The sequence below is a fragment of the Halanaerobacter jeridensis genome, assembly GCF_016908315.1.
Taxonomy (GTDB): domain Bacteria; phylum Bacillota; class Halanaerobiia; order Halobacteroidales; family Halobacteroidaceae; genus Halanaerobacter; species Halanaerobacter jeridensis.
The window spans coordinates 57,672-173,014 of the sequence record NZ_JAFBDQ010000004.1 but is presented as its reverse complement, the minus strand read 5'-3'; the positions used below and the strand labels follow the sequence as shown (position 1 = coordinate 173,014).

110 protein-coding genes, 1 pseudogene and 2 other annotated features (1 of these 113 only partly in view) are annotated in these 115,343 nt (G+C 32.9%); of the genes and pseudogenes, 3 read left to right on the top strand and 108 right to left on the bottom strand.

Annotated features, from left to right (window positions below; translation table 11 throughout):
• Positions 1-82: 82 nt before the first annotated feature.
• From leuS to JOC47_RS05145, 14 genes are all read right to left on the bottom strand, one after another.
• The gene (gene leuS / locus JOC47_RS05210; RefSeq protein WP_204700925.1) at positions 83-2,554 is read right to left on the bottom strand and encodes a leucine--tRNA ligase; all 2,472 of its coding nucleotides are present in this window, start codon (positions 2,552-2,554) and stop codon (positions 83-85) included.
• A gap of 92 nt (positions 2,555-2,646) precedes the next feature.
• Positions 2,647-2,832: a binding site (T-box leader), on the bottom strand.
• 62 nt (positions 2,833-2,894) lie between these two features.
• Positions 2,895-3,242: a ribosome silencing factor gene (rsfS, locus tag JOC47_RS05205; RefSeq protein WP_204700924.1), complete on the bottom strand. Its 348-nt coding sequence runs from the start codon at positions 3,240-3,242 to the stop codon at positions 2,895-2,897.
• Between the two features lie 14 nt (positions 3,243-3,256).
• The gene (locus JOC47_RS05200) at positions 3,257-4,174 is read right to left on the bottom strand and encodes an LCP family protein (RefSeq protein ID WP_204700923.1); all 918 of its coding nucleotides are present in this window, start codon (positions 4,172-4,174) and stop codon (positions 3,257-3,259) included.
• A gap of 95 nt (positions 4,175-4,269) precedes the next feature.
• Positions 4,270-4,839: a bis(5'-nucleosyl)-tetraphosphatase (symmetrical) YqeK gene (gene yqeK, locus JOC47_RS05195; RefSeq protein WP_204700922.1), complete on the bottom strand. Its 570-nt coding sequence runs from the start codon at positions 4,837-4,839 to the stop codon at positions 4,270-4,272.
• A gap of 3 nt (positions 4,840-4,842) precedes the next feature.
• The gene (gene nadD, locus JOC47_RS05190; protein ID WP_204700921.1) at positions 4,843-5,463 is read right to left on the bottom strand and encodes a nicotinate-nucleotide adenylyltransferase; all 621 of its coding nucleotides are present in this window, start codon (positions 5,461-5,463) and stop codon (positions 4,843-4,845) included.
• A gap of 173 nt (positions 5,464-5,636) precedes the next feature.
• Complete coding sequence (locus JOC47_RS05185; protein WP_204700920.1) at positions 5,637-6,248, bottom strand: HAD hydrolase-like protein; 612 nt, start codon at positions 6,246-6,248, stop codon at positions 5,637-5,639.
• 327 nt (positions 6,249-6,575) lie between these two features.
• Complete coding sequence (locus JOC47_RS05180) at positions 6,576-8,288, bottom strand: NADH-dependent [FeFe] hydrogenase, group A6 (RefSeq protein ID WP_204700919.1); 1,713 nt, start codon at positions 8,286-8,288, stop codon at positions 6,576-6,578.
• Positions 8,288-9,511, bottom strand: coding sequence for a complex I 51 kDa subunit family protein (locus tag JOC47_RS05175; protein ID WP_204700918.1), 1,224 nt, complete (start codon positions 9,509-9,511; stop codon positions 8,288-8,290). Before JOC47_RS05175 ends, JOC47_RS05180 begins: the two co-directional genes overlap by 1 nt.
• A 13-nt stretch (positions 9,512-9,524) precedes the next feature.
• Positions 9,525-9,935 (bottom strand): NADH-quinone oxidoreductase subunit NuoE, encoded by a 411-nt coding sequence (gene nuoE, locus JOC47_RS05170; RefSeq protein ID WP_204700917.1) that lies wholly within the window; start codon positions 9,933-9,935, stop codon positions 9,525-9,527.
• 264 nt (positions 9,936-10,199) lie between these two features.
• Complete coding sequence (locus JOC47_RS05165) at positions 10,200-10,871, bottom strand: potassium channel family protein (protein WP_204700916.1); 672 nt, start codon at positions 10,869-10,871, stop codon at positions 10,200-10,202.
• Position 10,872: 1 nt separating this feature from the next.
• Entirely contained in the window at positions 10,873-12,372 is a 1,500-nt protein-coding gene (locus tag JOC47_RS05160; RefSeq protein ID WP_338035324.1) for a TrkH family potassium uptake protein, read from the bottom strand.
• Between the two features lie 25 nt (positions 12,373-12,397).
• Entirely contained in the window at positions 12,398-12,595 is a 198-nt protein-coding gene (locus JOC47_RS05155) for a DUF6485 family protein (RefSeq protein WP_204700915.1), read from the bottom strand.
• Between the two features lie 21 nt (positions 12,596-12,616).
• Positions 12,617-13,498: an Hsp33 family molecular chaperone HslO gene (hslO, locus tag JOC47_RS05150; RefSeq protein WP_204700914.1), complete on the bottom strand. Its 882-nt coding sequence runs from the start codon at positions 13,496-13,498 to the stop codon at positions 12,617-12,619.
• Positions 13,483-14,385, bottom strand: a complete 903-nt coding sequence (locus tag JOC47_RS05145; protein WP_239550924.1) for a PHP domain-containing protein — start codon at positions 14,383-14,385, stop codon at positions 13,483-13,485. The genes hslO and JOC47_RS05145 overlap by 16 nt, the downstream gene beginning before the upstream one ends.
• Positions 14,386-15,007: 622 nt before the next feature.
• Here JOC47_RS05145 and JOC47_RS05140 point away from each other — a divergent pair.
• Positions 15,008-16,069, top strand: a complete 1,062-nt coding sequence (locus JOC47_RS05140) for an HD-GYP domain-containing protein (protein ID WP_204700913.1) — start codon at positions 15,008-15,010, stop codon at positions 16,067-16,069.
• A gap of 104 nt (positions 16,070-16,173) precedes the next feature.
• Here JOC47_RS05140 and JOC47_RS05135 read toward each other — a convergent pair whose 3' ends face one another.
• The 23 genes from JOC47_RS05135 to JOC47_RS05025 all read right to left on the bottom strand — a co-directional run bounded on the left by JOC47_RS05135 (position 16,174) and on the right by JOC47_RS05025 (position 37,291).
• Complete coding sequence (locus JOC47_RS05135) at positions 16,174-17,430, bottom strand: glutamate-5-semialdehyde dehydrogenase (RefSeq protein ID WP_204700912.1); 1,257 nt, start codon at positions 17,428-17,430, stop codon at positions 16,174-16,176.
• A 203-nt stretch (positions 17,431-17,633) separates the two neighbouring features.
• Positions 17,634-18,749, bottom strand: coding sequence for a glutamate 5-kinase (proB, locus tag JOC47_RS05130; protein WP_204700911.1), 1,116 nt, complete (start codon positions 18,747-18,749; stop codon positions 17,634-17,636).
• 200 nt (positions 18,750-18,949) lie between these two features.
• Positions 18,950-19,240, bottom strand: coding sequence for a ribosome assembly RNA-binding protein YhbY (yhbY, locus tag JOC47_RS05125; protein ID WP_204700910.1), 291 nt, complete (start codon positions 19,238-19,240; stop codon positions 18,950-18,952).
• A 30-nt stretch (positions 19,241-19,270) separates the two neighbouring features.
• Positions 19,271-20,557: a GTPase ObgE gene (gene obgE, locus JOC47_RS05120; protein ID WP_204700909.1), complete on the bottom strand. Its 1,287-nt coding sequence runs from the start codon at positions 20,555-20,557 to the stop codon at positions 19,271-19,273.
• Positions 20,558-20,741: 184 nt separating this feature from the next.
• A complete protein-coding gene (rpmA, locus tag JOC47_RS05115) occupies positions 20,742-21,041 on the bottom strand; it encodes a 50S ribosomal protein L27 (protein ID WP_204700908.1) in 300 nt (99 codons plus the stop codon).
• Positions 21,034-21,366 (bottom strand): ribosomal-processing cysteine protease Prp, encoded by a 333-nt coding sequence (locus tag JOC47_RS05110; RefSeq protein WP_204700907.1) that lies wholly within the window; start codon positions 21,364-21,366, stop codon positions 21,034-21,036. Before JOC47_RS05110 ends, rpmA begins: the two co-directional genes overlap by 8 nt.
• Positions 21,367-21,678, bottom strand: a complete 312-nt coding sequence (rplU, locus tag JOC47_RS05105; protein WP_204700906.1) for a 50S ribosomal protein L21 — start codon at positions 21,676-21,678, stop codon at positions 21,367-21,369. It lies immediately after the preceding gene.
• A 159-nt stretch (positions 21,679-21,837) separates the two neighbouring features.
• Positions 21,838-23,487, bottom strand: a complete 1,650-nt coding sequence (locus JOC47_RS05100) for an Rne/Rng family ribonuclease (RefSeq protein ID WP_204700905.1) — start codon at positions 23,485-23,487, stop codon at positions 21,838-21,840.
• Positions 23,488-23,531: 44 nt separating this feature from the next.
• Positions 23,532-24,239 (bottom strand): TIGR03936 family radical SAM-associated protein, encoded by a 708-nt coding sequence (locus tag JOC47_RS05095; RefSeq protein ID WP_204700904.1) that lies wholly within the window; start codon positions 24,237-24,239, stop codon positions 23,532-23,534.
• Positions 24,232-26,100, bottom strand: coding sequence for a TIGR03960 family B12-binding radical SAM protein (locus JOC47_RS05090; protein WP_204700903.1), 1,869 nt, complete (start codon positions 26,098-26,100; stop codon positions 24,232-24,234). The genes JOC47_RS05095 and JOC47_RS05090 overlap by 8 nt, the downstream gene beginning before the upstream one ends.
• 21 nt (positions 26,101-26,121) lie before the next feature.
• The gene (locus JOC47_RS05085; protein WP_204700902.1) at positions 26,122-26,970 is read right to left on the bottom strand and encodes a site-2 protease family protein; all 849 of its coding nucleotides are present in this window, start codon (positions 26,968-26,970) and stop codon (positions 26,122-26,124) included.
• Between the two features lie 65 nt (positions 26,971-27,035).
• Positions 27,036-28,163, bottom strand: coding sequence for a rod shape-determining protein RodA (rodA, locus tag JOC47_RS05080; protein WP_204700901.1), 1,128 nt, complete (start codon positions 28,161-28,163; stop codon positions 27,036-27,038).
• Between the two features lie 89 nt (positions 28,164-28,252).
• Positions 28,253-28,534, bottom strand: a complete 282-nt coding sequence (gene minE / locus JOC47_RS05075) for a cell division topological specificity factor MinE (RefSeq protein ID WP_204700900.1) — start codon at positions 28,532-28,534, stop codon at positions 28,253-28,255.
• 50 nt (positions 28,535-28,584) lie between these two features.
• On the bottom strand, positions 28,585-29,376 hold the full coding sequence (minD, locus tag JOC47_RS05070; protein WP_204700899.1) for a septum site-determining protein MinD: 792 nt from the start codon (positions 29,374-29,376) through the stop codon (positions 28,585-28,587).
• A 12-nt stretch (positions 29,377-29,388) separates the two neighbouring features.
• On the bottom strand, positions 29,389-30,009 hold the full coding sequence (minC, locus tag JOC47_RS05065) for a septum site-determining protein MinC (RefSeq protein WP_204700898.1): 621 nt from the start codon (positions 30,007-30,009) through the stop codon (positions 29,389-29,391).
• 31 nt (positions 30,010-30,040) lie between these two features.
• Positions 30,041-31,915 carry a penicillin-binding protein 2 gene (gene mrdA / locus JOC47_RS05060; RefSeq protein WP_338035323.1) on the bottom strand — a complete coding sequence of 625 codons (1,875 nt, stop codon included), beginning with the start codon at positions 31,913-31,915 and terminating at the stop codon, positions 30,041-30,043.
• Positions 31,912-32,412, bottom strand: coding sequence for a rod shape-determining protein MreD (gene mreD / locus JOC47_RS05055; RefSeq protein ID WP_204700896.1), 501 nt, complete (start codon positions 32,410-32,412; stop codon positions 31,912-31,914). The genes mrdA and mreD overlap by 4 nt, the downstream gene beginning before the upstream one ends.
• Entirely contained in the window at positions 32,412-33,305 is an 894-nt protein-coding gene (mreC, locus tag JOC47_RS05050; protein WP_204700895.1) for a rod shape-determining protein MreC, read from the bottom strand. The genes mreD and mreC overlap by 1 nt, the downstream gene beginning before the upstream one ends.
• A 20-nt stretch (positions 33,306-33,325) precedes the next feature.
• Positions 33,326-34,390: a rod shape-determining protein gene (locus tag JOC47_RS05045; RefSeq protein WP_204700894.1), complete on the bottom strand. Its 1,065-nt coding sequence runs from the start codon at positions 34,388-34,390 to the stop codon at positions 33,326-33,328.
• A 28-nt stretch (positions 34,391-34,418) separates the two neighbouring features.
• Positions 34,419-35,102, bottom strand: a complete 684-nt coding sequence (gene radC / locus JOC47_RS05040) for a RadC family protein (protein ID WP_204700893.1) — start codon at positions 35,100-35,102, stop codon at positions 34,419-34,421.
• The gene (locus tag JOC47_RS05035; protein ID WP_204700892.1) at positions 35,095-35,667 is read right to left on the bottom strand and encodes a Maf family protein; all 573 of its coding nucleotides are present in this window, start codon (positions 35,665-35,667) and stop codon (positions 35,095-35,097) included. The genes radC and JOC47_RS05035 overlap by 8 nt, the downstream gene beginning before the upstream one ends.
• 88 nt (positions 35,668-35,755) lie before the next feature.
• The gene (locus JOC47_RS05030; RefSeq protein WP_204700891.1) at positions 35,756-36,253 is read right to left on the bottom strand and encodes a Gx transporter family protein; all 498 of its coding nucleotides are present in this window, start codon (positions 36,251-36,253) and stop codon (positions 35,756-35,758) included.
• An 81-nt stretch (positions 36,254-36,334) separates the two neighbouring features.
• Positions 36,335-37,291, bottom strand: coding sequence for a polyprenyl synthetase family protein (locus tag JOC47_RS05025; RefSeq protein WP_204700890.1), 957 nt, complete (start codon positions 37,289-37,291; stop codon positions 36,335-36,337).
• Between the two features lie 338 nt (positions 37,292-37,629).
• Between JOC47_RS05025 and JOC47_RS05020 the strand changes: the two genes are divergently transcribed.
• On the top strand, positions 37,630-38,550 hold the full coding sequence (locus JOC47_RS05020; protein WP_204700889.1) for a hypothetical protein: 921 nt from the start codon (positions 37,630-37,632) through the stop codon (positions 38,548-38,550).
• A gap of 145 nt (positions 38,551-38,695) precedes the next feature.
• On the opposite strand, the gene JOC47_RS05015 is transcribed toward JOC47_RS05020, so the two are convergent.
• The 13 genes from JOC47_RS05015 to JOC47_RS04960 form a co-directional block, all read right to left on the bottom strand.
• Positions 38,696-39,727: an RnfABCDGE type electron transport complex subunit B gene (locus JOC47_RS05015; RefSeq protein WP_204700888.1), complete on the bottom strand. Its 1,032-nt coding sequence runs from the start codon at positions 39,725-39,727 to the stop codon at positions 38,696-38,698.
• Positions 39,728-39,942: 215 nt separating this feature from the next.
• Positions 39,943-40,524: an electron transport complex subunit RsxA gene (rsxA, locus tag JOC47_RS05010; protein ID WP_204700887.1), complete on the bottom strand. Its 582-nt coding sequence runs from the start codon at positions 40,522-40,524 to the stop codon at positions 39,943-39,945.
• 115 nt (positions 40,525-40,639) lie between these two features.
• Entirely contained in the window at positions 40,640-41,233 is a 594-nt protein-coding gene (rsxE, locus tag JOC47_RS05005; protein ID WP_369127961.1) for an electron transport complex subunit RsxE, read from the bottom strand.
• 53 nt (positions 41,234-41,286) lie between these two features.
• The gene (locus JOC47_RS05000; RefSeq protein ID WP_204700885.1) at positions 41,287-41,826 is read right to left on the bottom strand and encodes an RnfABCDGE type electron transport complex subunit G; all 540 of its coding nucleotides are present in this window, start codon (positions 41,824-41,826) and stop codon (positions 41,287-41,289) included.
• The gene (locus JOC47_RS04995) at positions 41,819-42,784 is read right to left on the bottom strand and encodes an RnfABCDGE type electron transport complex subunit D (protein WP_204700884.1); all 966 of its coding nucleotides are present in this window, start codon (positions 42,782-42,784) and stop codon (positions 41,819-41,821) included. Before JOC47_RS04995 ends, JOC47_RS05000 begins: the two co-directional genes overlap by 8 nt.
• Before the next feature lie 21 nt (positions 42,785-42,805).
• Positions 42,806-44,113: an electron transport complex subunit RsxC gene (rsxC, locus tag JOC47_RS04990; protein WP_204700883.1), complete on the bottom strand. Its 1,308-nt coding sequence runs from the start codon at positions 44,111-44,113 to the stop codon at positions 42,806-42,808.
• Positions 44,114-44,546: 433 nt separating this feature from the next.
• Positions 44,547-45,284 carry a PHP domain-containing protein gene (locus tag JOC47_RS04985; protein ID WP_204700882.1) on the bottom strand — a complete coding sequence of 246 codons (738 nt, stop codon included), beginning with the start codon at positions 45,282-45,284 and terminating at the stop codon, positions 44,547-44,549.
• Between the two features lies 1 nt (position 45,285).
• Positions 45,286-45,618, bottom strand: a complete 333-nt coding sequence (locus tag JOC47_RS04980) for a DRTGG domain-containing protein (protein ID WP_204700881.1) — start codon at positions 45,616-45,618, stop codon at positions 45,286-45,288.
• 254 nt (positions 45,619-45,872) lie between these two features.
• Positions 45,873-45,998, bottom strand: a complete 126-nt coding sequence (locus tag JOC47_RS15675; RefSeq protein WP_275579367.1) for a hypothetical protein — start codon at positions 45,996-45,998, stop codon at positions 45,873-45,875.
• Positions 45,999-46,099: 101 nt separating this feature from the next.
• Positions 46,100-47,398, bottom strand: coding sequence for a [Fe-Fe] hydrogenase large subunit C-terminal domain-containing protein (locus tag JOC47_RS04975; protein ID WP_204700880.1), 1,299 nt, complete (start codon positions 47,396-47,398; stop codon positions 46,100-46,102).
• A gap of 13 nt (positions 47,399-47,411) precedes the next feature.
• The gene (locus JOC47_RS04970) at positions 47,412-47,849 is read right to left on the bottom strand and encodes an ATP-binding protein (RefSeq protein WP_204700879.1); all 438 of its coding nucleotides are present in this window, start codon (positions 47,847-47,849) and stop codon (positions 47,412-47,414) included.
• Between the two features lie 26 nt (positions 47,850-47,875).
• Entirely contained in the window at positions 47,876-48,232 is a 357-nt protein-coding gene (locus tag JOC47_RS04965; RefSeq protein WP_204700878.1) for a hypothetical protein, read from the bottom strand.
• Positions 48,233-48,341: 109 nt separating this feature from the next.
• Positions 48,342-48,866 (bottom strand): SPOR domain-containing protein, encoded by a 525-nt coding sequence (locus tag JOC47_RS04960; RefSeq protein WP_204700877.1) that lies wholly within the window; start codon positions 48,864-48,866, stop codon positions 48,342-48,344.
• A gap of 308 nt (positions 48,867-49,174) precedes the next feature.
• Between JOC47_RS04960 and JOC47_RS04955 the strand changes: the two genes are divergently transcribed.
• On the top strand, positions 49,175-49,543 hold the full coding sequence (locus tag JOC47_RS04955) for a hypothetical protein (RefSeq protein ID WP_204700876.1): 369 nt from the start codon (positions 49,175-49,177) through the stop codon (positions 49,541-49,543).
• Positions 49,544-49,640: 97 nt separating this feature from the next.
• Here JOC47_RS04955 and JOC47_RS04950 read toward each other — a convergent pair whose 3' ends face one another.
• The 58 genes and pseudogenes from JOC47_RS04950 to JOC47_RS04665 form a co-directional block, all read right to left on the bottom strand.
• On the bottom strand, positions 49,641-50,909 hold the full coding sequence (locus JOC47_RS04950; RefSeq protein WP_204700875.1) for a bifunctional folylpolyglutamate synthase/dihydrofolate synthase: 1,269 nt from the start codon (positions 50,907-50,909) through the stop codon (positions 49,641-49,643).
• A 393-nt stretch (positions 50,910-51,302) separates the two neighbouring features.
• Positions 51,303-51,863 (bottom strand): GDYXXLXY domain-containing protein, encoded by a 561-nt coding sequence (locus tag JOC47_RS04945; protein ID WP_204700874.1) that lies wholly within the window; start codon positions 51,861-51,863, stop codon positions 51,303-51,305.
• Positions 51,856-53,133 carry a DUF2157 domain-containing protein gene (locus JOC47_RS04940; RefSeq protein WP_204700873.1) on the bottom strand — a complete coding sequence of 426 codons (1,278 nt, stop codon included), beginning with the start codon at positions 53,131-53,133 and terminating at the stop codon, positions 51,856-51,858. The genes JOC47_RS04945 and JOC47_RS04940 overlap by 8 nt, the downstream gene beginning before the upstream one ends.
• 203 nt (positions 53,134-53,336) lie before the next feature.
• Positions 53,337-54,005 (bottom strand): hypothetical protein, encoded by a 669-nt coding sequence (locus JOC47_RS04935; RefSeq protein ID WP_204700872.1) that lies wholly within the window; start codon positions 54,003-54,005, stop codon positions 53,337-53,339.
• 94 nt (positions 54,006-54,099) lie between these two features.
• Positions 54,100-55,563 carry a hypothetical protein gene (locus tag JOC47_RS04930; protein ID WP_204700871.1) on the bottom strand — a complete coding sequence of 488 codons (1,464 nt, stop codon included), beginning with the start codon at positions 55,561-55,563 and terminating at the stop codon, positions 54,100-54,102.
• A complete protein-coding gene (locus JOC47_RS04925) occupies positions 55,556-57,991 on the bottom strand; it encodes a leucine-rich repeat domain-containing protein (RefSeq protein ID WP_204700870.1) in 2,436 nt (811 codons plus the stop codon). Before JOC47_RS04925 ends, JOC47_RS04930 begins: the two co-directional genes overlap by 8 nt.
• Before the next feature lie 62 nt (positions 57,992-58,053).
• Entirely contained in the window at positions 58,054-58,605 is a 552-nt protein-coding gene (locus JOC47_RS04920; RefSeq protein WP_204700869.1) for a hypothetical protein, read from the bottom strand.
• 172 nt (positions 58,606-58,777) lie between these two features.
• The gene (locus tag JOC47_RS04915) at positions 58,778-61,435 is read right to left on the bottom strand and encodes a valine--tRNA ligase (protein ID WP_204700868.1); all 2,658 of its coding nucleotides are present in this window, start codon (positions 61,433-61,435) and stop codon (positions 58,778-58,780) included.
• Positions 61,436-61,704: 269 nt separating this feature from the next.
• Positions 61,705-62,286 carry a GNAT family N-acetyltransferase gene (locus tag JOC47_RS04910; RefSeq protein WP_204700867.1) on the bottom strand — a complete coding sequence of 194 codons (582 nt, stop codon included), beginning with the start codon at positions 62,284-62,286 and terminating at the stop codon, positions 61,705-61,707.
• Between the two features lie 42 nt (positions 62,287-62,328).
• Positions 62,329-62,542: a binding site (T-box leader), on the bottom strand.
• A gap of 50 nt (positions 62,543-62,592) precedes the next feature.
• Entirely contained in the window at positions 62,593-63,198 is a 606-nt protein-coding gene (locus tag JOC47_RS04905; protein ID WP_204700866.1) for a CPBP family intramembrane glutamic endopeptidase, read from the bottom strand.
• An 8-nt stretch (positions 63,199-63,206) separates the two neighbouring features.
• The gene (locus JOC47_RS04900) at positions 63,207-64,109 is read right to left on the bottom strand and encodes a prenyltransferase (protein WP_204700865.1); all 903 of its coding nucleotides are present in this window, start codon (positions 64,107-64,109) and stop codon (positions 63,207-63,209) included.
• 69 nt (positions 64,110-64,178) lie between these two features.
• Positions 64,179-64,763 (bottom strand): ribosome biogenesis GTP-binding protein YihA/YsxC, encoded by a 585-nt coding sequence (gene yihA / locus JOC47_RS04895; protein WP_204700864.1) that lies wholly within the window; start codon positions 64,761-64,763, stop codon positions 64,179-64,181.
• On the bottom strand, positions 64,750-67,173 hold the full coding sequence (gene lon / locus JOC47_RS04890) for an endopeptidase La (RefSeq protein WP_204700863.1): 2,424 nt from the start codon (positions 67,171-67,173) through the stop codon (positions 64,750-64,752). The genes yihA and lon overlap by 14 nt, the downstream gene beginning before the upstream one ends.
• An 85-nt stretch (positions 67,174-67,258) precedes the next feature.
• Entirely contained in the window at positions 67,259-68,947 is a 1,689-nt protein-coding gene (gene lonB / locus JOC47_RS04885) for an ATP-dependent protease LonB (RefSeq protein ID WP_204700862.1), read from the bottom strand.
• A 115-nt stretch (positions 68,948-69,062) separates the two neighbouring features.
• Positions 69,063-70,316 (bottom strand): ATP-dependent Clp protease ATP-binding subunit ClpX, encoded by a 1,254-nt coding sequence (clpX, locus tag JOC47_RS04880; RefSeq protein WP_204700861.1) that lies wholly within the window; start codon positions 70,314-70,316, stop codon positions 69,063-69,065.
• Positions 70,317-70,336: 20 nt separating this feature from the next.
• Complete coding sequence (clpP, locus tag JOC47_RS04875) at positions 70,337-70,933, bottom strand: ATP-dependent Clp endopeptidase proteolytic subunit ClpP (protein WP_204700860.1); 597 nt, start codon at positions 70,931-70,933, stop codon at positions 70,337-70,339.
• A gap of 51 nt (positions 70,934-70,984) precedes the next feature.
• On the bottom strand, positions 70,985-72,268 hold the full coding sequence (gene tig, locus JOC47_RS04870) for a trigger factor (protein WP_204700859.1): 1,284 nt from the start codon (positions 72,266-72,268) through the stop codon (positions 70,985-70,987).
• A 217-nt stretch (positions 72,269-72,485) separates the two neighbouring features.
• Positions 72,486-72,980, bottom strand: coding sequence for a metallophosphoesterase family protein (locus JOC47_RS04865; protein ID WP_204700858.1), 495 nt, complete (start codon positions 72,978-72,980; stop codon positions 72,486-72,488).
• Positions 72,980-73,573 (bottom strand): XTP/dITP diphosphatase, encoded by a 594-nt coding sequence (locus JOC47_RS04860; protein WP_204700857.1) that lies wholly within the window; start codon positions 73,571-73,573, stop codon positions 72,980-72,982. The genes JOC47_RS04865 and JOC47_RS04860 overlap by 1 nt, the downstream gene beginning before the upstream one ends.
• Before the next feature lie 12 nt (positions 73,574-73,585).
• Positions 73,586-74,317 carry a ribonuclease PH gene (gene rph / locus JOC47_RS04855; protein WP_204701069.1) on the bottom strand — a complete coding sequence of 244 codons (732 nt, stop codon included), beginning with the start codon at positions 74,315-74,317 and terminating at the stop codon, positions 73,586-73,588.
• Between the two features lie 99 nt (positions 74,318-74,416).
• Positions 74,417-74,947: a Fe-S-containing hydro-lyase gene (locus JOC47_RS04850; protein WP_204700856.1), complete on the bottom strand. Its 531-nt coding sequence runs from the start codon at positions 74,945-74,947 to the stop codon at positions 74,417-74,419.
• A gap of 161 nt (positions 74,948-75,108) precedes the next feature.
• The gene (locus tag JOC47_RS04845) at positions 75,109-75,954 is read right to left on the bottom strand and encodes a fumarate hydratase (protein ID WP_204700855.1); all 846 of its coding nucleotides are present in this window, start codon (positions 75,952-75,954) and stop codon (positions 75,109-75,111) included.
• A gap of 219 nt (positions 75,955-76,173) precedes the next feature.
• Entirely contained in the window at positions 76,174-76,914 is a 741-nt protein-coding gene (locus tag JOC47_RS04840; protein WP_204700854.1) for an MBL fold metallo-hydrolase, read from the bottom strand.
• Between the two features lie 11 nt (positions 76,915-76,925).
• Entirely contained in the window at positions 76,926-78,275 is a 1,350-nt protein-coding gene (locus JOC47_RS04835) for an HD domain-containing protein (protein WP_204700853.1), read from the bottom strand.
• A 70-nt stretch (positions 78,276-78,345) separates the two neighbouring features.
• On the bottom strand, positions 78,346-78,774 hold the full coding sequence (locus JOC47_RS04830) for a Fur family transcriptional regulator (RefSeq protein ID WP_204700852.1): 429 nt from the start codon (positions 78,772-78,774) through the stop codon (positions 78,346-78,348).
• A 113-nt stretch (positions 78,775-78,887) separates the two neighbouring features.
• Entirely contained in the window at positions 78,888-79,286 is a 399-nt protein-coding gene (locus tag JOC47_RS04825; RefSeq protein ID WP_204700851.1) for a hypothetical protein, read from the bottom strand.
• Positions 79,287-79,377: 91 nt separating this feature from the next.
• Entirely contained in the window at positions 79,378-80,235 is an 858-nt protein-coding gene (locus JOC47_RS04820; protein WP_204700850.1) for an NAD(P)/FAD-dependent oxidoreductase, read from the bottom strand.
• Positions 80,236-80,356: 121 nt separating this feature from the next.
• On the bottom strand, positions 80,357-82,015 hold the full coding sequence (locus JOC47_RS04815) for a diguanylate cyclase (RefSeq protein WP_204700849.1): 1,659 nt from the start codon (positions 82,013-82,015) through the stop codon (positions 80,357-80,359).
• Positions 82,016-82,196: 181 nt separating this feature from the next.
• The gene (locus JOC47_RS04810; RefSeq protein ID WP_204700848.1) at positions 82,197-82,982 is read right to left on the bottom strand and encodes an ABC transporter permease; all 786 of its coding nucleotides are present in this window, start codon (positions 82,980-82,982) and stop codon (positions 82,197-82,199) included.
• A gap of 19 nt (positions 82,983-83,001) precedes the next feature.
• A complete protein-coding gene (locus JOC47_RS04805; protein ID WP_204700847.1) occupies positions 83,002-83,625 on the bottom strand; it encodes an ATP-binding cassette domain-containing protein in 624 nt (207 codons plus the stop codon).
• Positions 83,626-83,716: 91 nt separating this feature from the next.
• Entirely contained in the window at positions 83,717-84,112 is a 396-nt protein-coding gene (gene dhaM / locus JOC47_RS04800) for a dihydroxyacetone kinase phosphoryl donor subunit DhaM (protein ID WP_204700846.1), read from the bottom strand.
• Positions 84,113-84,356: 244 nt separating this feature from the next.
• Positions 84,357-86,213: a phosphate/phosphite/phosphonate ABC transporter substrate-binding protein gene (phnD, locus tag JOC47_RS04795; RefSeq protein WP_204700845.1), complete on the bottom strand. Its 1,857-nt coding sequence runs from the start codon at positions 86,211-86,213 to the stop codon at positions 84,357-84,359.
• Positions 86,214-86,226: 13 nt separating this feature from the next.
• A complete protein-coding gene (locus JOC47_RS04790; protein ID WP_204700844.1) occupies positions 86,227-86,598 on the bottom strand; it encodes a DUF1667 domain-containing protein in 372 nt (123 codons plus the stop codon).
• Complete coding sequence (locus JOC47_RS04785; RefSeq protein WP_204700843.1) at positions 86,598-87,869, bottom strand: NAD(P)/FAD-dependent oxidoreductase; 1,272 nt, start codon at positions 87,867-87,869, stop codon at positions 86,598-86,600. Before JOC47_RS04785 ends, JOC47_RS04790 begins: the two co-directional genes overlap by 1 nt.
• Positions 87,862-89,346: an NAD(P)/FAD-dependent oxidoreductase gene (locus tag JOC47_RS04780; protein ID WP_204700842.1), complete on the bottom strand. Its 1,485-nt coding sequence runs from the start codon at positions 89,344-89,346 to the stop codon at positions 87,862-87,864. Before JOC47_RS04780 ends, JOC47_RS04785 begins: the two co-directional genes overlap by 8 nt.
• A gap of 431 nt (positions 89,347-89,777) precedes the next feature.
• Complete coding sequence (glpK, locus tag JOC47_RS04775; RefSeq protein ID WP_338035321.1) at positions 89,778-91,274, bottom strand: glycerol kinase GlpK; 1,497 nt, start codon at positions 91,272-91,274, stop codon at positions 89,778-89,780.
• A gap of 250 nt (positions 91,275-91,524) precedes the next feature.
• Positions 91,525-91,860, bottom strand: a complete 336-nt coding sequence (locus JOC47_RS04770; protein WP_204700841.1) for a Lin0368 family putative glycerol transporter subunit — start codon at positions 91,858-91,860, stop codon at positions 91,525-91,527.
• A gap of 56 nt (positions 91,861-91,916) precedes the next feature.
• Entirely contained in the window at positions 91,917-92,270 is a 354-nt protein-coding gene (locus JOC47_RS04765; protein WP_204700840.1) for a Lin0368 family putative glycerol transporter subunit, read from the bottom strand.
• 581 nt (positions 92,271-92,851) lie between these two features.
• Positions 92,852-93,247: a dihydroxyacetone kinase phosphoryl donor subunit DhaM gene (gene dhaM / locus JOC47_RS04760; RefSeq protein ID WP_204700839.1), complete on the bottom strand. Its 396-nt coding sequence runs from the start codon at positions 93,245-93,247 to the stop codon at positions 92,852-92,854.
• 17 nt (positions 93,248-93,264) lie between these two features.
• Entirely contained in the window at positions 93,265-93,876 is a 612-nt protein-coding gene (gene dhaL / locus JOC47_RS04755) for a dihydroxyacetone kinase subunit DhaL (RefSeq protein ID WP_204700838.1), read from the bottom strand.
• Between the two features lie 117 nt (positions 93,877-93,993).
• Complete coding sequence (gene dhaK / locus JOC47_RS04750) at positions 93,994-94,986, bottom strand: dihydroxyacetone kinase subunit DhaK (protein ID WP_204700837.1); 993 nt, start codon at positions 94,984-94,986, stop codon at positions 93,994-93,996.
• A gap of 396 nt (positions 94,987-95,382) precedes the next feature.
• Positions 95,383-95,952 (bottom strand): glycerol-3-phosphate responsive antiterminator, encoded by a 570-nt coding sequence (locus tag JOC47_RS04745; RefSeq protein WP_204700836.1) that lies wholly within the window; start codon positions 95,950-95,952, stop codon positions 95,383-95,385.
• 175 nt (positions 95,953-96,127) lie between these two features.
• Positions 96,128-97,084, bottom strand: a complete 957-nt coding sequence (locus JOC47_RS04740) for an aminopeptidase (RefSeq protein ID WP_204700835.1) — start codon at positions 97,082-97,084, stop codon at positions 96,128-96,130.
• Between the two features lie 48 nt (positions 97,085-97,132).
• Positions 97,133-97,582, bottom strand: coding sequence for a threonine/serine exporter family protein (locus JOC47_RS04735; RefSeq protein WP_204700834.1), 450 nt, complete (start codon positions 97,580-97,582; stop codon positions 97,133-97,135).
• Positions 97,579-98,337, bottom strand: a complete 759-nt coding sequence (locus JOC47_RS04730; RefSeq protein ID WP_204700833.1) for a threonine/serine exporter family protein — start codon at positions 98,335-98,337, stop codon at positions 97,579-97,581. Before JOC47_RS04730 ends, JOC47_RS04735 begins: the two co-directional genes overlap by 4 nt.
• A 256-nt stretch (positions 98,338-98,593) precedes the next feature.
• Positions 98,594-100,093, bottom strand: coding sequence for an SSO2105 N-terminal domain-containing protein (locus tag JOC47_RS04725; protein ID WP_204700832.1), 1,500 nt, complete (start codon positions 100,091-100,093; stop codon positions 98,594-98,596).
• Positions 100,094-100,390: 297 nt separating this feature from the next.
• On the bottom strand, positions 100,391-101,563 hold the full coding sequence (locus tag JOC47_RS04720; RefSeq protein ID WP_204700831.1) for an iron-containing alcohol dehydrogenase: 1,173 nt from the start codon (positions 101,561-101,563) through the stop codon (positions 100,391-100,393).
• A 14-nt stretch (positions 101,564-101,577) separates the two neighbouring features.
• The gene (locus JOC47_RS04715; RefSeq protein ID WP_204700830.1) at positions 101,578-103,041 is read right to left on the bottom strand and encodes a M16 family metallopeptidase; all 1,464 of its coding nucleotides are present in this window, start codon (positions 103,039-103,041) and stop codon (positions 101,578-101,580) included.
• Between the two features lie 75 nt (positions 103,042-103,116).
• Positions 103,117-104,478: a M16 family metallopeptidase gene (locus tag JOC47_RS04710; RefSeq protein ID WP_204700829.1), complete on the bottom strand. Its 1,362-nt coding sequence runs from the start codon at positions 104,476-104,478 to the stop codon at positions 103,117-103,119.
• Between the two features lie 144 nt (positions 104,479-104,622).
• Entirely contained in the window at positions 104,623-105,564 is a 942-nt protein-coding gene (locus JOC47_RS04705; RefSeq protein ID WP_204700828.1) for a carbohydrate kinase family protein, read from the bottom strand.
• Between the two features lie 17 nt (positions 105,565-105,581).
• Complete coding sequence (locus JOC47_RS04700) at positions 105,582-107,060, bottom strand: glycoside hydrolase family 32 protein (protein ID WP_204700827.1); 1,479 nt, start codon at positions 107,058-107,060, stop codon at positions 105,582-105,584.
• Between the two features lie 9 nt (positions 107,061-107,069).
• Positions 107,070-107,513 (bottom strand): PTS sugar transporter subunit IIA, encoded by a 444-nt coding sequence (locus JOC47_RS15955; protein ID WP_369127960.1) that lies wholly within the window; start codon positions 107,511-107,513, stop codon positions 107,070-107,072.
• Between the two features lie 123 nt (positions 107,514-107,636).
• Positions 107,637-108,995: pseudogene (locus tag JOC47_RS04690) on the bottom strand (sucrose-specific PTS transporter subunit IIBC); the annotation flags it as partial.
• Positions 108,996-109,086: 91 nt separating this feature from the next.
• Positions 109,087-110,094 carry a substrate-binding domain-containing protein gene (locus tag JOC47_RS04685; protein WP_204700826.1) on the bottom strand — a complete coding sequence of 336 codons (1,008 nt, stop codon included), beginning with the start codon at positions 110,092-110,094 and terminating at the stop codon, positions 109,087-109,089.
• 527 nt (positions 110,095-110,621) lie between these two features.
• A complete protein-coding gene (locus JOC47_RS04680; RefSeq protein WP_204700825.1) occupies positions 110,622-111,443 on the bottom strand; it encodes a thermonuclease family protein in 822 nt (273 codons plus the stop codon).
• 42 nt (positions 111,444-111,485) lie between these two features.
• The gene (locus tag JOC47_RS04675; protein WP_204700824.1) at positions 111,486-113,714 is read right to left on the bottom strand and encodes a BglG family transcription antiterminator; all 2,229 of its coding nucleotides are present in this window, start codon (positions 113,712-113,714) and stop codon (positions 111,486-111,488) included.
• A gap of 160 nt (positions 113,715-113,874) precedes the next feature.
• Entirely contained in the window at positions 113,875-115,152 is a 1,278-nt protein-coding gene (gene ulaA, locus JOC47_RS04670; RefSeq protein WP_204700823.1) for a PTS ascorbate transporter subunit IIC, read from the bottom strand.
• Between the two features lie 14 nt (positions 115,153-115,166).
• Positions 115,167-115,343, bottom strand: the 3' portion of a protein-coding gene (locus JOC47_RS04665; RefSeq protein WP_204700822.1) for a PTS sugar transporter subunit IIB. 114 nt of this gene lie beyond the right edge of the window; 177 of the gene's 291 nt are visible here — the last part of the coding sequence; the start codon falls outside the window, past its right edge — the gene reads right to left on this strand; it ends in the stop codon at positions 115,167-115,169.

The following is a 115,343-nucleotide window of genomic DNA, read 5'->3' as shown; positions in this document are numbered from 1 at the left end:
GTATAACATAAAAAGATACTTTTTTGATAATAAAAAAGAAAAAAACCTGCACTTATAAGTGCAGGTTCAGAGAACAAATGATTTATTGCGCAACAATATTAATTAATTTCTGCGGCACAACAATTTCTTTCACTATATTCTTACCTTCAATATGACGCTGAACATTTTCTTGCTCTTTAGCTACTTCTTTCAATTCTTCTTCAGCAATATCTACAGGAACATTTACTTTATCTCTCACTTTACCATTGACCTGAACTACAATTTCAATTTCATCTTTAGCGATAGCATCTTCACTATAGTCAGGCCAACTTTGTTGATGGACACTTTCTTCATAACCAAGATTAGCCCATAACTCTTCTGTCATATGAGGAGCAAATGGAGCTAATAAGACAACAATTGTTTCTACTACTTCTTTTAATAATCCAGCATTAATATCTTCACTATCAGCTAAATATTTATAAGCAGCATTAACTAACTCCATAATTGAACTAATTGCAGTATTTAACTGCTGACGTTCACTAACATCTTCAGTTACATCTTTAATTGCTACATGCAACTCACGATATAATTTTTCTTCTGCATCTCCATCTACTTCAAAATCTCCAGCATCTTGGATAGTATCAATATTATTAGCAGTTAAACGCCACACTCGATTCAAGAATCTTTGTGCACCTTCAACCCCTTCAGTATTCCAATCTAAATCTTTAGCTGGGGGAGCAGCAAATAGAATAAATAATCTTGCTACATCAGCTCCATACTCATCTAAGATTTCCATTGGATCAACTACATTACCTTTAGACTTAGACATTTTTGCCCCATCTAATAGAACCATACCTTGGGTTAATAAACTAGAGAAAGGTTCTCTATCTTCAACATACCCCTGATCATAAAGGAATTTCATAAAGAATCTAGCATACAACAAATGCATTACAGCATGTTCAACTCCACCAATATACTGGTCAACATTCATCCAATAATTTGCTTGTTCTTCATCAAATACTTTATCTGCAACTTCTGGACTAGTATAGCGCAAATAATACCAAGAAGAATCAACAAATGTATCCATTGTATCCACTTCTCGGTGAGCATCTTTACCACACTTAGGACAAGTGGTATTTACAAAATCATCGGCCTGAGCCAAAGGAGATTCTCCTTCACCAGTAAACTCTATATCAGTTGGTAATTCTACCGGCAGATCCTCCTCTGGTACTGGAACACTACCACAGTCATCACAATAAATAATTGGAATCGGTGTCCCCCAATATCGCTGCCGAGAAATCAACCAATCTCGCAAGCGATAATTAACCTCTTTTTCTCCAATATCTTCTTTTTCAAAGTACTCAACAATCTTATCAAAAGCTTTATCAACACTTAAACCATTTAAGATCTCAGAATTAACTACTAATCCATCTTCTGTATAAGCTTCTTCCATATCAGCAGCAGAAAAATCTTCATCTTCTGGCTGAATTACAACTCTAATTGGCAAATCATATTTTTTAGCAAAATCAAAGTCTCGTTCATCATGAGCGGGAACAGCCATAATTGCTCCTGTACCATAATCCATTAGTACATAATTAGCAATCATCACCGGAATTTTTTCTCCAGTCATCGGGTTAACAGCTTTAATACCCGTATCTAGTCCTAATTTTTCAGCATTTTCGCCCGTTCTTTCTTCTTCATCTTGATTCTTCATTTTTTCTACAAAATCCATTACTTCTGCTTCTTTATCAGTTCCAGTCACCAATTTTTCTACCAATGGATGTTCAGGTGCTAAAACCATGTACGTAGCACCATAAATTGTATCAGGTCGAGTAGTAAAGACTTCCAAACTGTCTTCACTATCAGCAATTTCGAATTCTATATTCGCACCTTCACTACGACCAATCCAATTTTTCTGCATTAACTTTACTTTATCTGGCCATTCAGATAATAAATGATGATCATCTAATAGTTCCTGAGCATATTCAGTGATTTTAAATGACCACTGCTCAAGTTCTTTATCAATTACTTCACTATCACAACGTTCGCATTCACCATCTACTACCTGCTCATTAGCTAGCACTGTTTGACAGCTCGGGCACCAATTAACTTCTGATTCATCTTTATAAGCTAATCCTTCTTTATATAATTCTAAGAACAACCACTGTGTCCATTTATAATAATCTGGGTCACAAGTTGCTACTTCTCGTTCCCAATCAAAACTAAATCCTAACATCTTAAACTGTTTCCGCATATTATCTGTATTATCTTCCGTCCAATCAGCTGGATGTATATCTCGCTTAATTGCTGCATTCTCAGCAGGTAAACCGAAAGCATCCCACCCCATTGGATGTAAAACATTATACCCTTGCATATTCTTAAATCGAGCAAAAACGTCTCCAATAGAATAATTTCTAACATGCCCCATATGTAAATTACCAGATGGATAAGGGAACATCTCTAATACATAATATTTTTCTTGGTCTTGATCCATTTCTGTCTGGTACAATTCTTCTTCTTCCCAGTTTTGCTGCCACTTCGGCTCAATACTCTGAAAATCATATTTTTCTTTCACTTTTTTTCCTCCCTACATTTTAATTAGTTATATTTTTGGCCACTGTCAATTAATATAAAAAACTCTCGCCCCTAATAAAGATATAACTCCTTAATAGGGACGAGAGTTTTTTCTCTCGCGATACCACCCTACTTGATATAATTAGATATAAAACCTCTAATCATATCCCCTCTTGCAACAGAGTAACGACTGTTAACCGGATAGATTACTACTATTTCATCTATCTAGCTCCAAGGCGAGTTCAGCTAACGCTTACTACTCCTTTTCTCCGCTATTAGGGTACCTATTCAGTTTAATTTGACAAGCACAATTATAAACTAATTAAGCAAATTTGTCAAATTTATTTCGACCAGTCGATTCGTTCTGCATCGCCCCATAACTTCTCTAATTGATAGTATTCACGTTGCTCATCATGGAATACATGAATTATTACATCTCCATAATCTAAAACAGCCCAACGTGCCCCATCAGTTCCTTCTTTTCTAATCAATTCTATTTTTTCTTCTAATTCACCTTCAATTGAATTAACAATTGCATTCACCTGTGTAGTTGAAGTTCCACTACAAATAACAAAATAATCAGCTAAAATAGAAATCCCATCCATTCCTAATACAAGAATATCTTCTGCACTCTTTTCATCTGCTGCTTTAGCAGCTTTTTTTGCTACATCTAAAGAATTTAACGCCATTAATTGACCCCCTTTTATGATATAAAATTAAACGAAGTTAAAAGTGAATTTAATTTTTCTTCTGTTACTACCCAATAACTAATTCCGCTAATATAATCTGCTTCACCAGGCAGAGTAACAGTTTTTATTTGTTCTAATTTAATGTCTTTAATCAATTTAGCTAGAACTGCAAAATCACTTAAAGCAAGATTCGTATCAACAGTATTGCTAACTTTATTAAGCAATTTAGGTAACTTAAAAACCATAGATGGTGTTAACAATTTATCCGCTACTGCTCTTAAGAACTTCTGCTGTCGCTGTACACGACCAATATCACCTAAATAATCATGGCGAAAGCGTACATAATCAAGAGCTTGTTCACCATTTAAAATTTGCTTTCCCGCAGCCAAATCAATATTGAGACTGGCCGCTTGGTCTACATACTGCAAATCCTTTGCTACTTTTAATTCAACACCATCAATTAAGTCTACTAAATCCGTAAAATTATTATAGTTTATATTTAAATAATAATCAATCTCTATTCCTAAAAATTGGCTGATAGTATTTTGTACTAATTCTACTCCTCCATAAGAGTAAGCAGCATTTATCTTATGATACTTACCATCAGGAAATTTCACTCTTGTATCGCGAGGAATAGATATAATAGAAATTTCTTCTGTCGCCCCATCTATATTAGCTATCATTAAAGTATCAGAACGAGCCCTTTCATCTTGCTTTTGGTCTGTTCCTAACAATAAGAGATTAATTTCTTCCTTAGGATTTGCTAAAAACTGATTATTGTTATTCTTAACTTCAGCTTTCTTTTCAAGCTGAAAATTATTTTGTTTTTCTTGACCTAACAAACAATAAAACATTACCATCCCACTGACAGTGGTAATCAATAGTAGCAAAACTAAATAAAGTAGCACTTTCTGCAATTTTCCGTGCAACATCTGATTCTTCCTCTCTAATAGACTCCAAGTTTAAGTTTTAATTTAAATCTAAGCTTAAAAAACATCAAAAGTTTTTTCTTTACTTAGCCTTAAACTTAAAGTAATGAATTACGTGTCTTAATCGTTTGAGGATGAATAGTTTCACCTAAATCAAGGTGATATCTAATTGTATCTTCACAAGCAGTTCTCACTGCATCATTCAAAGTTCTACCTTTAGTATCCTTTTTAATATGCTTTCTTAACAGATCAATTGTTTCACACTCACGATTAGGCTCAATATGATCAGCTAAAAAAACCACTTTATCTAAAGTAGACATCTCACTACTTCCTAAAGTGTGAACTTTAATCGCTTTTAAAATTACCTCATCTTCAATTCCAAATTCTCTTTTTGCAATTTCTGCTCCAACAGGAGCATGTAATAAAGCTGGTTCATCTTGATAAACGTCGCATATCACTATACCAAATTCTTTTGCTTTTTGCAATAGGTTATTATTGGATAATCCTTTAGCACAATCATGTAATAAACCAGCCCAACGAGCTTTTTCTACATCTACCCCAAAACGTTTAGCTAATCTTACCGCCTCATTCTTAACTGCTAACACATGTTCCAATCTATCTTCACTAATTAACCCTTTTAACTTTTCTATCGCTTCTTCTTCAGTCACGCATTATTCCTCCTTCTTATAAACATATAAATTATGCTTCCTAATATACGCTTCCACTTCTTCAGGTAATTGATACTTAATAGGACGACCATGTTTGACTCTCGTTCTAATATTAGTTGAAGAAATAGCTAAGCCAGGTATTTCTAATAAATTAATACTATCTCGATATTCATCATAAATTTCTTTTCCTAACTGCGATAGACAATATCCTGGTCTACTAGCTGCAATAAACTCTACCTCTTCTAATAATACATCAGGCGCCTTCCAAGTAAAAATTTCTAAAATAGCATCAGCACCTGTAATAAAATATATTTTGGCACCCGGATACATCTCCTTAAATGCTCTCACCGTGTCTATAGTATAAGATAATCCTTGTCTATCGATTTCTATTCTAGAAACTCTAAAGTGAGGATTACTCATAGTAGCTAATAAGGCCATAGAATACCTATCTTCAGCACTAGTTATTTTTTTATCTGTTTTATGAGGAGGATTTCCTGAAGGAACAAATACTACTTTATCTAAATCATATTGATGTCGAGCACATTCTGCAGTCACTAAGTGACCATTATGAATAGGATCAAAAGTGCCTCCCATAATCCCAATCATTTGGTCTTCGTCTTCCATTATTGCCCACTCCTAACTACTATTTAAGAATTAAAGTTAAATGTAAGATTAAGTCTAAGTTCAAAGAAAATCAAACACTATATTTTTATCCTTAGTTTATACTTGATTTTATGATTAATTAGCTAATATTTATAATAAAACTTTAAATTACTTAAGTCAAATATTATTTCCAACTATCCTACCCGCCGGATAATCCCTAATTCACTCAAACGATTTTCTAATTGTTGTGCATTAACAAATTTAATAGCTTTAATCCCTAAACTTGCCGCATTATTTAAACAAACTGGATCATTATCTATGTAAATAACTTTTTCTCCTTTAACATCAAATTTTTCTAAAGCTGATTGATAGATTTCTACTTGTGGCTTACAATATCCTACTTGAGAAGAATTAATAATTTTATCAAAAACTCCAGTCAAGTTTAAATAAGCTAATTTCTCATCTAAGCGTCCAATATCATTAGTCACTAATCCGAGTTGATACTGAGAATCTATACGCTCAATTAAATTAACTACTTCTTCTTTAGGCTCTTCTGAATAATAATATTCTGTCACAAATTCTTTCAACTCTGGTATCGATAGTTCTTCTATCTCTCCTGCTAACCAATGACTAAACTCTTCTAAATTCATCTTTCCAGCTAATAAGGCCATATATTCCTCACTAAAAATATTCTCTTTCATTTCTGCTAAATTCCAATTATATTTTTGGGCATACTTATCTAAAACTCGTTCAAATTTTGTTTCACTCACTACACCACCTAAATCAAATAAAAGAACTTGTTTCATAAAGACCACACTCCCAATAAATACTTGACTATAATAAACATTTCTAGACAACTAATAACTTTCCTTTAAAGAATTAAGTTTAATCTATATAAAGTGGCACTATCGTGCCACTAGCTTTTATCTACTAGCTAGTGGCTAGTAGTAAATTCAAAACCAAAAAACAGTTCATAGCTTTGAATTATTGAATACTAGGTTAATGTTTTAGGTTTTGAATTTGATTTTATGTTTTTAACTACTAGCTCCTAGCTACTTACTTCTAGCTATAAAGTTTCACTGAAAGTGAAACTTTATATAGAAAAAAGGCTACCACAATGGCAGCCTTTTTAGTTAAATCTCACGTTTGATATAATTAGTATGCAGCAATTCATGGGCCAAATGACTATTAGGTGCCCCTAAATAATCTTCATATAACTGCTGCACCTCTTTATTTTGATGCGACTTACGTTTCTTTTTCCCAGCATCAATTTCATAAATTGCTTTCATTCTCTCTTCTACAGTCTCTTGGTTAGTGGGAATTGGCTGTCCTCCGCCCCCAATGCAACCACCTGGGCAAGCCATCATTTCTACAAAATGATATTCTTCTCCATTTTTTATTTTTTCTAATAATTGCCCGACATTGCTTAGTCCACTTGCTACAGCTGTCTTTACAGTCATGCCCTTAATTTCTACTTCAGCTTCTTTGATACCTTCAGCTCCTCGCACTGGCTCAAAATCTAATTCTTCTAATTCCTCTTCTGTAATTAATTCGTAAGCAGTACGTAATGCTGCTTCCATCACTCCACCACTAGAACCAAAGATACTTCCCGCTCCTGTAGATTCACCCATCATAGGATCATAATCCTCTTCTGCTAAATTAACTAAGTCAATTCCAGCCTCTTTAACCATTCTACCTAATTCTCTAGTAGTTAAGACGAAATCTACATCCTGATCCATTTCACCACGACCAGATTCAAATTTCTTAGCAGTACAAGGCATCACAGAAACTACCACCATATCTTCTTTATCAATCCCATGCTGTTGGGCATAGTAAGATTTAGCAACTGCCCCAAACATCTGCTGGGGAGATTTACAACTAGATAGATTCTCTAAATACTCAGGATAAAAATGCTCAATATATTTAATCCAACCTGGGCTACAAGAAGTAAACATAGGAAAAGGACCACCATCCTCAATTCTACCTATCAATTCTGTTCCTTCTTCCATAATTGTTAAATCGGCAGCAAAGTTAGTATCAAAAACTCGATCAAATCCTAATCTTTTCAATCCAGCTACCATTTGTCCTGTTACAATAGTCCCTGGCTTTGACTCAAACAATTCGGCTAAAGCTACTCTCACTGCTGGAGCAGTCTGTACTACAACAAATTTATCTTCATCTTTTAGCATATCCCAGACACGATCATAATGATATACTTCATGTAAAGCTCCAGTTGGACAGGCATGAATACACTGGCCACAATTAGTACACTCTACATTACCCATACCTTTATCACCAAAAGTAGTTAAAACAGTAGCAGGACCCCGATTAGCCATAGTAAAAATACCTACACCTTGCACCTCTTCACACTTACGAATACATCGACCACAAGTAATACATTTATTAGGTTCTCTAACAATTGAAACACTAGAGCGATCATCATCATAACCTTTATCAATAGGATCAAATCTTGTTTGATTTGCTCCTATATCAGCAGCAATCTCTCTTAACTCACAACTTTGATTACGGCTACAAGTTAAGCAGTTTAATCTACAGCTAATATCATGAGAGGCTACAATTAATTCAAAAATATTTCTTCTCACTTCTCTAACTTTAGGGGAATGAGTTTTAATCTTCATACCTTCACTAATCTTAGTTGCACAAGCAGGTTTTAACAATCTTTCGCCCTCTATCTCTACTACACATATTCGACAACCTCCATAAATTGATAAATCTTCTGCATGGCAGAGGGTTGGGATTTTAATCTGCACTTTTTCTGCTGCCTCTAAAATAGTTTCTCCCGATTCAAAATCAACTTGCTGTCCATCTATAAGTGCTGTAGCCATTACTGACCACCTCCCTGTAATAACTCATCCCGATAATGTTCTAAAACAGAAGTTACAAAATTTAATGAACTCTGCCCTAATCCACACCTGGCTGCTAAATAAGTTGTTTGACTCAAATCAGTAATTAGTTCAAAATCTCGCTGCGTTAAATAACCTCTTTCTTTAGCATTTTCTAAAAGATAGCAAACCTGTCTAATTCCTTCTCGACAAGGAAAACAAGTGCCGCAAGTTTCACTCATAAAAAATTCTGCCACATTTAACATTAAATCAATTAAATCATTTTCTTCACTAACTACAATCATAGCCCCTGAACCAGTATTACTGCCAGCAGCTTTAATATCTTCATAACTATAAGGAATATCCAATTTTTCTTGTGGTAAAATAGAAGTTGAAACTCCTCCAGGCACTACAAATTTTAATTGTCCATTATTTCTAATTCCTTTACCTAATTGTTCGACTATTTCTCTAATTGTTAAAGAACCAAATTCTATCTCATAAACTCCTGGTTCATTTACTTCACCACTTAAACTAATTAATTTAGTACCATTACTTTCAGCAGTTCCTAAGGCTGTATAAGTTTCTACACCTTGATTAATTATTTCCACTGCCGCTGCTAATGTTTCCACATTATTAACCAAAGTAGGTTTTCCATATAGTCCACTTTGAATGGGATAAGGAGGCTTAATGCGTGAGCGGGGACGTTGCCCCTCAATTGAATTCAACAATGAGGTTTCATCTCCACAAATATAAGCTCCAGCCCCTCTGATTAGTTCTAACTCAAAATCAAACTCACTACCTAAAATGTTCTCTCCTAACAGCCCCTTTTTTTCTGCTTTTTCAATTATTTTGTTAAAAATTTTAATTGGTTTTACGTATTCTCCGCGAATATAAATATAACCTTTTTCAGCTCCTATCACATAAGCACTAATTAAAATACCTTCTAAAACCTGCCAAGGAGAATTTTCTAACAAATATCTATCTTTAAAAGTTCCTGGTTCTCCTTCATCAGCGTTACAAACAACATATTTTTCTGCCGACTTCTCTTTACGAGCTAATTCCCATTTTACCCCAGCCGGAAATCCTGCTCCCCCACGTCCTTTTAAATCTGCCGTTTTTATATCTGAAATAATATTTTCTGCCGGTGTATTTAATACCTGTTTAAATGCTGTAAAATCATAATCTTCTATTGCTAATATAGGGTCTTTCTTTAAAAAATTAAGCATTCGGCTCCCCCCTTTACATGCAGTCCTTTAAAATTTGAATTGCTCTATTCTCATTAAGATAGGTATAAATCTGGTCATTAACCATCATCACTGGTCCTTCACCACAGTGCCCTAAGCATTCAACTACTTCTAAAGTAAATTTTTTGTCTTCTGTAGTTTCCCCATCTGCAATACCTAAATAATTTTTCACTGCTGTAACAAGGCCCTCGGAATCATTTAAATGACAAGATAAACTATCACAAACACGTACCATATACTTGCCCGTAGGTTCAGTATAAAACATAGAATAAAATTTGATTGTTCCATATACCTTAGAGCGCGGAAGGTCAAACTGGTCTGATAACTTATTAATTTCATTTTCAGGAATATAACCATAAGTGTCTTGAATTGTATGCAGCCGTTCTAATAAATTAGCTCTAGCCACTTGCTCCACCCCCTTTTTTAAACATTTACTTAATAGTATTTCAACAACAACAAAGTTATTATTCTTATTGTACTATTATTCACTAAATAGGGTAGAATTAATTGTGTTAATTTTCTGACATTTTCAGCTAAAAGAATAGTGTTGTTTTATTAATTCGACACTTAGTTACATCATCCTTCTTTTTTAACAATAAAAAAATATCAATATAAGAAAAAATAACCACAATTAGCAATTGAACTAACTTTTCTTTAATATCTTCAAAATTTACTCAGCAGTTAAATAATTAGCTGCTTTAGTAATTTCATTCGCTGGACCTACTAGAAAAACCTGGTCTAAAGGCTCTAGCCTAGTATTACCATGAGGAATTCTAAACTCATCAGCTTCATAATCAAATTTACCTGCAATTAACAACTGCTCAGGAAATTCTTCTGCATTAGCTATCGAAGAAATAGTCATATCTACACAGGCTGCTTCTTCTGGAATTGTTAAAATTGAAATTTCAGCTTTACCTCCGCTCAAAGAATAAACTTTACGCACATCTGGCTGTTCAATATCTAAGACAAATTCTTCCACCATTAAATCTATTACTCCAGCAATAGTTGTAGCACCTGCCAATTGATAAGCACTTTCATACTCTGGGTCTCTCATTCGCACCATAATTTGCTCTATGTCATAGTTCTTAGCTAAAAGGGAAAAGGCTAAATTATCAGCATCATTACGCATTACTCCTACTGCTACATCAGCTTTAGCAATTCCTGCTTCTTTTAAAACTTTAATATTTGTCGCACTACCATTAATACTTATTGCCCCATAATCTGAATAAATCCTTTCACATACACTTTCATCTAAATCAATAACTACTACATCATGATTTTCTACTAATTGAGCTGTTAAGTTACGTCCAACTACACCACCACCAGCAATAACAATATACATATTAATCCCTCCAAGCTTGTGGACTAAATAGAATAAAGATCGGTAAAATTTCTAATCGACCAGCTAACATAGCAATAATATAAGTGATTTTAATCCCATCTGACAAACTCTGCATCTTACTGACACTAAAGTAAAACGGACCAATATTACCCAGAGCAGAAAAAATTCCCGAAAAAGCATTCCAAGCTGGTAAATCAGATAAAATAGCTGTGATTCCTCCACCAATCAATATTAGAACCAACCAACTAAAGAATAACGCAACAATTCTAAAAATTTCATCATCAGGAATAATATTTCCTTCTACAACTACTGGTAAAACAGCACGTTTGGGGTAATAAATCTTTTTTACTTCACGGTTAAATAACTTATTTAAAATAGCAATTCTAATCACCTTAATCCCACCGGAAGTGGAACCTACACAACCCCCAATTAACATTAAAATTAATAATAACTGCTTAGCTAAAGCAGGGAAAAATGCTCCATTAATACTTTCAGTACCAAATCCTGTTGTAGTAATTATTGATACCACCTGAAATAAAGTAGTTCTAAAAGTTTTCTCTAGACCACTCCATTCAAAGGGGAAATGTAAATAATGCTCAAACAAGATCAAAGAAGAAACCCCAGCAATAATTCCCCAAAAGTACTTCATCTCTATTCCTGACCACAATTCTTCAATTTTGCCTGTTAAAATTTTATAGTGTACTAAAAAGTTAATTCCACCAGCGGCCATAAAAATAATAATTACATATTCAATCAGATGATAATATTGATAACCAGCCGTTTTAAAATATCCAATACTGGCATCATAACTAGAAAATCCTCCTGTTGATAGAGTAGTAAATGAATGAATCAAAGCATCAAAAAAGGTTAACCCTAAAATTTTTAACAGTATTATCTCTACTATAGTAAAACCAGCATAAATTAACCATAAAATTTTAATTGTTTTAAAAATATTAGGCACTGGCCGAGACATATTTATCTTATGACTTTCAGCAGTGAATAACTGGAAAAGACCAGACTGTCCCCGAAAAGTGACCACTAAAAAGAAAGTTAAAAACCCTAATCCACCTAACCACTGAATCAAACTACGCCAAAATAAAATGGAACGCGGAAATTCACTTAAACCACTAAACACAGTAATACCTGTAGTAGTAAATCCACTTACTGTCTCAAATAAAGTGTCCACATAAGAATAATCTAATTCTAAATAAAAGGGGATAGCCCCAATTGCTGAAATTACAATCCATCCTAAGGCACAGACCAACATCCCAGTAGAAATGGTGATTTTTTCTTCCCTAAATTTAAGCCGAGCTAATAATCCTGCAAGCAATGAACTCAAAGCAGGAATTAAAAAACTACTAATTATCTGCTCCTGATAAATAAAACTAACTATAATAGGTATTAATAACATTACCCCTAATACTACTAATAGAGACCCTAATAAGCTAATTATAGTTCTCATCTTTTGATTTAATAGTTTAGTTTTTAAAATTGAAGCCACCCCCTCAAGGGTTAAACAATTTAATTTAACTCATTACTTCCACAAATTTTTCTACTGAGCGATCATAAGTCTTTTCTGCATTTTCAGGAAAAAAGCAGCCAGGTATTTCTCCTTTTTCATTATGATATTTAACACAAGCACAACAATTACCTTTTCTTGGACAAGGTTCATAAGTACAAGTACAATATTCTTTATTGCTTTCTACTTCTGTACAATCAGCCATAATATCCCTCCTGATTTAATTTTAATCATCAGCCTTTTCGCTCAATAATTCTTCTATTTCTGCTTCTGAAAATTGATACTTTTTACCGCAAAACTGACAGCGGATTTCTACTTGCCCTTCTTGCTCAATAGTTTCTCTTAATTCTTCTTCTCCTAATCCTAAAATCATCTCTTCAATTCTATCTTTATCACATTTACACTTGAATTTAACATCTTGTTCATCAATTATTTCAAAATCAAAACCAGTTAAGACTTTATCTAATAATTCTTGTGGCCCATTTCCTTCATCTATTATTTTGCTTACCTCTTCCAAATTAGCTATATTTTTTTCTAGATGGTCGATTGTTTCATCACTTGCTTCAGGCAATACTTGTATCACAAAACCTCCAGCAGCTCGCACTGACAAATCTTTATCTACTAAAACTCCTAAACCAACTGAAGAAGGTATCTGTTCCGAATTAGTAAAATAATAAGTTAAATCTTCTGCTATCTCTCCTGAAACAAGAGGTATTTGACCGCGATAAGGATCTTTTAACCCCAAGTCTTTTTCAACAACTAATTCTCCAGCTCCAATTGCTCCTGCTACATCTAATTTTCCCTGTTCATTAATTTCTGTTTCTACTTGGGGATTATTTACATAACCTCTTACTTCACCATCTTGATTAGCATTAACTATTATCTTTTTTAATTGCCCACTGCCTCTAATAGTTAAGCTAATTTCTGAGCCTGATAATTCCATATTAGACATTAATAAGCCACCTGTTAAAGCTCGACCTAAAGCTGCAGTAGCAACTGGACTAGTTTGATGTAATTCCTGGGCTGTAGCTACAACTTCTGTAGATTTTACTGCTAATGCTCTTACTTCCTGATTTGAAGTTAAAACTCTGACTAAATTATCTTCCATTTTTGATCACCTCTTAATTCTTTTAATCGTTTTACTATATCATAAGTATTACCAGCTACTCCACCTAATTCTATTTTAGGTTTTAATTCACCGTGAAAATCACTACCAGCTGTAATTAATAAGTCTTTCTCTTTAGCTAATTCCACAAATCCTTCTAATTCATCATCAGAATGATAAGTACTATAAGATTCAATTCCCTCTAAACCAGCAGATTTTAAATCATCTATTACTTCTTCATCACTTACTTTTATAGTAGAACCAGGATGAGCTAACACTGCTACTCCACCTAATTCTCTAATCAAATTAATTGTATCTTTAGCACTTGGTTTCCAACACGGAACATAAGCCTTAGCCCCAGCTTTGAAATAATCAAGATAAAAGTTAAAATAAGGCTGGTCGCTTTTAGCCCCATTTAAATAAGTCTGTAATTGGGGTTTATCTTGATTTCCCTCTTTACTTAATACAACTTTAGCAATAAAACCTCCTAATGGACGCTCTACATCAGCTTTTTCTAAAACTTCTTCTGCAGTAATTTCTAAACCAAGATTTTGTAATGCTTCAATTCGTTCATAAAATTGTTCCATCTTAGCTTCATCCATACCATCTAATAATTGATCAATCCTATTAGATTTCCAATCAATATAATACCCTAAAATATGTAAAGTATTAGTCCCATAGTTAGTATCAAATTCTACTCCAGGTATTATTTCTAAATCACTATCTTTTGTCAATTCCAAGGCTTCATCAATAGCAGCAGTACAATTATGATCTGTAATCGAAATTGCTGCTAAATCTTTCTGATTTGCTCTAACTATTAGTTCTTTTACAGGCAAATCTGCATCATCACTGTAATTACTATGCATATGTAAATCTACTCTTTTCATCATTTCACACCTTTCTTCTTTTAAACTAATTTGAATAACCAAGTAAAACAACTACCTACAATTATAACAAACTTTCTTCTCCTTTATAACCCCAATATAAAAAAAGCAGGCTGAAAATTTTCAAACCTGCTTTTAAGATCATTTTTTTTGGTATTGAATAAAATAATATATGTTATCGAAGAATATATATATTTCAACTATTAAGTAAAACCAATAGAGATTATTCAAGTGGCTTTTAATTACTAATAAAACAAAAAAACAAAGAACTAATAATAAAATAGTAATTATTTTAAATATATTGACTTCAAAGCCTAAACTTTCTAAAGTGATATTCATAACCACAGTAATCACAAATAACATATGTAACGCAAATGTTATATTAGACGTTAAAAATTCCATATTATCCCCCCATTTATTATCGCTGAATTTCATTTAATAAATTTCCTTTTATAGACAAATTTCACGATGAGATACATTTTTCCTTCTTTTAAAGAAATAATTTTTTATTTATTTTCTAAATAAATAAAAAATAATACATAAATATCAAAAAGATATTTATCAGTCAAAATAAAAAAAGGATTTTGGAAAAAAATATCGAAGTTTGTCTTTAGAAAGGAGTGCAAAAATGAGATTAATTCACGTCAAGAATTTAAGCCCCGATATGAAATTAGCTAAGCCAATTTATGATGATGACAATAATCTATTAGTTAATATTCACTGTAAAAACATCCATAAATATAAAGAACGTTTATTAAATTTAGGAATCAAACATATTTATATCGAGGATGAAAAATCTGAAAATATAGAAGTTGAAAATGTTGTCAGTAGTGATTTAAAAAGAAAATGTGAATCTGCAATTAGAGACACATTTTCTAATATTAAAGAAGATAAAAAAATTAATGTGAAGGAAATAACTCAAAATATTAAAAACTTAGTTGACGAAATACTAAACAATAAAAACGTATTAGTTAATTTAATAGATATTAAAAGCACTGATTCCTATACTTTCCAACATTCTGTTAATGTAGCTACCTTATCAGTTATTTTAGCTAATAGTTTAAACTACAATCGAAAACAATTAGTTAAAATCGGAACTGGAGCTATCTTACATGATGTTGGTAAATTAGCTATACCAGAAGAAATTCTTAAAAAACCAAGTAAATTAAATAATCAAGAATATAAAATCATCAAGGAACATCCCTCTTTAGGTTATAAAAACACTAAAAACAATCATCAAATCAGTCCTCTATCACGAGTAATTATTCTTTATCACCATGAACAGGTTAACGGGGAAGGATATCCGGATGGACTAGTTAAAGAAGATATTCATGAATTTGCTAGATTAGTCTCAGTAGCTGATGTTTTTGATGCTCTAACTAGTGACCGCTGCTATAGAGATAGATGGTCTGCTCGCAAAGCAATAGACTTTTTAATTTCTAAAAGTGGCACTAAATTTGATACTGAGTTTGTACGAGAATTTATGAAAAATATTGCTATTTTCCCTAATGGAACTGCTGTTAAGTTGAACACAGGTCAAAAGGCACTTATTAAAGAACAAAATAAGGAAGCACCAGCTAGGCCCGTAATTAAAATAATTACTGATGAACAGGGCAATGAATTAGATGAATATAAAACTATTAATTTGATGAATAAATTGAATATTGTTATTGAAAATGAATTGACTTAATAGTAAAAACAGCAACCCCGTTATTGATGGTTGCTGTTTTTTCTAATTTTTTAAATTTAAATCATAATTTCGTAATTTCTTTTCATTTTATTGATTTTTTGAATTTATTCTCTCACTTGTCCTTCACCAAAGACAATAAACTTAGTTGTAGTCAATTCGTTAACTCCCATTGGACCTCTTGCATGCAGCTTCTGTGTACTAATTCCAATTTCAGCTCCTAAACCAAATTGACCTCCATCAGTAAATCTTGTCGAAGCATTAACATAAACTGCTGCTGCATCAATAATATCAGTAAATTTATGGGCCTTGGTATAATTTTCAGTAATAATTGCTTCAGAATGCTTAGTACTATACTCATCAATATGCTCTACTGCTGCATCAAAACTGTCAACAACTTTAATTGCCAAGATATAATCTAAAAACTCTGTTGCCCAATCTTCTTCACTAGCTGCTTGAACATCATCTACTATTTCTTGAACACGATCATCACCTTTAACTGTTGTATCTCTTTGCTGTAATTCATCAACCATCTGAGGTAAAAATTCTTCAGCTACATCCTGATGAACTAGCAACGTCTCCATTGCATTACAAACCCCTGTTCGCTGAGTTTTAGCATTGATAGTAATTTCTGTAGCCATATCTAAATCTGCTTCAGAATCAACATAAGTATGACAATTTCCTACACCAGTTTCAATTACAGGTACAGTAGAATTATTAACTACAGCATTAATTAATCCTGCCCCACCACGAGGAATTAAAACATCTAAGTAATCATTAAGCTTAAACATTTCTTGTACTGCCTTTCGCTCTGTTGATTCAATCAATTCAATTGAACCTTCTGGTAATCCTGCTTGATAAGCAGCTTTAGCAATTACTTTTACAATAGCTTTATTAGAATTAATCGCACTAGAACTACCTCTTAAAACTACTGTATTCCCCGCTTTTAAACATAATCCTGCTGCATCTACAGTTACATTCGGACGAGCTTCATAAATAATCCCAATCACACCTAAAGGCACTTTCACTTTTCCTATTTTCAATCCATTAGGTCTTTTCTTCATTTCCATCATTTCACCAATTGGATCATCAAATTGAGCTACTTCTCTTAATCCATTGGCCATTTTTTCAATTCTATCTTCTGTTAGCAATAGTCGGTCTAATAAAGACTCAGGCAAATCATTCTCTCTTCCATATTCCATATCTTTTTCATTTTCTTCTAAAATATAATCTTTTCTATCTAATAATGCATCTGCCATAGCTAATAAAGCTTCATTCTTTATTTCAGAACCTAAATTTGCTAAATCCTTCGCTGCCTCATTTGCTCTTTTCGATTTCTTAACTACATTTTCTTTAATACTCATCTGCTCTCACTCCTCTTTAAAATTTTAAATATAATCTATATAAAGTTGCACTTTTAGTGCAACTTTATAGCTAGAAGTAAGTAGCTAGGAGCTAGTAGTTAAAAAAATAAAATTAAATTCAAAACTGTGAACTGTTTTTTGGTTTTGAATTTACTACTAGCTACTAGCTTTTATCTACTAGCTAGTGGCACGATAGTGCCACTTTATATAGATAATACTAAGTTATCACGATGAATAACTTCATCATAGGCTTGATAGCCTAATTTTTCTTCTATTTCATCAGATTGAAGCCCTTCAATTTGCTCTACTTCTCGTTGTGCATAATTTACTAAACCACGTCCAATCTTAGTTCCTGATTGATCAAAAACATCAACTACATCTCCCGCTGAAAAGTTACCTTTAGTCTCTATAATTCCACAAGCGAGCAAACTACTCCCACTTTCTTGCAGTGCCTTAACAGCTCCAGAATCTACAATTAATTCCCCTTCTACTGCCATATTAAAAGCAATCCATTTATCTCGACTAGGTAATCCTTCTTCAGCTAAAAATGTGGTTCCTATTTCTTTGCCTTCTATAATTTTAGTTAAAACCTTATCCTGCTTACCATTAGCAATAATCATTGGTATACCAGCTTTGGTTGCAATTTTAGCTGCTTCAATTTTGGTAGCCATACCTCCAGTTCCTCGCTCGGTACCAGAACCCCCTGCTGCAGATTCAACTGTTGAAATATCTTCTACTTCACTAATCAATTCTGCATCTTGATTTTCACGGGGGTCAGTAGTATATAGACCATCTATATCAGATAACATAATTAATAAATCAGCATCAATCAAACTACTAACTAAAGCTGATAAGGTATCATTATCACCAAATTTAATTTCTTTAACAGCTACTGTATCATTTTCATTAATAATTGGTACTACATTATATTTAAGTAATTGATTAATAGTATTACGAGAATTCAAATATCTTTTGCGGTCATTAAGATCATTTTGGGTTAATAATATTTGAGCAGCTTCATAGCCATACTCGCTAAATAACTTTTGATATGTTTTCATTAATAAACCCTGGCCAATTGAAGCTAAAGCCTGCTTTTCAGGAATGCTACGATCAATCTTATTTAACCTCAATTTTCCTTGCCCCGCTGCTATAGCTCCAGAGCTAACAAAAATAATATCTAAATCTTGATTTTTTAAATTACTAATATCTCTAACTAACTTATCAATCCGATTTAAATTAAGCTTAGAATTTTCATAAGTTAAAGTACTACTTCCTACTTTAACTACTATTCTTTGCGCCTGCTTAATTTCATTTTGCATAATTCACACCCTCGCTTCTTTTTTATAGTAAGACAGTAAAACAGTTCAACTGTCTTACTGTCTTACTGCTTCCTCCGTGTTTTTAAAATTCAAAAAACACTCCGTTCAGCCCCATTCTCTCTACTTTTGGCTTTACTAACTGCCCAATCTATCTACAACAATTTTCCCAAATTTCACTACCAGCTACTCTTTACCATTTCTTAACTAGGTAAATTATACTGTGAATCCTCTTCATCTTGTCTAAATAAAACAATTACACTACCAATAGTTTGAATCACTTCTGCATCAAGGGCATCAGCTAATTCATGAGCTGCCTCTTTAGTACCATATAAACTATTATCAAGTACTCTAATTTTAATTAACTCTTTAGAAGAAATAGTTTCATCTACTTGGTTAATTACAGCTTGAGTAATACCATCTTTACCTATTTGCAGTACAGGATTCATACTATTAGCTTCTCCACGTAAATAAGCTCTTTGTTTTCCAGTCATTTTATCACTCCTATTGTGATAGTTTATTTTCTAATCATTATAATATTCAAATTCTAATCCAGCTACATTAACTTTTTCACCATCATTAATTCCAGCATCTCTTAGAGCATCTTCTAAACCTGCATTTTGTAGAGTTTTGATTAGATGTCTTAATCCTTCTTCAGTACTTAGATCCGCCATAGCTACTTTTCTTTCTACTTCTTCGCCACTGACTTGATAAACTCCATTCTCTTTATTTATCTTAAACTTTTCACCCTCTTCTTCAGGTTGAGGACCTTTAATTACTACTTCCTCTTCTTCAGGTTCAATTTGAGGTTGAGGAGTTTCTTCAACTAATTCATTAACTCTACTAATTAAATCATCTAGCCCTTCACCAGTTACAGCAGATATCGGAAATACCTCATACCCTTCTGCTTCCAATTCTTTCTTAACTTCAACTAAATTATCTTTATCATCCATTAAATCTATCTTGTTAGCAGCTACTACTTGCGGTCGATCTAATAAATCCGCATTGAATTTAGATAATTCTTGATTAATCTTCTTAAAATCTTCTAAAGGTTCACGACCTTCTAAAGCAGAAATATCAAGCATATGGATTAAAACTTTGGTCCGCTCTACATGTCGTAAAAATTGATCACCTAAACCTACTCCACTATGAGCCCCTTCAATCAATCCAGGGATATCAGCCATCACAAAAGTATTATAATCCCCTACTTTAACTACACCTAAATTAGGAGTAGTCGTTGTAAAGTGATAAGCTCCGGTCTTAGGTTTAGCTGCAGAAACTTTAGAAATCAAAGTTGATTTTCCTACACTAGGATAACCAACCACACCCACATCTGCTAATAATTTTAATTCCAATTTTAACTCTTTCTTTTCTCCTGGTTCACCATTTTCAGAAAACTTAGGAGCTTGCCGAGTTGAATTTTTAAATCTAGCATTACCACGACCACCCCGTCCTCCTTCTGCTATAACTACTTGCTGTCCTGCTTCTACTAAGTCAGCAACTATTTCATCTTTTTTAACATTAGTTACTGTAGTCCCTGGAGGAACAGGTACAATTAAATCTTCAGCATCTTTACCATGCTGATCTTTGCTGCCTCCTCTTTCTCCACTCTGTGCTTCAAAAACTTTACGTTCTTTAAAATCTAGTAAAGTATTAATTCCTTCATCAACTTCAAAAATTACATTTCCCCCATGGCCACCATCTCCACCGTCGGGACCACCGGATGGTTCATACTTTTCCCGGCGAAAGCTAGTCATACCGTCTCCACCATCGCCACCTTTAACTTTAATTTCAACTTCATCAACAAACATTACTACCAACTCCATTATCTAATTGTTAAAAAACAAACTACTAATTATTTATTTTTTCAATTCTGATTCAAATTATTCATTCTTTGCGCCTACATAATAATTTTAAATTTATATTAGCAACTTGTCAATTTTTAAATGAAAAAACTCCCAGTTTAGACTGGGAGTCAGAAATAATACTTATTATTTAAGCCATAGCTTCAATTTGTTCCTCTGTATAAACATTAACTTGTCTTTTTTCTTTTCCTTTTCGCTTAAATTCTACATAACCGTCAGATTTAGCGAATAAAGTATCATCTTTTCCTTTTCCCACATTTAAACCTGGGTGGAATTTAGTTCCACGTTGACGAACGATTATACTTCCAGCAGAAATAAACTCACCATCATGACTTTTTACACCTAGGCGCTTGGCAATACTATCTCGACCATTATTAGAACTACCAACGGCCTTTTTCTTAGCAAAAAGCTGCAAATTCATTTTAAGCATCATTTCCACCCCCTTCAATTATTTTAATATAATCTGGGTATTCTTGAACAGTTTCTCTTAATCCAGCTAACATAGCTCCTAAAATTGCTTGCACTTCTTTATCTTGAGCAACTTCAGAAGATAATCGACAACTCAGCCAGCCATCTTGAGTGCTAATCTCAGGTCTTAATTCTAAATAATTTATTAATCCAAAAGCTGCAGTCTGTAAAATTGCTGAAACTGCTGCACAAATTATGTCTTGGCCTTGTTCTGCATATTCTGCATGCCCTTCAGCCGAAAAGTGTACAATATTACCCTGTTTACGTTTGATTTTAATTTTAATCATTTACGCATCAATACTTTTTACTTTTACTCTTGTATACGGCTGACGATGACCTTGTTTCTTTCTATAATTATTCTTAGGCTTATACTTAAAAACAATAACTTTATCACCTTTAATTTGATCAACTACATCAGCAGTAACTGTAGCATCTTCTAAAGTAGGTTGACCAACTTCTAAAGAATCATCTTTAGAAACAGCCTTAACTACATCAAATTCAATCTCATCACCAGCTTCTACGTCTAACTTCTCTACATCAAAAACTTGTCCTTCTTCTACTTTATACTGTTTTCCACCAGTTTCAATAATTGCGTACATTATAGCACCTCCTCTACCTTAGACTCGCCGGTAAACTAGGTAATCAAATAAGATTTTTAAACCCGTACCGCGCGGTTTTGGTAGTATCAACGAACTACCACTTACGAATATAAATACTAACATATAATAGACTTACTGTCAAGAGAAAATCAAGCTTTACTAGAGTATTTCAGATACAGCATAAGAAGGGCCAAGCTCTGTGATCTGCACCTTAGCACTAGACTGATTTTTACTAACTTCTCCTGTAACTTTCACCATATAATCATCAACACTAGTTACTAAACCTGCTGCTGTTTCCTCGAGCTTTAACGTCAACTGTCTACCCACCCTTACTGGGATATAACTCTCTATTTCTTGTTCAGAGCCTATATGAGCTATATCTATATCTTCTAAGAACATTTGTTCATCCTTTAAGACATATAAATCCATCTCTAATTCTTCTTCTAAGTTATTTAATTCTGCACTCCCTAATTCAATTAATTTCATTAATAATTTTGGATTAACCTTAATTATAGCCGCTTCTACATCCTGCTGCCAAAACTCTTCTCGCAATCTTCTGAAAAAGTTAACTACTAAAGTCTCCATTGATAACATTTTTCCAGTTCCTTGGCAGTAAGCACACTTTTGCCATAATTTCTGTCCTAAAGTTTTCCTATCTCTTTTCCTAGTTAACTGCACTAAACCTAATTCACTAGCTCCCACTAAATTAGTCTTAGTCTTATCTTGGGCCAATTCTTTTTCTAATACACTAAGAATTTGCTGCTGTTCTTTACTGCCTTTCATATCGACGAAATCAATAATTATAATCCCGCCAATATCGCGCAGTTTCAATTGTCTAACTACTTCTCGAGCTGCCTCAAAATTAGTCTGGGCAAAAGTTTCTTTCGAACTAGCAGAGCCTACATTAGCTGCAGTATTGACATCAATAGCTGTTAAAGCTTCTGTAGGATCAATTACTATATTCCCCCCACAGTCTAATTCTATTTTCCTCTGCTGTAATTTATCCAACTCTTCTTCTAATTGATAGTGGTTAAAGATAGGCTGAGGCTGACTATAATACTGTACTTTATCTTTTAATTGTGGGGCTAAACTATCAACCAAATCTAATAACTCTTGATGACCAGCCTCAGTATCTATTTCTATCTTTTCAACCTCTTTACTTAACTTATCAACTACCAGACGATTCAACAAACTTGCGCCTTGATAAACTAACTGTGGCGCTTTAGCCTCTTGAGCTGATTGATGTATTTCATCCCATTTCTGCTCTAAAGTCTTCAATTCTGTCAATAATTCTTCTTTAGACTTACCTTTAGCAGCAGTCCTAACAATCATTCCTTTATCCTCAGGAGCAATCTGATTTGCTAACTTTCGTAATCGCCCTCGTTCTTGACCTGAAATACTCCGTGAAACTCCTATATGCTGAGGATACTTCATCAGCACTAAAGAACGGCCAGTTAAATCTAATTTACAAGTCCCCTTTGGGCCTTTATCATCTACTGGTGCTTTACTTATTTGAAGCATTACTTCTTCTCCAGACCTCAAAACTTCTTGAATACTATTCTTTCCAGGATGAACAGGTAAAATATCATTAGCATGTAGAAATACATTCTGCTCTAAGCCTACATCTATAAAAGCCGCCTGCATTCCTGGTAATACATTCTCTACTTGTCCTTGATAAACATTAGCTACTAACTGCGTATTAAATTCACGTTCAAAGTACACTTCCTCTAATTTCCCATTCTCAATTATCACTGCTCTCGTATCTAAATCGCGGTCATTAATAATTATTTGTTTTTGAATCTGTAACACCTCACTTCTAAATTGTTCATGAATTAATAAATTTTCAATTGCTTTTACACCTCAAAAGGGGTAAATAAATCATCCCTTTTTTTGATGTACAACCCAGAACGGTGAATATTAATCATCCTAGGCCTTTGAATTACTTCAAACTCTTTTGCTAAAGCCCTAATTACCTCCTGAGGGCGGACATTACCAGCACTACCTGTCTGGACTAACATGCTAATAGTACCTATTTCACCTTGAACACCTACTACCTCTAAAGAAAAGATCATAGGCCTCAGATCTAATTCTCGATCAGACTTGTTTCTTCTCTTTCTGATAATCTTAATTTCATCTTTCTCTAAAAATTGCCTAACTTTCTCCTCTAGTTCTTCAGTAGTTAATTTCTCTTTGAATTCTAAGCGAACTATATAACTCCCAGCATTAATAATCGACATTAAAGAATCAATTTTTACGGGAACTTTCATCGCTTTTTCTACTCTAATTCCTGTTGGTAATTCTTGATTCAATCTAATTCTAAATTCAGCAGGGTCTAAATCTTTAGTTAATTCAAAATCAATATACTCACTCTCGCTAGTTAAACTTACTGCTAGTGCTGAAGCAAAAGATATTTGCGGTCGGGGATTATATCCTTGAGAAAAAGCAATAGGTATTTCAGCCCTTCGCAAAGCTCTAGTTAGGGTATTCATAAAGTCTAAATGGGAGATGAACCGCACCTCTGCCCCTTTAATTACTTTAGTACGCAATTTGTAATTACTCATTACTCAACCCCCTTAACAAATCCATCCGGGCCTCTAACTGCTCTAAAACTCCACAATTACTACAATTATCATAACGGCAGTTATTAGTCTTTTCTGCTGCTAATGCTTTATCATATTCTTCTTTTAAATAGTCTTTATTAACTCCTAGCATCAGATGGTCCCAAGGCAATCTTGCCTTCAAGCTCCAATCTCGACAGGCATACTCTTCTAAATCAAAACCTGTTTTTTGAGCAGCTTTCTGCCATAATTGATAGTCAAATACTTCTCGCCAACCATCAAAACGGGCTCCTAACTGCCAAGCTTGCTCCAATAAATCTGCGGTTCTTCTATCACCACGAGCAAAAACAGCTTCTAATAAACTAACTTGTGGTTCATTCCAATCTAAAGATAAATCTTTCCCCCGGAGATTATCTTTTAAATATTGTATCTTATCATTAATCTCCTCTAAAGTATTAAACTGCGACCATTGAAATGGTGTATGTGGCTTAGGGACAAAAGTAGATACACTAACGTTAACACTTACGCGACGTTTATAATCTGAATTCAATCTAATCTCATCACCTAAATTAGCTATTTTCTTAGCTAGATCAACAATCCCCTGCAAGTCTGCTTCAGTTTCTGTGGGCAAGCCAATCATAAAATAGAGTTTAACTTTCCTCCAACCTGCTTCAAAAGCATCGGTCACAGCAGAGATTACATCCTCTTCTGCAATTCCCTTATTAATCACATTTCTCAAGCGCTGTGTTCCAGCTTCAGGAGCAAAAGTAAGTCCGGTTTTTCTTACCTTCTGTAGTTCTTCAGCCAAATCAATAGAAAAAGAATCAACCCGCATCGATGGTAGAGCAACACTAATCTTATCTGTCTCATATTCATCTACTAAATCCATAGCTAAATCTGCAACACCAGTATAATCCCCACTACTTAAAGAAGTTAAAGATATTTCTTCATAACCTGTATTACTGACAAGATTCTCAGCCAACTCTTTAATCCGCTCATGACTCCTTTCTCGCACCGGACGATAAATCATACCCGCCTGACAAAATCTACAGCCGCTAGTACAACCCCTAGCTATCTCTAGATTAACTCGGTCATGAACAACATCCATATAAGGTACAATAAACTTTTCGGGATAAAAAGCTTCATCTAAATTTTGCACTACTCGTTTCTTAACTTCTTCTTTGATTCCTTCTTGTACCTCAAACTTACTCACATTATGATTTTCATCATAATCAATTTCATAAAATTGAGGGACATAAACTCCTTCCAAAGTAGCTAAGTCTTTTAATAATTCTTCTCTGCTGTAGTTATTATTTTGCCAAGCTATATACTTGTCTACAATCTCTTCAATTGCTGCTTCAGCTTCTCCTAACAGAAATAAATCAATAAACGGAGCTAAAGGTTCAGGATTCGAAGCACAAGGACCACCGGCAATTACCAAAGGATGTTTTGCAGTTCTATCCTTACTCCGCAATGGAAGATTAGCTAAATCTAAAGTATTCAAAAGATTGCTATAACTCAATTCATATTGCAGCGTAAAACCCAATATATCAAATTCACTAATAGGAGCTTTATTCTCCAAAGTAAATAGCGGCAAATCTTCTTCTTTCATTTTATTTTCCATATCTTCCCAAGGTGAATAAACTCTTTCTGCAGCTACTTCATCACGCTGATTCAATAAATGATATAAAATTTTAATTCCTAAATGCGACATTCCCACTTCATAAACATCAGGAAAAGCTAAAGCTACTTTCACTTCTACTTCATCTAAATTCTTAACTATACTATTTACTTCTCGCCCCATATAGCGAGTTGGATTAGTAACTTGAGGTAATATCTCTTCTAATCTATCTTCAAGTTCCATATTTTTTTCCTCCTTAAATCATCAGCACAATAAATCTTTAACTTTATAATTTAAATTACCTTTAATTAAATTATCGATTAATTCATCTTCAGTTATAAACCCTAAGATATTACAATCTTCATCAATCACCATAATTGTATGAAAAGACTGAGGCACCAATTTATCAAGTATATCTTTTAAGCTAGTATTGCTAAAAGCTACTAATGGTTTAGCATCAACAACTCCTTGATTTAAAATTTTACCTCTTTTTTTAGCTAAATACTGCATTAAAGCATAATGAGAAAAGCGTCCTTCTTTTAGTGCTACAAAATAAATAAAAAAGGATATAATCACCAACATAATATTAATATATCCATAATAAAGGCCGATTATAGCTACAATAGTTAAAAGAACAGCTATCATCTTACTAATCCTTAAAACTTGAGCAGTAGCATCTTTAAAACCTACTTTCGTACTCAATTTAGCGCGTAAAATCCGCCCTCCATCTAAAGGAAAAGCAGGTACAAAATTAAATAAGCCCATCATTATATTTAAACGCAGGAAGAACCAAATTAAGTCTTGCGACAACACTTGATATCTAATTAATAAACAAGCTACTGCAGCTAGAAAAAAGTTTAATAGTGGTCCCGCTATCGCTACCTTAAATTCCGTATGAGGATTTAATTCAATCAAATCTCTAAATTTAGCTACTCCTCCAAAGGGTAGTAGTTCAATTTCTCTTACTTCAACTGCTAATCTCTTGGCTACAATTGCATGAGCTAATTCATGCATTAAAACTACTATAAAACTTAATGTTGCTTTAAAAAACAAACCAGTTAAACTAAATAAAAATAAAACCACTAAAAATAATAAATTTAACTTAAATTTCATAATCTAGCCCCCTTGCTGCTCTCTACTTAATCATATTAACAACAAGGTTTTGCTATGCTAGTTCTTTAAAACATTAGCTTTTTCTTACGCATATTAATATTCATAATTAATCCAATCGCTAATAAATTAGTAATTAAAGAACTACCCCCATAACTTAAAAAAGGTAATGGTATCCCTGTAACTGGCATTAATCCTACTGCCATACCGATATTTTGAAAAATATGAAAACTCAGCATAGATATAACACCCACCACTACATATTCACCAAATTTATCTTTAGCTTCTTTAGCTACAACTAAAGCTCTCCATAATAATATAAAGTATAATATCAAAACTATTAGTGCCCCGATAAATCCTAGTTCTTCACCTAAAACAGAAAAAATAAAGTCAGTATGCTTTTCCGGTAAAAAATTAAGTTGATTTTGACTACCAGTAAATAGTCCTTTGCCAAAAAATCCGCCTGAACCAATTGCAATTTTAGACTGCCGGACATTATAACCAGCTCCCAGCGGATCACGACTTGGATTAACTAAAACCAATAATCTATTCAATTGATAATCTTTTAGAGGAATATAAACCCCTAAATAAATATGGGCTGTTACCCAAGTAACCACACTAGCAATTACTCCAAATATACTCCCAAATAAGAATAGAGCATTAGCTCCTGCCACATAAATCATACCAATAAATATAGCGATCAAAACCAAAGATGAACCTAAATCGTTCTGTAATAATATTAAAGAAAACGGTATAAAGACATATAATCCTGGAACGATTAATCCTAATATATTTTTTACCTTATATTTCTCTTTAGCTAAAACATGGGCCAACATTATAATTACAATCAGTTTAGTAATTTCAGCCGGTTGAAAATTAAATCGCCCTAAACTAATCCAACTTTGTCCTCCTTTAACTGTTTGACCAATTACTAATACAATCCCTAATAGTAATAAATCCGCTATATATACTATCTCTGCATAATCCCTCAGCACTTCATAATTAACCAGCAAAGTAATTATAACTGCTACTATACCAAGCAAAGCAGCTATCACTTGTTTTTTAAGAAAAGTATTATTTAATAAAGAAGTATCATGAGACTTAGTAGCACTAAAAATTAAAAACAATCCACATAAAACTAATGCTATAGTAAGCACAGGTATCAAATAATCTAAGTTTTTAAATAATTTATTCAATTTTTCACCTCCTAGCCCTAGCTTAAATAAATTATATAATGAAACTGAAACTAAGTGCAAGAAAAAAGACCAGGCTCCTTTTCCCCTGGTCACTCCTTCTGTTGCTCATTTTTAATCGGTATATTAGCCTCTAAAGCTACACTATCTTTATCTTGACGCTCAAAGTTAATTTCTAAACCCTTTTGGTCAATTTCTAAATGCTTAGAAATCACTTCTATTAAATCTTCCTTCATATCATTCAATACATCACGCGAGATACCCATCCGGTCCATCCTGTCATGAACTAAAACCAACCGCAAACGTTCTTTAGCCACATCTTTACTCTTCTCTTTATCTTCCCTTTTAAATATCTCTTTTACTGCCTCAAACATTTTCATCCCCCCTCAATCAATCTGTTTTAAGCCGTAAAATTTTATACTTTTTAACTCCAACCAAAAAATTCTTTGAACTTATCAAAAAAACCTTCTTCTAAAGATAACATTGGTACTTCTTCTCCTTCAATTCGCCGTGCTACATTCCAAAAAGCCTGTCCAGCTTTAGACTTATCTACTAAAACAGCCGGTTTACCCCGATTAGTAGAAACAACAATTTCTTCATCTTCAGGAATGACCCCTAATTGATCTACTGCTAAAATTTCAACCATATCTTCAATATTCATCATATCACCTTTTTTGACCATATCCATTCGCACCCGATTAATAATTAAATCTGCTCCAGAAATCCCTTCTGCCTCTAGCATCCCAATAATTCTATCAGCATCTCTAACCGCTGAAACCTCAGGAGTAGTAACTACTACTGCTTCATCAACCCCAGCAATTGCATTTTTAAAACCTCGTTCAATCCCCGCCGGAGAATCTACAATCACATAATCATAATCTTCTTTCAATTCTTCCATTAATTCACGCATTTGCCCCGGCTCTACAGCAGTTTTATCACGAGTTTGGGCTGCAGGCAACAAATGCAAACTACTATATCTTTTATCTCTAATTAAAGCCTGCTCTAAACGACAATTACCCTCTACTACATCAACAATATCATAAACTATTCTATTCTCTAATCCTAATACTACATCTAAATTTCTTAACCCTATATCAGCATCAATTAAGACCACCTTACGCCCTAATTTTGCTAACCCAGTTCCAATATTAGCAACTGTCGTCGTTTTTCCTACCCCACCTTTACCTGAAGTAATAACATAAGACTTACCATCCATTACAATTCCTCCTTACCTTTTCAAATAATCAATAACAATATGTTTATCTTTTATAAAAGCAACTTCTGGGTGCTCAGGACTGGATAAAGGATTATCGGGAGCTCGACTAATATAATGGGCAATTCGCAATTGCGTCGGTTCCAATCTAAAAGCTGAAATAGTTGCTTCTACATTTCCTTTAGCCCCTGCATGAGCAATCCCTTTAAATTTACCCATAATAATAATATCACCTTCAGCAATTACTTCAGCTCCAGGATTAACACTACCCTGAATTACTATATTCCCCTCATGGCTAATTGATTGTCCAGAGCGCAAAGTCTGCTTCACTAATAAAGTATCATTACCAGTTTCAGTTTCAGAATCAGAAAATCTATCGTCATGATTGATAAATTCTAGTACTGATAGACCTGGCTTATCTTTAAAAATATTAATTAATTCTTTCTTTTGTTCTGCATTCAGTTCTCGCGTCCCCAATTCCACTTTAATATTAATCTTCTCTTCATCAAAGAAATTTCCTGCCTCTGCTAACTTATCCTGCAATTTTTCTTTAACAGTATCAAATTCTAATTGATCACTCAAATTTACAATTACTCCATCTAAGTCTCCTTTAAAAACTACTCCCTCGTTTTTCATCTTACCTCCTCCTACAAAATTAGCTATTATATTATTCTGTTTCTGCCTTCTTTTCAGATTGCGTATCAAAATATTCTTTAATAATATTTTTAGCTATAGGTAAGGTATTACTACTTGAGCTACCATATTCAATAAATACAACAATGGAAATTTCAGGATCATCGACTGGAGCAAAACCAGCAAACCAACCATGATTAGGACGATTGCTTCCAGTTTGAGCAGTACCCGTTTTCCCTGCAGCTGTAACTGGCAATTCAGAAAAGGATCTTCGGGCTGTTCCATAAGTGGTAACACCTTTAAGACCTTGTTTAATTATCTTTAGATGCTCATCAGAAACAGGTATTTCATTAAATAATTTTGCTTTTAAATTTTTTACTACTTCTCCTTGAGGATCGATTATCTTATCAACTAATAGTGGTTGATATAATTGACCTCCATTAGCTACAGAATTTATTAAACTAGATATTTGAATTGGAGACACACGTAAATTTCCTTGCCCAATTGATAAATTGATAGTATAGCCTGGATACCAAATTTGATTAGCTCGTTTATCAAAATAATTCTTTCTCCATTTAGGACCCGGAACTAATCCTTTTGCCTCATTATTTAGATCAATTTGTGTTTTAGAACCTAATCCAAACTCATGGGCATAAGACTGCAATAATGTCTTGTCTTTTTTATACAAACGATATCCTAATTTAAAAAATACAGTGTTATTCGACCAAGCTATAGCATCAACAAAACTTATATCTCCTTGGCCACCGGGATACCAATTTTTAAATTCAACTCCACCTACTTTGAAATAACCAGGGTCATAAAACATATCATCTTTCTCAATCCCTAATTCTTCTAATGCAGCTCCCGCTGTAACAATTTTAAAAATAGAGCCTGAGGGAGCACTTGTGTTAGTCGCACGATTAAGAAGAGGATGTAGCGGATTTTGATTTAATTGCTGCCATTTTTTATTAGAGATTGGCCCTGAAAAAAGACTTAAATCATAACTAGGATAATTAGCCATAGCTAAAATACTGCCATCATCAGGATTACTAATAATCACTGAACCACCTTTAGGCGGCTTAGTAATTGCATCTTCATCTAATTCTTCCTGGGGTTTTTTCTGATTTTTCTTAGCTCGTTCAGTCAGTTTTTGAATCTGTTGCTGCAGAGTTTTTTCAGCGAATTTCTGTAAATCATAATCCAAATTCAAAATTAAACTATTACCCTGAGTCGGCTCTTCTACAGCCAAAGTCTTCACCTTTTGACCTAAATTATTAACTTCAATTAATTTAGCTCCTTCTTCTCCTCTTAAATATTTCTCATAAAACAACTCTAAACCAGTCTTACCAATAATATCTCTACTACTATATATTTGAGAAGAATATTTCTTTAATTCAGCAGCAGAAATCTCTCCTACATAACCTAGTACATGACTAGCCAAATCTTTATAGACATACTCGCGAATAGGAGTTTCTTCAATAATTAACCCCGGTAGTTCAGACTTGTTTTCCTCTAACAAAATTAATACTTCACGGCTAATATCTCGTTTTATTTTAACTGGTTCAGTAGAAGAATTAGAATTTATTTTCTCCCTAATTTCTGTTTGAGATAAATCTACTATTTGAGATAACTCATTACTCAGATTATCTAAATTTTCAACTTTATCGGGAATTACTGATAAGGTATAAGTTAATTTATTAGAGACAAGAACTTTTTTATTACGATCATAAATATAACCCCGAGGTGGACTAATTGGAATTACAGCAGTTCGATTACCTTCTGATAAACTTCTAAATTTATCATATTTATAAATTTGTAAATGATATAATTTAATTCCTAATATAAGAAAGAGAATTAAAAGGCCTATTCCAAAATAATAAATTCTCTTGTTATCTTTCTTCCTTTTCACCAAAACTTCCTCCTAATTAATATACTCTCTAATTTATAAATCATAGGATAAACAAATAAAGATATAATAGAATTCCAGATAGCTAGTGGAACAATTACTTCTTTAGTCACTTCTTTCAAAACTAATATTTCTACTAGCAGTTTAGTGAACATTAAAATTAATACTTGATTAACCACTGTAGCAAATAAGGTGATTAATAAAGGGGTCAGAAAATGATGCTGATAAATATTTTCTCTTAAAAAGCCACATAAATAAGCAGTTAATGTTTTACTGATAGCATGGATCCCAAATAAACCACCAGAAAACCAATCCTGTAACAACCCAGCTAAAAAACCTAATACCCCTCCTGCTGTACGACCATAATTAACAGCAACCATAGTACTTATAATCAACAAAAAATCAGGATGAATACCTGAAAAAATTTCATAAGAGATAGGTAAAGATTGCACAATAACTGCTATAATAATTAGAACTCCATAAAAAGAAAGATAACCCACTATTCTTCCCCCTTAATCAACAATGAATCAATGTTAAACGGCGGCAGTGATACATCAGTTTTAGTAGTAAAATTAGTAATCACTAAAACTTCTTCTAAACGATTTAAATCAAAAAACGGATTTAATTCTGCTTCTTGAGTTAAACCATAATTATCAGGACTAACTGATATAACTTCTCCAATTGGAAGACCTTTCGGTAAATTCCCTGATAAACCTGAGGTTACAATTATATCTTCAGAAACTATATCGGCATCCCAAGATAAATTGTTCATTAACAATTTATTACTTCCTTTTCTACCTCTGACTACTCCTAAATCGCGAGAAGCATTCCTGCTCACTAATCCGCCAGTTACAAATTGCTGGTCAGTTAATAATAACACCTGTGAGGTATGAGCAGTAACTCGTTTAATAATTCCGATTAAATATCCTTCTTCAGCTACTACCGCCATCTTAGCTTTAATCCCTGATTCTTGGCCCCGGTTAATTGTTACAATTTGGGACCAATTATCAGCACTATGGCTAATTACACTAGCTCCTACTACTTGATATGGTACTCTTTCTTTAAAATTTAATAATTTTCTCAGCCGTTGATTTTCATTCTTAATCTTTTCTAGTTTAGTTAATTGATAATTTAATTGTTCAATTTTATCCTTAAACCTTTGATTATTCTGCTTAGTCTCTTGATAATTACTAATCACCTGTATATTACGGCCAATAACATCTTTAAACCCATCAATTGCCACAAAGAAAGGCCGAAAGATATAATCAATTACTATTTTCTCCAAAAGATTATAATCCTTATCAGCTCCAATTAAATTTACAATTCTAATTAAAGCTATTAACAACAATATTGATAATACTATTTTATGATTTTTTCTTAAGAAATCCAGCACTTAAACCACCTATTTAAAAATCAGGATAATTTTTTCGGACTAATTAATACATTTTTCAGATTATTTAATTCTTCTAATACCTTCCCTGTTCCATATACTACAGAATCTAATGGGTCATCAGCAAGATAAACTGGCATTCCAGTTTCTTCAGCTAATAACTTATCCAAACCAGATAACAAAGATCCACCACCAGCCATCACAATTCCTCTATCCATAATATCAGATGACAATTCTGGCGGGGTCTCTTCTAAAGTATCTTTAACTGACCTTACAATATCAGTAACTGGTTCTTCTAAAGCCCCTTGAATCTCTTCAGCAGTTACTTTAACAGTCTTAGGTAAACCATTAACTAAATCACGCCCACGAATTTCCATATTATCTTCAGGCGAAATCTCTGAATTAGAATGGAAAGTAGCAGAGCCAATCTTCATCTTAATCTCTTCAGCAGTACGATCCCCAATCATTAAATTGTACTTATTTTTAATATGATGGATAATTGATTCATCTAATTCATCACCACCAATTCTAATAGAATCTTTAGTAACAATTCCTCCTAAAGAAATAACTGCTACCTCAGTAGTTCCACCTCCAATATCAACAACCATATTCCCTGTAGCTTCATGCACAGGTAATCCAGCTCCAATTGCTGCAGCCATAGGTTCTTCAATCAAATATGCTTCTCTAGCTCCTGCACTCTCTGCTGCTTCTCTAACTGCTCTTTTTTCTACTTCTGTAACTCCAGATGGAATACAAACAATAATTCGGGGTCTCACCAACCTTTTTCGCTTATGTGCCTTAGCTATAAAATACCTTAACATTTTTTCTGTTACTTCAAAATCAGCTATAACTCCATCCTTCATCGGCCTAATAGCTACTATATTACCTGGAGTTCTACCAATCATCTTCTTAGCTTCATCTCCAACTGCAAGAACTTCTTCAGTAGTGCCATGATTATCTTTAATAGCTACTACGGATGGTTCTCTAATTAAAACTCCTTTACCTCTGATATAAACTAAAGTATTTGCTGTTCCTAAATCTATCCCCATATCTCTAGAAAAGGGGGCTGTTAAAAAGTCCATTACCATAATTGTATTCTCCTTTCTAAAACAAAATTTAAAGTAATTCTTTTTCTTTTAAACTGCTATAATTTTTATGGGCAATAATTAAGTGATCTAGCAAATCAATTCCCACTATTTCTCCTGCTTTTATTAATCGCTTAGTAAGTTGAATATCTTCTTGACTTGGAGTCAGGTCACCACTTGGATGATTATGAGCTACAATAATAGCTGCACTACTCCGTTTAATAGCTATTCGAAAAACTTCACGAGGATGAACAATAGAACTATTCAAACTACCACGTGATATTTCTTTAATTCCAATAACTTTATGCTTAGTATTCAATAATACTACTTCAAATTTTTCTTGCTGTAAATGACCCAAACGTGCAATTAAAATTTGAGCAACATCACTTGGAGATTTGATATGTTCTAAATTGATCTTTTGCATAGCTAATTTTTGACTCAACTGGCCTACTGCTTTTAATTGAGCAGCTTTAGCTAGACCAATTCCTTTAATCTTCTTTAATTCTTCAATACTATAATTTATGAGACAGCTCAAACCATTACTTACAGCCAAAAGCTGGTTAGCTAAGTCCAAAGCTGTACTATTTTGATAACCCGTCCCTAATACAATTGCTAAAAGCTCAGTAGTAGATAATCCTTCTACACCATACTTCAATAATTTTTCTCGTGGTCTTTCTTCTGCAGGCAGGTCTTTAATTGTAATATAATCAGCCATCTAATTCAATCTCCAATCCAATTCCCTTAATCATTTGTAGCAATTTATATAGAGAAAGACCCATTACATTATAAAAACAACCTTCAATACCTTTAACAAATACAGCTCCTTTAGATTGAATCCCATATCCACCAGCTTTATCAAAGGGTTCACCTGTAGCAATATAATCATTTATTTCTTTCTCAGTCAATTCTTTAAAAGTAACATTAGTTGTTTCATAATCAGTATTCACTATTTCACCAGCTATAACTGTGATTCCAGTAAGCACTTGATGTGTTGTCCCACTTAAAGTTTTTAACATTTGTTTAGCTTCTTCTTTACTAGCAGGTTTTTCTAAAATACGATCTTGATAACTAACTACTGTATCAGCAGCAATTATAATTTGCGACTGATCACTTTGTACCTCATTAGCTTTTAAATAAGAAAGGCGCTGCACTAATTCTGATGGCTCAGTGAACTCTACCTTTGATTCATCTAGATTACTAGGCTGAACCTTAAAATCTAAACCCAATTGTTCTAACAACATTTTACGTCGTGGTGAACCAGAGGCTAAAATTATCTCCATTTACATCTTCTCCCATAGATTTTAAAGTCATTCACCTTCCTAATACATAATTCGTTAATCATTTACAAAGTCCTCCTTAGGATTTAAATCATTGTAAATATTTTTTTAGCTGCATTACTACTAAAGCAACAAAGACACCTGTAGGCAGCGACAGCAATAATAAATAAGGTAAATAAAATATAATTCTCCAATTCTCAATTAGCAAAAAAGCCATTCCTATTTGAGCTAAATTATGACTGGCAGCTCCCAATACACTAATACCAATCAAACTAAATTGCTCCTGAAAATTATAATATAAATACCCCATAATCAATAAGCTTAATATTCCCCCAGCTAAACTAAGCCAAAAGCTAATAGTGAAAAAAGTCCCGCTTAATAATGAAGACAATATGATTCTCATTAAGACTACCTTCAAGCAGTCTACAAAACCATAATCAATCAATACCAAAAGGGTAATAATATTAGCTAATCCTAATTTAGCTCCTGGAAATAATAAAGTTGTAGGCAAAATAAACTCAATTATATGTAATACAATTGCACTAGCTACAAATAACCCCAAAGTAACATTTCTTTTCATTTCAATCATAACAACCCTCTTTCACTATTATACCAGAATTTATTGTAGTATAAACAAAAAAATAATATTTTTCAGTTTATCAATTATTTTTTAAAATTCTCTAGCTAAAATTTTATCTGTTAAAGCAGTCAATACCATTCTATAACTATTATTAGGGAAATGTTCTAATCTTTCTTGGGCTTTCTTGATATATTTTTTCGCTATACTTAATGTATAATCTACCCCTCCATTTTTAATTACAAACTCCCTGATTTCATCTTTATTACTTTTGGCTTCACTTAACAGTTCTTTTAAATCTTGTCCACATTCTTTTTCCTTTATAACATATAATAGAGGTAAAGTATATATTCCATTAGTAAAATCATTAGCATTTGGTTTCCCTAATTTAACTTTTTCTCTTTTAAAATCTAATAGATCATCAGTTAATTGAAACGCCATCCCTAAATATCGACCATATTGAGCCAATTTTTTTAGCTGCACCTGATTAAAACCAGCATTTTCAGCCCCCAAAGCACAACTGCTTTCAAATAATAGGGCTGTTTTATGTTTAATACGATAATAATAATCCCTATATGATAAGGAATAATTATAACGATTTTGATACTGTTGAATTTCACTTTCACAAATTTTATTAATCACATCTGTAACTATTTTAAACTGTTTTGAAGTAGCCTGATCTGAAAGAACATTAAAAGCTAGACTAAATAGATAATCCCCCGCAAAAACAGCTCTATCCTTCCCATATTTTGATTGTACAGTTTTACTACCGCGACGTAAATGAGATTCATCTATAATATCGTCATGAATTAAAGTAGCCATATGTAATATCTCTATAGTAGCAGCAAAATTCCAAACTTGTTGTTGCTTATAATTACCTAAATGAGCTATTGTAATAATCAAAGCAGGTCTAATTCTTTTACCACCAGCTTGAGCTAAATTAGAAATAGCTTCTTTAACTAACGATTGTCTACTATCTAATAAATTTTGTAGATAATCTTCAAATTCATCTAATTCATTTTGAATTATTCCAAATTCCTTCCATGACATTTTTTTCACCTACTTTAGGAAATTCGAATTAATTACTACTCTATAATCTGATAATTGGATTCATCTAAAAATATTCTTCTTTTAATAAAACAGAAATTATAGATTTATTATCAGTTAATAATATTTTTCCATAAAAATGATAAAGTATTATTAGCTAATGTCCAAAAAATTTCCTTTGACCCCTTATATCTAATGTAATATCATTGTATTATAAAATTACAGCTTACGTAAAGATTTTTTCTTAATTAAAAATAAAAATTAAATTAATTAAAGGTTTTTCCTCTTTTATCCATAAATAGTAATTTAAGATCACAATTGTAAAATAGGAGGTTTCAACATTGAAAAAGAAAAATATTATTATTTTGATGCTGTTCTTTTTATTTATAAGTCCTTTAGCATCAGCTCAAGAAGGAGAAGGAGGAATTCAATTTCAATTTGGTAAATTAAACGGAGAAACTGATTATACTATTCATGGAGAAGCAGATGGGGGATGGAAGAGTGAGTTAATTTTCCCTTTAGACACTAAATTTATTACTACTAAATATATCCATAGTTTGAAAACTACTACCTTAGGTATTAAAAACATTAATTTATCAGTAATGAAAAATCTTGACCAAGAGAACAATGGCATTATGAAAGATTCTGATTGGATTTATTCTCAAAGCGAAAATAAAATTATTTATTCAGAAAGTACAGCTGATTTAGATTTATGGAGCGGAAATTTAGAGTTACTAAGCCCTTCAAAAGATTATAATCAAAATATGAGTTATCACTTAAAATTAGGGTATAAATATAATAACTATGATTATAATGTTCATGATGTAGTTCAGTATAATTATTTTAATAACACCAAAAGTGAAAGAAGCGGAAAAGTATTAGCATATGAAGTACAATATCACATTCCTTACTTAGGGGTTAAAGTGAAAAATAGCACACAACAAAAATTGAATTGGCAAATTGATTTGAATCTCGCTCCTTATGTTGAAGCGGAAGATGTAGATGATCATATTCTAAGATACAAAGAATCTACTGGGGAAACAGATGGAAGTGCAATTATTATTAATAGTGTACTAAACTATAACATAAACTCTAATCTTATTTTTTCATTATCCGGTACTTATAATAAGATAGATACTGAAGGTTATCAAGAACAATACTGGTATGATGGTGATTATAAAGGTGAGAAAATAAAAAACATTGATCATACAATAGATTTAGAGTCTTATAAAATCGCTACCTCAATCAAATATCTATTCTAAAAAATAGGCAAACGAACGTTTATAAATTAGTGATAAGTAAAGAATAAAATCTAAAATACAAACTAATAATTTAATAAAATACTGTTTTTCCTAGATGAAGCAAGAAAAAAAGAGGTCAGCTTTAAAGCTGACCTCTTAATGATAGTTACTGATATTCAATTGCATCAACTGGGCATTGCGAAATACATTTTTCACACTGCACACATTTATCTTGATCAATTTCATATTGATCATCTTCTATTTTAGCAATAGCATCAACTGGACAAGCTGTTTCACAAGCTCCACATCCTACACAATCCTCAGTGATAACTATTTCATCGCCTTGACTTTCTTCTTCAGCCTCTGCTTCAGTATCTCCTTCTTCCTCAGGAGATTCTAACGGTAATTCTACCATAGAGTCAGTTGGACACACTTCAACGCATTTACCGCAATCAATGCATGTTTCATCATTTATTACCGGCAAATTATTTTCCATAGTAATTGCATCTACCGGACAGTTTTGTTCACAAAGTGTACAAGCGATACAGCCATTTTCGCAAACTTTACTAACTTTACTGCCCTCTAAGATCGACTTACATTTAGCCGTTACTTCTTGGGTGCTAGCTACTATTTCAATAATATCTCGCGGACATTCTTCAACACACTTACCACAAGCTGTACAAGCCTCTAAATCAATTTCTGGTAGCCCTTTATCATTCATATAAATAGCATCAAAGGGACAAACCTCTATACAATCTCCAAAACCTAAACAACCATAAGGACATGATTTAATACTTTCTTCCATATTAATCGCATTACAGCTAGCAATACCATGATAATCAGCCTGATAAACTGTTGCTTCTCTATCCCCTTGACACATTAATTGAGCCACTTTTTCAACACTCGAACCGCCAGTTTCTAAGCCCATAACTTCAGCTATTTCTTCTTTAACCTCTTGACCACCAGGTTGACATAAATCAATTTCTGCTCCTTCATTTACAATAGCATCAGCATAACTAGCACAACCTGGATAACCACAAGCACCACAATCTATCCCTGGCAGTGCTTCATTAATTGATTCCTTCTTAGGGTCTTCTTTAACAGAAAATTTTACTGAAGCATAAGCTAATCCACCAGCAAATAAGGCTCCAAGTGCTCCCATACTAGGGATAGCTTTAATAAAATTTGACCAATCCATCTCGCTTTACCTCCCTCTCTAACAAAACTAAGCTTCTATCATCAACAATTAGTCATTTGCTTAATTAAATTCAAATAATAGTTACTAAAGTTAAATTTGACAATAGCAAATCTTTACTTACAGATTTAAATAATCTGCAAATTAAGCCCCTTCGTGATAGTCCTAATTACTCTACTTAAAGCTAATTACTTTGCCCAATCTATATACAATTTTTGTTACATTCCGGAGAAGCCCATAAAAGCCATTGACATTAAACCAGCAATTAATAATGTAATTGGGGCTCCTTTTAATGGCTTAGGAACGTCAGCAAAAGCCAATCTTTCTCGCATACTAGCCATAATTACTATTGCTAGAGTAAAACCAACTCCAGCTCCTAAACCATAAATAGTACTTTCAATGAAGTTATAGCCATTAATCGGTATCTTTAAAGCTAAACCTAATATTGCACAGTTAGTAGTGATTAGTGGTAAAAATATACCTAAAGCTTTATAAATTGGCGGGCTAACTTTTCTAACAATCATTTCTGTTAACTGTACAAAAGAAGAAATTACTAAAATAAACGCTACATATTTTAAATACTCCAAGCCAAATGGAACTAAAATAAATGAATTAACAAACCAAACACAGATGGCTGAAGTTGTCATTACAAAAGTAGTTGCTAGTCCCATACTAAAAGCAGTCGGAACTTCTTTAGATACACCTAAAAAAGGACAAATCCCTAAAAACTGAGATAAAATAAAGTTATTTGTTATTGAGGCAGTCATAAAAATCAATAACAAGCCACCTAAATCAACCATTCCGCAACCTCCTTACAATCTAGTTATATAATTAACAACTTAAAGTAACAAACAAAATCAATTTTTAAAACTCAAAAACTTCCCTGCAACTTTTTTTTGTCCTTGTTCATAGCTACTAAGACTGTCTAATTGAATTTAGCACTCCAAGTACTACACCTAAACTTAGAAACGCACCTGCTGGTAAAACCATAATTCCCCACGGTTGAAACCAACTAGTCAAACCGGGAATTGAAGAACCAAATACTGTTCCAAAACCTAGTACTTCTCGAACAACTCCTAAAGAAGTTAAAGCTAATGTAAATCCAGCCCCCATACCTAATGCATCAGCAATTGACCGATGAACTGGCATTTTAGAAGCAAAAGATTCAGAACGTCCTAAAATCAAACAGTTAACTACAATCAAAGGAATAAATAAACTTAAAGATTCAGCAATTGCTGGAAAATAGGCTTTAGTAGTATAATCAACTATCGTTACAAAAGTAGCAATTACAACGATGAAACTTGGAATTCTAACTTCACTAGGAATCAAATTCTTGACAGCTGAATTCACTATTCCGCCGCCTAACAGTACAAAAGTAGTTGCTAATCCCATAGCAAAACCATTTGTTGCTGTATTAGTTACTGCTAAAGTAGGGCACATTCCCAGTAACATGACCCAAACTGGGTTTTCTTCCCATAAACCTTTAACAAAATCTTTCCACAACTTCATCAAAATCATTCCCCCCAACTCTAAAATTAACAATAAATAATCTTTAAACAATTTTATAGATTAATATCCGACTCTTGTATTTTCTTAATTGCTCCCTTAATAACATCTGACATAGCTTGTGAAGAAATAGTAGCGCCAGAAATAGCATCAATATCCTTTTTAGCCTGAAATGAATCACTAAAAGCCTTGTCATTAAATTGAGATTTAAACTGCTTTTCTATAATTCTTGCTCCTAAACCTGGCGTTTCAGCCTGATTTAAGATCTTTACTTTCATTACTTTTTTAGCATCTACATCTAATCCAACCATTATTTTTAATACACTCTGGAAACCTTGCCCAGAATTTTGTAGAGCATAACCTACTACATTACCAGAAGAATCAAGCCCTTTATATAGAGTCAAATTTCCTTTATCCACTTGCTCATATTCTTCTGCTCCTGGTAATACAGTTAAAATAGCATTTTCTTTTTTCTGCTGAGCATGACTCTGAATTTTAGGTAGAGTCAACTGCTGGACGAAAGTTAAAACTCCAGCTGAAGTAATCATAATTATTGTTAGAACAATAATTAACTTCGGTTTTATTTTATCAGCCATTGGCTTTCACCTCACCATAGACCTGAGGTAAAGTATATTGATCAATTAGTGGAACAAACATATTCATTAGTAAAATAGCATAAGATGTCCCCTCAGGATAACCACCATAAATTCTAATTAAAACAGTCAAGAAACCACAACCTAAACCAAAAATCCAACGTCCATTTTTAGTAACTGGAGTAGTTACCATATCAGTTGCCATAAACAATGCTCCAATTACAACTCCACCTGCTAAGAGATGGAAAATAGGACCTCTTGAACCTAAAACAGTAGTTAACAAAGCTACACTTCCTAAATAAGCAGTAGGAATTCTCCAGTCAGCATATCCCTTATACAGCAAATATAAAAATCCAATTACTAACGCTGCTACTGAAGTTTCACCAATACAACCACCAATCTTACCTAAAAATAAATCTACATAATTAAGACCGGAACCAGTCCAGCTAAATTCTGCTTGTGATGCTAACGGTGTAGCACCAGAAGTTAATTCAAAGACCTTCCAATCAAAAGCCATAGCTTCCCAATCCCAAGTAGTCATTGCTTTAGGAAAAGAAGCCATTAAAAATGCTCTTCCAACTAAAGCTGGATTGAAAAAGTTAAATCCTAAACCACCAAAAATTTGCTTGCCTAGAGAAATAGATACTATACTACCTAAAATACCCATCCAAATTGGTAAACCTCCAGGAACTACTAATGCAACTAATAATCCTGTTAAAGCTGCACTTCCATCTAAAGTCGAACCACTTGTTCCTCTAATTTTTTCCCAAACCGCTTCTGTCAAGATAGCTGATATAACACAGCTAGCAACCAATAATAATGCATGCAAACCAAAATAATAAACCCCAAATAATGTTGCTGGCAATAAAGCGATAATTACACTACGCATTATCTCAGAGATTGATTCTGGACCTCTAATATGCGGTGCTGGGGAAACAGTTAAATTTGATGTCTCTTCCATCATCTTACCTCCTATTCCTATCTACTGTTCTCTCTTTTTAGCTCTTAGTTTTTCTTTACCTAATTTAATTCTCTGCACTAATTCAATATTAGACGGACAAACATAAGAACATGACCCACATTCTATACAATCCATCAGACCATCTTCTTCTGCCTCTTCTATCATATCTTCTTTAACTAAATTAACTAATCTTGTTGGCACTAAATTAATTGGACAAACATCAACACAATTAGCACATCTAATACATGGCCCTGCTTCAGAATAATCTTTAGTTTCTTCTTCATCTAATACTAATATACCTGATGTTCCTTTAGTAATTGGATTATCAAGGCGGTTTTGTGCTTTACCTGTCATGGGTCCCCCCATGATCACTTTTCCAGGTTGACCTTTAAAACCATCACATTGTTCAATCAGTTCTTCAATAGGAGTTCCTACTTTAGCAATTAAATTCTGCGGATTATTTACTGCTCCTGTAACTGTTACTGCTCTTTCAAATAAATTCTTACCTTCAGTAATTGCCTCAGTAATTGCAACAGCAGTTCCAATATTATTAACTACTACTCCTATATCTAGCGGCAGTCCTCCTGATGGTACTTCCTTCTCTAATACTGATTCAATTAGTTGTTTTTCTCCCCCTTGCGGATACTTAACTTTTAATGGTACAACTTCAATATTTGACTGGTCACTAGTTATTTCTCTCATCTTCTCAATTGCATCTGGTTTATTAACCTCAATGCCAATGTATCCTTTTTGAGCATCAGCAGCTTTCATTATAGCTTCTAAACCAAATAGAACCTTTTCAGCCATTTCCACCATCATCCGGTGGTCAATAGTTAAATAAGGTTCACATTCTGCACCATTCAAAATAACTGTATCAACATTCTTATCTTCTGGGATAGATACTTTCACATGACTTGGAAAAGTAGCACCACCTAATCCCACAATTCCTGCTTCTTGAATAATATCCCTAATATCAGACGATGTAACATCTGCTAAACTATCATGGGCTTCTAAATTAGTCTTCTGCTTAGTACTGCCATCATTCTTGATTTTAACAACTACTTGTTCATTCTTCTCTTCAATAGCAGTAACTTCACCTGCCACACTAGAATGAATATTAGCAGAAACAAAGCCACCTGCTTCAGCTATCTTTTCTCCTACAGCAACTTCATCTCCAACCTCGACTATCAATTGCGCTGGAGCACCAATATGCTGTTGAATAGGAATCAATACTTCCTCTGGGTCTTCAGCCCGGTGCAAAGGCTTTTGATTAGTTAACTCTTTATTATAGTGGGGATGAATCCCCTGTTGGAAAGTTTTTGCTTCCATTTTTTCACCTCTTTCTATATCTTTATTGATTGTTCCACATTACTAAATTTTATTATTTAATAACTAATAAGTCAAGCAAATACCAATTAGTTATTATTTTCACTTTTAGTTTCAAGATTACTTAGAAATATTAGCTTATACTCTGGTTTCCTATGCTATCTTGCTAAAATTTTACATCAAGACTTTCCCCTATTTCTTTCTTACTATATTCATTATTAAAATTTCCTATGACTTTCTATCACCTCCACAATAGATAAAACCCCTACTTAACTGTAAAAAAACATAATTAAGCTCTGCCGCTTTCTAAAGTTAAGTAAGGGTTCTTTTATTTTCTACCCTAAAATATTAAATTGTCATTTCTCTAACTATTTTTTATTGTATCATTATATCTTGTTTTTCGCAAGACAAATAAACATATCATCAACTATTTTAACTATAATAATTCTATTTTTCGCCCTTTTTCACCATTAATAGCCAATTTTAATTCTTGGAAATTAGCTTCTTCTAAATACAATTTCATACTCTTTTTTAAATCTTTTAAATAATGAGCATCAGAATTACTCAATAACATATAATCATTTAATTGTTCAAATTCTGCTTTCGCCTCTTCTTCACTTGTATTTTTAGATACTTCCACCCCTACAATATCCAATTCTGGATTTATAAACCCCAAATTATAAATCAAACTATAATTACTTTTATCTACATGTGCTGGAATAACTATACCTCTCAATTTTCTTACTTTAGTAACTACTTCTTCAACACTTAAACCTGTTGCTTGTAGTAACAACTTAGGCTCTTTTTCTATATATTCATCATTTAAATCTGTTATTAACTGCGGGCCAAAGGCTTCTTCATTATTTTCTATATCCGGAAGAGCACTTTCAACCACTTCTTGCCACTTTAAAACTTGCTCTACATCCGGAAATAAACATACTAAATGAACTTCTTCTTTAGTCTCTACCTCCATACCTGGAATCACAGTTAAATCAGTATCAGAAGCTAATTCAAATGCAGTTACTACATTTTTAGCTGAATTATGATCAGTAATTGCAATCATATCTAAACCAACTTCAATAGCTTGCTCAATAATATTTTGCGGTGTCATCAATAAATCTCCACAAGGGGATAAGACAGTATGAATATGAAGATCAGCAAAAAAAGTCTGCACTTTATTTAATCCCTAAATCATATAATTGCCCTGCTAATTGATAACTAGATAATTGGCTTTGATAAAGGTTAATCCCCTTTTCTTCAGCTTTAACAATTGTATCATCATCTATGTCTAACCCTTCTGCTACTACTACTCCTGCTACTTCAGTCAGCAGAGCAATAGCTGCTACATTTTGATGGCCCTGAATAGTAATCCATAAATCTCCTGCTTGAGCCCGACTCATGACATTACTTAATAAATCTCCTACATGCACTCCTGTAACTTCTGCTGCTTCATCTCCTGCTACTACTCTTTCTAATTCTAATTCACTTGCTACTTTTTTAATCTTCATCTTTATTACCTGCTTATAAAAACCTATGCAAAACTATACATAGACCACAATCATACAGGATTAGATCGTGTTAGGTATAATCGCTTGATTATAATCTTCCCTATTGCCCTTAATATCTAAAATATCAAGGTACTAGAAAGATACAGGTGTTACCTGTCCCTAAATTTACATTCTAGGCAAAGTTCTTTCTCTACGTGGTGCTTTGACCTATATAAACTATTTGAAAATTGATTCTTTTTATCAGGTTAAAATTATTAAGCGATTGCCAACAACCTTTTCCTGTATCTAGAATATGCATAATCTTTGCTATAAGCAGGATTTTCACCACCTTCCTTTTTAATATTTGGGATTGATTTTTTATAGCTTTTAAAATATTTCATTATATCACCTCCTAAATATAGAATGCCCTATATTTAGGTAATAAATTAAAAAAGGTTTTACCTTGATTTGAATAATTTTACATTACTATTTTGCAACTGCTTCAATCTCCTTCATCTTGAATAATTGGTGGTAAAGAATGGGCCAAAGAAGACATTTCATCAGTTAATTCGGCTAACTGTTGTCTTAAAATAAATATACAATCAGTTCGATTAGCCAAACCATTAATAATATCTTCGGCTAAAGTACGACAGTCAGGTGCTCCACAAGCAGCACAATCCAAGCCTGGCAATTCATCAATTTCTTCTTCCAACTCAGTTAACTTAGCCATAGCTGAGGCAAAATCATCATCCAGAGGAGCTACAGTATTAGGTGTGAATTCTTTATCCAGTTCAAAATCATAGTCATCTAAACTCTGCTCTATAAATTTACCATGATCTTCAACTAAGTTTTCAATATTAAATTGAGCCACAAAAGGATTTTTTACATTTAATACTCCTCCCACACAACCAGGTTCACAAGATACTAATTCAAAATATTTAATTGACGGCAAATCACCACGGTCTAATTCATCTAAAATTGAAGTGACATTATGAATTCCTGTAACTGAAATAGTGTTTTCAGAAGATAAGAGGTCTGCTTCTCCACCTCTTTTGCCCCAACTAATACCTAAATAAGGTGTTTCATATTCTTCATAATCCATTGACACATCCATATTTTTAACTTTTTTCAGTAATTTACGATATATTTTATCTACTGCTATTGCACCATCCACATAACTTTTTTCTAATCCTAATGGATTATTGACAGTTGTCATCTTAGCAGGGCAAGGAGTGATAAAAAAGACACCTACCTCTTCTTCTGCAAATCCTTTTTCTTTTATAGCCCTCTCTTTAGCCCGTTGAGCAACTAATTGTACTGGCGATTTAAAAGGAGCTAAATAATCAAGTAATTCTGGATACAATAGCTTGATTAATCTTACAACTGTTGGACAAGAAGAGGAAATAATAGGACCCTCATTATCCTTTAAATATTGAGCTGTCTTTCTAGTCAAAGCTTCTGCACCTAAAGCAACATCCCAAACTTCTTCAAACCCTAATTGCTTAAATGCTATTACTATTTTAACCGGATCAATATCAGTCGTAAACTGACCATAAAAACTAGGAGCTACTAAAACTATAGGATGTTTATAATCTCCAATTTTATCTAGTCCATCAGTAGAAATTTGTTTAGCATGATGTTGACAACTACGCACACATTCTCCACAATCAATACACTTCTCATCTTTAATAATTGCTTGTCCTTGATGAACTCTAATTGCATCAGTCGGACAATTTTTTACACAATTAGTACAGCCTTCACATTTATCTTCATCTAACAATACAGAATGTAAATCAGTCATTTAAATCACCACTTTATTTAAGATCAATTGAGGCTCTAATTGTTGTTCCTACCCCCAATTCACTTTCCACCTCTAAATTATCAGCATAGTTTTTAATATTACATAAACCCATTCCTGCTCCAAATCCCATTTCTCTAACAGACTCACTAGCTGTAGAATAACCTGGCTTAAAAGCTTTATCCACATCTTCAATCCCTGGTCCCTCATCACGAGCAATAATATCTATACGACCAGGATTAACTTCTGCTGCTAAACTACCTCCCTCAGAATGAATAATTATATTCATTTCTAATTCATAAGTTATAATTGCTATTTTTCTAATTAGCTTAGATGAAGTTCCTAATTTACGCAATAAATCTTTTAATTTACTTGAAATTTCTCCCCCACTGCTAAAATCACCTGCTTCTACTTCTGCATTTATTATTTCTTTACTATCAGCATTACTGCCCATAACAATCCCTCCATGCTTGTCTATTTTCACTCTATTGTATCTAATTTTTCTGGCTTCAAACCTGCTGAATATAAAATCCCACAAGCTTCATATAAAGGTTTCTCAGTTGTTAATAATGTTATATCTTGTTCCTCTGCTAAAGCAATAGTTTCTTTTGGTGGTTGTTTTCCTCTAACAAATATAATTAATTCTAAATCAATCATTTCTGCTGTTCTAACTACTTGAGGATTAGTTAAACCAGTTAATAGTAAAGTTTTTTCTCTAGAAAAAGCTAGCACATCACTCATTAAATCAGCTCCACAAGCAGATACAATATTTAATTCTGATTGACTTTGATAAATAATTTCTGTTTCTAATAAGTTATGAATCTTAGTTAATTTCATCACAAACCTCCTCATGAAAAAATTATAGATTTAAGTTTATCTTTTAGAAAAAATATGAGGGATTGGCAATATTACCAATCCTCTTATGAAATTAAAATATTAGTCCTAATTAATGATTAATATAAACTGGAAAACCAATTTTTTGCAGTTCTTTTCCTAACTCTTCAGCTGCTTCTTTAGTTTTAAAAGCACCTACTTGAACCCGATAAGGATTTTTTGTTGTTATATAGGCCGTAAAACCTTTATTTTGTAGTTTGTTTACTAATCCCTCTGCATTATCCTTTTTGCTAAATGCTCCTACTTGCACAGCAAATAAATCCGAATTAGCTTGTGGTTTAATTGTAGCTGCTTCATCTTCTTTTTTCTGCTCTTGAGTATCAGATTTGAAATCAGAATTATCACTTGCAATTGAACTGGCTGTGGATTGAGAATCCTCCTTCTGTTGTGGGTCAATTTTTTCTTCTTTTACTGTACGATTATTAGCTACAGAATTAATCTCTTCTTCTGGAGCAGTTACATAATCTAAAAACCAACTACTAATAAAATAACCAAATACACTAGCAATTACAGCCATAAATCCCAACATAAACAATAATGAAGTTCCTGACTTTAAATTTTTCTTATTCATATTCATAATATAAGTATCTTCTTAACACAATTAAGAAGATTTCTGCCCTCCTCCCTTTAAAACTTAATATCTTATTCTAGTATGATATTATGCAAGAGGACAATTGTTTATTAATAATGATTAAAATATTTTGTGAAATCTTATTATAAATTACTTCTAGATAAATTTCACAAGACCTCTTAAAAAAGTTAAAGATCTGAAAGACAAGTAAATAATGCTAATCAATTTCTCTTGACAATTAATTATGGATTATATAAAATTAAAGCAAAGATATTAAGAATCATTTTCAATTAGTTTAAAAGGAGGTTTTTACAATGGGTGTGCAAGTTACAAAACTAAATTCACAAAAATGTGATATTGATGCTTCGGTCATAAAAAATAATACTAATCGCAGAGATGTACCTGGCCATTTAGCCGTTCAAGTTGATAATTGTCAACTTTCACCTGAAGAATATACTTTATATGGAGTTAATACGAAAGGTGGTATGACTTCAGGCACCGGAGTTCAAGCAGTTGATACAATCACTGACCAAAACAATAATTTCTTTTTATTATTTAATATCAAAGAATTGAGAACAAAAGAACAACTAGATGATAGAACAATTGAAATAGTAATCAAGACCAACGGTCATGAACTAGGCCGTGACACAATAAATGATGTCTCAGGAATTTATTTGGGTTAAAAACTATACGCTATGAGCTGTGCGACGCCAGATAAAATCCACCCCTTTATCTGGTCTCAGTTCAGCTCATAGCATCTAAGCTTCACTTATATTAATCCTATACAAATCTACTTCTAATCTCACTTACAGTATATAACGAACCTCCTACTAAAATCAAATCATTTGCAGTAGCTTCATCCACAGCATCATCGACTGCCTTTTCTAGTTCTCTTTCAGTTCTCAGCGAAGCTTCATATTTTCGAGCATATTTTTCCAACTCTTCAATTTTAGCAGCACGTGGATTTTGATTTTTAGTCAATATTAACTCATCTGCTAGAGGAGCCAATTGTTCTATTATCCCTGGATAATCTTTATCTTCTAAAATACTAAGTACTATAATCAATCTCTTATAGTTTAATTTTTCTAATTCTTTTCGTAATTGCTGAGCACCGGCTTGATTATGAGCACCATCTAAGATTATCATTGGCTTTTCAGATACTACCTCTAAACGACCCGGCCACCGTACTTTAGATATTCCCTGTTTAATTGCCTCAGGATCAACTGCATATTCACTATATAATATTTCAATTACTGCAAGTGCAGTCACAGTATTAATGATTTGATACTCTCCTAATAAAGGTAATTCTAAATCTTTATAATAACCTCTTAAACCGTTAATATCTAACTGTTGCTTAATGCCTTCTGTTTCTTTTTCTTCCCAAAAGAAATAATCATAGATATTAATTAAATCTGCTTTCTTCTCTTCAGCAATCTCGGCTAGCTTATCTTTTACTTTTTCTTTAGTAGCAGCAGTAATCACAGCTTGTCCCTCTTTGATAATCCCCCCTTTTTCACTAGCTATTTCAGTTAAAGTATCTCCTAAATACTCTGTATGATCTAAGCTAACATTTGTTATTACCGATACTAAACTGTTCCCAACATTAGTAGCATCTAAAACACCACCCATACCGACTTCCAAGATAGCTAAATCAACATTTTCCTGCGCAAAATATAAAATAGCAATTGCTGTTACCACTTCAAAAAAGGTTGGATGAGCTAGCTGTTCTTCCACTTCCTTTATAGCAGGTTTGACTTCTTTGACTAATTGCGACAATTTCTGATCACTAATATATTGCTCATTAATCCGCATCCGTTCATTAAATTCTACAATCTCTGGCGAATTATAAGTCCCTACTTTATACCCTGCTTCTTTATAAATTGAAGTCAATAGTGCAGAAGTAGAGCCTTTACCATTAGTACCTGCAATATGAATAATATCCAAGTCTTGCTCTGGATTATCTAAATAATCTAATAATAACTCCATTCGCTCTAAACCAGGCTGAACTCCAAACTTATCTAATTGCTGTAAATAGTCTAATTCTTGCATTATTATCCCTCACTTAATTTGTAGTTACACAATATCTATATAAAGTTTCACTTTCAGTGAAACTTTATAGCTAGAAGTAAGTAGTTAGGAGCTAGTAGTTAAAAACATAAAATCAAAAGCAAGAGGCACAATTAAAAAATAAGCAACTTCAAAATGGTATATACCTGCTCCCACACTTAAAGTAAGACTGCCTTGGATTGAGATAAAATTGTTTCGCAGCGTCTTTAAATCTAGTTTTTCAATGAGTCTTAATGAAGTATAATAAGCTGTAATTTTGAAAGTTTAATTTCTAATTTAATTAAACTAAATTGCAGCTTATTATACGAATTTAGACGAATCAAACTAGATTTAGGAGCGAAGAAACCATTTTTATCTCAATCCGAAAGCTACACTTTATATAGATTTTTTTACATATTCTAAAATCGGTTGTCCATCTAAATATAGCTCTTCTAAAACTGCAAAGCCATCATTAACCCTAACTGTCACATAACTATCTAATTGTTGTCTACGAGTTAACTGCTGATAATATTTTTCAGCAACCTTAGCAACTTCTTCTTCTAAATAATAGCGATCAAAAGAGAACTCTAACATAACTTCCTTTCTTCTTCTATTAATATATCTTACTTTAACTTTCAGATAAGATTGTTCAACTGGAGGAGTTAAAGTAAGATTAGTAATTTGAGCAAAATTATTTTCATCTTTTTTTAAATGAGCATAAACCCACTCTCCGCGCTCAATATCTAAACCACTTGGCAAAGGATGTTCAGATTCAGCAAAATTCAAACGTACATAGCGCCCGCGAAAGGCATCATAAGGATCAATGGGAGCAGTAGCAAATTTAAATCTCTCACCATTGCGCAGAGTTAATTCTCGTTTACTAATCATTACCGCCGGTACTGCTAATTGAATTACAGCTAAAAAAACAAATAGACTAATAGTTACCTTCTTATTCATTATTTTCTTCCCCCTTTAAACGACGGCTCATAATTATATTACTGACTAAAAAGCCGATCCCTACTACCACAAAAACTATCCGCCGCCAAATAAAGCTAATATCCAAGAAGAAAAAACGTCCTATAATCTGCACTGCTATCATCAAAATCCCTAAATTAGCTAATTTTATCTTCTTTTTATCTAAACCATATACTAAAACTCCTAATGCTATCAAAAGTAAATAAGCATTATAGATAACTAAGTTTAACGTATATATTTTAATAAATAAAGTTAATAACAATACAAAAGGAGCAGTTCCTAATATTAAATTATTCCTATCACCTTTTAAATAGTTTTCTCTCAATAAATAAATATTAATAGCTAAAAATAAAACAATAATTATATAATAAAATAAGTTACCACTATTCAAAATATCTAATTCCCATAAATTACTATTCTTTAAAGCACCTAATTCATAAATCACAAACCAACTTCCTAATAATCCTAATCCTTCTAAAACTCTAGTCTTTAAACTTATTTTTTGACCTAGTAAGAATAATATACTAAAATAACTAAGATAAATCAAACGCCATAAAATTGCAGAATAAGAACTTACTTCTAAAGTAGAGCCAAGCCCAAATAAAATTGAAATACTCAACCCCCAAGATAAAACTGTCACCTTACGTGAAGTTTTATCTTGCTTAATTTGCTTAATATAATAAGGCACTACCAAAGCTGCTAACAACCAAAATAATAAACGGAATTGTCCCTGTACAAGAAGTCCCCACCAACTTATCCCCGCTAAATAAATCAATGCTGGGATAGTAGTATCCACTATATAAACCAAAGGAACAATTAATAACATCCAAGTTAATAAAAAGTTACTTAAATCAGACGGCAAATGATAAGTTTGACCAATTAAAGCAATCGCAGCCCCGACTATAAAAGTTAAAAAAGTAGCACTACCCTCACGCCATGATACAGAATATGACCTGTTGATTAATACCCAAGCCAAAAAAGTTTGAGCACCTATTAGACCAGAAAAAATAATCCCCGTTCGACTTAAACGAGTTAATTGAGACCAATTATGGGCCAACAATAAAATGATCCCACTCCCAATCAGCACTGCTCCTAAAATACTAAAGATAAGTAATAAATTCTGGTCTTTATCTTTTTCTTTAATAGGACCATAATAATTTCTTATTTCTTGAGCCGTTTCTTCGGAAATAATATTTTCCTCTATTAATTCAGGTAATTCTTTATACAACCAAGAAATATTTTTATCGCTCATTTTTTATCCGCTCCTAACTAAATATACAGTAATAACTATCTTTTATTATTCACCTCTAATTTAAGTATTTGAAATATTATTATTATTTATAAATTATTTTTTGCTCTCTTAGTTGATTATTTCTATTGAATTTATTTAATCTCCTGCTTTTATTATAGTTTAAAGATCAACTTCATTAATGATTCATTTCTTCTGAATAGTATTTAATGCTTTTTTACTAAAAATTCAGTATTAGCAATCCACGCTGCCAAATATGGATATTTCGCTCCTTGTTCTTTTACATACATTAGAAATGGCTTATCAAAAATAAAACTCCTCTTGTTCCTAAAAATCCCTTTGCTGATTTTTATCTTTGCTTTAAACCGCACAGTAGCACCTGTTTCATTTAACCTAAAATCAACATTTTGTATAGCTTTCGTTACTACCCTCCCATCATTAAGAACTACATCTCCTATTAAATCAAAATAGCTATGTTCTAGATTAAATTTCATTGTGGGAATCTGTAAAACTTCATTCTTTTGCAAATTTGGAGTATTGTTTTTATTTTGTTTGATTCTCTGTCTTACATAATCTATGGTCTGTAACAAATTCTCTTTAGGCTCAATTTTAGCTAAAATTATTTCATCAACTCCGGCGTTAGTTTTTAATTTCAGTATAAAATTATCATTATTTTTATAATCCAAAATATCTACTTGCCTTTTTAAATTATCTTCTTCTTGGTCAAGACTTCTTTTAATTCCAAAAGACTTTACATTTTTCTTACTTTTATTTTTCTGAAATTGAAGAGGTCTATCAAATACATCAAATTGGCGCTTGAATTTAATCTTTTTGGATAAATAAGAATAAGCTAAAATAGTCTGTTCAAAATTCAAAGCAAATCATCCCTCGCTTAACACTCTAATTTGGGTCTAAGCGTAAGAATAATCGAATGTGAAATGAAAATACATCAGTTAGTTTCTATAATTCTTATAAGTGGATCTCCACTCCTTGAGATTGTAATTTTTTAATTACTTTATAATCTATACTCCCTAAAGAAAAATCTAGTGCATCTTCATCCAAATAAACTTTTTCTAAATTTGGTAATTCTAATAACAGACTTATATCTTCTTGATTATCAGGTAATCTCAACACCCGCAAATTTTTCAATTTTTTCAGCCCCTGTAAATTTTGAATTCCTTGATTCCTAATTGACAACCTCTCTATACTTTTTATATCCTCGTTGCTTAGTTCACCTTTTGGTTTATTTATGCGCCTTCTTATTGCATGCTCCAAAACAATATCAGGGAATAAAGCATTACTGCGATCCCAATTTTTACTATTGACGGGGGGACAAATATTTTCATTAATCTCCAATTCATACACTAGATTCTGACTCTCATCTAGTAAAAACAATCTATCATTATTACTCCTTAACTCTAAATCATAACGGTTAATTTTTGTCTGCAGTAGCCCTTCTAAACTTCCTCCAATTAAACTGCTAATCGGGATCCGTTTATAATCCCCTGCTAAATCAGAAATAACTAAGTAATTACTACCTAAGTATATAAATCTATTTCTATAAAAAACATAGTCAGTAAAGTAACCATTATAACCAGTATTTTTTAATCCAAAATCATCTCCACTCAATTTATAGCTACCTAATCCTTCTAAATCTTGGTTCACAATATTCATCCATTCATTAAAGATAAAATATAAGTCACCTTTATAAAATAATAATTTTTCAGCCGATGTAACCTCCTCCCAATATTTACCATCTAGTTCTACTTCTTTTAATATATCTCCTCTAAAGTCATACTTCTGCAACTTGCGATCCCTACCAAAAATATTTAACAAATATATATGGTCATTACTACTATACAGCGGAACCCAATCAAAAGGAGTTCTAGTACTAGATAATGAACTGCCTTTACGATGTCCGCCAGACAATGAAATCCTTTTTTTATGTTTCCCAGATAAATTTAAAATTTCTATAGATTTTCGGCTATGATTAACTAAATATATTCTATCTTTAATAACTTTTATTAAGGGATAACCTCCTATTCCTTCTATATCATAGATGATTTTTTCTTTGAATTCTCCATCACTAGCTCTAAATACATTAATAATCAATTCCTCTGTTTCTACTTTCATATATGGCACATAAATTTTATTATCTGCAATCTCAGATAATCCAAACCATTCATCATAGTCTAACTTAAGTCCTGGATTAAAATTTAATTTTCTAATCAACTTAATATCTTTTCCCACTTCAACTCCAGAAGACGGTCTACTAAATTTTCCCTTTAAATCTAATTGAACTTCTTCTGCAATTTTAGGTAGGTTACCAAAAAAAGAGTCTATTTCTTTTCTATTTTTAATTGCTGCTCTAGTTCCAAGAAAACTTAATATTGAAATCATAAGTAATATAATAGCTAATTTATAATTATTCATTTTCCTCATACTCCTCCCAATTTCTTTCATTATACACATTGCGGTCGTAAAAAACTATAACTCCTTTTTGTTCTAATTTTTTAATAACTTTATAAGCTTCACTACCCTTACTTAACTCCAATGGATTTTCTCTCAGCTCTACTTTTTCTAAATTAGGTAGTTGTAATAAAGGTTTGATATCTTTTAATTTATTATCAAATAAATTAAGTTGCATTAAATTTTCTAATCTTAAATTGTGGGGTAAAGTTTCAATTTTGTTACTACTTAAATCTAAAGTTTCTAATCTGCTTAATTTTTTTAAAGACTTTATTTCTCTTATTCTATTTCTCGATAAATTCAGATTATTTAAATTGTTTAGATTAGATAACAGAGTAATATTATCAACATAATTGCCTTCTAAACTAACTTTCTCTAAACTTTTCAAGTTAGCTAAAGGACTTATATCTTTAACTCCACTTCTATCAGCCGCAAAATAAGTTAATCTTTTCAAATTAGAAATAGGTCTGATATTATCTATACCACCAGACAGACTTAAAGTTTTCAATTGTTCTAAATCAGCTATTGCATCTATGTTTTCTATCCTTTCATTACTATGAATCCTCAATTCTTCTAACTGTTTTAAATTCTCTAACTGATCTAAATTTGCTGTCTCCTTTACTTTAATATTTAATTTTTCTAGCTGCTTTAAGTTAGCTAAATATGTTGACTTCATTATACTATTTACCTCAAGTTTTAATTTTTCTAACGATTTTAAATTAGATAATACCTTTAAATATTTGCTCTTTATTTCAGGCAAATACAGAATTTTTAAATTAGTTAAGTTCTTCAACGGAGTTATATTTTCAATTGAAGTTCGAGATATGATAAGCTTATTTAATTGTTTTAAATCTTTTAATGGGGTTATATCTTTTATTTCATTACCTTGTAATTGAAGTTCTTGTAATCTAGTTAATTTACTTAAAGAAGAAATATCTTCTATTTTATTGCCACATAAGTTAAGCTGTTGTAACTCTTTTAACTTTCCCAATGCTTCTATATTTTTAACTTGATTTTGACTTAAATCAAGCCTTTCTAATTGACTCAAGTTTTTTAAACAATCTATACTTTTAATATTATTAGCATTCAAATCAAGATCTTTTAAATTAGATAATTCACTTAATGGTTCTAAGTCATCTGGATAATTTCTTTTTAAATCAAGCACTTCTAACTGCTTTAATTTTGCTAAAGGATGCAATTTTTGGATATTACTAAAGGGAAGATAAAGCTCACGCAAATTATGTAATTCCCGTAATGGCATTATGGTTTCTAACGAATGTGCATAATGTATATTTAGAATTTTTAAAGAAATAAAATGTTCTAGCCCTTTTATACTAACCAAGTCTGAAACATCAAGGTCTAATTGCTTAATATTTTCTACATCAGCTGGTTTTATTTTACCTTGTCCCTTTCCTATTTTTTCTCTAACTTCTTTTTCTAATCTAGGATCTTTAATTAACGATGATGACTTATTTAATTTATCAACTGCAAATTGATAAATTCGATTATTATTTCTATTTACTAACCCTAATTCATCATCACAATTTAACAACTGCAACTTCTCTCTATCTAAATCACCAATAACTAAATCTTCTAATCCTTTTCCCAACTTACCTGACACAGGAATCCTATAATATTTATTAAAATCTGTAATCATTAACTCTTTCTCGTTAAGAGCTATTAATAAATCTTGACAAATTGCATATTGTAAATAGCCTGTCATTTTTTCTTTATTAATTGATTGAAATTCTAGCTTATTTAAATCTGAATTGAATTTAATTAACTCCTTAGCAGTTAAAACATATAAGTTGTTATTAGATTTTAAGACCTCTCTTCCAGTTGGCACCTTAGCTTGATTAATTAGCTGCCCTTGCATATTATAGCAATAAATTTTTTGTTTAGACTCATTAAATAAATAAAGATAATTATCTAATATTACTAGATCGATATTTTTAGTTTCATCATTTACAATAATTTCTTTGTTTTCTAACTCTATTAACTGTATATCTTTATTATCATCTACTACTAAGACTGAATACTTTTCCTTATTAAATATAAAAACATTACCTTTGCTAACTTCTATCAGCGTTTCAGCAGAATTTAAATCTTGTGGCAAATTAATAGTAGCACTTTGAACATTATTATTCTCTAATGAATAAATACTTAAATTTAAATTTTGATTTTTTATTTCAGCTGTATATATATTATCATCTTCTGCCATAACAAAATTTTTTATAGGAATTCTTTCTAAATTCATCATGCTTTTTAATTTTATTTTCTCATCTAATAAACTTTTCTCTACATTCTTTGAATGATGCTTTATCAACACTAAACTTGAAATAGCAACTATTAATAAAACTATAAATATTATAATCTGCTTTTTATTAATCAAATCATCTCTCCCCCTAGATAAAATAGATTTAAAGTCCAGGCAAAATAGCATCTGTCTTAAATTCAAGATAAACCTCTTCCAGGAAAATGACCATGATTATATCCCGCCCCCAAGATTGATGGGAATTCTCCACTACTAGCTTTACTTGCTACTACTGCATCATAATATCCCTGATTTAATCTCCCTTCATAAGCAGCTGTCTCCGATTCATTAGTAGTAATCCCTTCAATTATCCACGTAGGTGAATGGTTATTAGGCGCAAAAGTATTACCTAAAACAGAAGTGATTTTAGAGCTGAGTCCTGAAGTATTAGTTAAATGGGTTAAATGAGTAAATTCATGCACGCTTATTTCTTGAAAATGATTTTGATAATTCCCCAATGCTAGCATAGTAGAAGGTCTATCTGTATAAATAGTTATTTTACATTCTCTCGGCTCTGCACTCCCAGAATAAGATGATGCCTCTTTAGCTTTCCAATCGTATTTCTCTTGGTAGAAAACAACAAAATTATCAGTTTCGTAATATTTCCAGTTAAATACATTAGCAGATACACCACAACTAACTAAAAAAACTATTAAAACTAACAAAAAACCACTTATACAAATTTTTTTCATTTTTAGCCCTCCAAAATACTTTGACCTTTTATCTCTTTAAAACTTAGCTTTATTTCATTATAATATTTATATACTATAATTTCAAAAAAAGTATAATATTGTAATTAAGGTATAAAAAAACAGCCCCCTATTAAGAGAGGACTGTCTAACTAAATATTTATTATTTTTTACTTTATTCTTTTAATTCAGCTAATTTTTCTTCTAACTGCTCTTTCTTTTTCGTATATTCTTCTTTCTTTTCTCGTTCTTCTTCAACTAAGTGATCCGGTGCATTATTGACAAAACCTTCATTCGCTAATTTACCTTCAGCACGATTGATTTCAAATTCCATTTCTTCAATCTCATCTTCTAAACGCTCAATTTCTTTCTCAATATTCACTAAATCAGCTAAAGGAAGAATTACCTTTACTTCACTTGTAATCGCAGTTGAAGCTTTATCAGGCTCTTCTTCTAACTCTTCAGTAATTGTTAAGTCCTCTACATTAGCTAAATCAGCAATATAATCCTGCCCTTCTTCCAAAATCTCTAGCTTTTCCGATACATCAGACGTTAAAATTGCAGTGATTTCTTTGCCAGGATTAACTTTCATTTCATTTCTGATATTTCTGATGCTTCTAATCACATCCATGACAAGTTCCATCTTCTTTTCAGCTTTGTCATTAATAGAAATACTATCTGGTTCCGGCCACTGTGCAACCATAATACTACCTTCTACACCAGGTAAATGTTCCCAAATTTCCTCCGTGATAAACGGCATCACTGGATGTAATAACTTCAAAATACTATTTAACGTATACCAAGCTACATACTGAGCAGTTTGATAAGCAGCTTTGTCTTCATCTTGGTATAATCTCGGCTTAATTAATTCAATATACCAATCACAGAATTCATTCCACACAAAGTCATATAGTTCTTGTGAAACTTGCCCAAACTGATAATCTTCTAATAAGTCAGTAATTTGTTTGATCTTCTTATTTAATCTACTTAACATCCATTGGTCGGCTAAAGTATATTTTAAGCTGCCAAAGTCAATTTCATCTATATCAAAGTCTTCCAAGTTCATCAAAGCAAAACGCGATGCATTCCACAATTTATTAGCAAAATTACGGCTTGCTTCAACTCGTTCTTCTCGATATCTAATATCATTACCAGGCGTATTACCAGTAATTAAAGTAAAGCGTAATGTGTCCGCACCAAATTGATCAATTACTTCAATTGGGTCAACACCATTACCTAATGATTTACTCATTTTTCGCCCTTGAGAGTCACGAACTAAGCCGTGAATATAAATATCTTCAAATGGTTCTTCATCTGTAAACTCTAATCCCATAAAGATCATTCGTGCTACCCAGAAGAAGATAATATCTCTTCCAGTAACTAGTACATCAGTCGGATAGAAAAAGTCTAATTCCCCATTTCCATCAGGCCAACCTAAAGTAGAAAACGGCCACAATCCAGAACTAAACCAAGTATCTAATACATCTTCATCTTGCTTCAAGTTAGTACTACCACAGGCAGGACATTCATCTGGATCTTCAGTCTGCACAATTACTTCATCACAGTCTTTACAGTACCAGACTGGAATCTGATGTCCCCACCACAACTGACGAGAAATACACCAATCACGGATGTTTTCCATCCAATTAAAGTATACTTTATCAAAGCGATCAGGAATAAAGTTAATATCGTCATTTTTAACAGCTTCAATAGCAGGTTCTGCTAAGTCATCCATTGCCACAAACCACTGCTTAGAAACTAATGGTTCAACTACTGTATCACAGCGGTAACATTGGCCCACAGAATGTTCATGTTCTTCTATCTTTTCAATCAATCCTGCAGATTTTAAATCATCAACTAATTGTGTCCGACATTCATAACGATCCATGCCTTCATATTTCCCAGCAGCTTCTGTCATCTGTGCATCATCATTAATTACTTTAATAACTTCTAAGTCATTTCTTTCGCCCATTTCAAAGTCATTTGGATCATGAGCAGGTGTTACCTTCACCATTCCTGTTCCAAATTCAGAATCAACATATTCATCTGCAATAATCTTAATTGTTCTATTTACTATTGGTACAACTACTTCTTCACCAATCAAATCTTGATAACGTTCATCATCAGGATCAACTGCTATAGCAGTATCTCCCAGCATTGTTTCAGGACGAGTTGTAGCAACTTCAATATAATCATCTTTATCTTTGAAATTATAGCGAATATGATAAAGTTTTCCTTCTTTATCTTCATGCTCTACTTCAATATCAGATAAAGTAGTATGACAGTCAGGACACCAATTAATAATATAGTCACCTTGATAAATCAATTCTTTATCATATAACTGTACAAATGCTTCTCGCACTGCTTTATTAAGATCTTCATCCATAGTAAAGCTCTCGCGTTCCCAATCACAAGAAACACCTAATTTGGTTAACTGATTAGTAATTGTATTACCATACTCTTCTTTCCAATCCCAAGCACGGTCTAAAAATCCATCACGCCCAACATCTTCTTTACTAACGCCTTCTTCTTCTCTCATTTTATTAACTACTTTAACTTCTGTAGCAATACTAGCATGATCAGTACCTGGCAACCATAATGCCTGATACCCCTGCATTCTTTTCCAACGCGTTAAAATATCTTGAAAAGTCATAGTCAAAGCATGACCAATATGTAATTCCCCCGTTACATTCGGTGGAGGCATCATAATAGTAAATGACTCTTTGTCTTCATCTACCTCGGGATGAAAATAATTCTGTTCTTCCCAATGCTCATACCATTTTTTCTCAACCTGATCTGGATTATAAGTTGTTGATAAATTTTCTTGACTCATTTTTTATATTCCCCCTTACATAATATAGTTAAACAGTAAGACAGTTAAGCAGTTAAATTCAAAACCAAAAAGCACAATCAAAAGCCAAAAAATTGCAAAATAGTACAGTCACTACCTCCACTATTAAGATAAGTCTGCCTTGCTAAAACAATCACTGCCCCCACACTTAAAGTAAGACTACTTTGGATTGAGATAAAATAATTTCGCAACGACTTCAAATCTAGTTTGATAATGTCTCTTAATGACGTCTGATAAAAAATGATTTTATCTCAATCCTGCCAGCTACACTTTAAAACAAAATCCTTCCTTAGTAACGAATACATTATTAAATCTTTATATTCACCTTTATAAAACATGTAATTGCGCAGTAAACCTTCTTCTTTAAAACCCATGCTAGTCAATAACTGCCGCGAAGCCTCATTCGGTGGTTCTACTAAAGCCTGAATCCGGTTTAATCTCATCCGTCTAAATCCAAAGCGGATAATCTCTGTCAAAGTTTCACTCATAAAGCCTTGTTCCCAATATTTAGTCCCTAATTCATAACCAACTGTTGCTCGGCAGAAGTGTTCTCTCCAATCATAAATCCCACAACTACCAATTATTTTTTCCTTTTCTTTGTGTTCTAATCCCCAGCGCAACACTCTTTGTTCTTCAAATCCATCTGAATAATTCCTAATTAATTCTTTAGCCTGGGCCAAAGAATCAAAAGGGTACAAGTTATAATATTTCATCACTTTAGGATTAGAAAAAACTTTAAACAATTCCTCAGCATCACTTAACTTTAATTTTCTCAACCTCAGCCGCTCTGTTTCCAATTCCGGGAACTCTGCAAAAACCTTATCTCTAAGCATATTGTCACCTACCATTAAATTAAAAAAACCCTTTCATCCCTGTTTAAGGACGAAAGAGCAGTTGACTTTCGCGGTGCCACCTTAATTCCTATCGGCGCTCAACTGTTAACGGTCAGTACCGATCAAACCTAATTCCATTTCAGTTTGACAGCTCCAGAGCTACTTCAATTAATATTCTACAGTCACCTCTCAGCCATTGGGTAAACCTCTCTTAAGTAGAAGAGATTAATTTACTTCTCTCTATCATTGCTTTTATCATTATTATATTCTATTTATAATAATATAATTTATTATCCAGCTTGTCAATTAAAAATTTAAAGGAACTACTACAAATATTAGTATATCCCACACAATATGAGAGATAACAACCATAGTTATTGATTTAGTCTTTAAAAAGAGATAACCCCAAAATAAGCCTGCAGTTAAAGCAGCCAATACTAATATAAAATTTCCAGTCCATAAATGAACTAATCCATAACTAAGGCTAGCAAGTATAAACCCTACTACAGGGCCAAATTCATGTACCAAATTCTGCTGCCAAAACCCACGCCAAAACAGTTCTTCTCCTGCTCCTACTACTAATAATACACCACTAATCACCAGCAAATTACTTTCCGCTTTTAACACATAAACACTCATTATCTGAGCTCGACTTCCTGCAAACAATACTTCACTAAGCTCTCTCCCCAGTACAAAAATCAAATACAAAACCACTGCTGAAATAAAGCCCCAAGTAATATCAGATAATTCAAAACTAAAATTATAACTTTGATAACTAAAAGCTATTACATTTAACACTACTATAGCTACCACTAAGCGCAGCCAAAAGTTAAACAAACTACTATTAAAAACAAAATACCACAACAAATTAACTACTATTGCAATTACCAATAAAAATGATTTTTTATCCATAATAACTCCTAACTTAATAAATTAGAACTCAATAAAGATAATACCAATAATAAACCAAATTTAAAATGCAAATTTGCAGTTTTTCTTTCCAGTTCTTCAACTTTACTTCGCCTATTTTCCTGAGAAAAAATAATAATTGCTACATTCTCTGCTGCTTGAGGAACTGTAATTAAAGTAATTAAAGCCCACAAGGGCAATACACCTCTTAAAATCAAATAACAAATTAAAAAATAAGCCAAACCCAAAAGCCAAAAATAAAGTTGGCCCGCCAATTTACGATCTAAAATATTAGCTAAAGTATTAATTCCTACTTCAGAATCATGTTCCATATCCCTTAAATCATTGCTATGTAATATAGCACTCACTAATAACGCCACTGGTAGCGAGACTAAAAAAACTCGATTATTATAACTAGCAGTCTGAACATAGTAACTAATACCTACTAAAATTGGTCCTAGCAAAATAAAAACTCCCGGCACTCCTAAAGCATAGTACTTATAATTAATTGGCCCAGCAGTATAAAAATAGCCACCTGCTATCCCTATTCCAAATATAAGAGCAATAACTAATCCCTGCTGATAAATCAAATATAGCGCCAACAAAAATGATAAGCTAAAACAAATTAATGCTGCAACACGCAATTGATAAGCTAAGATAATATCTCCTGGTACAAATCCGCTCCCCCCTGGATATTCTTTACTATCTACTCCATTACGATAATCATAATAGTCATTAATTAAATTTGTACCACTATGCAAGAGTAAAACACCAATTAAAACTACTAAAAATGAATAGTAATTAACTCTACCTAAATCAACAACTGCTAATACTGTACCTAACAACACTGGGATTATAGTAGCCGTAAAAGAAAAGGGTCTAAAAGCAGTAATCCAAACTTTTATCCTATCCATTTTTTTCCTCCTCGCCCTAAAAAAAATAAGGCCAGTAGATGTTTTAACATCTACTACCCTTAACTAGCATTAATCTATAAATTGATTAATAAATTTAAATACTTCTTTCTTTCCATCCCCAGTTTCAGCAGAAAAGAAAGTGAATTTAGTAAAATCAGTTAATTCTAATGTTTCTTTAATTAATTTCTCTTGTTTTTGACGTTTACTTTTTTTCACCTTATCAAATTTAGTAGCCACCACTAAAGTAGGAACTTTCATTTCAAGTAACCAATCATACATCATTTGATCATCATTAGTTGGTTTATGACGAGCATCAACCAATAAAATTACGCCCTCTAAATTACGTCGGTTGAATAAATAAGTTTCAATCATTGTGCCCCATTCATCTTTAACATGGTCAGGCACTTTAGCAAATCCATAACCAGGTAAATCAACAAAATAAAACTTACGATCCATTTGATAAAAGTTAATACTTTGGGTCTTTCCTGGTTTAGAACTTGTTCGAGCTAGTTTTTTATGATTAACCAACCTATTAATCAACGAAGACTTTCCTACATTAGAGCGACCTGCTAAAGCAATCTCCGGCAGCATATGACGAGGATAATCTTTTGGTTTAGTAGCACTACAAGTATACTGCGGATTATTGATCTTCATTTTCTTCTTCTTCCTCCTCGCTAAATACTGTATCTAATACTTCATCCATCTCTTCCACAAATACAAATTCTAAATCATTTTTAATTTCATCAGGTACCTTCTCTAAGTTCTTCTTATTTTCTTTGCACAGGATAATCTTCTTAATTCCAGAACGATGAGCTGCTAACACTTTACTCTTAATACCACCTACAGGTAGCACTCGACCTCTTAAAGTCACCTCACCAGTCATAGCGATTGTTCCTGAAACCGGCTGATTAGCTAAAGCAGAAACTAAAGCAGTAGCTAAAGTAATTCCTGCTGATGGTCCATCTTTTGGAATTGCTCCCTGTGGTACATGAACATGAATATCATAATCTTCATGGAAGTTATCAATAAAGTCAAACTCATCTTCTTTTGTCCGTACATAACTCAATGCTGCTTGAGCAGATTCTTTCATTACATCGCCTAACTTACCAGTTAAAGTTAATTTTCCTTCGCCTGGTACTACAGAAACCTCAATATTAAGAATATCTCCACCTGTACTAGTATAAGCTAAACCTGTAACTACTCCTACTCTGCTTTCCTCTTCAATCTTACCATATTTATATTTAGGAATTCCTAAGTATTTTTTCAGATTTCGCACATCAACTCTTGTTGGTCTTTCTTTACCATCAACGACTTTCTTAGCTGCCTTACGACAGATTTTAGCTAATGTCCGTTCTAAATTTCTTACTCCTGCTTCTCTAGTATAATTTCTAATTACATCTTTTAAAGCATTACTAGAGATATTTAGTTTATCTTCTAAACCATGATTATCATATAAATCAGGTAGTAAATGATTTTCAGCTATTTTAACTTTTTCATTCTCTGTATAACCAGAGATATTAATTGTTTCCATCCGGTCTAATAAAGGCCGCGGAATAGTATCTGCTACATTAGCAGTAGTGATAAACATGACATCTGATAAATCAAACGGAACTTCTAAATAATGATCACTAAATTCATCATTTTGCTCAGGATCCAACACTTCTAATAATGCAGCTGCTGGATCTCCTCTAAAGTCACTTTTAATCTTATCAACTTCATCAAGCAAGAAAACAGGGTTTTTAGTCCCAGCATCTTTAATCGCATTAATAATTCGTCCTGGTCTAGCTCCTACATAAGTTCTTCTATGACCTCTAATTTCAGCTTCATCACGAAGCCCACCTAAAGACAAACGGACAAATTCTCTATCTAAAGCTTCAGCAATAGAACGTCCTAAAGAAGTCTTACCTACACCAGGTGGACCAATCAAGCATAAAATTGGAGTTTTCATTTTATTACTTATCTTACGCACAGCTAAATACTCTAAAATTCTTTCTTTCACATCTTCTAGTCCATAATGATCCTCATTCAATTTATCTTCAACATTATCAAGTACCAATTTATCTTCACTATATGTGTTCCATGGTAAGTCTAAAATGGTATCCAAATAGTTTCTAACTACAACAGCTTCATTTGCCCGCGGAGGCATTTTCTTTAGTTTTTCTACTTCTTCTAAAGCTTTTTCTTCTACTTCTTCTGGCAGTTCAGCTTCTTCAATTTTTTCTCTATATTCTTCAGCTTCACTACCTCCACCACCTTCTTCACCTAACTCTTTCTTAATGGCTTTCATCTGCTCTTTTAAATAATATTCTTTCTGTCTCTTTTCAACCTGTTTTTTTACTTCACTATTAATCTTATCTTTAACTTCTAAAATTTCTAATTCTTCTTCTAAAATACCATATAAAGTTTCTAATCTTTTACGGTACGAAACAGCTTCTAAAATTTGCTGTTGTTGCTTGATCTTAACTGACATATGTGACGCAATCACATCAACTAATCTACCTGGATCTTCAATATTATTAATCGTCAGCATTACCTCTGATGGGATTTTCTCTTTCAACTTAACATAATCTTCGAACTTATTTTCTACAGTTCTCATCAGAGCTTCAACTTCTCTATCGTCCTCTTCTAACTCTTCATCTTCTACAATATCAAATTTAACTTCAAAATAAGGTTCTACTTGCTCAAATTTACTAACTCGAGCTCGTTTTAGCCCTTCTACTAAAATTTTAATAGTACCATCAGGTAATCTCATTAACTGTTTAACTTTAGCAATAGTACCCATCCGATATATATCATCAATTTCCGGATCTTCAATTTCTTCATCTTTTTGGGCAGCTAATAAAATCTCTTTATTATTAACCATAGCTTCTTCTAATGCTTCTACAGATTTATCTCTTCCAACTAATAGTGGTAGCATCATATTAGGGAAAACTACTACTCCTCTTAATGCTAACAAAGGTATACTATCACTATTTACAATTTGTGGAGTATCCCCACTACCACGACTTATTTTTTCAGTTTCTTCTCCTGTTTCAATAATAATTTCTTGATTGTTATCAACCATGTTCCCACCTCCTAATCTAAAAAACACTGTATATGTATTAGTTATTCTTTTATTCTAGTCAAATTCCTCCATTAAAAGAAAAAATTTAAACAGAAGGAACAGAAAAAGAGTCTAAATTCAAATTCAAATCACAATTTTTCCTCTGTAAAGAATCAATTAACAATGTTTCTGCAACTGCTTCTTGTAGACTATTAATTGTTACTATTTCTATTTTAGAAAATTTATCACTATTAAAAATTTCTTTCCAATTTTTTTGGGGCAACAAAATTTTTTCTGCACCAGCTCTCATAGCTGCTTCAACTTTAGGAACAATTCCACCTACTGCACTTACTTGACCATTAATTGATATCTTCCCCGTCATAGCAACTTTATTATTAACTGGCTGCCCTACTAAAACTGAATATAGAGCAACAGCCATTGTAATTCCTGCCGATGGGCCATCAACAACTGCATCATTACTAAAGTCTATATGTATATCATAGTTTCTTAAACTAATATCTAATTCTTTTTGCAATAAAGTAACTACATTTTCAGCTGAGGACTTAACCATACTCTTTCTAGTTAATTTTTTATAACGCCCCTCATGTTCTTCTTCTTCAACAACACCAGTAATATTTAAACGACCAGACCCTTCACCAACCTTGTTAACTACTACTTCAACCTTATCTACAACGCCAATATTAGCCCCTCTAACCGCTAAACCATTTACTACCCCTACTTGTGGTTCAGTAGTTAATCGATTGCTCGGCCGTGATGAATAATGACCATTCATAATTACTTTTTCTACATCAGATTCTAAAATCATTTCTCGCTCTTTCTGAGTTGCAATTCCTCTTGCAGTCTGCATCAAATTAACAGCTTGGCGACCATTAAATGCATACTGTTTAATTAAATCAATCACTCCCTCAGAAATTTTAAAGTTCATCTTTTCTACCGCATTTAAAGCAATTTTCTCTATCTCTTGAGGAGCAAGCAATTCGAAAAAAATTTCTAAACAGCGAGACCTAATTGCTGGTGGTATATCTGACGGTTGTTTAGTAGTCGCAGCAATTAATCTAAAATCAGCTGGTAAACCATTTTGAAAAATATCATGAATATGACGCGGAATATTTTTATCATCAGCATGATAATAGGAACTCTCTAAAAAGACTTTTCTATCTTCTAATACTTTAAGTAATTTATTCATTTGAATGTGATGTAATTCACCTATCTCATCTATAAATAAAATCCCACCATGAGCTTTAGTTACAGCACCTGGCTTAGGTTGAGGAATTCCAGCGCTACCCATTGCTCCCGCTACTTGATAAATTGGATCATGTACTGAACCAATCAATGGATCAGCAATGCCCCGCTCATCAAAGCGAGCAGTTGTAGCATCTAATTCAACAAATCTAGAATTATCATTAAAAGGTGAATCATAGTTTCTTCTAGCTTCTTCTAAGACTAATCTAGCTGCAGCAGTTTTACCAACACCTGGAGGCCCATAAATAATAACATGCTGTGGATTTGGCCCACATAAAGCTGCTTGTAAAGCTTCAATCCCATTTTCTTGGCCTACTATTTCTGAAAAAGATTTTGGTCTTAGCTTTTCAGATAGTGGTTTGGTTAAAGAACGTTGTCTCATCATATGTAGTTTTTGCAGTTCTTTTTTAGACTCCTTTTTAATAGCTCGTTTACTACTTCTTTGCTTACTGAGCAAATTCCAAAAATAAAGTCCAATCACTACAGCAAAGAAAAATTGAATCAAACTAAAAATACTAAATAATGAAGTCATTAAAATCCCCCCCTAGAACAAATTCTTAATTAGTATATCCTAAAGGGGAATTTTTATGATAATAAAATATATTTAACTAAAAAAATGACTTCAAACAAAGAAGAAACTGCTTAGATTAAGCAGTTTCTTCTCGCTGTTCATCCACTTTAATCAGCTTTGGACTTTCTCCATCTTCAATTACTTCCCGACTAATAATACACTTACTTACATCATCATGAGATGGAATATCATACATAATATCTAAAATAGATTCTTCTACTACAGACCTTAGTCCTCGTGCTCCAGTATCATGTTCTAAAGTCTTCTCAGCAATAGCTTCTAATGCCCCTTCTGAGAATTCTATATCAACGTTATCTAATTCAAAGAATTTTTCGTACTGCTTAATTAACGCATTACGTGGTTGCGTTAAAATTTCTACTAAAGCATCTTTATCTAATTTATCAAGTGTAACTAGAACCGGAACTCGTCCTACAAATTCTGGGATTAATCCATACTGTAATAAATCTTGAGATTTAATATGCTTTAAAATTTCTCCTAATTCTTCCTCTTCTTCGCTCTTAATGTCAGCTCCAAACCCAAGTACTTTATTACCAATTCTAGATTTAATAACTTTATCCATACCATCAAAAGCTCCACCACAAATAAATAATATATTTGTAGTATCAATTTGAATAAACTCTTGATGAGGATGTTTTCTTCCCCCTTGTGGTGGTACACTTGCTTCAGTTCCTTCTAAGATTTTCAATAAAGCTTGCTGAACACCCTCGCCAGATACATCACGAGTGATTGATGGATTTTCTGACTTGCGAGCTACTTTATCAATCTCATCAATGTAAATAATACCTTTTTCAGCTTTCTCAACATCATAATCAGCTGCTTGAATTAATTTTAATAAAATATTCTCTACATCTTCACCTACATATCCTGCTTCGGTTAGAGAAGTAGCATCCGCTATAGCAAATGGTACATCTAAAATTCTAGCTAGAGTTCTAGCTAATAGCGTTTTACCGCTACCTGTCGGTCCAAGCATACAAATATTACTCTTCTCTAATTCAACATCATCTAACTGCATTCCAGAATTAACTCTTTTATAATGATTATAAACAGCAACTGCTAATGTTCTTTTAGCACGATCCTGTCCAATAACATAATCATCCAAAAAGTCATTTATTTCTTTAGGCTTAGGCAAATTTTCAAAGTCTGCTTCAAAATCTTCATTTAATTCTTCTTCTATAATTTCATTACACAATTCAATACATTCATCACAAATATAAACTCCAGGGCCTGCTACTAACTTTTGCACTTGGTCTTGAACTTTACCACAAAATGAACATTTTAATTGACCCTGCTCGTCACCAAATTTAAACATCGAATCACCTCTTTAGTAATCTACTCTTCTATATCGTTTTGGTGAGAAATAACCTCATCAATGATACCATATTCTTGAGCTTCTTCAGCTGACATAAAGAAGTCTCTATCTACATCTTTAGCAATCTTTTCTACTGGCTGTCCAGTGTGTTCAGCAAGAATATCATTCAAGATTTCTCTTAATTCTAGAATTTCTTGGGCTTGTATCTCAATATCTGTAGCTTGACCTTGAGCGCCGCCTTTAGGTTGATGAATCATAACTCTTGCATAAGGTAAAGCATAACGCTTACCATCTGCACCCCCTGCTAACAATAAGGCAGCAGCACTAGCACCAAGCCCCATACAGATAGTTGATACATCTGGCTTAACATACTGAATTGTATCGTACATAGCCAAGGCAGATGTTACTGAACCACCAGGACTATTGATATATATATAAATATCCTTATCCGGATCATCTGCTTCTAAAAACAACAACTGGGCTATCACAGTATTAGCCACGTCATCATCAATTGCTTTTCCAATGAAAATAATTCTATCTTTTAATAATCTTGAATAAATATCATATGATCTTTCGCCTCTATTTGTCTGTTCTACAACCGTAGGCACTAAATTCATATTTTAGCCTCCCTAATTATATCTATACCCAGCTTTTCTTTTTTCTAAACATTAATTATTATCTTTTAAAAACTCCATAGTTTTTTCCATTTGCAATCCATCTTTAAGTTGGTCTAACTGACCTTGCATTTGTAAAAATGCTTTAATCTGTTCCGGATCTTGATCTTGACCTTGATTTTTCGCAATTTCTTCTACTTTTTCATCAATTTCTTCTTCAGTTACTTCAATTCCTTCTTCTTCTGCAATTGCTTCTAGTACTAAATTACTTTTAGTTCTTTCAGCCGCTTGCCCACGGAAATTATCTCGTAATGCTTCTTCATCCATACCTGTCATTTCTAAATATTCATCAAAGTCAAAACCTTGCTGCTGCATCTGCATTTTTTGTCCTTCTAACATATTATCAATTTCTTCTTCAACCATTACTTCTGGTACATCAACTTCTGCATTTTCTACTGCAGCTTCAACTAATTGATTTTCATAAGCTCTATCTGCTTTTTCTTCTGCTTCAGCAGCTAAATCTTCTTCAATATCAGATTTTAGTTCATCTAAAGTTTCAAAACCTAAATCTTTAGCGAATTCATCATCTAATTCAGGCACTTCTTTTCTTTTAATATCTTTCACTTTGACTTCAAATTCAGCATCCTCGCCTGCTAAATCATCTGATTGATAATTCTCAGGGAACGTAATTTCTACAGTAGTTTCTGCACCTACTTCAACTCCAGTTAACTGCTCTTCAAATCCAGGTACAAAACTTTCAGAACCAATCTCTAAATTATAATCTTCTGCAGAACCACCTTCAAAAGTCTCACCATCTACATAGCCTTCATAATCTATAGTAACAAAGTCACCTTCTTCAACAACTTCACGATCTACTCCTACTAATTGAGCATGCTCTTGTCTTTTTGCTTCTAACTCTTGCTCAATATCTTCAGCTTCTACTGTTACTTCTTCTGGCTCAACCTCTAATTCAGTATAGTTTCCTAATTCAACATCTGGCTTAACTTCTACTTCAGCAGTAAAAGTAGCAGGTTCTCCTCCTTGAATATGAGCATCAGTAATCTCTGGTTGATCAATTGGTTCAATATCTGCCTCTTGAACTGCTTCATAATAACCTTGTTGAATTAGAATATCAAGAGCATCTTTATGTAATACTTCTTCGCCATATCTCTTTTCTAATAAAGTTCTTGGCACCTTACCTTTTCTAAATCCATCAATATCTACTTTTTTAACTACCTTTTTGTATGCTTCGTCTAATGCATCTTCAACTCTTTCTTCTTCAATTTCTACCTCTAATTTTACTTTGTTTTCTCCAATTTCTTCTTTATTTACTTTCATTTTAACATCCTCCCTTTTTAAAAAACAAAAACCGAATTCCTATTACAGGTTATTCTTAACTTTATCACATAATTAGCACTTAATCAACTGCATTTTATTTCTAATTCAACATTTAATAGTATAAGTAAAATGAAACTATAGGTCAAAATTAATATCAACGATTACAGTTGTTTAAATATTATATACTGTATTAATCTATCTTATACTATGCTATGCTTCAATTTTCATTATTAAAACAATCAACATGTTTATAATCAATATCATCGCCTTTGATCTCTAACAACCCATAACTAGGTGCTTTATTATCTCGAGGGCGAGAAATGCTCCCCGGATTAAAAAATAAAATATCATCTTGTTGCTGCGCCAAACGACGGTGCGTATGACCGAAAATAACTATATCTGCTTTTACTTCCCGGGCTTTATAATATAAGTTATCCAATCCCCACTTAATACGATATCTTTTTCCATGAGCTAAAAATATTCTTACCCCTCCAAAATCTATTGTTCTTTCCCGAGGATAATCAGCCACATGATCACAATTACCTTGCACTGCTAATAAATCACACTCACTCTCACTAATTATTACACTATTTAAAACCCGCTCTAAACCATCACCAGCATATATCAAATAATCTACTTCCTCTAAATCCTGAACAGTCTTCTCCATCGCTTTTATATTATTATGAGCATCACTAAATACAGCTAATTTCATTATAGACCCCTATCCAATAATAATTTTTTCATTTTCTCTAGTGCTTGAGCGCGATGACTGATTTTATTTTTTACTTTACTATCTAATTGAGCAAAAGTTTTTCGATATCCATCAGGAATAAATAATGGATCATAACCAAATCCATTATCTCCACGAGGTTCAAACCCAATTTCTCCATGACATTGTCCTTCCACAATTTCCTCAGACCCTGCTTCATCAACAAAAGCCATCATACAAACAAAATGAGCTCGACGTCGATTATCTTCTACACCACTCAATAACCCTAATAATTTTCTATTATTCTCTTTATCAGTTGCATTCTTTCCTGCAAAACGAGCTGAATAAACACCAGGTCGCCCATCTAAGGCATCAACTGCTAACCCTGAATCATCAGCTATAGTTGGCAACCCTACTTGTTGCTGAATAACTTTAGCCTTTTTTAATGCATTTCCAGCAAAACTACCTCTATCCTCTTCTACTTCTGGTAATTCTCCTACATCTTCTTTAGATAATATTTCAACATCAAGGTCTCCTAACATTTCTTTCATCTCTCTTACTTTATTTAAATTACTAGTAGCAATAAATAATTTCAATCCTAATCCCCCTTATGTTTCTTTTCCTCCTAAGGCTTCTTTTTGAATCTTAATTAATTCTTTAATCCCTTTAGTTCCTAACTCAAGCAATTCAGTTAATTGCTCTTGACTAAAAGGGCTTTCTTCTCCAGTACCTTGGATTTCAATTATCTCTTCATTTTCAGTCATCACTAAATTCAAATCTACTTGAGCATTAGAATCTTCGTCATAACATAAATCTAATAATAAGTCTTCTTCTACAATCCCCACACTAACTGCTGCTACAAATTCATCAATCGGCATTTTATCAATTAATCCTTTATCAAGCATATAATTTAATGCATCAATTAAAGCTACAAAAGCTCCAGTAATAGATGCAGTTCTAGTCCCACCATCTGCTTGAATTACATCACAATCAATCCAAATTGTTTTTTCCCCTAACACATCTAAATCAATAATTGATCGTAGTGACCGACCTATCAACCTTCTGATTTCTTGAGTCCGACTACTTAATTTTCTCTTTGATGATTCCCGAACATTTCTGCTTTCTGTTGCCCGTGGTAGCATTGCATATTCAGCTGTAACCCAACCTTGATTCTTACCTCTTAAAAAATACGGCACTCCATCTTCAACTGAAGCATTACAAATAACTTTTGTATCGCCAGTTTCTATCAAAACAGAACCTTCAGCATATTTAGTAAAATCTCGCGTAATATTAATTTCTCGTAATTGATCATTATCTTTTCTGCCGTCTGCTCTTGTCATCTTAACCTCTCCTTTAATTGCACCTTCTAAGTGATCTTTTATTTGTACAGATAGTTCCACTTTGCATCTACTCCTCTCTTAGTCTGTAGAAATATACTATTATCTATTATACAAATTTTTACCAGTGCTATCTATAACACAAACAAGAGGCAGATTTTTTACTCTTAATTTCCTCACTGCTTCTGTTCCTAAATCAGGATAAGCAATAACTTTCATCTCTTTTATTCTTTCGCTGATTAAGGCTGCTGCTCCTCCAGTTGCTGCTAAATAAACTGCACCTTCTTCTTTCATAGTATCCATTACTTTCTGATTTCTATTCCCTTTCCCAATCATTATTTTTAAGCCATTTTTTAATAATTGAGGCGTAAAAGGATCCATTCGATAACTAGTAGTAGGACCAGCTGAGCCAATCACTTCACCTGGTTTAGCTGGAGCTGGGCCAACATAATAAAGCGCCGCCCCTTGCATATCAAAAGGCAGGTCTCGTCCCTGATTTAATGCTTCAATTAATCGTTCATGAGCTGCATCGCGAGCAGTATAAACAACTCCTGATAGTTTTATTTTATCTCCAGCTTTCAAATTTCTTATTTCAGATTCAGTAACTGGAGTTTCCAATTTTATTTCAGCCATTATGAATTCTACTCCCTTCTCAATTAATTTCACTTATGTATGTTTTACTAATTCAACAATTACAATAATATAACAGTTAAGTTTTTCAGGCCATTAAAACTATATTTAATTTAGATTTAGCAGTACCAAATCTCTACAGTACTTTGCTCATAGCTGACAGTTTATAATACCACTGTTTTATGTCGTGCTACATGACAATTAATATTAACTACTACTGGTAATCCAGCAATATGAGTTGGATATTCTTCAATATTAACAGCTAGAGCCGTCGTCTTACCGCCTAAACCTTGAGGGCCAACTCCAGTCTCATTGACAGCATTTAATATTTCCTCTTCTAAAGATTTATATTTAGGGTCAGAGTTATGTTCTCCAATATCTCGCAGCAGTGATTTTTTAGCTAATAAAGCCGCTTTATCTAATGTTCCACCAACACCTACTCCTACAACTATTGGCGGGCAGGGATTAGGTCCAGCTTCTTCTACCACCTGTACCACAAAATCCTTTACTTTTTCTGCTCCCGCTGTAGGATTAAACATCTTCATCTGACTCATGTTTTCACTACCAAATCCTTTAGGAGCCACAGTGATCTTTAACTCATCGCCTGGTACAATTGTAGTATGGATTACTGCTGGAGTATTATCTTCAGTATTCTTTCTCTCAATTAACGGGTCACTGACCACAGATTTACGTAAATACCCTTCTTGATATCCCTTTTTAACTCCTTCATTAACCGCAGCAGTTACATCATCACCTACTATATTTACATCCTGACCTAATTCTAAAAATACTACAGCCATTCCCGTATCTTGACAAATTGGAACTTCCTTTTCTTGAGCAATTTCAGCATTTTGTATTAACTGTTCTAAAATTTCTTGAGCTACTTCAGACTCCTCGGCTGCTAATGATTCTTTATAAGCTCGAATTACATCCTGACCTAAATTATAATTAGTCTCTTTACATAATCGCGCTACAGCTTTAGTTATCTCCTCTGCTTCTATAGTTCTCATCCGATTATTTTCCTCCTATTCAATAAATATTATTCCCTTAATACATTTTAGCAAATATATTTCAATAATCAAAATATTATCTACTAGCTAGTGGCTAGTAGTAAATTCAAAACCAAAAAACAGTTCATAGCTTTGAATTATTGAATACTAGGTTAATATTTTAGGTTTTGAATTTGATTTTATGTTTTTAACTACTAGCTCCTAGCTACTTACTTCTATCTATACTTTATATTCTGTTAACACCTTAGTAATTTCTACATCAAAATAAACCTGAGGCACCTCTGATTCAATTTCTACTAAATCATAGGTAGAAGCAAGGTGAGTCAAAAGCAGTTTATTAACACCTGCTCTAGCTCCAAATTGAACAGCCTCCCCAACTGTCATATGGCCTAAAGAACGTTTATCTTTATCTTTCTCTAGCAAACTAGCCTCTGCTAATAACATATCAATTCCAGTGAAAAAATCTACTAGTTGAGCATCTAATGCAGTATCTGCAGTATACCCTAACATTGAAGTTGAATCACAAATTTTAATTCCTAAACACTCTTTAGAATGAGTGGTAGGATGAAAACAAGCTTTTAATTTTTCAAAATCCAATTGAGATTCAGAATTTATCTCCTGCAAATGAAATTCTTCTCCCACTTTAGTCCGAATAAAGTCTAACTCTTCACTTTCGTCAAAAGGAAGATAAACAGCTAAAGCTTCATCTCTATAGCCATTATTAAGGGCCAACGTAATTGCATGGTGAAGAGGTAACAAATCCAAAAAATGATCTAAATGCAAATGTGATATAATTACAGCATCTAACTCATGACAGGGAATTATCTTCTGTAAATTATGCAGAGTATCAGGACCCACATCAAGTAAAATATTCTTATCTTCGTTTTGTACTAAATAACTAGATCCTCCACTAGACTGAGTTGGATAGGGAGACCGATTACCTAACACAGTTACTTTCATCTCTATCACTCCTAATCAATATAGTTTTGAGCAACTTTCAATGCTTCAGCTCGTGTAGTAATTTCACCTTGCGCCTGTAACTTTTCAATTTCAGCTAGAACCTCGCCAATTTTTGGGCCCTCAGCTAAGTTTAGTTCCTCTATTAAATCATTCCCATTAATTAACTGTTCCTTACTTTGCTCTATGAACTTTTCTTTATCAGCAATTAACTGGCGGAGAAATTCTAAGAAACCTGCCATTTCTTGAGTGCGATTATTCAATTTAGCAGTACTTGATTTATCAGCAGCCGCAACTAAAGAAATATCTTCTACAACGTCCGCTCCTATTTTAAAAAATCTATATTTACCTTTAAAAGTTAAATTATCGGCCTGATATAAAGAGAAGGGACGCATATGATAACGTACTAATTTAAATATATAATTTATTTCTTGATTGCTAAAAGTCAATTCTTTTAAAAGGGAACGCAATCTTTTAGCCCCCACTTTTTCATGTCCATAAAAATGTATTTTACCATCAATTTTTTCTTTAGTAAACAACTTACCATAATCATGTAATAAAACTGCTATTTTTAAGAGGGGAATATTATCTTTATTTATTTTATTAATCCAATAACCTTTGCTTAACATATTTTCTACTTCTTTTATTGCTGCTAAAGAATGTGTCCACACATCTTCTTGATGATACTCACAAGCACCAATTTCTTGTAATTCTTCAATCTGAGGTATCAAAGTGGACATAATTCCTATATTTTGCAGATGATTTATACTTTCAGCTGCATTTGAATAAGAACAAATAAGTTGTAATTCTGTATTAATTCGTTCATTAGCTACTTCTGTTATTTTAGAAGAGGCTTCTAAAGCTAAGTCTTCAGTCATTTCTGTAATCTCAAAATTAAATTGAGCTTTAAATCTAATCATCCTTAATATTCGCAGAGGATCATCTGTAAAACTGCTCTTGTTAACTACTCTCAAAGACCCTTGCTCTAAATCTTCTAAACCATCCCAAGGGTCAATCCAATTCTGTTCAGGAAAAACTGCATCATCTAATTTTAAGGCTATAGCATTAATAGTAAAATCACGGCGGCTTAAATCATCTATTATTGTTTCTCCCCTTAAAGGGCTAAAATCATAAATTAAATCAGCCGTAACTACTCGATACATCGAACGTTGCTCATCTAAAACTACAAAGCTCCCATCCATTCTGGCAGCAAATTTTTGAGCAACTTCCTTAGTTGGCCCTGCAACTACTAAGTCAATATCTTTTAACTCTTCCTCTAATAAATAATCACGAATTACTCCTCCAACTAAATATATTGTTCCTGCTAAATCAGTCATCTGATTTTTTATTTCTTTTAACTTCATCTTTTTCACCTCATCAGATAAATAAAAAAGACTCCAGAATTACTGGAATCTTTATTAAACACTATCTACTTTATTCCTTACAATCTTTACAATAACCATAAAACTTCATTTTATGTTCTGTAACTTCAAAATTATATTCTTGTTGCAAATTCTGTTCAAAGTCTTCCAAAATCTCATCATTAAATTCAATTATTTTATTGCAATTCAAACAAATTAAATGGTGATGATGAGCCCCTTCTCCTTCTACTTCATATCTTTTTCTTTCTTCATCAAAATCCAATTCCTGTACTAAACCTAATTCACAAAACAATTCCAAAGTACGATAGACAGTTGCTAATCCTATCCCTGGATTATCTTCTTTTAAAATCTCATAGATATCCTCAGCACTCAAGTGTTCACCTTGACTATCAAGCAATACCTTTAAAATTTGTTTGCGCTGCGAAGTTAACTTATAGTTATTAGCAGCTAGAATATTTTTTAAACTATTTAAATCAGCCATAATTTCACCTACTAAAGTATGAATTTACTTTAATTATAACGTACCTTTACATTAAGTGTCAACATTAGCAACATAAAATTTATAAAAGCCCACAATTAATGTGGGCTCAATAATTAATTTAACAGACTTAAAATCAGACTAGAAACTTTATCTACAATCTGTGCAAATTCCTGATCAAGTAATTTAGATAGCTTTTTCCCCCAGTCATCACTAAAAATTCCAATCGTCACAATTAGCATCTCTTTCATAAATTCTGCTTCAGGTACTTTAAGCGTCAAATAATTAAATTCTCCTGGCTGAATTCCTTCATCACTCGTATCTAAAATCAAAACTTTATCTGCTTTTATATCCTGTAGCATCTCATATAAATCTCTACCGTTTTTACCAGCATAGATAAAACTAACATCCATCCAAGTGAAAGCTTCTCGTAAAGCATCTAAAAGGTAGACAGCTAATCCTCTATCCTGCTTACGCACATCTCCTATACCTAATACTGCTAATTCACAGGACACTTTACCACCTTATTTCTTATAAGATCTTTTTTATATTATAATTATTTTCAATTTGCTAAAAAATATTCATTAAATTTTATTCAAATTTTCACTATTTATCCAATTCTCTAATAGCTTTTAAGGCGGCTAACTGTCCTTCTCCTACAGCTTTTGCTAACTGCCAAGGTTCTCCTGCACAATCTCCAGCAGCATAAACACCATCTACACTAGTTTCATAATTTTCATCAATTTTAATGTGTAAACCATCTAATTCTAATCCTGGTACTACTTCAGATGGAGGTACACTATCTCTTAAAATAAAGGCAGCAGCAACTTCATATTCTCCCGTATCTAATTGAACTTTATTGACTGTATCTTCACCTTTTATCTCTTCTGGATTTCCTTCAATTATGTCAATTCTATCATCTAAATGTTCTATTTCATCATATTGGGGAACATAATAAACAGTATCACAGACATCTGCTAAAAAGTTAGCTTCTTCCTCATGATGAGCGCTTTCACTAATTACTATTACATCTTGACCTTCATATAACTTACCATCACAGGTTGCACAATAACTTACACCTTTTCCTACATAATCTGCTTCACCATCAATTTCAGCTTTTTGATTAACTCCTACTGTTAAAATTAATTTCTTTGCTTCATAATTTTCACTATTAGTAGTTAACATTACCTTATCGCCCATTGGATAAGCTTTAACTACTTTTTCATTAATCACCGGAATATTTTCATCTTCAATATGAGAGATGAATTTTTCTGCCAATTCAGGACCAGTTATATCACTAAAACCTAAATAATTTCTAATATGGGGAGATATATCAACTTTACTTACTAATTGACCACTTTCAAAAATAACCACATCTTTATTTCTTGCTCGAGCATTCACAGCTGCTGACATACCAGCAGGCCCACCGCCAACAATTGCTAAATCATATACTTCTTCTGTCATAATTATCCCTCCACTTTATAATCTTTTAACTATATACTCAATTTTTATATCCTAATATTAAAATTTCCCAATATTATTATATAACTATCTTCTTTAATTATCAAACTTAGTTAGCAAAAATTTATCCTACCACTACTCTATCTTTACCTTCTTTTTTAGCTTGATAGAGATTCTGGTCAACTTCTTTTAAAACCACTTTTCTATTCTTCTCTTCTTCCACCTGATAAACTCCCAAAGAGACTGTAACCTCTATTTCTTCCTCTTGGGGTGTCTGTTGCAGAGCTTTTATATCTTTTTTTATTTTTTTAGCTATTTCTTCTCCCTTTTCTTGAGGACACTTATCTAAAACGATTATAAATTCATCTCCTCCATAACGTCCTACTATATCATTCTTACGAATATTACTTTTTATTTTTTCTACTACATATTTAATTACAAAATCACCAGTTTGATGCCCATACTGATCATTTATTTCCTTAAAATCATCAATATCTAACATAATTATGGAATACATCCCGTATTTATCTTCTAAAAAATCAACTATATATTGGTGATTATAGGTATCAGTCATTTCATCTTTAATTGCTCTCTCATACATTAATTGCGACCGATTCTGTTCATGAGCTATAGTTCGATTTAATTCCACATAATGATACAGTGTAATTAAAATAAAAGACAGAGGAAATAGTAAAAATCTACTATCTGTCATTCCTATATTAATATTAAAAGTAGACAAGATCATCATATTAATCGGCGCATATAAAGTAAACAAAGTAGTAATAAAAATAACTTTTGCTATATAAGAATTCTTTAAATTAACTGCTGTAGCATATAACCAAGTTACTAAATTAATTGTCATGAAAAGATTAAGCACATTCCAATAATTAACAAACCCAATTAAAGCAGAAAACCTTATTAAACCAAATAATAATACAAATAATAATATAATTCCCGCAATCATATTTACCCTCTTTTTAAATTGTTTATATAATCCAATAGAAGTGAAAATAACCATTATGCAATTGCTAGCCATGATTATTTTTTTAAAAGCAAGCAAAGATATGGGCAAAGTATAAAAAGTTATATAATCAAAAATAGGAGGTATTAAAAAAATATTAGCTAAAATATAATAAATATATTCATTATCCCTATTAGGGCTAATAATTACAATATACATTAAAAGTAATAAATTAACTAATACTATACCAATCACTACTAAATAAAAATAATAAAAAAGGAATTTAAATAATTCATAAATTTTATTTGTAAAATCAATTGTAGAAATCATCAAAGGCAAATTCAAAGTACCAATTTCATAAGCCCCATAGGCTTTAACCTTAATTTCATTACGACTCTTAATTAATTGCTCTGGAATTGAATATTTTGCAAACTGATTCCAAATGTTACTGTTATGATCCTGATAATCGCCACTACCACCAATTAAAAATCCGTTGAAATAAATTTTATACCACTGAGCAGTAAATTGATAAACTATCAACTCATAATTATCACCATTTAATTCATTCAACTTTTCCCCACTAATAGTGGTCTTAAATTGATATTGATGAGGGTCTCCTTCTTTTAAACGATAATAATTCATTCCATTTTCTTTTTGAGGTGAGGTAAAAGAGTCTAATTTAATTATTTGGTCATCGTTCTTTTTTAATAAATTCATCATATTAATTTGAACTATAGTAAATAGCACAACTATCAACATACAAAATCCCAAGTAGAAATAAAGACTATTATCTAAAGTTTTATTATTAATCTTATCCACCATCTATGACACAACTCCTTCAAATTTAATATAGAATTTGATTTTTTATTACATAAAATTTATCATTTTCTTTATTTTGTATATCTTTAATTAATTTATTCTACATTTATAATTATTTACCTTTATTAGATTAAGATTGCAAAAAATATTAAAAGGTCAGCCTGATATTAGGCTGACCTTAGTTTTATTTATTAATATTTAATTGGGCTCGTTCATTGAAGAAAGTCTTATACCCTAAATAAACAAAAATAACTATTGTTAATGACACGCTTCCAGCGATCCCCATCATGATAGCAATTTGATATCTAATTGCCGACAGAGGAGCCTCACCAGATAAAATTTGACCTGTCATCATTCCTGGTAAAAATACAATTCCCATGCCCATCATAGAATTAATAGTTGGTAAAATAGCAGAACTAAATGCTTTATTTACAATTTCTCTAGTAGCACGTTTAGGAGTTACTCCTAACATCAAAGCCGCTTCAATTTGTGCTCTTTTTTCTTTAACTCCCGATATCAATCGCTGTACTCCTAGAGAAATACCCGTCATTGAATTACCAATTAACATCCCTGAAATAGGAATGAAATATCTTGAATAATACCATGGTTCTAAATTAATAACTACTAATAAAAAGAAAAATATACTTGTTAAAGTTCCACTTAACATAGAAATAGCTATTACTAATTTAAGTTTTTTATTTATTATTCCATCTACTCGTTGATAAATATTATAAATAGCAAATCCTTCCATGATAAAAATCACTATAAGAGTAAAAGCATAATGATTCTGTTGGAAAATATAAGTGAGTAAATAACCTACTATTACTAACTGTAAAGTCATTCTAATTGTAGCAAGTATAATTTCTTTCTCATGGTCAATTTTTCTTAATTTAACAATAGCTAATAAAATCAGAATAAATACATAAGCGGCTGCCAATTGATACAATGATAGCTCCATTGCTTGATTCATTATTTTTTATTGCTCCTTTTTAAACTATTTTCCCCTCTTTAACTTCAAAGGTATTATCCCCATAATTTTGAGCAATATTAAGAGAATGAGTAACCATAATTAATGTAATATCATTGTGGTGACCATAGTTAGCCAACTGCTGAATTACTTTTTCTTCGGTAGCTTGGTCAAGGGCTGAAGAAGGTTCATCTAATAATAAAACCTCACGATTCAATAATAAACTACGTGCTAAAGCCAAACGTTGCTTTTCTCCCCCAGATAAAAGATCAACAGATGTTGATAGTTTCTTATCTAATTGCATTTGCTGCATCATCTGTTTTAACTTCTCTTCTTTAGGTACTTGCCTGCCAGTCATTTCAAATCCTACTTGCAGTTCTTGACCAACTGTCTCAGTAAAAGTAACTGGTTGCTGGGAAATCATAATTACCTCTTGCCGTAGTTCAATTGGATCCCACTTTTCTACATCTTGACCTCGATATAACACTTGGCCCTCATCTACACTAACTAAATTATTTAATAGTTTCAGCAAGGTAGTTTTACCCCCTCCACTAGGGCCAACAATACAAGTTATTTCATCAGCAGGAAACTTTAGTTCTTTGATATCTAATACATCCTTAAATTTAACATTTTCTAAAGAAAACATAGCCGCCTCCCAATTGCAAGGATTAATTTAATTACATATATTAGTTATAATTATAAAAACAATTAGTTAAATACTATTTATAATATATTTATTACCAGGAATCAATGATTCTCTGACTTTCAATCTTAGTCTTAATAGTATCTAAATTCTTTCCTAAGTTACTTTCAATGGAGCCAATCATAACACCTTCTACTAATGGAGCAGTACTAACTGCTATATTATTGTAACCCTCTAACTCTAATAATTTTAATGCCTCTCTTGCATTAGTAATCGAACTACCTATATCACCTAAAATTAAAATCCCATCAGTCATATCATACAAATTTTCTACAGTCTCTACAATTTGATCTATATCAGTTCCAATTCGTCCGTCTCTATCTCCTCCAATTGCTCTAACTGGAACTTCTCTTGGAACTAATTCAGAAGCTAATTCATTAACACCTTCTGCAATTTTTGGATTATGTGCTACAGCTACTATACCAATCATTTTTTTCCCTCCTTTTTTTATTTCTAAACAATAAAATAATTGTACTTGCTTTAATTTTATCAGATTTGAAAGAAAATTTCATCTTATATCGGCAAAAGCTTTTAATATTTTCATTCCAAATATTGGTAATAATAATCATGGGCTCCTATACCAATAAAAAAAGAGCTATATAAGGCATGTTCAAAACTTAACATACCATACATAGCTCATAAAAACAACCAAAATTTTAATTAAACCTAATTTCTTAATTATTTCTATATTTACGAACAATATCAAATGTTTGATCATCACTTTCTACGAAATCATCAATTCCTGCATTAGTTAATACATTATTATTAGCTGATTTTTGAGATAATTTAATAAAGTTTTGCTTTAATTTGCTTAATAATCTACTTGATAAACCAGCTCTTCCTGCTATTACATCTTTAGGAATTGCTTCTGTTTCCTTAATAATTTTTAATTTTTCTATAGCCAAACCAGATTCTTGTGCTCTAGCCCAAGCTTCATCATAAGTTGCCCCTACATCAACTTTATTATTTAAAACTCCTTTAATTACTTTATCATGATTACCTAAAAATTGAATACTATCTAAATCATGCTGCAAATTAACTCCTGCTTGTTGAATTAAGTTCTTAGGGTAAATGTATCCCGAAGCAGATAAAGGGTCTACAAAGCCAATAGAACGATTTTTTAACTCATTTAATTGCTCTACTCCACTATCTTTTCTAGTGAAAATATAACCCTGATAACTAGGTTGACCATTAATTACAGGAGTTACAAGGGGTTCTATATCTGCTTTTTCACTTGCTTCTACATAGGCTAAAGGTGAAAACCATCCTACATCAATTAATTGTTGATCAATATAATTTATTAATGATTCATAATCTGCTACAATAATAGTTTTAGCCTCTTTGCCTAAACTAGCACTAACTTGATTAAGAATAGGTACATATAACTTTTTAACTACCTCTGGTTTAGCAAATGGATTGACTCCAAATATTATAGTATCATCATCTTTTTCTTGCACTGATTTTTGATGCAAATCATATCCTATTTGATTAAGGTTTTTAGAATAATCTAAGACATCTTCACTATTTTGACTCTGCTCTTTAATAATTGAATAAGCTTTTTGGACCTTATCTGAAATTTTAACTGATTCTTGCGTAATTGAATCTACAGCTATAGTAGATTGACTTGTAGCACTTGCCTGAGATTCAGTTTGAGTTGACAATTCCTCAGCTAAATCAATAATCCGATTAATATTATCAGTAATATCATCAAATCCATCAATTGATTTCTGTGAAATATCTTCTACATCAGCAATTTCATCTACACCATCTGCAATGATTTGACTAGTATTTTCTACCTCATTATTAATCTCATTAATAGTGGTCTGTATTTCATTTGTTAATTCATCTGTTTCTTCCGATAGACTCTTTATTTCTTCAGCAACTACTGTAAATCCTTGACCTGCTTCTCCTGCTCTAGCTGCCTCAATAGAAGCATTTAGAGCGAGTAAGTCTATTTGGTCAGTGATCTCTTTAATTCTATCTAATAAACTTGATATACTTTGTGACACTTCTCGCAAATCATCAATTGACTGACTAGATTGCTCTACGTTATCCGATACATCAATTAATGTTTCAGCCGCTTCTTTAATCCATTTCTTATTTTTTTGAGCCGAAGATAAAGCCACTTTACAAACTTCTTCTAAAGAATCAGTTTTATCACTAATAACTTCAGAAGAAGAAGATAGTTCCTCAATAGAAGCTGATATCTCTTCTATACTAGCAGCATTATCTTCAGCTCCAGAAGCAATTTCCTCAAATAACTCAGTTAAATCTTGTATCTTTGTGTTATTATCTTTAATTAGCCAGATTAATTGCTGCGCTTTAAAAGAAACGTTCTCTGATAAATCAAGTAAATTTTTCTCTTCAGAATCATTTTTAAAACGCAGCCACTGAACAGTATAAAAACCTGCAACTACAGCAATGACAGCTAACAAAATAACATTGATAGCATTTAATTTGTTCCAAGAGAAACTAAAAGCAATAATTAATAGCCATGTTAAAAGCACAAATTTATTTAGTAGTTTATTCATTTAATTCATCTCCCTATTTTTTAGGCAGATCTCTAGTAGCAACGATATTAACCCCCGTATCTAAAATGTTTTCAATTACTACATCACCTAATTCTACCGGTGCTTCTAATTCTACTTTAGCTATCTCTTCCATTGCTTCATCTAATAATCCTTTAGGCATTGGCTCATCAGTCTTCACTGGGACTAATGGTAACACCCCACCTTTGACTCTAGCAGTAGTCGGCAAAATACGTGTCGGATTACGATATTCATTCTTAACATACTCTATCCCGGCTTGACAACTATTACCGTCGATATCTACAATATCATCATCCTCATTAACTTCTAGTTCTACATCGCAGCCCATTGGACAACTTATACAAGTGATTTCTACTGTTTCACTCATTATTCTCCCTCCTTCACAATATCAACCTTTAGACTATCCATATCATCAGATATCATCTGCTCTGGAACAGGGAAAGTAATCATTTCTCCCGGTTCTACTCTCCGCTCATTCTTATCTAATAACTTCTTATCTCCACTATATAAATTAATTGTTACATGTTCCATTGGTTTCTTACATCTCATATATAAATCAACTAGTTTTCTATCTTCTACGTCATTAGTTATCTTTTGGGGAACAATATAACCTACATTTTCACCTGGATTCACTTCGATTTCTTGCTCTCTTTTATCAATGCCACCTTGCAGATAGTTAGCGGCTGTCTTACCTGCTACCAAACTTTCTTCTGTTACCCAGTCTACTAAGTCGTGTACATGCAGGACATTACCACAAGCAAAGATACCTTCAATATTTGTTTCTCGACCTTCATTCACAATTGGCCCTCCTGTGACATCATGCATCTTGACTCCGGCATCTTTTGATAGTTCATTCTCTGGAATTAAGCCTACTGATAATAATAATGTGTCACATTCAATTTTATATTCTGTACCTGGAATTGGCTGCATATTTTCATCAACTTCTGCTACCGTAACTGCTTCTAAACGATCTTTACCGTGGATTTCTGTTACTGTCTGCTGCATTCTTAGTGGAATATCAAAATCATCTAAGCACTGCACAATATTTCGCACTAGTCCACCAGAGAAAGGCATGATTTCTAAGACGGCTTCTACCTCTGCACCTTCTAAATGCATTCTTCGCGCCATAATTAAGCCAATATCACCAGAACCTAATATCACTACTTTTTCACCGGGAATCCACTGCTCCATATTCACATATCTCTGTGCAGTTCCTGCACTATAAACTCCCGCTGGTCTAGTTCCAGGAATATCAATGGCTTCTCTCGTTCTTTCTCGGCAACCCATTGCTAAAATTACTGCTTCAGCATCGATATAAAGCATTCCATCATCAGAATTAATAGCATAGACATCTTTTTCAGGCGTTACTTCTAACACCATAGTATCTAGTTTAATATCTACACCACGCTCTCTGACATTCTCCATAAATTGCTGTGCGTATTCAGGACCTGTTAGCTCTTCACCAAAATAATGCAAACCAAAGCCATTATGAATACACTGCTGTAAAATACCGCCTAACTCAAAATCTCTTTCTAAAATTAAGATATCTCTAACCCCTTGGTCATATGCTTCCTGTGCTGCTGCTAATCCTGCTGGCCCTCCACCGACTACTACTAATTCGTATTCTTGTTTATTCATTATCTGACACCTCTTCCTCATTCAGTAAAGGCTCTTTTGTTCTTTCTCTTAAAAGTTTTGATTCTTCACTTTCTAGTACCACTTCATTTTCTGGAATCCCTAATTCTTCAGATAATATATTAACTACTTTTGGTTCACAGAATCCACCTTGGCATCGTCCGGAACCTGGTCTAACTCTTCGTTTAATATCATTAACTGTTCTTGCTCCTACTGGTTCTCTAATTGCCTCTAAAATTTCTCCTTTAGTCACTGATTCACAACGACAGATAATCTGACCATAATTCTCGTCCTCTTCTACCAATTTAGCCTGCTCTTCATGACTCATGTGTCTAAACTTAGGAGGTCCTTCATAATTAGGATCAAAGTCTGGGTCTTCTTTTAAACCTCCTATTTCTTCTTCTACAATACCTACTACCTTTTCTGCAATTGCTGGTGCAGATGCTAATCCAGGTGATTGAATTCCTGCTACATTAATAAAACCAGGCACTTCATCACTAGCTTCAATTAAAAAGTCACCAGTCTCTGTAATGGCTGGTCTTAAACCTGCAAACTCTCTAATCACATTTCGTTTACTTAACTCAGGTATTGTCTTCTGGGCTCCATTTAAAACTTCATCTAGTCCTTCTCTTGTAGTTGATTTATTTTCTACACTTTCAATCACTTCTGCATTTGGGCCAATTAAAACATTTCCTTCATCAGTTGGCGTTACTACAATCCCTTTAGTGATTTTAGTTGGCACTGGGAAAACAGTTGTTTGTACATCAATATCTGCCTGCTTATCATATAAATAATATTCCCCACGGCGAGGAGTAATCTCAAATTTATCTATCCCGACCATATTAGCTATTTTATCAGCGTACAAGCCTGCTGCATTAATTACAATATCAGCTTCAATATCTCCTTTAGCCGTCTTCACTAACTTAGTCTCACCTTTATCTTCAATATCTTCTACTCCCGCTTCTAAATAGACATCGGCTCCATTCATAGCGGCATTATTTGCTAAAGCTACGGTTAATTCAAACGGATTTACTATTCCTGCTGTCGGTGCATGTAATGCTGCTATAGCATCATCTGCTAAATGAGGTTCTAAATCATAAATGTCGTCACCTTTAACAATCTCTAAATCCGGCACTCCATTTTCTTGTCCCTTTTCTAATAGTTCTTCTAACTTAGGCAACTTCTCTTCTTCTTTAGCTACTACCAAAGCTCCTAACCATTCAATTGGAACATCTAACTCATGTTGAATTCGTTCATGATATAGCTGATTTCCCCGCATATTTAGTCTACCTTTTAGTTTATCAGGATCTGCATTAAATCCAGCATGAATTAATGCTGTATTTGCTTTAGTAGTTCCTGTACATAAACTAGGTTCTTTTTCTACTAAAGTAATATCTAAATCATACCGGCTTAATTCTCTTGCCGCGAAACATCCAGTTACTCCGCCACCGATAATTAAAATATCTGTTTTGTCTTTCAAAATTATTCCCTCCCTAAAGTGATTAATCGAATTTTAAAATTATAGAAACCACATTTAAGTTCCCACATTGAACGCACTTATCCCTAGGAAAACTTAAATGTGGTTTCTTTTATATTTTCTACCACAATATCTATTTATTTAATTCTGATTGTTGCTATTCCCTTCCCACTATAGTTAAAACTTTTGTAGTTTGTAGTGATAAATGCCGCAAGGGTATTAACGCCCTCTGCGGCATTTATATTTGATTTTCTTGCACATTAAGTGCGCAAGCTATATGCATTGCTTTATTGCTAGTTCATAAATTACTGAGCATTTACTAGGTATCCCTCCGTGTTTTTTAAAAAGCGAAAAAACACTTCGTGTAGCCCTAGTCGCTTAAGCTATTGCAGATTAAGTGCGCAAGCTATATGCTTAGTTTTATTGCTAGTTACTTACTCTTCTGCCCAATCCTTTGCTCTGCCTACTGCTTTTTGCCATCCAGCATATAACTTTTCTTTTTCTTCTTCGCCCATTTCTGGTTGGAAAGTAGTATCTATTCTGCGCTTCTCTAATACTTCTTCTTTACTATTCCAATACCCTACTGCTAATCCGGCTAAATATGCTGCTCCTAAAGCAGTAGTCTCTGTATACTCTGGTCTTTCTACTGGAGTACCTAAGATATCTGCCTGGAACTGCATTAAGAAGTCATTATTTACTGCTCCACCATCAACTGCTAATTCTTTTAAGTTAATTCCTGAATCTGCTTCCATAGCATCTAACACATCTCGTGTTTGATAAGCTAAAGATTCTAAAGTAGCTCTAATAATATGGTCTTTATTAGTTCCTCGAGTTAAACCAACTATTGTACCTCGAGCATACATATCCCAGTATGGAGCTCCTAAACCGGTAAAGGCTGGCACTACATAGACACCATCTGTGCCGTCTACTTTATTAGCAAAGTATTCAGAGTCTGGGGCTTCTTCTACTAAGCTCATTTCATCTCTTAACCACTGAATTGCTGCTCCAGCTACAAAGATACTTCCTTCTAGAGCATATTTAGCTCCACCGTCAGCACTAGCAGCGATTGTAGTTAATAATTGATTTTCTGATTTAACTGCTTCTTTACCCGTATTCATTAATAAGAAACAACCTGTTCCGTAAGTATTCTTAGCCATACCTTTGTCATAACATCCTTGACCGAATAAGGCAGCTTGTTGGTCACCAGCAATACCAGCGATTGGAACATTTTCACCAAAGAAGTGATAGTCTACTGTTTCGCCATAAACTTCACTACTTGATTTAGCTTCTGGTAACATTGACTTTGGAATATCTAACATATCCAATAACTCGTCATCCCATTCTAAGTCATGAATATTAAAGATCATTGTTCGGGAAGCATTTGTATAGTCTGTAACATGAACTTCTCCGCCAGTTAATTTCCAAATTAACCAACTATCCATAGTACCAAATCTCAACTTACCTTCTTCAGCTCTTTCTCTAGCACCTTCTACATTATCTAACAACCACTTAATCTTAGTTCCAGAGAAATAAGCATCAAGAATTAAACCAGTTTTTTCTTGGATAGGATCTTTATAACCTTGTTCTTCTAAGTCATCACAAATACTAGCAGTTCTTCTATCTTGCCAAACAATTGCATTATGAATTGGCTTACCTGTTTCCGCATCCCAAACTACTGTAGTTTCACGCTGATTAGTAATACCGATTCCGTCTATTTCGCTAGCTACAATATCTGCTTTGCCTAAAGCATCAGCTATAACACCAATTGTTGTACCCCAAATTTCATTAGCATCATGCTCAACCCAACCTGGATTTGGATAGTGCTGAGTAAATTCCTTCTGTGCTACACTAACTTCTTCTCCAGCCTTATTAAACACAATTGCTCTAGAACTAGTTGTTCCTTGGTCAATGGATAAAATGTAATTTCCCACAATAAAAGCCCCCTTTAGTTTTTATACAGCTTTAAAATTAGTATCTTTGCCCCAAATTCATCTATATAAAACTACTTTATAAACCTCTCAATAGATGTTACAAAACATTAAAAATTTAAACCCTCTACTATTATTATTTCTATTATATTATTAGGGTTTTATTTTTTTAACTTAGGAAATATCTCAAATTATATTATAAAGAATAAATTTGTAAAATTATAATAGCTTATAAACAAATGTAAGATCTATATTACATTGCTGATAAAATATAGCCACCGATTATGCCACCGATTATAGCAAACGTAAGAGAAGGAATAGACTTTTTAATATCGTTACCTTGCACAATACCGAAAGCCATAATTCCTATTCCAGCAGCCCAAGCCATATCAACCCATGGCGCTCCTTGTCCTTGTACAACTAATCCTGCACCGTGATTTGCTAACCAACTAGTACCAACAACAAAACCACCTGCTGCCATACCTCCAAACATGCCACCTTCTTCTGCACCTTTACCCCAAATCATCAGAATCAAAAATGGAAATAACATTCCTCCAAAAATTGTCGTTGCAATTGCATCAATCCCCATTGATTACACCTCCAAGTATTATTATGTCACAAATTCAAATCAACAGACTACTAAATTTAACTATTTTCTGCTATTACATCAGTTACTATTGATGCAAAGATCCCACCTAAAATTGCTCCAACAGCCATCCAAAATAAAGTAGGCATTGCTGCTGCGATAGGCTTACCTCTAAATACTCCGTTCATTGTTCCAGCGATCCCGATTGCTACTGCCATATCAATTGCAACTGCACCATCAGGTAAATAAAACGCTCCTACATAGTGATTTAAAGCCCAGACTAGAGCAACTACTAATGGTCCACCAAGCCAACCTCCAGCAGTTCCAAAAGCTTCAGTGAACAGTCCCCAAATGGCGAATACGAATACTCCGGCAATTGCTCCACCAACCATAGTACCTAAATATTTCTTCATTAAAATGAACCCCCTTTTTTTAATTACTTCCAATTTCTAAATTTTCAGAATTTTCAGAAAATTATTTTCTCCTGAACTATCCCCCTTTCTAAATCTTATTATATATACTAAAAGAGTTCACCTAGCTCTCATGCAGCAATGACCATACGCCACTGCTATAGTAATTCCAACTAGATAAACTCTTATAGTCTTATAACTGATTAACTTAATAATATTGTTCAAGTTATATGTTAATAAGTTGTAATCAGATAAATTATATTAATTGTAGTTATACTTATAGTCTTGCCCATACAAAAAACCCCTATTTAACTTCACAGACCTAGATACACCATAATTATAAGTGGGATGCACTTATTCTGTAAAAGTTAAATAGGGGTTCTCTATATATTCTACCCTGTTAACTTTTAATTAATTATATATTATATTTTTCTTGCCTCAATCAATCTAATTTAATTATAACAGCACTTTATAATTTTTTCAAGGGTTATTTGTGTTTTTTTACAACTTTTTTTGTGATTATGACGAAATAATTGCTTCAAAGCCTAATTCAGTTATTTAATTTGTACTTTGTCACAAATTTATCAAACTTTCTTTTGGGCCAACTCTACAGGATCTAAAGCTGCTATTACTTCATCTAAATCCTTGCCAAAACTCGATTGCAAAGCAGCATTAATAGCCCCTTCCACTAAAGGAGCATTTACTATTTTAAATTTTTCCTGCTCTTCTTCTGAGAAAAATTCAAAAGCCAGCTCAGTATTCATTACTGAACTCCCCATATCAGCTAAAATTATTACCCCATCAGCATTATTTAAGTTAGTCAAGGCTTCATAAATCAAATTAGAGTCTGTTCCTAACCTACCATCTTTAGTACCTCCTACTGCCTCTAAAGGTACATCCCCTTGCATCATCTCTGCTGCTAATTCTTTTGCTCCTTGCGCAACTTCTTTACTATGCGAAACAATTAGTATTCCTACCATATTAACACCTCAACCTTCTAAATTATTTCTTTAATAATTGTTTCAATTATCATATAACTTGAAGTTGCACCAGGATCTTGATGCCCCTTACTTCTTTCTCCTAAATAACTAGCCCGTCCTTTTTTAGCTACCAAGGGAATAGTACTTTCTTTTCCTTCTTCTGCTGCCTCTAAACAATCTTGCAAAGCTTCTTCTAACTCTACTCCCGCTTCATAATCTTCCTTCAAAGCATTAACAGCAGGAATAATTGCATCAAGCATTGTTTTATCTCCTTGCTCTGCCTTACCCCGCATCTTTATCCCTTCTATTACTGCTTCTCCTATTTTTACAGCATTCTTTAGCGATAGATCTTCCTCCATTACTTTACTTGCCTGTAAAAATGCTGTGCCATATAATGGTCCAGAAGCTCCACCAACATTAGAAATTAATGTCATGGCTACTTTTTTGACCACTGCACTATTACTATCAAACTCTGCAGATTCAAACTCTTCTTTAACTTCAGAAAAGCCACGTGCCATATTAATCCCATGGTCACCATCACCAATAGCAGAGTCTAACTTAGTTAAATATTGTTTATTATCAATTATTTTATCAGCTATTTTATTAAATACTTCTTCTGTTTTATTCATACTATCCCTCCTAAATAATTTTACTATAATATTTATGAGCTGTGGATATTATCGTATTTTTAATTAAACCACAGCCCATAAGCAGAATCTTTTCCAATAATTAAACTAAGATAAATTTTATTTTAATAAATCAACTGCTGTAGGAGCGTCTAATAATTCTTTTAATTCATCATCTAATTTTAACAATGTAACTGATAATCCAGCCATCTCTAATGAAGTCATATACTCTCCAACAAAGGTTTTATAGATATCTATATTTTTAGCACCTAAAATTTCATTTACTTTTCTATTAGCTATATAAAGTTCCATTAATGGAGTACCGCCCATACCATTAACTATTACTGCAACTTCATCATTAGCGCTAAAAGGTAAATCTTCTATAACATCCGTAACTAAATTATTTACAATCTCATCAGCTGATTTAACTTCTGTTCTTTCTGTTCCCGGCTCACCATGAATCCCAATCCCTAATTCCATTTCATTCTCTTCTAAACTAAAAGTAGATTCATCTGCTGCTGGAACACGGCAAGGATACAAGGCCATACCTTTAGTTCTAACATTAGCGACTACTTTTTCCGCTATCTCCTTTACTTCTTGCAAACTAGCCCCTTGTGCTGCTAACGCACCTGCAATTTTGTGAACAAAGATAGTTCCTGCAACACCTCTACGTCCGCTTGTATAAGTACTATCTTCTACAGCTACATCATCATTAACTACTACATGGGCTGTTTCGATACCGTCTGCTTCTGCCATATCCTCTGCCATCTCAAAATTCATTACATCGCCAGTATAATTCTTAATTACCAAAAATACCCCATTACCACTGTCAACTGCTTTAATAGCTTCATAAACAGCATCTGGAGTTGGAGAAGTAAATACATCACCTGCTACAGCAGCATCTAACATTCCGGGGCCAACATAGCCTCCATGAGTAGGTTCGTGCCCACTACCACCGCCACTAACTAAAGCAACCTTATCCACTGGAGCATCTGCTCTAACTAAGACATTTTGGTCTTTTAACTTCTTATATCTGTCTGGTTCTGCTGCTACTACGCCCGCTAACATTTCTTCCACTACATCATCTGGATTATTAACTAATTTCTTCTTCATCATTATCCCCCCTGTTTTTTTATCTTGCTTTAAAGAATATTACCAGCAGCAAACATATGTTTTATAATATAAAAAGAGCTTATTTAGTCAGATACAGCTATCCCAACTAAATAAACTCTTATAATCTTATAATGGGCTATTTGTTTTTAATTTATCTTTAAAATATAAAATAGATAAACTTAAACTTATAATGTTATATTAGACATAATAAAAATTTATTATTCATTAAAAAAAACCCCTATTTAACTTACAGATGGAATATTACTCAATTTAAAGCTAGTACTCCCCAACCTGTATAAGTTAAATAGGGATTCTCTATATTTTCTACCCTTTAACTCACTTATTAAGTTAAAACAACAATTAAATTATACTATATAATCCGACATTTTTCAATCTTTATTTATAATTTTCCCATAAATCTGTTTGACTGGTAGAAATAGCAGTCACATCTTTGTCTAAAATTTCTGAGACTTGTTCGCGATTTCTAACTAATCCTCCAGCAATAATTGGGATATCTAATTTACTCTTTAATTTATCCACCATTGTCGGTACTACTAAACCTGGCAGCACTTCAATCAAATCAGGATTAGTACTTTTTACAATATTCACTCCTGTCTTTAATGATTCAGAATCTAGCATAAATAATCTCTGAATTGTAATTAAGTTTTCTTTTTTAGCTGCCTTAATCAGATAGCTCTTAGTAGTCATAATGCCATCAATACCTATCTCTTGAGCCAAGTATCTAATTGCTTCTTTATCTTTGCCAATTCCTTTGACCATATCAATATGCAAAAATACTAATACATCTAAATCCATTGCCTTCTCAATTATCTCATTTAAGTCCGAGAGTCTACTCCGCAAAATGAAAATCACATCAATCTTATCTTTAGGTACCTGTTCTAAGTCATCAACATCTTTAATCGCTGCAATAATCGGATGATCCTTTAAAATTTTTTCAATGTACATTTAATCTACCTCTTTCCAATATCAATAATAATTCAATTCCATTGCACTGAACAGCTCATATGAATTATTTAATTATAATTTAGTATATTACCTTTAATATATTAATTATGTCTATTTCTAGTTTCTCCTTTTTATTTTTTGATTTTTTAGACAAAGAATATTTAATTTCGACCTTTTACTCCTTGATGATTTTTCCATCTTTCATAATTACTTCATTATCTAATTTAACAGTCGGGTTTTCAATAATACCATCTAAGTGACTAGCTACTTCTATTTCTCCCCCCATCGTAGAATTATCTCCTATAGCTACATGAACTGTGCTCATCACTTTTTCATCTTCTAATATATTTCCTATTAGTTGCGCTTGGTCATTGGTTCCAATTCCTAATTCAGCAATATTCCTAGCATCTTGACCATAAGGAGCAATTATCTCCTTTAATTTTTCTGCTGCTGTTCCTCCTTTAATATCTGTTACATAACCATCAGCAACAATTAATTCTATTTCATCAGTATGTACTTCAGCTCCACTCATTGAACCATCAACTACAAACTTACCATTAGCTTTTCCTTCTAGTGGAGCTATATACGCTTCTCCCGCTGGTAAGTTTCCAAAATCACCTGGTTGATGATAAATGCCCGTATCAGGATGTCCTTTTCTTTCTTCTAATACTAATTCTAAATCTGTTCCATTAGGAGCAGTGATTTTAGCTTTCTTAGCTCTACTTAGTTTCTCAGCTAAACTCTCACTACGTTCTTTAATCCGTTGGTAATCAGCATTTAAAGTCCGTTTCATCATCTCTGCTGTAATTCCTGGTAATGTAACAGCTCTTGTTCCTGATTTACAAGCTTCAACTCTAGCTGCAGTATGAGATAAAGATTTAGTAGTTGGCATAATTACTACATCAGCATCCTTCATTGCTTCTGCTATTGTAGTTGGCGGTTCTGCTCCATGATTTTCTCGTTCTAACATTTTTATTAACATTACTTCCGCTCCAATATTTTCGCCTGCTTGATAGATCGCTTCACCAATTTCTTGCCGTAATTGGTCAACTACCACTAACACTTCCTCTTCTGCTTCTACTGCTAAACAATCTTTAACTACTATTTGTGCTGCCTTTGCTAATTCACTCATTTTTTCTTCTTCACTCCCTATTTCTAGTTTGAAACTTAATCATTACAATTATTCTTCCTCAAGATGACCATTTTTTAATTCAGAATAATATTTCGCTGCACCACCAACAATAGCAATCCCAAAAGAAATAGCTCCAGCAATCATTAAGGTATTAATTGCATTTTCAACACCTTGTAAATATTCTCCTTTAATCATATGATACATCATATAATAAGCTGGCACTCCAGGCACAAGAGGCAAAATACCTGCTACAATAAATACCGTTGCCGGTAGTTTGTTAAATCGCGCAAAAATTTCTCCACAAACTCCTACTGTCATCGCTGCAATAAAAGTTGAAAATACTATACTATTAGTTAAATTTTGCGCCAACAAAAATCCACCCCAACTAATTGTCCCAGTTAATCCTACTGAAATCAAACTGCTTTTAGGAGCTTGCAGCAAAATTCCAAAACCTAATACTAAAATGAAATTAGCCACCAAATCTAATATTATTCTCATAAGTTTAACCCACCTAGAGACAAGGCTACTCCTGCTGCTAAACTAATCGAACTTAATATTACTTCTGTACCTCTACTAGTAGCAGAAATCAAATCATTATCAATAGCATCACGAATTGCATTAGTAGCACTTACTCCCGGTACAAAAGCTAAAATACCACTGACAGTAACTACACTCAAATTATAATTAGCTGCACCAAAACGATGGAATAATACTGCTACTAAACCAGCGATAAATCCAGCAATCATTTCTGGGATATAATTGATCTCTTTTAAAAAACCACTCTGTTTAATCATCAATTGACTAGCAAAACTAGCAATTAAAGCCGGAAAGAAGTTAATATAATTCGCTCTTACTAAAATTACATACATCGCACAAGCAATAGAAGTTAAACTTGTAACAGTTAAAAAACTATACTCTGGTCCATCTGCTTCAATCTTTTGCAGTTGGGCCAAAGCTTGTTGAAAAGACAAAGTTTCTTCCTGTAACTGTCGTGAAAAATTATTAATTTTACTGATTTTATCTAAATTTATAGTTCTATTATGGACTCGCTTCAATTTTGTATGTACATATTCACCATCGTCAATAGAAAGAAAAATTCCTGTCGGAGTCACAAAACTTTCAACATCATCTACTCCATAAGCATGACAAATCTCCATGATTGTATCTTCCGTACGATAAATTTCTGCTCCATTAGTTAAAATTATTTTCCCTGCTAATCCTGCTACTTTTAATACTTGCCGTGCAGTAAGCACTAAAAACAACCTGCTTATAAAAACCTATGCAAAACTATACATAGACCACAATCATACAGGATTAGATCGTGTTAGGTATAATCGCTTGATTATAATCTTCCTTACTGCCCTTAATATTTATAATATTAAGGTACTAGAAAGATACAGGTGTTACCCGTCCCTAAATTTTACATTCTAGGCAAAGTCCTTTCTCTATGTGGTGCTTTGCCCTATCTAAACTATTAGAAAATTAATTCTTTTAATCAGGTCATAATTATTAAGCGATCCCCAACAATCTCTTCCTGTATCTGGAATATGCATAGTCTTTACTATAAGCAGGATTTTCACCACCTTTCTTTTTAATATTTTTAATCAAAGTTTTAATTAAATAATCAATCTTGCCCCATTTAGACCATTGGGAACTAGAAATAAATTTTGTGAATTTAACTCTCTTTAAATAACTACTCATAACTTGGATTAATTGTTTTGGAATTCGTTCATTAAAACCTAAAGCCCTTCTGCCAATTACTAATGCAGCCGAATTATGAACACTTATTCCAAACTGATGCTGGTACTTATATTTCCCAATGATGCTAGTAAAGGCGGGATTGATTTTAATAACTTCTATTCCTTTACGCTTACATCCTCTCTCTAAAAAAGTCAACAACTTTCTATATACAAATTGATGTGAAGCCCTTTCAAATTTCTTATTCCCATAACGATTGCGTTTGAACTCTAAATCTTCAATCGCTACAGAATATCCTTTTTCTTTAATAAACTCAACTACTTCTTTTGCTAATTCACCACAAAGATTAGTCCGCCTATTACCTTTAGCAGAAGTTAATTCAGGATTAGTTATACATTTATGCCATTTATAATTACCTTCTTGGTCAAGACAAGTTAAAGCAAAACCATCTGGGTTAGTGTCTATTCCTATAATTCCTACTTGTTCAGGATTAGCAGATTTAATTTCTGGCGTTTTCTCTTCAATAGTTATATGAACAAAATATTGATTATCTTTATGGATAACTTCTACATAATAAGGTTTCTCTTTGTTAACAGCTTTTAAGACCATACTTTTATAATCTCTACCGTTAACCTCACCCTCTAAATTCTCCTTTTGCGGTAAATAAAGCGGGACTTTAATATACTCATATCTACTACTATTCTTTTTGACACTAGTATTAATCCTTAAAAAGATATTATCTTCTTTATCTAAAACAATGCGCGTATTAAGATTCCCTTTTTTAGTCTTATCTCCGCGAGAACAGAATTTATTGTTACGAAGTTCTTTCCATTCTTGATTGGAAATCTTCCCTTCACACCTAGCTTTATAATTTTCTTTACCTCCAAAAATAACTTTAGGAATTGTACCATTATCTAAATGTTTTTGATATTTTTCTAACTTCCGTTGATATTTATCCAACTTTGTTTTTAAAGCATGGATTTTTTGTTTGGATTTTGCTATTTTTAATTCCTGCTTAACCTGTTTAACCTTAGATTTATAATTACTGTGATATTCTTTTACTAATTCCTTTTGCGAAGATATAATACTATCTGCTTTCATAACTGCATCTTTAGCATATCTAGAGTTAAGTTTATATTTACTCTGCAGTAATTTCTCCAAATCACCTTTATTCATTGAATCATAAGCATCAGGCTTTCTACGATTAAAAGCAAATCTGATTGCTGAAGAAAACTTAAGCATAAGGTTATTAATTTTTTCGCTTTCCTCTGAAGGCATCTCTAGTAATTTAGCTTTAATTGTTGTCTTCATTACTAGCACCTTCTTTATTTATCCCAATTATCTTAGTTGTTTCATATCTTTTTAAATATTTCATTTTATCACCTCTAGATATAGTATATACTATATCTAAATATGGAATTAAAAAGTCTTTTGCCTTGATTTGAATAATTTTACATCAATATTTTGCAACTGCTTAAACCTCCTAAAAAAGACAGACAGTAAGACAGCAAACATATCACTGATTACTCTTTACTGTTCTTACTGTCTTTTCTCTTTACTATTTTTCTTCTTTTCTCTTTACTCATCACTGATTACTCTTTACTGTTCTTATCTCTTATTCTGGCTTAATTTATAAATTCGAAACACATCTTCTTTATCTAAAGACTTAAAGTTACCAACAGGACCGCCACTAGTACACTTATCGGCCATTTCTTCTAATTTATTCGTTGGCACACCTAATTCTTCTAAGCTAACTGGTAATCCAATTGAGCTAAAGAATTCTCTGGTTTTTTCAATTCCTTTCTTAGCAGTCTGTTCTACATTATAAAAGTCTGGATCTACATTCCATACATCTACAGCAAACTGAGCAAATCTTTCTACATGTTCTTGATGGACATACTCCATCCAAGCTGGGAAGATAACTGCTAATCCTGCTCCATGTGCTACGTCATATAAAGCACTCAGTTCATGTTCAATAGCATGAGAGGCCCAATCTTCTTCGCGGCCTGTACCTAACAAGTCATTATGAGCAATAGTTCCCGCCCACATAATCTCAGCTCGAGCATCATAGTTTTTAGGTTCTTTTAAAGCACATGGAGTATTATTAATGATTGTCCGCAAAGTTCCAGCACATAACTTATCAGTTAATTCTACATCTTCCGTTTTAGTAAAGTAACGTTCCATAATATGAGCCATCATATCTGCTGCTCCACAAGCAGTTTGATAATCAGGCAATGTATAAGTGATTTCAGGATTCAAAATAGAAAATTGTGGTCGTAATTTATTACTACCAATATCCCATTTCAAATCTTCTTCTTCATTAGTAACTACAGCAGCAGGACTTGTTTCACTACCAGCAGCTGGAATAGTTAAGACAGTACCAACTGGCAAAGCTGTTTCAATTTCAGCTTCTCCTGCGAAAAAGTCCCAAACATCTCCTTCATAAGGTACTCCAGCAGCAATACTTTTAGCAGAATCAATAACACTGCCGCCCCCCACTGCTAAAATAAAATCAATATCTTTTTCACGGCAGATTTCAATTCCTTCTTCTACTAAACTCAAACGAGGATTAGGCTGCACTCCACCTAATTCTGTAACTTCAACTCCTGCTTCTTCTAAGGAATCTATCACATCATCATAAACACCATATTTCTTAATACTGCCACCACCGTAATGCAATAACACATGGTCGCTATATTCTTTAACTTCCGTTCCTACTGTTTTTTCTTTATCGCGTCCAAAAATAACCTTTGTCGAATTCTGAAAAGTAAAATTCTGCACACTAATCACCCTTTCTAGTTTGGATTTACTACTTCAATATCAATTCCTTGTGCTTTGAATTGTGGTACTACTTCTTTCTTATTAGCTACAATGACAGTTAAAAATCGTTGTGGATAAGTATGTTGGGCAAAAGTCTGCTGTACTTCTGAGGCAGTTAATTGATTATATTCAGTGATAAACTGATTCACATAATCAACCTGCCGCCCTCTAATTTCTGCATTATAGATTATTTGTCCTAAAATATCAACCTGCTGTTGATATGATTTAGGTAATAAAGCATTATACAAATTAATATTCTCTTCTAATTCTTTTTTAGTTATTTTATTCTTTGCTGTTTTAATTGCTGACATCTCTTCCTTGATTGCTTTAATTGTTTGGTGAACCCTATTAGGTTTTACTTCTGTATTAACATAATAAATTCCTCCCCAACGATTATATTCTGGTCGAGAATATATACTATACACATAACCTTTATCGCTACGCAAATTCTTCATTAAACGACTGCTAAAGGAGCCTCCCCCATAAACTCGATTAGCCATTTTAAACGCTATCCGGTCTTCAAATCCAGAGCGATAAAAGTTATAGCCCATACGAATTTTAGCTTGCGTGGCATCAGGCTTATTAACAACTAGTATTTTATTTTGAGGGCTAGTATCCATCTTTAACTGCCGCTCTTTTAGTTTCACTTCTTTTTCTGACCAACTAGCAAATTCATCTTTAACTAATTTTTCTATCTTATCTGCATCTACATCTCCTACCACTCCTAAAATTACATTATTAGGAGCAATATTCTGCTGATAAAATTGCTTTAAACTCTGAGGAGTAATATTAGCTAAAGTTTGCAACCTTAAATCATAATTATTGGCAAAAGAATAGGGATGATTGTGATAAATATTCTTAGCAAAATACATATCTAATAATGAACCCTGTCTAGTCTTAGCTTGGGCCAAGCCGCGCTTAGTCTCCTGCTTAATCCGCTGATAATAATCCGCTTTAAAATCAGGATGCTGCAAAATATCTGCAATTAAGGATAACAAATCTTTTTTATCACTACTTAGAGCACTACCAGAAAATTTATAATAGTCTTTTTTAACACTAAAGCCAAAATCAATTCCATGTAGTTCTTTATACTTAGCTAATTCCTGTTGCCCATAATTTTGAGTTCCAGTATTCATCATTTCAAACATAAATTTTGAAATACCAGCTATTTCTTTCTTTTCTTGTCTCTGTCCACCCTCTATATAACCCGTCACTTCTACTGTCGGATAACTATCATCTTCTACCACATATAATACTAATTTATTATCTAGCTCAATCCGTTTATAATCCGGTAACTTAATGTAAGGTGCTTTATTCTTTCCCTGCGCTAATTCTTTATATAATTCTTGACTAAATTCTACTTTAGCCGCAGCCGAAACAGACATCACTACTAATATAAGTATTACTAAACTACAATAGTAAAATAATTTATTACTCATCACTGCCACCCTTTCTTTAAACCTCTATATTTTTCTTTTATCTTTTTTCTGATTACTCATTACTGTTTCACTGTCTTACTGTCTTACTATTTGCTTTGGTAATATATAACCTATAGTTCGATCTTGCTGCTTAAAATATTTTTTAGCTGCTGCTACAATATCGGCCTCAGTTAAATTTTTCAATGTGCTCAACTGCTCTTTATATAACTCAGGATTATCAAACCTGACTACTCCTTGAGCTAAGATATTGGCCTTAGTACCCGTATCACGCTGATTAAAGATCATAGTCTTCAAACTATTTTTCTTAACTATCTCTAATTCTTCTTTTGTAATTCCTTTTCTTTTTATTCTTTGCAATTGATGATCAAAACTGTTCCGCACACGATCAACTAATTGTTCTGAAGTAGGAATTAAATAAAGTAAAGCAAATCCCTCTTTTCTTAAACCTTGCACATTACTTCCTGCCTCTAAAATAAGACGCTGTTTTTGTTTTAAATGTTCTTTAACCCGCGAACTAGAATTATTGACCAAAATATCCATTAATGCTTTAATAGCTATTATATCTTCATCATTAGCAGCAGGAATAGGATAGATCATTTGAATAAATGGAACTCGAGTTACTTTACGCACTGTAACTTCCTGTTCTTTTTTCTGTTGTGGCTTTGCAAATTGAATCCGCTCTATTTTCTGAGCTTGATAATCCCCATAATACTTCTGAGCTAATCTTTTAACTTGCTGGGGTTTAACATCTCCTGACACTACTAAAGCTGCATTATTAGGAGCATAATACTGTCTATAATAATCTTTCATATTCTGTAAATCAATCTGATTCAAATCTTCCATCCAGCCAATGATTTGATGTTCTAAAGGAGTATTGGCCCAGGCCTTAGACTGCACTTCTTCTAAAGAAGACCAAAATACACTATTTTCTACTCTTTTGCGTCGTTCTTGTTTCACAACCTTTTTCTCGCGTCTAAATTCTTGGGGATTAATAGCTAAATTCCTCATTCGATCAGATTCAATCGCCATTGCTAATTCTAATTTAGAAGACGGTAATTCTTCATAATACTTTGTATAATCATAAAAAGTCCCCGCATTATTACTCCCGCCCACAGATTTAACTAAGTTATGAATTTGACCTTTGTTTAGAGTTTCAGTACCTAAAAACATAGTATGTTCTAAAAGATGTGAAATACCAGAAATTCCATCTCGCTCATCAATTGAACCTACTTTATACCAGACTGAAAAATTCACTAAAGGCAATTGATGATCTTCCAAAACATAAATTTCTAATCCATTATCCAATTTAAATTCTGTATAATTTATTTCAGGAATAAAAACTTCGGATGTAGTTTCTTTTTGGGCTAAAGTTGCTCCATTACCTAAACTAATTAATAATAGAGATAATAAGATTATTATTTTGAGTTTCTTTTTCATAATTTTTCCTCCCTAGATAAAATTAATCTTTAATCAACTTTCTTATAACTTATTGTAATAGTTTAACATCTAAAATTCAAATGCAGTTACAAAAAATTAAAAAGCTTGACCCCCAGGCCAAGCTTTTTGCTATATTAAATATGACTATAATCTTTCTTCAATTTCATCAAGAGTTGGTAGTGCTGACATAGCTCCTTTATCAGAGACTGCTAAAGCCCCTGAAATACTAGCTAATTTAGCAGTCTTAGCTAAAAAATCACTACTCAATTCTGCTAAAGATTGATCAGTGTGATTAATTTGATATAAAACACCTGATACAAATGCATCTCCTGCTCCTGTAGTATCTACAGCTTCAACATCTAAAGATTCAACAAACTCTAACTCACCTTGATAGTAATAATAAGCTCCTTTGCTCCCCCAAGTAATATAAATTAATGGAATATCATATTCTTGAGCTAACTCTTGAGCTCCTTTTTCGGCATCCATAGTTCCAGTTATAAATTCTAATTCTTCTTCTGAAATTTTAAGAATGTCAACATCATCTAATACAGACATAATTCTTGTCTTAGCAACCTCAGCATTACTCCACAAATTCATCCGTAAATTAGGATCATAAGAGACTAAAATATCATTTTTTTGTGCCATTTGAACTGCATATTTTGTTGAACTCCGAGCTGGATCATCAATTAATGAAATAGAACCAAAGTGTAAAATCTTATTTTCTTTAAATAAATCTATATTAATCTCTTCAGGCCTTAAAAATCTATCAGCGCTAGGGTCAATATAAAAACTAAAACTGCGGTCTCCATCTTGGTCTAAAGTAACAAATGTGATAGCAGTTCTAGCTTCATCTGTTAATAACATTTCTTCTGTATTAACACCATTATCATTTAAAGTTTTAGCTAAAAAATTACCTAAAACATCGTCACCTACTTTACCTACAAAAGTAGTCTCAACACCTAAACGACTTAAACCTACCGCTACATTAGCTGGAGCCCCACCAGGACTTTTTTTAAACTCCATATTATCATCATCTAAAGGAGTGAAATCAATCAAAGCTTCCCCTAAAGTAATAACTCCATTCATACTAACTCACCTCACTTTTAATTATTCAATTCCCATTTTCTAACTTGATTTAATTTTACTGCACCACTATGAGCAAAAAACTTAATATCCTGACTTGATGGTTGAGGATAAATTCTCGTTGTAAAGACCTTCTTCCCATCATTAACAAAAAGTTCAATAGAGGAAGTATCCATAAAGAAATGTAACTGCAATTGTTCCGTCTCATCAATTTCACAGCGGCGAACTCCATCTTCTCCTCGCCCTGAATTACTGCGGTCAAAAGATAATTCACTTGTTTCTTGGTCATAAGTAATTACCGTTTCTTCACTTCCATCAGCTGCACATCTGAGTTTAACACCAAATTCTGCTGCATCTTCAATTTCAAATTCAGCTATCAATTCTAAAACATCACCATTAATACCTGCTAATTTGATTATTTCATCTTGCAGTTTTAAATTATGATACTCTTCTTTTGCTCCGCGTAATTTCTTCATCTCAGATACAGGCTTTTGCAACACTTGATTGTCAGCACCTAACTCTAGAACCCGCGGAATTGTCAAAGTGTGCACCCAGCCATTATCCCGTTCAACATAATATTCTTCTTGGTCTGGCAATCCCATCCAAGCTAATAAGATTCTTCGCCCTTGCTCATCAAGGGTAGTTTGACTAGCATAAAAATCAAAGCCCTGATCTAATTCTCTAAATCCATTATGTTCTAACTGGCCTGTTTGATAATCCAAATCACCTACTAAATATCCATTTTGATAAATATTATTATATAAATTCTCCTCTGCTGCTACTCCTTGCGGAGCAGCAATCAAAACTTCTTTATCATCTAGCCTAAAGAGATCAGGACATTCCCACATATAACCGAAATCGTCTAACTGCCCTAGATTACTCCCAGCTACTTCTCCTACTAATTCCCACTCTTTCAAATCAGCAGAAGTAAATAATAAAACTCTACCTTCTTGATCTATAGTCTGAGTGCCAATCACCATATACCACTGTCCATCTTTTTGCCATACTTTAGGGTCTCTAAAGTGTCTAGTATAACCAGTAGGTTGATTTTTAATCACAGGACCTAACTTATTAAAATTAATGCCATCTTCAGTTACAGCTAAACATTGATATGTTTCTCTATTATCTGCTTCATCTTTGACATTACCTGTATAAATTAAAGTTAATGTCCCATCATTGTCAACTGCACTACCAGAATAACATCCATGACTTTCATAAGGATTAGCAGGAGCCAGGGCCAAAGGCAGCTCCTGCCAATTTACTAAATCAGTACTCTTTAGATGGGCCCAAAATTTGGACCCATGAGTTGTATCAAAGGGATATAGTTGATGGAATAGATGGTATTCTCCATCAAAATGAATAAAACCATTAGGGTCATTCAACAATCCTGCCGGAGGCATAATATGATACTGCAACCGATAATAATCATCTGCAACTTCTTCTTTTTTTTCTTTCATACTCTGTCTTGCTTTTATTAATAACTCTTTTTCTTTAGACATATTTATCACCTAAAATCTCACTTTTAATACTTCATCTCCAGTATTGATAGCATCTTCTGCTACAATATCAATTGCTGCAAAATCGTCACTATTAGTAATGACCATTGGAGTTATAGTATCTTCTGCTTGCTCTTCTACTAAACTCAAGTCTGCTTCTAATAATTTATCGCCTGCTTCTACTCTGTCTCCTACTTCTACAAAAGCTTCAAATCCTTCGCCACCCATCTGCACTGTATCTAATCCAACATGAATTAAAATTTCCACTCCCGAATCTGTTTCTATTCCGACGGCATGCTTAGTATCCATTAAGTTGACAATTTCACCTGCTACTGGAGATACTACTGTACCAGATTCAGGGTTAATAGCTAATCCTTCTCCCATTATTTTTTGAGCAAAAGTAGGGTCAGGAACCTCTTCTAGTTCTACTACTTGACCTTGCATAGGAACTAAAATAGTTTCATCTTCTTTTTGAACATTTATTTTTGTTTCGTCTTTTTCTTCATTATTTTCTTCTTGCTCTTGTTCTTCAGTTCCTGCTTCTGTTTCTTCTTCATCTACAACATCTTCATAATCTGGTTCTTCATCAAAGCCAATAATCCACGTAAAAACAAAAGCACCACCAAAAGCTAAAACCATACCGATAATATAATTAATTAATGAACCTGGTTCTACAATACTCATTCCTGGTAGAGCAGTTAATCCTAAAGCAGTCATTCCAACTTTGGTAAATACAACATAAGCTCCACCAATTGCACCTCCAATTGCTGCTGCAATAAATGGCTTTACTAATCTTAAATTAACACCAAAAATAGCTGCTTCAGTAATTCCTAACAAACAAGAAGTAGCTGCTGGAAGAGCAATTGCTTTCATCTGCGTCTTTTTTGTCTTGAAATAAACTGCTAAAGCTGCTCCCCCTTGGGCAGTATTAGCCATCGCCCAAATAGGCAAGAAAACATTTCTCCCTGTCTCAGACAATAATCCTGCTTCAATAGCATGAAAACTATGATGCACACCACTAATTACAATTGTGGAATATAGTCCACCAAAGATCAATCCTGCTATCACGCCTGTAGTATCATAAACTCCTTGTAAACTAGTAGAAATACCTTCACCAATTAAACGCATCACTGGACCAATAGCCATTAAGGAAATAAATCCTGTAGTCAAAATTGTTAAGAATGGAGTCACAATAATATCAAGTGCATCCGGTACAACTTTTCTAAAGTTATGTTCTACATGACCTAAAAACCAAACTGCAGCTAAAATAGGTAATACAGTACCTTGATAACCAACCATTCCTACCTGCATACCAAAAACTTCAATTGTCTTCTCTATTCCTTCACTCAAAGTCCAAGCATTCTGTAAGGCAGGATGAATCATAATTCCACCTAATACGGAAGCTAAATAAGGATTAGCTCCAAACTCTTTAGCAGCACTAAATGCAACTAAGACTGGTAAAAAGACAAATGCTGCATTAGAGAACATATCCAACATCGTAATAAATCCACTATCAGGACTAACCCAACCATATGTTTTCATCATTCCTAATAGTCCCATTAATAGACCACTTGCTACAATTGCTGGAATAATCGGTACAAAAATATTAGATAACATTCTAGCAAATCGCTGCGCTGGATTTAAATTCTTCATTGCAGCACGTTTAACTTCACCTTTACTTGCTTCTGAAATATTAGCTATTTCAGTAAACTCATCATAAACTTTATTAACCGCACCTTGACCAACAATGATTTGAAACTGACCGGAATTAACAAAAGCACCTTTCACATCTTTAATTCTTTCCACGGCAGCTTGGTCTGCTTTATCTTCATCCTTTAAAACTAATCTTAATCTTGTCGCACAGTGAGCTGCACTATCTACATTATCTTTACCGCCAATTGCATGAATTATTTCTTGAGCAACTTCTTTATAATCCATTTTCATCCTCCTCATGATATAATTAATTTATAGTTTTAATCATTTTTTATTTTGGGAACGATACCAAAATTACCTAAAAAATAGTGTTGATCTAAATTTGCGCAACACTATCTCTTTTTATAATCTGATAATCCATTACTTTTTTTTCTTCGCGCTTAGTACCATTAATATATTTTAATAAAATTTGTGAAGCTTCTTCTCCTGTTTGTTCATGATCATAATTAATTGTTGTAATACCAGGGTCAACCCAAGGACTAATATCGGAATTCCCAATTCCTACTATAGATATATCTTCAGGAACTTGATAACCATTCTGTTTGAGATATTTAATCGCTCCTAAAGCTAAACGATCAGTTACAGCAAATACAGCACTTGGCAATCTCTCAACTCGATTAATAATTTTTTTCATCCCTTGCCAACCTGATTCGATACTGAAATCGCCTTTATAAATATAATCGCTAAAAGTTTTCAAATCATTCTCCTGCAATGCTTCAAAATAACCTAATTTTCTTAACTGCCCCACAGCTACATCATTTTCTTCAACACCAATATAAGCAATATCTTGATGTCCCTGCTGAATTAAATGATTAACTATGCTTTTAGCAGCATCGAAATCATCTTGGATAACACAAGGGAAATCAAATATTTCACTAGTGTCTTGACCAATAATTACTACGGGGATATCTATTTTATTTAATGCTTCTAAGTGGTCATCAGTAATCTCAGTAGCAAAAAAAAGAATTCCTCTAACTCGTTTTTCCTTCAATAAATTAAGATAAGTTATTTCATCTTTAACATTTAATTTAGTATTAGTCAATAATAAATTATAACCATTTTGATACATCACATTACTAATTCCTTCTACAGCTGAAGAAAAAGTACTAGTATTAATCTTAGGTAGTACAACGCCAATTGTATCGGTCTGATTACGCTTCAAATTTTTAGCCAAAGAATTGGGCACATACCCTGTTTCTTTAATTACTTGTTGTACTTTCTCTCTTGCCTTATCACTTACATGTTCTGAATCATTGATCACTCTTGACACTGTAGATTTAGAAACACCTGCTAATTTAGCAATTTCTTTAATTGTAATCGCCATTTTTGCCCCCTTTCTGATCTGAAATACCTTTTGGGAACGATTCCAATTTTCTACACTGTGATTATACACAATTTATTTCTAAAAGTCAAATTATATATATAAAGTGTAGCTTGCTAGTAGGAGATAAAATTGTTTCTTCACTTATAAATCTAGTTTGATTCGTCTAAATTCATTCAATTAAAGTGAATTTAACTTAATTTAAATTGAAAATTAAGTAATACAAAATTAACTTTAATTTCACTTCATTAAGACTCATTACAAAGCTAGATTTAAATACGCTGCGAAATAATTTTATCTCCCACCAATGCAGTCTTACTTTAAGTGTTAGAGCAGAGATATACCATTTTGAGGTTGCTTATTTTTTGATTGTGTCTTTTGGTTTTGACTTTGCTTTTGATTTTAACTGTCTCCTACGAGTCTTAAAGTACAAAGAATCTTCGTGTAGCCCGCTTCTCTCTACTTTTATCTTGATTTTTTGGTCAATCTATATACAGCAATTCTTGCTCATCTTACTGCCAACTACTGTTTCACTGCTTAACTATTTTACTATTTTTAATAATTTGCGTCGGATCTTCAATTACTATTTCTGGCGCTCCCTTATGTTCTTTAATTTCACCTCGTATTCGCACTTGACGATTTAAAAAATAGTCTTCTGCTTCCACAGCAAACTTGTGTTCATCACTTGCAAAAATAACTGCACTGAATGTTTCATCATAATTATGAGCAAAATTTAAAAAGATAACTTCTCCTGAATCATAAGTATCTACCACTTCTCCAGTCACAACTACTCTTTCTCCAATATATCCTTCTGCATCTTGCCATGAAATCAACTTTGTTCCTGCATTCCTTTCCTGCCACAAACCTTTATTATTTCTTCTAGCAGTTATAACTTTTTCTTTAAATGTATTCAAATGTCTAGTATTAGGAGCAATAGTTAATAAATGAGCATAACCTTGTTCTAATAAATCAGCATTAAACATCGTACCATCATCTAAATAGACATAAGCTAAAGTCCGGTCATATTCATCAAATTTTTCCTTCCCATATTCTAGATAAATAGTTTCTCCTAATAGTTTCCGTTTAGTAAATGCTTTAGCCTGCAGACCATAATATTCAATTGGCCCATCTGGTGGATTAAGTTCAGGAGTATCTAAACCAATTAATCTTACATTCCGACCATCCGCTAGTTTAATTGTATCACCATCTATTACGCTAGATACTAGAACTTTTTCTAAATCCTGAGTTTTTTGCTCAGAAATTAGATTTTTGTTAACAGCTGAAACACAAGCAAAATTAGATATCATTAAAATCATTAATAATCCAATTATTAATATAAATTTTCGTTTCATTCTTCATTCCTCCTCTTTTAACTCAAAATTTGCAATTTAAAATTAAATCATATCTTTAAGTTTTGCAATTATACTTTCAGGATTATCAAAACTAGTAATTTTATCAACAAGTTGTCTGTTATCAATTAATTTTAATAAATCTACCATTGCATTATAATGCGATGATTTATCAATTGGAGCTAACATAAAAATTAGCTTAACTGGGTCATTCTTATGACCAAATTCTACACCTGAAGGTACCACTAATAAAGCCATATCCTGTTTTAATACTCCTGCTTCAGGTTTGGCATGAAGAAGACTTACCCCTGGAGCAATAACAACATATGGGCCTTGATTATTTATACTCTCTAACGACTCTTTAATATAATTATCTGTAATACTATCTTGATTTAATAAAATTCCACCTGTTTCTTCTACAGCTTGCTGCCAATTAGATACTTCAGAATTTATTTTAATTGTATCTGCAGTTAACAATTCTAATAATTCTGGACCGACTTCTTCTGCTTCCTGCTGATTTCCACCCTTATCTATTATATCAATTTCTCTTTCTGTCAAGAAATCATAGAGATCTTTTTTTAAAGCAATTTTATCTTTAACATCTGCTTTCCTCTCAATTATTTTTAGCAAAGTTTCTAAATTAATACTATGTTTTGCAACAGTGGTCTGTTTTTTACCGCTATCAAAACTGTAATCTGATTTTTTCTGTTCAATAAATTCTTGAATTCTTTTTTTATCTGAATCAGATAGCAACGGATTAACTTCTAATACTGAACAAAAATCAACTTCTAATCCAACTGTAGTAATTAACAAATCTATTTCATCTAAATCAACCTCTCCTTGCCGCAGTTCAAAAGCAGATAGAATTTCTACAATTTCAATATCTGAAAACTCTTTTTTTAATTTAGTAGCCAATAAATTAGTGGTTCCAATCCCGCTAGAACAGACTAAAGCAACCCTCAACCTCGGGAAATCCTGATTAGAATTACGCCGCTCAATTGCTGCTCCTAAATGCATCGCTAAAAAACCAATTTCATCTTGACCAACGGGCTTTTGTAATTCACTTTGCAATATTTTAGCCGCTCTTTTTGCTGCAGCAAACACCTCACCATATTTCTCCTTAACATCTACTACTAAAGGATTTTTTAGCGGTAAATCATACTTAAGACGATTAATAGTTGGTTTTAAATGTAGAGCCAACCCTAACATTAATTGTTCATCATCACTAAGCCTAATGTCTAAATAATCCTCTGCTACTTCAACCATTTCTTTTGTCATCATAATTAATTCGGGTGGTAAATCCGTATCAGCTAAATCATCATATTCAGCTTGGTCCCAATGTTGTCTGAGTTTAGCCCCCATTAAATGTAAAGTAATAAAAGCAATTTCTGAAATAGGAACTTCTACTTCAAATACTTCTTCAATCATTTCTCCTACTTCTTGAGCAACATCATATTCAGGACTTTCTTGTAACAAAGCTCGTCTTTCTTCAGATAATTCAATATCTTTCCCAGCTAATAATCTACTAATAGCTAACCCTAAATGAACTAGCAAACCAGCATAAGCTCCATCAGCTAATTGAAATCCTAATTCTTTCTCAGCCCAAGCAACTATATCTTCAATCTTAGCTAAATTAAGATCACCTACTAATTTATCCAATTCAGTTAAGAATCCTGTTTCTAATCTTTTATCTTCTAATGTCTTCTTTTGAATTTGACTTAAAAAACTAATTAATTCTTCTTCATCAGCTGTCTCTTCTAATACTGCAGTCATCGCATGGCGAATATTCATTTCATCCCCAGCTAATTCAATCCCATAATTAGTTTTTCTAATTAATTCTAAATCATATTCTTCTAACCATGCTTCAACTTTATTTAAATCTTTAATTACTGTAGAATTACTAACCTCAAGCATTGCCTCTAATTGCTTAATAATTATTGGTTCATCTGATCTAAGTAATTTTAATAAAATCAAATACTTTCTTTCTTGTGGAGATAATACTCGCTGATAACTATGTAAATCAACTAATTCAGTTGCTACTTCCTTTAACTTTTCTTCGGTACTATCAAGAAAGATTCCTACATGGGGTTTTCTAACTAAAGTAACATCATAATTAGCTAAACTATCTTCTAAATCATCTAAATCATAACGAATAGTTCGAGAACTTACATCAAATTTTTCAGCTAACTTTTTTATCGGTACTGCTTGTTTAGACTGTAATAAAGTCTTTAAAATCTGTGCTACCCGTGGTTTTAAACTCTGGTATGATGTCAATTTATTCACCCCTTTTTTTCTAGAGTAACGCAGTGCCAGTTTATTGTTTATTATTACATTTAAACTAATTATACCCTTTTTGATTCAAGAAATAAACTTCTAATTTTCAAAAAAACTAAAGGAACGGCAAAAGCCGCCCCTCTAATTATAAAAACAATTTTTAACCACCAATTAAGTGTAAGAAACCAGTAAAGATAGGTCCAATAACTGCGTAAAATGGATCTCCAAAAGTAGTTCCTGCCTGTTCAAGCATACCTGACATTGGAAGTAAAATTGCAGTACCTAAAGATAAAATAATACCGCCAATAAATGGACCAAAGACAGCACCTTTCCAACCGCCGGTAGCATTACCAAAGATACCTGCTGAGCCACCTGCAAAGAAGGCTGGTACAATTGCTGGTAAAATAATTGTAGGTGCATCAGCTAATAGCAAAATAAACATTCCCACTATCGTACCTACTGTACTAGATAAAAATCCCATTAATAAAGCAGTAGGAGCATCATTAAAGATAATTGGACAATCTAAAGCAGGACGAGCTCCAGGTACAACTTTTTCAGAGATACCTTCAAACGCTGGTACAATTTCTGCTAACATCATCCGGACACCAGATAAAATGACTGTTACACCAGCTGCAAATCTAAAGCCATGCATTAGAGAGAAGACTAAGAAATTTGTCCCACCACTAATATTACTCTCTACAAAATTTGGCCCAGCCAACAAAACTAAAATCAAATAAATGGGCGCCATAGTTACAGCCATAGAAACTGTACTATCTCTAAAGAAACTCAAACCTTCAGGCAAATCTATTTCTTCGGCATCTTTTGTATCTTCACCAAAGATATTACCTAACCAACCAGAAATAACATTTCCAATTGCTCCAGTATGACCAAAAGCAATATTATCATGCCCTTTTATTTTTCGCATAAACGGTTGGGTTAAGGCAGGCATAAAGGTGAAATATAACCCAGCACAAATACTACCTACAACTATTAACATTGTACCACTTAAACCTGCTACAGAGAATAAGACTGCAGCAAAGAACATAGACAAATATAACATAATATGACCAGTTAAATAAATATACTTAAAATTAGTAAATCGAGCTAAAAATAAATTAACAACAAAACCACCAACCATAATCAAGGCACCTTGACTTCCTACCTGTTCCATTGCAATTGAAATTACTGCCTCATTGTTAGGAACAACTCCATTAACATCTAAGGTAGCTTGCAGCAATTCGCCCATTGGAGATAAAGCTCCTACAACTGCGCCAGCGCCAATGCCAATAATCAGAAATCCGATAGTAGTTTTAAGCGTCCCGGAGATAATCTTAGTTAATTTTTCTTTCTGAATTATTAAACCAGCTAAAGCCACTAAACCAATTAAAACTGCAGGGTCACCTAATACTTGCTTAACTAAAACATTAATGAAACCCATTGTACCAACTCCTTTTAGTTAAGATTTAGTTTGTCCACAGCTCCTAGTATTTTCTCTCGCACTTCTTCTAAATCAGAGAAATCATCAATTACTACAATCTTTTCACGATCATGCCGATTGGCCAATTCATCCACAATGTCAGGAAAAGTTACAAATATGTCCGCATCTAAACCAGAAGATTCACCTAAACT

Excerpts from the sequence above, each read along its gene's own strand:
- JOC47_RS04765 (WP_204700840.1), bottom strand. The coding sequence starts at position 92,270 with ATGAAGAAATATTTAGGTACTATGGTTGGTGGAGCAATTGCCGGAGTA.
- JOC47_RS04815 (WP_204700849.1), bottom strand. The coding sequence starts at position 82,015 with ATGGTGGATAAGATTAATAATAAAACTTTAGATAATAGTCTTTATTTC.
- JOC47_RS04790 (WP_204700844.1), bottom strand. The coding sequence starts at position 86,598 with ATGAGTGAAACAGTAGAAATCACTTGTATAAGTTGTCCAATGGGCTGC.
- rpmA (WP_204700908.1), bottom strand. The coding sequence starts at position 21,041 with ATGCTTAAAATGAATTTGCAGCTTTTTGCTAAGAAAAAGGCCGTTGGT.
- dhaM (WP_204700846.1), bottom strand. The coding sequence starts at position 84,112 with ATGATTGGTATAGTAGCTGTAGCACATAATCCAAAAATTGCAGAAGGT.
- JOC47_RS04805 (WP_204700847.1), bottom strand. The coding sequence starts at position 83,625 with ATGTTTTCTTTAGAAAATGTTAAATTTAAGGATGTATTAGATATCAAA.
- rplU (WP_204700906.1), bottom strand. The coding sequence starts at position 21,678 with ATGTACGCAATTATTGAAACTGGTGGAAAACAGTATAAAGTAGAAGAA.
- JOC47_RS04810 (WP_204700848.1), bottom strand. The coding sequence starts at position 82,982 with ATGAATCAAGCAATGGAGCTATCATTGTATCAATTGGCAGCCGCTTAT.
- JOC47_RS04710 (WP_204700829.1), bottom strand. The coding sequence starts at position 104,478 with ATGAAAAAGAAACTCAAAATAATAATCTTATTATCTCTATTATTAATT.
- JOC47_RS04960 (WP_204700877.1), bottom strand. The coding sequence starts at position 48,866 with ATGAATATGAATAAGAAAAATTTAAAGTCAGGAACTTCATTATTGTTT.
- JOC47_RS04745 (WP_204700836.1), bottom strand. The coding sequence starts at position 95,952 with ATGTACATTGAAAAAATTTTAAAGGATCATCCGATTATTGCAGCGATT.
- rph (WP_204701069.1), bottom strand. The coding sequence starts at position 74,317 with ATGACAAGAGCAGACGGCAGAAAAGATAATGATCAATTACGAGAAATT.
- JOC47_RS05000 (WP_204700885.1), bottom strand. The coding sequence starts at position 41,826 with ATGGCTGATAAAATAAAACCGAAGTTAATTATTGTTCTAACAATAATT.
- JOC47_RS04680 (WP_204700825.1), bottom strand. The coding sequence starts at position 111,443 with ATGAAACGAAAATTTATATTAATAATTGGATTATTAATGATTTTAATG.
- clpX (WP_204700861.1), bottom strand. The coding sequence starts at position 70,316 with ATGTTTAAATTTGGTGACGAGCAGGGTCAATTAAAATGTTCATTTTGT.
- JOC47_RS04980 (WP_204700881.1), bottom strand. The coding sequence starts at position 45,618 with ATGAAGATTAAAAAAGTAGCAAGTGAATTAGAATTAGAAAGAGTAGTA.
- tig (WP_204700859.1), bottom strand. The coding sequence starts at position 72,268 with ATGAAAGTAAATAAAGAAGAAATTGGAGAAAACAAAGTAAAATTAGAG.
- JOC47_RS04915 (WP_204700868.1), bottom strand. The coding sequence starts at position 61,435 with ATGAGTCAAGAAAATTTATCAACAACTTATAATCCAGATCAGGTTGAG.
- proB (WP_204700911.1), bottom strand. The coding sequence starts at position 18,749 with ATGCAAAATGAAATTAAGCAGGCGCAAAGAATAGTAGTTAAAGTAGGA.
- dhaM (WP_204700839.1), bottom strand. The coding sequence starts at position 93,247 with ATGGTAGGAATACTAATTGTTTCGCATAGTAAAGAAGTTGCGCAAGGA.
- JOC47_RS04725 (WP_204700832.1), bottom strand. The coding sequence starts at position 100,093 with ATGAAGACAACAATTAAAGCTAAATTACTAGAGATGCCTTCAGAGGAA.
- JOC47_RS04845 (WP_204700855.1), bottom strand. The coding sequence starts at position 75,954 with ATGAGAACTATAGAAGCAGAGGAGATAACTAAAGCTGTAGCGCGATTA.
- dhaK (WP_204700837.1), bottom strand. The coding sequence starts at position 94,986 with ATGAAGAAGAAATTAGTTAATAATCCAGATGATGTAGTGGAAGAAATG.
- minC (WP_204700898.1), bottom strand. The coding sequence starts at position 30,009 with ATGAAAAACGAGGGAGTAGTTTTTAAAGGAGACTTAGATGGAGTAATT.
- JOC47_RS05165 (WP_204700916.1), bottom strand. The coding sequence starts at position 10,871 with ATGTATATTGTTATTGCTGGTGGTGGTGTAGTTGGACGTAACTTAACA.
- JOC47_RS05090 (WP_204700903.1), bottom strand. The coding sequence starts at position 26,100 with ATGGAACTTGAAGATAGATTAGAAGAGATATTACCTCAAGTTACTAAT.
- JOC47_RS05095 (WP_204700904.1), bottom strand. The coding sequence starts at position 24,239 with ATGAGTAATTACAAATTGCGTACTAAAGTAATTAAAGGGGCAGAGGTG.
- JOC47_RS05045 (WP_204700894.1), bottom strand. The coding sequence starts at position 34,390 with ATGGTAATGGACTTTTTAACAGCCCCCTTTTCTAGAGATATGGGGATA.
- JOC47_RS04975 (WP_204700880.1), bottom strand. The coding sequence starts at position 47,398 with ATGACTGATTTACATTCTGTATTGTTAGATGAAGATAAATGTGAAGGC.
- nadD (WP_204700921.1), bottom strand. The coding sequence starts at position 5,463 with ATGGAAGACGAAGACCAAATGATTGGGATTATGGGAGGCACTTTTGAT.
- JOC47_RS05025 (WP_204700890.1), bottom strand. The coding sequence starts at position 37,291 with ATGTCATGGAAGGAATTTGGAATAATTCAAAATGAATTAGATGAATTT.
- ulaA (WP_204700823.1), bottom strand. The coding sequence starts at position 115,152 with ATGGGTTTCATTAATGTTTTAGTTAAGCAAGTATTAGGTGACCCTGCA.
- rsxC (WP_204700883.1), bottom strand. The coding sequence starts at position 44,113 with ATGGAAGCAAAAACTTTCCAACAGGGGATTCATCCCCACTATAATAAA.
- JOC47_RS05155 (WP_204700915.1), bottom strand. The coding sequence starts at position 12,595 with ATGGCTGATTGTACAGAAGTAGAAAGCAATAAAGAATATTGTACTTGT.
- JOC47_RS05180 (WP_204700919.1), bottom strand. The coding sequence starts at position 8,288 with ATGGCTACAGCACTTATAGATGGACAGCAAGTTGATTTTGAATCGGGA.
- JOC47_RS04955 (WP_204700876.1), top strand. The coding sequence starts at position 49,175 with ATGGGTGTGCAAGTTACAAAACTAAATTCACAAAAATGTGATATTGAT.
- JOC47_RS04940 (WP_204700873.1), bottom strand. The coding sequence starts at position 53,133 with ATGAGCGATAAAAATATTTCTTGGTTGTATAAAGAATTACCTGAATTA.
- JOC47_RS04740 (WP_204700835.1), bottom strand. The coding sequence starts at position 97,084 with ATGAGTGAATTAGCAAAGGCAGCACAAATAGTAGTTAAAGATTGTTTA.
- JOC47_RS05015 (WP_204700888.1), bottom strand. The coding sequence starts at position 39,727 with ATGGATTGGTCAAATTTTATTAAAGCTATCCCTAGTATGGGAGCACTT.
- rsxE (WP_369127961.1), bottom strand. The coding sequence starts at position 41,233 with ATGAAGTTGTGGAAAGATTTTGTTAAAGGTTTATGGGAAGAAAACCCA.
- yhbY (WP_204700910.1), bottom strand. The coding sequence starts at position 19,240 with ATGACTGGAAAACAAAGAGCTTATTTACGTGGAGAAGCTAATAGTATG.
- JOC47_RS04865 (WP_204700858.1), bottom strand. The coding sequence starts at position 72,980 with ATGAAATTAGCTGTATTTAGTGATGCTCATAATAATATAAAAGCGATG.
- JOC47_RS04835 (WP_204700853.1), bottom strand. The coding sequence starts at position 78,275 with ATGAAGTTAAAAGAAATAAAAAATCAGATGACTGATTTAGCAGGAACA.
- rsxA (WP_204700887.1), bottom strand. The coding sequence starts at position 40,524 with ATGGTTGATTTAGGTGGCTTGTTATTGATTTTTATGACTGCCTCAATA.
- JOC47_RS04945 (WP_204700874.1), bottom strand. The coding sequence starts at position 51,863 with ATGAATAAGAAGGTAACTATTAGTCTATTTGTTTTTTTAGCTGTAATT.
- lonB (WP_204700862.1), bottom strand. The coding sequence starts at position 68,947 with ATGACTTCATTATTTAGTATTTTTAGTTTGATTCAATTTTTCTTTGCT.
- hslO (WP_204700914.1), bottom strand. The coding sequence starts at position 13,498 with ATGGAAGATAATTTAGTCAGAGTTTTAACTTCAAATCAGGAAGTAAGA.
- JOC47_RS05085 (WP_204700902.1), bottom strand. The coding sequence starts at position 26,970 with ATGAAATTTAAGTTAAATTTATTATTTTTAGTGGTTTTATTTTTATTT.
- yihA (WP_204700864.1), bottom strand. The coding sequence starts at position 64,763 with ATGAAGATCAATAATCCGCAGTATACTTGTAGTGCTACTAAACCAAAA.
- JOC47_RS05185 (WP_204700920.1), bottom strand. The coding sequence starts at position 6,248 with ATGAAACAAGTTCTTTTATTTGATTTAGGTGGTGTAGTGAGTGAAACA.
- minD (WP_204700899.1), bottom strand. The coding sequence starts at position 29,376 with ATGGATGGTAAGTCTTATGTTATTACTTCAGGTAAAGGTGGGGTAGGA.
- JOC47_RS04910 (WP_204700867.1), bottom strand. The coding sequence starts at position 62,286 with ATGCTTAGAGATAAGGTTTTTGCAGAGTTCCCGGAATTGGAAACAGAG.
- dhaL (WP_204700838.1), bottom strand. The coding sequence starts at position 93,876 with ATGAATAAAACAGAAGAAGTATTTAATAAAATAGCTGATAAAATAATT.
- JOC47_RS04785 (WP_204700843.1), bottom strand. The coding sequence starts at position 87,869 with ATGAATAAACAAGAATACGAATTAGTAGTAGTCGGTGGAGGGCCAGCA.
- JOC47_RS05145 (WP_239550924.1), bottom strand. The coding sequence starts at position 14,385 with ATGATGAAAAGAGTAGATTTACATATGCATAGTAATTACAGTGATGAT.
- rsfS (WP_204700924.1), bottom strand. The coding sequence starts at position 3,242 with ATGGCGTTAAATTCTTTAGATGTAGCAAAAAAAGCTGCTAAAGCAGCA.
- JOC47_RS04965 (WP_204700878.1), bottom strand. The coding sequence starts at position 48,232 with ATGAAATTAACTAAGATTCATAACTTATTAGAAACAGAAATTATTTAT.
- JOC47_RS04715 (WP_204700830.1), bottom strand. The coding sequence starts at position 103,041 with ATGAGTAATAAATTATTTTACTATTGTAGTTTAGTAATACTTATATTA.
- JOC47_RS05135 (WP_204700912.1), bottom strand. The coding sequence starts at position 17,430 with ATGAGTATTAAAGAAAATGTAGTTAAGAAATCGAAAAGAGCAAATGAG.
- JOC47_RS05035 (WP_204700892.1), bottom strand. The coding sequence starts at position 35,667 with ATGGAGATAATTTTAGCCTCTGGTTCACCACGACGTAAAATGTTGTTA.
- JOC47_RS04700 (WP_204700827.1), bottom strand. The coding sequence starts at position 107,060 with ATGTCTAAAGAAAAAGAGTTATTAATAAAAGCAAGACAGAGTATGAAA.
- JOC47_RS04950 (WP_204700875.1), bottom strand. The coding sequence starts at position 50,909 with ATGCAAGAATTAGACTATTTACAGCAATTAGATAAGTTTGGAGTTCAG.
- JOC47_RS04705 (WP_204700828.1), bottom strand. The coding sequence starts at position 105,564 with ATGAATGGAGTTATTACTTTAGGGGAAGCTTTGATTGATTTCACTCCT.
- JOC47_RS04840 (WP_204700854.1), bottom strand. The coding sequence starts at position 76,914 with ATGAAAGTAACTGTGTTAGGTAATCGGTCTCCCTATCCAACTCAGTCT.
- lon (WP_204700863.1), bottom strand. The coding sequence starts at position 67,173 with ATGGTTGATAACAATCAAGAAATTATTATTGAAACAGGAGAAGAAACT.
- JOC47_RS05030 (WP_204700891.1), bottom strand. The coding sequence starts at position 36,253 with ATGATTGAAATGAAAAGAAATGTTACTTTGGGGTTATTTGTAGCTAGT.
- JOC47_RS04970 (WP_204700879.1), bottom strand. The coding sequence starts at position 47,849 with ATGGGCAGTAATGCTGATAGTAAAGAAATAATAAATGCAGAAGTAGAA.
- JOC47_RS04685 (WP_204700826.1), bottom strand. The coding sequence starts at position 110,094 with ATGGCGATTACAATTAAAGAAATTGCTAAATTAGCAGGTGTTTCTAAA.
- radC (WP_204700893.1), bottom strand. The coding sequence starts at position 35,102 with ATGGCTGATTATATTACAATTAAAGACCTGCCTGCAGAAGAAAGACCA.
- JOC47_RS04920 (WP_204700869.1), bottom strand. The coding sequence starts at position 58,605 with ATGAAAAAAATTTGTATAAGTGGTTTTTTGTTAGTTTTAATAGTTTTT.
- minE (WP_204700900.1), bottom strand. The coding sequence starts at position 28,534 with ATGTTTGAGGCAGTAAAAGAGATATTTAAAAGGGAAGATAAAGAGAAG.
- JOC47_RS04850 (WP_204700856.1), bottom strand. The coding sequence starts at position 74,947 with ATGGCTGAAATAAAATTGGAAACTCCAGTTACTGAATCTGAAATAAGA.
- JOC47_RS04820 (WP_204700850.1), bottom strand. The coding sequence starts at position 80,235 with ATGACAGAAGAAGTATATGATTTAGCAATTGTTGGCGGTGGGCCTGCT.
- JOC47_RS05140 (WP_204700913.1), top strand. The coding sequence starts at position 15,008 with ATGAGATTAATTCACGTCAAGAATTTAAGCCCCGATATGAAATTAGCT.
- JOC47_RS04830 (WP_204700852.1), bottom strand. The coding sequence starts at position 78,774 with ATGGCTGATTTAAATAGTTTAAAAAATATTCTAGCTGCTAATAACTAT.
- JOC47_RS04770 (WP_204700841.1), bottom strand. The coding sequence starts at position 91,860 with ATGGGGATTGATGCAATTGCAACGACAATTTTTGGAGGAATGTTATTT.
- phnD (WP_204700845.1), bottom strand. The coding sequence starts at position 86,213 with ATGAATAAACTACTAAATAAATTTGTGCTTTTAACATGGCTATTAATT.
- JOC47_RS05175 (WP_204700918.1), bottom strand. The coding sequence starts at position 9,511 with ATGCTTAATTTTTTAAAGAAAGACCCTATATTAGCAATAGAAGATTAT.
- JOC47_RS04930 (WP_204700871.1), bottom strand. The coding sequence starts at position 55,563 with ATGAATAATTATAAATTAGCTATTATATTACTTATGATTTCAATATTA.
- obgE (WP_204700909.1), bottom strand. The coding sequence starts at position 20,557 with ATGTTTGTTGATGAAGTTGAAATTAAAGTTAAAGGTGGCGATGGTGGA.
- JOC47_RS05200 (WP_204700923.1), bottom strand. The coding sequence starts at position 4,174 with ATGTTGCACGGAAAATTGCAGAAAGTGCTACTTTATTTAGTTTTGCTA.
- JOC47_RS05110 (WP_204700907.1), bottom strand. The coding sequence starts at position 21,366 with ATGATTAAAATTAAAATCAAACGTAAACAGGGTAATATTGTACACTTT.
- JOC47_RS15675 (WP_275579367.1), bottom strand. The coding sequence starts at position 45,998 with ATGAAATATTTTAAAAGCTATAAAAAATCAATCCCAAATATTAAAAAG.
- JOC47_RS04905 (WP_204700866.1), bottom strand. The coding sequence starts at position 63,198 with ATGGATAAAAAATCATTTTTATTGGTAATTGCAATAGTAGTTAATTTG.
- clpP (WP_204700860.1), bottom strand. The coding sequence starts at position 70,933 with ATGAATTTAGTGCCTACGGTTGTAGAACAGACAAATAGAGGCGAAAGA.
- JOC47_RS04735 (WP_204700834.1), bottom strand. The coding sequence starts at position 97,582 with ATGAGAATAATATTAGATTTGGTGGCTAATTTCATTTTAGTATTAGGT.
- JOC47_RS04900 (WP_204700865.1), bottom strand. The coding sequence starts at position 64,109 with ATGGATAGGATAAAAGTTTGGATTACTGCTTTTAGACCCTTTTCTTTT.
- JOC47_RS04995 (WP_204700884.1), bottom strand. The coding sequence starts at position 42,784 with ATGGAAGAGACATCAAATTTAACTGTTTCCCCAGCACCGCATATTAGA.